Genomic DNA, 109683 nt, shown 5'->3' with positions numbered 1-109683 from the left:
GGGCTGCCCGACCTTCGGGCCGCTCGGCCCCTGGCTGGTGACCGCCGACGAGATCAAGGACATCCAGGACCTCGGCATGTGGCTCGAGGTCGATGGCGAGCGCGTCCAGAACGGCTCGACCAAGACGATGATCTTCGGCGCCGCCTATCTCGTCCACTATATCAGCCAGTTCATGCGCCTCGATCCAGGCGACGTGATCACCACCGGTACGCCCCCCGGCGTCGGCCTCGGCTTCAAGCCGCCGCGCTTCCTGAAGGGCGGCGAAGTGGTGACGCTCGGCATCGAAGGCCTCGGCGAGCAGAAGCAGAACTTCGTCGCCTACAAGGGCTGAGTTCTCGCGCGGGACGCGCCAGGCGCCCGCTCAGCGACAGCATGAGACGCCGGCCATCGCCGGCGTCTTTCTGTTTGATCGATGGAAACGCCGCAAGCCATCCGATGGATGCGCGGCGCAACCGGTGGCCAGCGCGCATAAAAAACGCCGCCAGAGCCGCTTGACCCGGCCTTGACGGCGCAAAGTTACGTTCGCTGACGGCCACGCCGTCTTTGCCTCGCCACTCTCACCCGCTTTCGACGGGCTTACATCCCCCAAATGGGGGGTCCCGCACTCAACGCGGCGGCGCGGCCGTCTTGAGCAGTCCGACGAGGTCCGCCTGCCGGCGTGAGCCCGTTTTTGCCAGAATGCGCTTCAGCGTCGTGCGGGCCGTCGCCTCGGTCACGCCGAGGCGCTGCGCCGCTTCGCGGGGCGTGTGCCCGCCCGCGATCGCAGCCGCCAGACGCGCTTCCGCCGGCGTCAGATCGAAGAGCCCGCCGATCAGCCCGGCCTCAGGCCCGGCCCCCGCCGTTACCGGCGTCGCGACCACGATGGCGCTGGCGAAGGAAAACACGTCACGGGCCTGCCCGCGTACCGGCGAGAGATGCAGCACCATCGGCGCCCCGCCACGGCGTGCCGGTATCGGCAGAGACCGCACCGGTTGGGGCAGATCAGGCCGCGACAGAGCCGCAATGGCGGCAGCCAGCAGATCGTCCGCGGGAGCATGCGCCACGGCAAGGCGTGCCGCGCGATCCTGGAAGACACCGGGCATCAGATCCTGAAACAGAGCGTTGGCATCGATCACCTGCCCCCGCAACCCAAGGACGGCGGCGGGAAGCCCCATCACTTCGAGGGCCTGCGAGGCGGCTCGCGCCCGCTCCATCGCCAGCCGACGCCCAAGCAAACCAGCGCGCGCGAAATGCGACCGCAGGCTGTCCAAGGCGGAGATGCCCCTGGCGTCGACATAGCCTTCGGTCAAGGACCGCTCGCAATGAACGATCGTCATGTCGCCTGACGGCGCCGCGATGGCGGTCGCGACAGCGGAACCATAGCCGGCCGGAATCAGGATGTCCTGATAGAGCGGCGCGCTCGCGATCTCGTCCGGGCTGAAAACGTCCTTGTCCGTGATGAAGCCATGCCGGCCATGGACGAGCAGACGTTGCGCCCGCTCGTTGATGCCGAACGGGATGCGCCGCAGCACTTCCTCGTAAGCCTCGCCAAACTCGGGAGAGGATGCGATCAGGCGTGCGTCGTCATCAAGTACCGTGCCGAGCAACGCTTCCTTGCAGCCGGCGAGTCTGGCCGTATCCCGCAGGACGCGAGACCAGCCCTCAGGCACGATCGCGGCTTCATAAATGCCGTCGATCAGCGTGTTTTCGAACTCACTGCCCGCCACGATTTCCCTCTGCCCAGGAGGGTAACCTTGCCGCAGCAAGCTGGCCTCCCCCAATTGGTGGAGGCCAGCTTAGCCTTTAGACGTAATCGGCGGTCGGGAGCCCTCTGCGCGCGCTCAGCCTTCCGGCAGGCCGAGCATCAGGCGGATGTTCTGGACAGCCGCGCCCGAGGCACCCTTGCCGAGATTGTCCAGGCGAGCGACGAGCACGGCCTGGCCGAGATCGTCCTGCCCGAAGACGCGCAGCTCGAGCTTGTTGGTGTCGTTCAGCGCTTCCGGCTCGATCTTGCCGCCCATGCCGTCCTGGGAGTGCACGCTGACATAGGTCGAGCCGGCATAGCGCTCGGCCAGCGTATGGTGGAGATCGCCGACGCTCGGCCGCCCCGGCAGCGTATCGAGATGCAGCGGAACCGAAACCAGCATGCCCTGCCGGAAATTGCCGACGGAGGGCACGAAGATCGGCCGCCGGGTCAGCCGCGAATAGGCCTGCAACTCGGGCAGGTGCTTGTGGCGCAGGCCGAGCCCGTAGAGCTCGAAGGCCGGCGCGACACCGGTCTCGAACTCCTCGATCATCGACTTGCCGCCGCCGGAATAGCCGGAGACGGCGTTGACCGTGACGGGATAGTCATGCGCCATCAGCCCGGCATCGACGAGGGGGCGCAGCAGCGCGATGGCGCCTGTCGGGTAGCAGCCCGGATTGGCGACGCGATCGGCCTTGGCGATCTTCTCGGCATGGCCCGGCTCGAGCTCGGCAAAGCCGTAGACCCAGCCTGGCGCAACGCGATGGGCGGTCGCGGCATCGACGATCTTGGGCGCGTCCGTGCCGAGCTGGTCGGCAAGCGCAACCGATTCCCTGGCAGCTTCGTCCGGCAGGCAGAGCACGACGAGATCGACGCTCGCCATCATGTCCTTGCGGGCAGCCGGGTCTTTGCGCTTGCCCGGGTCGATGCTCTTGACCGCAACCTCCGGCACGGCCGCCAGCCTCTCGCGGATACCGAGACCCGTGGTGCCGGCTTCGCCGTCAATGAAGATGGTTTTCAGGTTCTGGCTCATCAGGACCCCCGATCGCTGGACACGCGCGTCAATGGATGGGCTTCAGGCATAAAAAAACCGCGCTTCACGGCGCGGTCGCGGGCGTTCGGTCACAGGCCGAGCGTCATCGCGGGCGCGCCGGAGCGGCCGGAAACGAGCGACGTCGGGAAAGGTTGCTGACCATGGGCTCGATATGAGGGAGCCACAGCGCCCTGTCAATAACGACACGGCGCAGCCTGAAGCATAACCGCACCGCGCCATGTTCGCGGCGGTTCCGGTGGTCGACGGCGGCGCTCGTCTTTTCCGAGTCGCTGCAACGGCTTGCAGGCGCTGGCTCCGACTTCAAATCCGCGGCTTCGCAAACTGATTCAACCCGCGTTCTTCAGCGCCAGCGACTGGATATGGTGCTGTGCGATGGTCGCGGCGGCGATCGCGGTGATGTCGGCATGGTCGTAGGGCGGCGAGACCTCGACGACATCCATGCCGCGGATGTCGAGCTCGCGGAACGCCCAGAGCATGCGCAGGGCCTGATCCGCGCTGAGCCCGCCCGAGACCGGCGTGCCCGTGCCGGGCGCGAAGGCCGGGTCGAGCGCATCGATGTCGAAGGTGAGGTAGGCCGCCCCCTGCCCCACCCGCTCCCGGATGCGCTCCGCCGTCCCGGCGACGCCGAGCGCATGCGCATCATAGGCGTCAATCCTGGCGATGCCGCAGTCGCGCGGTGCGACCGTGCGGATGCCGATCTGGATCGAGCGCTCGACATCGATCAGCCCTTCCCGGACCGCTTCCAGCACGAAGCTGCCATGACCGATCCCGCCGGGACCGTCGTCCCAGGTATCCTGATGGGCATCGAACTGGATCAGTGCCAGCTTGCCATGGCGGGCGACATGGGCGCGCAGCAGCGGCAGGGTGATGAAATGGTCCCCGCCCAGCGTGACGAGATGGGCGCCAGTGGCGAGGATGCCAGCAGCCTCCGTTTCGATCGCCGCGGCACAGCCCGGCAGATCGCCGCGCGGCAAGGCGCAGTCGCCATAGTCGACGGCCGAAAGTCGTGCAAAGGGGTCGATGCCGGACGGGTATTGCGGATCGCCGTCGAAGATCGCGCTGGCGCGCCGGATCGCCTGAGGCCCGAAACGCGCGCCCGGCCGATTGGTGACGGCGAGGTCGAAGGGTACGCCCCAGATCACGAGATCGCAGCCCGCGACGTCCTTGCCGTAAGGCCGGCGCATGAAGGACAGCGCGCCGGCATAGGTCGGATCCGCAGCGCCGTCGCGCCTGCCGCCAGTGAAGGCGTGATCGATAGGCGGCTTGTCGCTGGCTTCGGTCATGATCGTCCTTCGAATCAGCGGCGCGCGGTGAACCAGACAAACAGGCACCAGGGCAGGATCAGCGCGAGCGCCGTCAGCACGAGCCGGAACATCGTCCAGGCGTTGGGATTGTTGAGCGCGCGGCCGTCCAGCTCCGGCACGCCATGGATGAAGCCGAGCGCCACCGCCGGAGCGAGGAAGATGGCCAGCGCCCGGCCGATGCGCCGCGCACGCGGCATATCCTCGCGCGCCAGCATCAGCAAAGCCGGCACCGCAATCATGCCGAAGGCGATGAGAGTGAGAATGACGCGCATGGGCTCTTGCTACATCAGGGGCGAACAGCGCGCGAGAGGCAGCTCTCTCCTTCACGCCCGAGCGCAATTCGTAAGCCTCCGCATAATAAGGAAGCACATGATTGTGATCGCCGCCTCCAAAATGCCACGGATCAAGCCGCAGGAGCGTCTCTTTCCGGGAAGCATCCTTCGGTGTTCCTGCAAGCCTGCGGGAACGAATAACCCTTGCCTATCAATGCAGTGGTTTCGGAGGCAGCTTATGAAGACAACACTGGCCGCAACGGCGTTCGCCCTGACCCTCGCCCTTGGAGGCATCGCCGTGCAATCGGCCGCCTCAGCCCATCCGGCAGCACCAAATCCGGCGCTGATGGGTACCGGGGGCCTGGTCACCACCGTAGCCGCCAAGGCGCATCAGCCGGCCGAGAACAAGCTCGCTCCGCAAACCCAGCAGGAGCCGCAGGAATATCCGAAGTACCACGACCAGGCGACGGACGCCTACTACTCGCCGCCCCTGAAGGCCAATCCCTGCCGATTCACGCAGGCTCCCATCGATGGCGTGATGAAGCAGGTCGAGGTCTGCGACTGACGATCTCGAGTTGCTCGGGGCCATCCTTGCCCCGCAACGAGTTGTTGAGTGTGGCGTTGCGTTGCGTCGCGAGCGGGTCATCCGACCCGCTCGCTCCGAGGCCCGATCACGAGGCCTGCGCGCTTTGAAGCCGCCGAGCTACAGCCTCCGGCGGAAGCCCGCGCGGCGACATCAGCGGCCGCCGGAGACCTTCAGGATCACGCCCGTCGTGTAGCTCGATGCTTCCGACAGAAGAAACAGCACCGCCTCGGCGATCTCGTCGGCAGTCGCTGCGCGCTTCAGCGGGATCAGCGGCGCGATGCGCGCGACACGGCCGGCCTCCCCCGTCGAAAGCGCGTGGATTTCCGTCTCGGTGATGCCGGGCGCCACCGCATTCACGCGGATGCCATGGCCCGCCAGTTCCTTGGCGAGGCCGATGGTGAGGGAATCGACGGCCCCCTTCGAGGCGGCGTACCAGACATATTCGCCGGGAGAGCCCAATTCCGCCGCGACGGAGGATATGTTGACGATCGCCCGTGCCGGCGCCGCTTCGTTGGCGAGAAGCGCCCGGGCCGCCTCGCGCGCGACCAGAATCGCACCGGTCACGTTGACGTCGATGCACTCCCGGATCACGGCGGTATCAGCCTCGGCCAACGAGCTCGACTTGCCGGTGATGCCGGCATTGTTGACGACATGGGTGAGCGGGCCGAGCGCTGCCTTGGCTTCCGCGAAGATGCGGATGATGTCGGTTGCGCTCGCCATGTCGCCCCGCAACGCGACAGCTTTCGCGCCGGCGGCCTGGCAGGCTTCGACGACCTCGGCCGCGGCCTTGTCGTTGCTCTGGTAGTTCACCGCGACATCGTAGCCGCGCCCCGACGCCATGATGCAGGTCGCCGCGCCGATGCCGCGGCTGCCACCGGTGACGAGAAGGACGGGGCGGGTCATGGCGGGCTCCTGCTGATCGGTCGAAGAGGCGCCAGAGAATACGAAAAGGGCGACTCTTGCGAAGCCGCCCTTCCGCATATCGGATGATCCGGAAACGATCAGCGCTTCGAAAAATAGAATCTTACATTTACGAATAGCGTCGCGCGCGAAGGTCAATCACGCGCTCGTCGCACGGCCTTCGACACGAACCGCCTGAGCGCTCCCACCGGTCGAGACGGTCAAGGACGTGATGTGACGCGTTCGAGCCAGATCTCGTGCCAGAAGATCAGTTCATTCTGGGGGCATAGCCCGAGATATTCTCCGGTCGCGGCCACACCTGCCAGGACAATGCAAGCACTGCCCATCGACAACATTTTTCCGCTGGCCTCGTCGACAATGGTTCGCACAACCGACGCGACGCGAAACTCCCCGCCGCAAAACCGATGCATTTCGCGATCGAACCACAACCCACGATTTTTCGACAGGTAATTCAACGTTTGTTCGATCTCCAATCGCGTCTTCACGCGCACGATTTCTCCCGGCTGGAGATCGAGCACTTCCTTTGGACTGGTCTTGCGGTCTGTCGGCTCGCGGTAGGGCGCCTCCGCACCGCGGAGTTTGCGCTGCACGGTGTTGAACAGCGCGAGTGCGACGGCCACGATGAACGGACCGAGCCGGACATTGCCCGAACGCAATTCACGCCAGTAGTGCCTCGGGTCACGCCAACTCAATCGTGCTGTCGCCGTCGGCAGCTCGGTCATTTGACAAGCGTACCGCTCCTCGCCATCGGCCGATCTGACCCTCGTGTATGTGTTCAGCCTCGACGCGTCGGCCGCTTCCAGCGCGGGCAAATCCACCTCGGCGCTGTCGCTCGGGGCGAGCCAAGCCTCTTTCCAGATGAGTTGACAACCGGCCTGGCAGCCACCGTGTCCTGCGCCATCACACCGCAATTCATCCAGCAGCACCGCGTCCTGCAAACGCCGCAGATGAGGTGCCGTAGGGCCGTAATAATAGTGGATCTTCTCGACACGCCGAAAGACGCGGAGACGTTTACCGCAGTGGCGCGACATCTCGGGCATGAACGGCAGGCCGTCCAACCGACCTTCGTCATCGAGTGTCGTCGCGATTTCCGCGAAGGGCCGGATCTTGACCCACTCGCCCGGCCGGAGCCGCAATCGAGCCGGCGATCCGGGAAGCAGGCTTAGCAGCTTCCGTCGTAGGTGAACGAAAGCACCGGCGGCGCATTCGCGCGGACGCTTGGAGTAGTAGGGTTGGCCGCGCAGTTCCATCGCGTCACGGGACAGACCAATGAGTCCGCCCAACACGACGAGACCAGCGAGGGCTGCGGCCGCCAAACAAAACACGAAGAACAGGATCGCGACGAGCCAGGGAACAGCAAAGACTGCACCTCCGGTCAGTATCGCTATTAAAAAGAAGGCCGATGCGGCCACAGACGTCCTTTGGTAACTGCTCCGATTGTTCGACATGCAGTTGGCGCCCCGTTAAAAATTCATAAAAATCTCTCTTTTTAAAACAACTACACGGCTTAACTTGATTTATACGTCGATATAATCGGCCTATAACCAATTATCGTAGTTTCAACCTATTACATTCCGTAACTGACTTCAAGTTTCCACTCTGTCGAACCCAGTTGCCGGTCTTCTCGGTCAATTTGCGAAAACTGGAGCGCCTGTGAAAGCCAATCAGAGCCGGTACCGGCGTTTCCAAAGATTCTGCCATCTTATATTTCCCGCAATCCCTCGGGCGCATTGACGTGCCCCGCCCGAATTCCAGTCATCGACAAGCTTGGTCCATCGCACCGGAGATGGACCGTGCGGCGCGATCGTTTCAATGTGGAGATGTCAAAAACCGAGGCTGGAATCCCGGCCCCGTCAGGGGCGTTTCCGAGCCCATGTCAATAAAAAAGAGGGTTGGCATTTCTGCCAACCCTCTGATTTTGAAACTCTTTTGAAGAGTGTAATCAGCGCTTCGAGAACTGGAAGCTGCGGCGGGCCTTGGCCTTACCGAACTTCTTACGCTCGACGACACGCGAGTCGCGGGTCAGGAAGCCTTCCTTCTTGAGCGGGCCGCGAAGCTCCGGCTCGTAGAAGGTCAGCGCCTTGGAGATGCCATGGCGCACCGCGCCGGCCTGGCCGGAGAGGCCGCCCCCCTTGACCGAGACGACGACGTCGTACTGGGTCACACGGTCGACGAGCTGCAGCGGCTGCTTGAGCACGAGGCGCAGCACCGGGCGAGCGAAGTAGATCTCCTGATCGCGGCCGTTTACGGTGACCTTGCCCGAGCCGGGCTTGATCCAGACGCGGGCGATCGCGTTCTTGCGCTTGCCGGTGGCGTAGGCGCGGCCCTGCGCATCGACCTTCTTGACGTGGACGGGAGCAGCGGGCTGCTCAGGCTTGGCGACTTCGCCGAGCTGGGCGAGAGACTGAAGAACTTCGGCCACGGTCAGACCCTCTTGTTCTTGCTGTTGAGCGCGGCGACGTCGAGCGCCTCCGGCGACTGGGCAGCGTGCGGATGCTCCCCGCCCTTGTAGACGCGCAGGTTGCCGAGGATCTGGCGGAAGAGCGGGCCGCGCGGCAGCATGCGCTCGACAGCCTTCTCGACGATACGCTCCGGGAAGCGACCTTCCAGGATGAACTTGGCCGAACGCTCCTTGATGCCGCCCGGGAAGCCAGTGTGGTGGTAGTACACCTTCTGGTCACGCTTGCGGCCGGTCAGGGAGACCTTCTCGGCGTTGATGACGATGACATTGTCGCCGCAGTCGACGTGGGGGGTGTAGGCGGCCTTGTGCTTGCCGCGCAGACGCATCGCCACAACGGAGGCGAGACGGCCGACGACGAGCCCGGAGGCGTCGATCACAACCCACTTCTTTTCGACATCGGCGGGCTTGAGCGAGACGGTCTTCATCGCGGTACCCCTTCGGTTGCGTAAAAAAGGACAAGCCGCCGGAGAGCCCGGCGGCGGTGTGGCGTCGGGATAGGGGCAAGGAAGCCGGCTGTCAAGCGTTACCGTCGACACTCAAAAGCAGAAAACGCCGATTTTTCAATTGCCTGAGAAAAACGGTATCATGATACCGCATTAATTTGCGCACCCCCGTCATTGCGAGCGCAGCGAAGCAATCCAGGAGAGCCGGGCCGAACGGTCCCAACCAGTCCTCCTGGATTGCTTCGTCGCTTCGCTTCTCGCAATGACGGGATAGGCTTGCAGAACGGACATCGACTCACCGCTCCGCCGGGATCGAATAGGTCCCCGTCGCATGGCAGACCATCTCGGTCTCACCCTGCGAATAGAGGCGGACTTCGCCGACGGCGAGCCGCTTTCCGAGTTTCAGGAGCTTCGCTTCGCCGATCAGGGCCGCCTGCCCGGGCTTGCGCAGGAAGTTGAAGCTGAGGCTCGTCGTTACCGCGAGGCCGACCGGGCCGATCTGGGCGAGGATCGCCGCATAGAGCGCTAGGTCGGCCAGCGCCATCATCGTCGGCCCCGAAATGGTCCCGCCCGGACGCAGATGCTTCTCGTGGTAGTCGCAGCGCATCCGGGCCGTCATGGGCCCGACCTCCTCGATGAAATAGGTGCGGCCGCCATGGTGGAGCTGCGGGAATACCTCGTCGAGATAGCTCTCGATCTCGGCGGCGCTCATGCGGATCGTCATGCGAAAAACCGAAGCCTAAGGCGGAAGTTCTCCCCTTGCAGCATGGTCGGCCGCCCCCGACAATAGGGCAAAATGCGAAGGCGGCTCGCGCAAATATGGCGGCGCGGGCGGTGCCGGGAAGGATCGTCATGAACGCGCATCACCAACCGGACACCGCCATCCTCCTGCGCGAGGATGCCGAGGGCATCGCGACGCTGACGCTGAACCGCCCGCAGGCTCGCAATCCTCTGAGCGAAGCAATGCTGGCCGCGCTGAGCGAGGCCTTCACCGCCATCGCCGCCGACCGCTCGGTGCGGGCCGTCATCCTTGCCGCCGCAGGCCCCGTCTTCAGCGCCGGGCATGATCTGAAGGAAATGACCGCCCATCGCGCCGATGCGGATCGGGGCCGCGCCTATTTCGAAGATATCCTCGGGCGCTGCTCGGCGATGATGCAGCAGATCACCGCCCTGCCCCAGCCGGTCATCGCGGCCGTCGAAGGCACCGCCACCGCCGCAGGGTGCCAGCTCGTCGCGAGCTGCGACCTCGCTGTCACTGGCAGCGACGCCCGTTTTTGCACGCCGGGCGTCCATATCGGCCTGTTCTGCTCGACGCCGATGGTCGCGCTCTCACGCAACCTCTCGGCCAAGCACGCCATGGAGATGCTGCTGCTCGGCGAGATGGTGCCAGCCGACGAGGCCTTGCGGATGGGGCTCGTCAACCGCGCCGTGCCGGCGGGCGGAGCCCTGGCGGAAGCCCGTCGTCTCGCCGCGACCATCGCCGCGAAGTCATCAGCGACGGTCAAGATCGGCAAGCGCGCCTTCTACGAGCAGCGCGAGATGGGGCTGAAGGCCGCATACGACCACGCTTCGGCGGTCATGGTCGAGAACATGCTCGCGCGCGACGCCGAGGAAGGGATCGGCGCGTTCATGGAAAAGCGCGCGCCGATCTGGGAATCATAGCAGGCCCGGCACATCGACTGCCGGGCTTGTCCTGCAGTGTATTCAGACGATTTCCCGATAGTGGTGTTCCACGACCGGTGCAGGCGTGGCGGCCTCGCCCTCACGAGCCGGCTCCGCCGGCAGTTGCAGGACTGTGGCGCGCTGGCCCTCCACCAAGCTCGTCACCATCACCAAGCGGCCGTCCGGCAGTTCGAGCGCATCGTGATGGACATAGGGCTTGTCGAGATCGACCTGGCGGAAACGCGCGACCCTGGCACGATATCTCCGGTTGGGCAGCAGCCCCATGCCGCGATCACACTCGATATCGGCCGCGAAGGCCAGCTCCGTCCCGGGCATGACGCAGACGGCCACGTCCGCCCGGCCGACAGCGCAGAAGCCGCGGGTGCTCGCTTGCGGAAAGCGGGTCGAAACCAGCTCGTCGCCGACCTTGGCTGGAGTGGACATCACATTGTGCAGGCTATAGTCGCACATGGCAGGCCCTCCTTTTCACTGACAGGTCGGGGGCCATCCCCGACGCATCAGCAAAGCACGAAAGCATGGCGGGCCTATGTTGAGCGTGCCTTGACATGCCGCAGGAGCGTTTTGATACCCTTCACTTTTCTGCGAGTGCCCGCAATTGAGCCACGATTCCTACGACGATGCTGCGATCCGTCGCATCCTGCGCGAAACGAAGCGGATCGCGCTGGTCGGCGCCTCCGCGAATGAGGCGCGCCCAAGCTGGATCGTGACGAAATACCTGCTCGACCGCGGCTACGATGTCGTTCCGGTCAATCCCGGCCTCGCCGGGCAGACCATCCTGGGCAGGACGGTCTACGCCTCGCTCAAGGACGTCCCCGGCCCGATCGACATGGTCGAGATCTTCCGCAACTCGCAAGCCGCCGGGCCGATCACCGACGAGGCATTGGCGCTCGATCCCCTGCCCAAGGTGATCTGGATGCAGCTCTCGGTGCGCAATGACGAGGCCGCGGCCCGCGCCGAGGCGAAGGGCGTCACCGTCATCATGAATCGCTGCCCGAAGATCGAGTATGGCCGGCTGTCGGGCGAGATCGGCTGGCAGGGCATCAACTCGCGCATTCTTTCCGCCAAGAAGCCGGTACTGGCCGGCAAGGGCTTCCAGAAGCTGACGATCAATCGGCCGGGGACATAAATCCGAGTTTCTCGGGTCAAGCCCGAGAATGACGCGCAAGGGAGAGGCAGGACAATGCGCGAGCTCGCGACGACCTGCTGCATCGTCGGCGGCGGACCGGCCGGGATGATGCTGGGCTTCCTGCTGGCACGGGCCGGCGTCGACGTGACGGTGCTGGAAAAGCACGCCGACTTCCTGCGGGATTTCCGCGGCGACACCATTCACCCCTCGACGATGCAGTTGATGCAGGAACTCGGCCTGCTCGACGACTTCCTGAAGCTGCCGCACACCGAGGAACGGCGCATCGTCGCGCGCTTCGGCAACGAGGACGTGCCGATAGCGGATTTCAGCCATCTGCCGGTCGCGGCGCCCTATATCGCCTTCATGCCGCAATGGGATTTCCTGGATTTCCTCGCCGATCGAGGCAGGGACCTGCCGCATTTCAACCTGCTGATGCGGGCGAAGGCGACCGGGCTCATCCGCGAGGGTGGGCGCGTGACCGGAATCACCGCGGAAACGGAGGACGGCGAGACGACGATCACGGCCGATCTCGTCGTTGCGGCGGACGGGCGCCATTCAGACCTGCGGCGGGCGGGCGGCTTCACCGTCAACGAGATCGGCGCGCCGATGGATGTGCTCTGGTTCCGCCTGTCGCGGCGCGAGAGCGATGCGGCGCAGACTTTCGGGCAGGTCGCGCGCGGGCGCTTCGCGGTGATGCTCAACCGCGGCGACTACTGGCAATGCGCCTATGTGATCCCAAAGGGCACGCTGGAAAAGCTTCAGGCTGCCGGCCTCGACGCCTTCAAGGCGAACCTCGCCGAACTGCTGCCGATCCTGGCCGATCGCGCCGGCGAGATCGCAAGCTGGGACGATCTCAAACTGCTCTCGGTCGCCGTCGACCGGCTGGAGCGCTGGTGGCAGCCGGGGGTGCTCTGCATCGGCGATGCGGCCCATGCGATGTCGCCGATAGGCGGCGTCGGCGTGAATCTGGCGATCCAGGATGCTGTGGCCGCCGCCAACCAGTTGGCGGCCCCGTTGCGGGAGAGACGAGTCTCAGACAGCGACCTTGCCGCCGTGCAGGAGCGCCGGACCTTCCCCACGAAGGCGACGCAAGGCCTTCAGGTCGCGATCCAGAACCGCGTCATCACGCCTATCCTCGCCGGTAGCGGACCGGTGCAGCCGCCGCTCCTGCTCAAGCTCCTGCAGTGGTGCCCACCGCTACGCCGCATCCCGGCGCGGCTCGTAGGCATGGGTTTCAGGCCCGAGCATATCGGGCCGGAGCTGGCGCTGCGCCCCTGAATTGACGCTGCCGGCAGCGTTCGTTAAATCGAACGAACGGTTTCATCAAAAGTGTCAGGGAGAACGCCATGTCCGATCGTGCACCCGGTTTCAGCACACTCGCCATCCATGCCGGAGCGGCTCCCGATGCGGCGACGGGCGCCCGCGCCACGCCGATCTACCAGACAACCTCCTTCGTCTTCGACGATGTCGACCATGCCGCCTCGCTGTTCGGCCTGCAGGCCTTCGGCAACATCTACACTCGTATCGGCAACCCGACGAATGCGGTGCTGGAGGAGCGCGTCGCGGCGCTGGAGGGCGGTACGGCGGCGCTCGCCGTGGCCTCGGGCCATGCGGCCGAGTTCCTGAGCTTCCACGCTTTGCTGCAGCCGGGCGACGAGTTCGTCGCGGCGCGCAAGCTCTATGGCGGCTCGATCAACCAGTTCAACCACTCCTACAAGAACTTCGGCTGGAACGTGATCTGGGCCGATTCCGACGATATCGAGAGCTTCGCCAAGGCGGTGACGCCGAAGACCAAGGCGATCTTCATCGAATCCATCGCCAATCCCGGCGGCGTCGTCGTCGACATCGCCGCGATCAGCGCAATCGCCAAGAAGCACAATATCCCGCTCATCGTCGACAACACGATGGCGACGCCCTATCTGCTGCGCCCCTTCGAGCACGGCGCCGACATCGTCGTGCATTCGGCCACCAAGTTCCTCGGCGGCCACGGCAACTCGATCGGCGGGCTGATCGTCGACGGCGGCTCGTTCAATTGGGTCGGCGACGACCGCTACCCGATGCTCTCCAAGCCCCGGCCTGAATATAACGGCATGGTGCTGGGCGAGACCTTCGGCAATTTCGCCTTCGCCATCGCGACCCGCGTGCTCGGCCTGCGCGATCTCGGCCCGGCGCTCTCGCCCTTCAACGCCTTCATGCTGCTGACCGGCATCGAGACCCTGCCCTTGCGCATGCAGCGCCATTGCGAGAGCGCGCAGAAGGTCGCCGAGCATCTTGCCAAGCACCCGGCGGTGGAATGGGTCAGCTATCCCGGCCTGCCCGGCGACAAGTACCATGACCTCGCCAAGCGCTATGTGCCGAAGGGCGCGGGCTCGGTGTTCACCTTCGGGCTCAAGGGCGGCTACGACGCCGGCGTGAAGCTGGTCTCGAACCTCAAGCTGTTCTCGCACCTCGCCAATATCGGCGATACGCGCTCGCTGGTGATCCACCCGGCCTCGACCACCCACCGCCAGCTCACCGACGAGCAGAAGGCGGCATCAGGCGCCGGCCCACAGGTCGTCCGCCTCTCGATCGGCCTCGAGGATGTCGAGGATCTGGTCGCGGATCTCGATCAGGCGCTGGCGTGACGTCCCGCGTCATTCTCGGGCGGCGCCATGCGCCGACCCGGGAATCTCCTGCCGGAAAGGGCGCCCTTCCGCGTTGGCAATCGGGAGCTCACCGTCAAGAGATGCTCGGGGCGAGCCCGAGCATGACGAGCCTCATGCTCCCGCCACCCGCCCCGTCCGGGTGACATGGACCACCGCCATCGCCAGCACTGCGAAGGCGAGCGCCTGATGCGCCAGCCCGGCCCAGAGCGGCACGACCAGCAGCAAGGTGACGATGCCGAGCGCAGCCTGCGCCGTCATCAGGCCGGCGATCGCCGTCGCGCGCTTCGCCGCGCTCGATTGAGGGCCGACCCGCCGCAGGCGAACCGCCTGCCAGAGGGCGAAGGCGAACAGCACATAGGCGCCGAGGCGGTGGTTGAACTGCACCAGCGCGACATTGTCGACGAAGTTCTCCCAGAACGGCGTCTGGGCGAAGAGCAACGAGCCGGACGGCACAAGCGCTCCGTCCATCAGCGGCCAGGTGTTGAAGGTGAAGCCCGCCTTCGAGCCGGCGACGAGCCCGCCGAGCGCGATCTGGACAAAGGTCAGCGCAAGGAGCAGCCAGGCCATGGCGCGGCTGCCGACGGTTTCGGGCCGGCGCAGCGGCGTCAGCCATGTCGCGAAGGCGACGACCGAGGCGAAGAATAACCCGGCGAAGGTGAGGTGCAGCGTCAGCTTCACCGGCGCGACGGCGACCATGCCGGGCTGCAGGCCGGAAGCCACCATGATCCAGCCGATCGTGCCCTGCAGGCCGAGCAGCAGCCCCATGCCGAACAGCGTCGCGATCTGGCGCGCCGGCAGCAGGCGGCGCAGCGCCACGACGAGGAAGCCGGCGAGATAGACGAGCCCGATGAAGCGGCCGAGCTGACGATGGCCCCATTCCCACCAGTAGATGAACTGGAATTCGCCGAGGCTCATGCCGTTGTTGAGGATCTGGTATTGCGGGCTCGCCTGGTACTTGGCGAACTCCTCGGCCCAGGCCTGTGCCGAGATCGGCGGCAAGGCCCCGGTGATCGGCTTCCATTCGGTGATGGAAAGGCCCGAACCGGTCAGCCGCGTCGCGCCGCCGACCACGACCATCACGAAGACGAGGCCCGCCACCGTCCAGAGCCAGCGGCGGATGCCGGCATGATCGGCCTTGGCGATATCGCCGGCAGTCTGGTTGAGCGCAATGGTCACGGGTGCGGGGCTTTCGGTCGCAGAAGCTGGCTGGCGCTTCACAAGCGCCTTCGCCGGTGACATAGACCCCTCGCGACGGCGCGACAACGCCCGCAATGCCGCAGCAGCCGCGTCCGCGCGGCGGAGAGTCTGATGAAACAACGCAACCGCAAGCTGCTCGGGACGGTGCTGATCCTTGTCTTCGTCTGCGTCTACGCGCTGGTCGCGATGGCGCTGGCGCAGGGGCGGATCACCGAGGCGCCGAAGCTCGTGCAGACGATCGCCTATATCGCGCTCGGCCTCGCCTGGGTGCTGCCGCTGCTGCCGCTGATCAAGTGGATGGAGCGCAAGGACCAGGCTTGAGGCCTCGCCTCAACCGACATCGAGGCTGCTCCCGCGGTTCCGCAGCCAGAACGGCAACCCCGCCAGCAGCGCCCGCAGCGCCGTCTCGTTCTGGTGCAGCCCGTTAAGCGAGACGCGCGGCAGCGCGTGAAAATGGCTTACATGGTCCGGGAAGAGATGCCCCGGCCGCGTCGTCACCGCACTGACGAACCCCGCGTCCTGCGCCAGCGCGAATTCGCGCGGCCCGGCGGAGCCGGGATCTCCGACCGGATAGGCGAAGTGCCGGATCGGTATCGCCAGCTCCGCCTCCAGTCGCGCCTTGCTTTCAGCGATCTCGCGGCGCGCGGTCTGGGCATCGTGCTTGGCCAGCATCGGATGCGTCAGGGTATGAGCGCCGATGGTAACGCCCGGCGCGCCGGAGAGCGCGCGCAGCGTCTCCCATGGCAGGCATTCGCGCTCGACGAGTGCAGCCGGGTCGATGCCAGCCCGGGCCGTCAGCTCGGAGATCGCCGACAGCAGGACGGCTTCCGGCCCCTTGCGCAGGCGCCAATAGAGCCTGTCGAAGGCACGGTTCTTTTCGGCGTCGGTCTCGGTGCGGGCGGCGAAGGGGCCGTCAGACAAGGCGATGTCGAGGCGCGGCAAAGCACGGATCGCCTCTTCCAGCTCCAGCCACCAGAGCCGCGCCGTACGATCGGCGAAGCCCGGCGTGACGAAAAGCGTCCAGGGCACGCCATGCTTCGCCAGCACCGGCCAGGCGTGCTCGACATTGTCTCGGTAGCCGTCGTCGAAGGTCAACGCCACGAAGAAGCGCCCGCGCTTCGGCTGCCGCAGTCGCAGGATGGCCTCGTCGAGCGAAACGATGTCGTAGCCCTCGGCCTTGATAAGGCTCAGAGCCTCGTCGAGGAATTCGGGCGTGATCTCCAGCAAGGCATTTGGCGCGAAGCCGCGCGCCATCTGCGGACGCACGTGGTGCAGGGTCAGGATCATCCCGGCGCCTTGCGTGAAGCCGCGGCTCCAACGATCGGCCCGCGTCGCCGCCATCAGCTTGAATGCGGCCGCGATGGCCTTGTGACGTCCGTTCATCGCCAATCCATGCAACTGCCCGCTAACGCTGTTGCGCAATAGCGCTGCCGGGCCGAACGATCATGACCGATCCGTTCACAATGGCGGGTTAAGGAGGACGGCCTCAATCCTCCAAGGGGCCGAGGGACCATGCCCGCCATTGCCGCCGAAACATCGCATCCCAGAACCGCGGCCATGGACAGTCGCGCAGGCGAGCGCGCCTGGGCGTCGATCGCCATCGAAAGCGATATCCGGTCGCTCGAAGACATCTGGCGGCCCTTCGAAGCAACGGCGCTGGCGACCCCCTATCAGGCCTATGGCTGGATCCGTCCTTTCGTGGAGACGATGGGCGCCGACCACGGGATGACGTTTCGGTATGCGCTCCTGCGTGATGCGCAGGGCGCCCTCTGTGCACTGCTGCCGCTGGTCATCACCCGGCGCAGCGGTATCCGCTTCGCCGAAATCATCGGCGGCAAGCATGCTAATTACCATATGGGGCTCTATGCTCCCGCCTTCGCCGCCAGGCTCGATGCAGCGCTCGCACAACAGATGCTGGCCGAGATCGGCGCGGCGATCGGCGGCCTCGATGCACTCGTCTTCGTCAACCAGCCGACGCACTGGCGCGGGTATCTCAATCCGCCCGCCCTCCTTGCAGCCGGCCCGAGCCCGAGCCGGGCCTACAAGCTCGCGCTGATCACGGGTGATGGCGATGCCACGCTGAAACGTTCGATGAGCAGTCATGCGCGCAAGAAGCTCAAGAACAAGCACAGCCGCTTCAGGGATTTCGGCCCGTCGGCGATGAACCGAGCGAGGACGCCCGATGAGATCGAGCGCGTTCTCTCGGCCTTCCTCGAACAGAAAGCCGCGCGCTTTCGTGCGATGGGCGTGCCCGATCCATTCGCAGAACCGGCGGTCCGCAGCTTCCTTTCACGGGCCGCGAGCTGCGAGGGCAACGCTGCGCCCGCCATCGAGCTCTACTCGCTCGATCTGGCGGGAAAAAGCACCGCCACCTATGTCGGCGCCACACTGGGCGAGCGGTTCTCGGGAATGGCGACCTCGTTCGACATGGAGAGCGAGACCGTCCGGACCAGCCCGGGCGAGTTGCTGCTGGCCGAGCTGATCCGGCAGAAATGCAATGATGGCTCGGCCGCTTTCGATCTCGGCGTGGGCGAAGCGCGCTACAAAACCACCTTCTGCGACGACCACGACGATCTGGTCGACACCTTCCTGCCGCTGACCTTCAAGGGCCGGCTCTTCGCCACGATGGCCCGGGCAAAACGCGAACTGAAGCGGCGGATCAAGGCCTCGCCGGTCGCGCTCAAGCTGGCGCAGCGAGCCTCGGGCTGGCTGCACCGCAAGGAGCGGGACGAAGACTGAGGCCCGCCGGGGTGATTACGCCTCGGCCGGCACCTCGGCGCGCGGCGAGGACGCCGTGGGAACGCCGCCTTCGGCGTCGAGGATGAGCGTGACCGGCGCTTCTGTGAGCTCGCTCAGGCGATAAGCGGCTTCGAGGGCGTGACCGTTGCCGAACTGGCCACTCATCACAAGGCCACCCTGGGCGCGACGGGCGACGGGGCTCAGCATCGCACCATCGTCGCTGGAGGCAGCGGCAACCAGCACCCAGTCGTAGGTCTCGCAGAGCGCATCGAGCGCAATATCCACGAGGTCGGGCGCCGCCAGCACGGCAGCGCGCCCCGCACGCCCGGGACCGATGCTGTGCAGACGCGAGCCCGGCGCGCGCATAATGATGTCGGAGAACAGGGCCTCGCCTGCAAGGAGTTCGGAGAAGCCCGGCTCGTCGTGCTCATCATCCACCGTCAGGTCGACGAGAATGCAGCGGCAGCGCTGCGCAAGCAGCTTGGCGAGGTCGCGCGCGTTGGCAGCCCCCTCCCCGCCGCCATCGAGCACGAGCATCATCGGGGCCATGCCGCGCGGCGCCTCCTGCGTCCGCTCGGCGATCTCCGCGAGGGTCCGCTCCGGCCGGTCGAGGTCGAGCCGCAACTGGCCCAGGCGCCCGGCATGGGTCAGCAAGCCGGCGACGCGCTCGTGGCGGGGCTCCTGCGGCGCAGGTCCAGCCTGCTCCGTCTCGTCCTCGTTCTTGCCGGCAGAGACCCAGCGCGGCCGGCGCGGAGTCTCCGGCAGCGGCCGGCCCTGGCCGTTGAGCAGCTCGCGCGTGACGATCGTTGCCAGCGCGACCAGGAAGGTCGCGAGCGTAGCGACCAGCATGACGGGAACCTTCTTCGGGAAGGACGGCTCGGTCGGCTGCACGGCACGCGAGATGATGCGGGCATCGGCCGGCGTGGCATTCATGGTGTCCCGCGCCACCGCCTCGCGATAGCGCTGCATGTACTGCTCGAGCTGGTCGCGCAGGGTGCGCGCCTCGCGCTCGAGCGCCCGCAGCTGCACCTCGCTGTCATTGGCGGACGAGACATTCTTCTTCTGTCCGTCGAGCGCAGCCTGGAAACTCTCGACGCGCTGGCCTGCGATCTTGGCTTCGTTCTCCAGCGTCCGCACGGTCCGCTCGGCGGCGGCGCGCAGCTGCCCTTCGAGGTCGAGAAGCTGGGCGTTGAGCTCCTTGATCCGCGGGTGCTCGGGCAGGAGGCTGCGCGACTCCGCCGCAATCTGCGCGCGCAGATTGACGCGCTGCTCGATCAGGCGGCGCACGAGATCATTATTGGCGACGTCGGGGATCTCGAAGGTCCGACCCTGCTTGATCGCATCGCGGATCAGCCCTGCCTTGGCCTGTGCCTCGGTCTGCTGGCTGCGCGCGGACGAAAGCTGGCTCGAGAGATCGGTGAGCTGCTGCGAGGTGATGGTCGTGTTGTTGGAACCGACCAAAAGGCCGTTCTTGGACCGGAAATCCTCGACTTTCGCCTCGGCCTCGGCCACACGCTTGCGCAGCGGCTCGATCGTGGTCGAAAGCCAGTTCGAGGCGCTGCGGGCGTTTTCCTGCTTCGCCGCCTCCTGGAACTCGAGATAGGTCTCGGCGATGGTGTTCGCCGCCTTCGCCGCAAGCGCCGGATCGACCGAGGTGAATTCGATCGACACGATCCGTGAACGGCCGACGGGGAAGACCAGCAACCGGTCGTAATATTTTTCGAGGACGCGGTCCTCCGGCGAGCGATCGGCAGGGTGCCCACCCAGCCCGATCATAACCGCCAGCTTGCGTACGCTGCTGAGCGCGCCGACGCCGGAATCGAACTCGGGGTTGCCGACGAGTCCGATGCGCTTGATCGCCTCGCGGGCCAGATCGCGCGACATGATGACCTGGACCTGGCTCTGCACCGCTTCAGCGTCGAACTGACCGGAGGAATCCGGCAGCGACTGGCCCGGCAGTGCGTAGAAGGTGCCGCGGCTTTCCAGCAGCAGCCGCGCCTCGCCCGTATAGCGCGGCGTGACGATATTGACCGCAAGGAACGACAGGCCGAGCGCCGCAAGCGTCGGCCCGATGATCCAGAGCTTGCGGCGCTTGATCGCGGCCCACAACGCGGAGAGGTCGAGCATGTCGCCCCGGCCATCGCCGGCGCTGCGCGCTTCAATCCCTGCCTGAGCGGTCATGACACACCTCTGGACGCAAAACTCATGCATCCCGGACAGGGACGCGGGCGTCATTGAAGCCTCAGTAAGGTTATTGCCCGGTTAAGACGGTTCCTGAGCGGTTACCGCTGGCCACCGGGAAGCCTTTGTTAACCATATGACGCCTAAAGCTCGGGGGTATTCTGCACGGATAGCCTTTGTGATGAGTCGACGCCTCGCCTCTCTCGCCTTGGCCGCCGCCATGCTGGCGGGCGCATGCGCCCCCCGATATGTGGCGTCGGACTATACGCTTGCCGAGCCGGCGGGTCCCTACAGGCTCGCCAGCGGCGACAGGCTGCGCATCATCGTGTTCGGGCAGGACAACCTGTCGAACATCTATGCGGTCGACGGCTCCGGCCGGATTGCCATGCCGCTGATCAACACCGTCGAAGCGCAGGGCCGCACCACCCAGCAGCTCGCACAGGCGATCGAAGCCAAGCTGCGTGGCGGCTATCTGCGCGAGCCCAAGGTTTCGGTCGAGGTCGACACCTATCGTCCGTTCTTCGTGCTGGGCGAAGTCACCAATTCCGGCCAGTTCCCCTTCGTGAACGGCATGACCGTGCAGACCGCGGTTGCGATCGCCGGCGGCTTCACTCCGCGCGGACAGCGTTCCTCGGCGGAAGTCACCCGGCAGATCGACGGCCAGACCGTGACTGCGACCGTGCCGATCACCTACCCGGTCCAGCCCGGAGACACGATCGTCATCAAGGAACGCTGGTTCTGAAGCCCCGCGGATTCCTGCCATGACGGACGCCGCCGGCACGCGCCCCTTGCGAATTCTGCACGTCTTTCGCGCCCCCCTCGGCGGGCTGTTCCGGCACGTCCTCGATGTAGCCCGCGGGCAGGTGGAACGCGGCCACGCCGTCGGCATCTTCTGTGACTCGAACACCGGCGGCCAGAGAGCCGACGAAGTCTTCCAGGAGCTGTCGGGCCAGCTGGCACTGGGCGTGACCCGCGTGCCGATGTCTCGCTATCCGAGCCTGACCGACGCCAAGGCGCAGCTCTCGGCCGTCGCATTGCGGCGCAAGTTGGCACCCGACATCGTGCACTGCCATGGCTCGAAAGGCGGGGTCTACGGCCGGTTCCCGGCACTGCTCTCGCCCGGACGGCGCTATGTCACCGCCTATACGCCGCATGGCGGCAGCTTCAACTACAAGCCCGGCAGCCGCGAACACAGAGTCTACATGGCGGTCGAGCGCCTGCTCGAGGGCGCGACGGACATGTTCCTGTTCGAAAGCCGCTTCATCGCCGGGCGCTTCGAAGCGCATATCGGGCACGCACCGCGGACCGGCCACCGCGTCGTCCTGAATGGCGTCTCGAATGCCGAGTTCGAGCCGATCGACCATGCGCAGGCGCAATTCGACCTGCTCTATCTCGGCGAACTGCGCTCGGCGAAGGGGGTCGACACGCTGATCGATGCGCTGCAGCTGCTGCGTCAGCGCGACGGGCTGAGGCCGCGTATCCTGATCGTCGGATCGGGGCCGGACGAGGCCGAGCTGAAGCAGATGACGCGGGACCGCGGCATAGCCGATCAATGCGTGTTCGAACCACCCGGGCCCATCCGCAAGGCGCTGGCGCAAGCGCATGTGATGGTGATCCCGTCGCGCGCCGAGTCTCTCCCTTACGTCATCCTCGAGGCCGCGGCCGCGGCGCAGCCGCTGATCTCGACGGATGTCGGCGGGATCGCCGAAATCTACGGAGCGCGGCACCGTGACCGGCTGATCAAGACCGACGATCCGCAGATCCTCGCCGGCGCGATCCGCACCATGCTCGAAACACCGGAATCGGAACGGCTGGCCCAGGCTGTCGACCTAGCCGCACATGTCCGGCAGAATTTCTGCATCGACGCAATGGTCGACGGCATCATCGCCGCCTATCGCGGCGCAATGGTCGCGCGCGGCATGGCGTGAAGCGGCGTCAGACCAGCTTCAGCGCGGCGACGCCGGCAACGACCAGCACGATACCGAGCCAGCCGACCGGCCGGATGCGCTGACCGAAGGCCAATGCGCCGACAACCGCGGTGATCACCAGCCCGGCACCGCCCCAGACGGCATAGGCGACAGCCAGGTCCATGCCCTTGATCGCCTGCGCCAGGGCGGCGAAGGCACCCATGACGAAGACGATTCCCCCGGCGCCGACCACGCGGTGGCTCATGCCGTCCGACAGCTTCAGCAGGTAGGTGCCGGCGATCTCGAAAGTGACCGCCAGCAGCAGCCAGAGGAAGGGAGCGGCCTGAATGAACGAGGCATTCACACAAGCCTCCCGCCAGCGAGCGGCTCATCCTGCTTGCGGCCATGGCCGACGCCATTCTCGATGAGAAGGATGCCGGCCAGGATCGCAGCGAAACCGAGCATTCGGCCAACTGTGAGGTGCTCCCCGAAGAGGAGATGGCCGATGACGGCGATGCCGACGATGCCCGCCCCTTCCCAGACGGCATAGGCCACCGCCATCGGGATGACGCGCAGCGCAATGCTGAGCAGGATGAAAGAAAAGCCGATCAGGACCAGCGGCAGCGTGCCGATGAGCCAGGGTGCGGAGACGACCGACTTCAGCGCGGCCGTCGCGACGATCTCGACGGCAATGGCCGCGAGCAGAACCAACCAATGAAAAGACATTTTGCACACGGGCGAAGCCGGCGCCGAACATCGCAAATGCGACGCAGGGACAGCCAAGCAATCGTTAGAGTTTTAAATCGACAGATCCGAAAAGAAGCAGTTGCAGAGGCTCGACCTCGACAATCGGCGTCATGGGAAAAACAACGATCCCGACGCCATGCCCCAAGCGGGCGATATATGCTTCTCAGACACTCATCGAAGAGGAATATGCCGCCACCCTCGGCTAATGTCAACTCTCGATAACTTGCAATAACAACGACTTACGGGAAACCGACTGATTTATACGTAGCTTTACCCCCGAGCAAGCCATTGGCCCTCCAAGACAAAATCAGCATTTCACGCCATGTTTTTTTAAGCCCCGCGCTCAGGCATTTTCGATGTCCGGAACGCCTCGGTTTTGCCCGATCCCTTACTGATCCTGCGAAACAAGACGCGGTCGGGTTAAGCGTTCCGAGAGCAATTTCGGGTAGACCGCGACCGGGACCGCCGCGCCCGGCGCTGCGATCCGGCTTGAGGATTGGACGCTATGGGGACTTTCGATGTCCGCGATATGATGAGGGCGGACGCGGCCGCCTCGGCAACGCCGGCGATGTTCGGCGGAGCGGAAGCGGGCCCGACGCGGCGCTTTCATCCCCTCGCCGAGCGCATCGCCGCCATCCCAGTCAAGCCGACGCTATCGCCCGTAATGATCGAAGGAGTCGCCCGGCTTGTCGATGCGCTCGCGGTGATCGGAACGGGCGCCCTGATCTACTGGCTCTACGTGGCGGGCAAGGACGAATACGCCCTGCCCTATCAAATCGCGATCCCGACGCTGGCGGTTACAGCCCTCGGCACCTTCCAGGCGCTGCAGCTCTATCCGATCGGCGCGCTGCGCAACCTCATCGCCAGTGCCGTCCGGCTCCTGACCGGCTGGACGATACTCTTCCTCATCACGATGGCGGTCTTCTTCATCCTCAAGATCAGCGATCAGGTCTCCCGCGGTTGGCTGATCGGCTTCTATTTCGCTGGCGCCGGCGCTCTCTTGAGCGGCCGCATCGTCGTGATGCTCGGCGTGCGTCATCTGACCCGCAACGGCCGGCTCGAGCGACGCACGGCGATCGTCGGCGGCGGCGAGGCGGGCGAGGCCCTGATCCGCGCCCTGGAAAGCCAGAAGGACACCGGCCTGCGCATCTGCGGCGTCTTCGACGACCGCAATGACGAACGCTCCCCCGATCTTGTCGCCGGCTACCCCAAGCTCGGCACGATCGACGACCTCGTCGAATTCGCGCGCCGAACCAAGCTCGATCTGGTGATCTTCACCCTGCCGATCTCGGCCGAGGCGCGGCTCCTGACCATGCTGCGCAAGCTCTGGGTACTGCCGATCGACATCCGTCTGTCGGCGCATCTGTCCAAGCTGAGGCTGCGGCCACGCTCCTACTCCTATTTCGGCACCGTGCCCGTGCTGGATGTCTTCGACCGGCCGATCGCCGACTGGGACATCGTCGTCAAATGGATATTCGACAAGGTCGTCGGCGTGCTGGCACTGATCGCGCTTTCGCCCGTGATGCTGGCGACAGCCATCGCCATCAAGCTCGACTCCAAGGGGCCGGTTTTCTTCCGCCAGAAACGCTATGGCTTCAACAACGAGACCGTCGAGGTCTTCAAGTTCCGCTCGCTCTACCACGACAAGAGCGACTTCAAGGCGGCCAAGCAGGTGACGCGAGACGATCCGCGCGTGACGCGCGTCGGCCGCTTCATCCGCAAGACATCGATCGACGAACTGCCGCAACTGCTGAACGTGGTCTTCAAGGGCGATCTGTCGCTGGTCGGGCCGCGCCCGCACGCCATCCACGCCTCGACGGCCAACCGCGCCTATGAGCAGGTCGTCGACGGCTATTTCGCCCGCCACAAGGTCAAGCCCGGCATCACCGGCTGGGCCCAGATCAGCGGCTGGCGCGGCGAGACGGACACAGATGAGAAGATCCAGCGGCGCGTCGAGCACGACCTCTACTACATCGAGAACTGGTCGGTGCTGCTCGATCTCTACATCCTGTTCAAGACGCCGCTCTCGCTGCTGACCAAGAACGAGAACGCGTATTGAGCACCGTCGCCGAGCACCCGTCGCATGAGGCGCCGGGCCCCCGGCTCGCGATCTCATATGCGGCGATCAAGCGCGGGACGCTCTGGCTCCTCGGCGCGTCAAGCGGCTTCGCGCTGATAGAGCCCTCGCCCTACGAACTCGTTTTCCTGCTGACGCTCTTCGTCTTCGCCGTCACCGGGATCCGCTTCTCGCAGAAGCTGCTGCCGCTGGCCGTGCTGCTGCTCCTCTATAATATCGGTGGCATCTTCTCGCTGATACCGTGGATGGACGAGGGCGATTCGGTCCGCTTCACGGCCGTTTCCGTCTATCTGATGATCACCGGCATCTTCTTCGCGGCGATCATGGCGGAGGATGCGACAGGCCGGTTGGAAACCCTGTGGCAGGGCTATCTCTTCGCCGCCTGGTACGCGGGCATCGCAGGCGTGCTCGGCTATTTCGACGTCGCCGGTCTGGGCAGCAGCTTCACGCTCTATGGGCGCGCGTCCGGCACCTTCAAGGATGCGAACGTGCTGGGCCCGTTCCTCGTCCTGCCCATTCTCTACGTCCTGCATCGCATCCTCACCGGGCAGGCCGGGCTGGTGCGCGGCTTAGCCTTGATCAGCATGCCGCTGTTCGCGCTGTTCCTGACCTTCTCCCGCGGCGCCTGGGGCAATCTGGTGGCTTCGGCCCTGCTCATGATCGGGCTGGCATTCCTGACCGCCCCGAATGCCACGCAGCGCGGCCGTATCGCGCTGCTGACGCTCGTCGCGTTCATGGCGGCGGCAGCCGCACTTGCCGTCGCGCTCTCCTTCGAGAACATCCGCGACGTCTTCGAGACCCGGGCGAGTCTCGACCAGAGCTACGATCAGGGCGTGACGGGGCGCTTCGGCAACCAGCTTCGTTCGATCTCGCTTCTGCTCGAAGCGCCCAACGGGTTCGGGCCTTTGCGCTTCCGCTGGCACTTCACGGAAGATCCGCACAACGTCTACATCAACGCCTTCGCTTCCTATGGGTGGCTGGGCGGCGTGGCGTGGCTCGGGTTGATGGCCGCGACCTGCTATGTCGGCTGGCGCCTCGTGTTTCAGCGCCGGCCGTGGCAGCAGCATGCCGTCGTGCTGTGGCCGGTGTTGTTCGTGACGATCCTGCAAGGCCTTCAGATCGACACCGACCATTGGCGCCATCTCTATCTGATGCTCGGCCTGATCTGGGGTCTGGCTGCCCTGCCGAAGCCCGCCTCGCGGACAGAACGCGCCTCTCGATCCGAACTCGGCCGCGATCAGGGATGACGCCGGTGGCCCCGCGGGCGCCGGCATGGACGCAGGCCGCCGGGCCAGCAGCTCAGACCCCGGCTGAACCGCATCCGATCGGGTCCGCCACGATGACGCGGCTCGTCTTGCGCGCCTGCTCCGCCCGCAGAGCCAGATCGATGTGACGGCGATACTCTGCCCAGGAGCCGACCCTGCGACCGCAATTGCCGCATGAAACGATGCTGGCATCGGTGAGAGCCTGGGGGATCGAAACCCCCGGCGAACCGCAATCCTCGCAATGGAACCAGTCCTGCCTCAACACGGCCTCGCCTGCATTCATTCTCGCACGGCGACGGAGCGTCGACCGCGACCGCATCAAAGGCGACGGCAGATGACTGATTACTGAACGGTCGCTTGGCCGGCAAGAGAACCGGAGGCAGGCCTATTCGAAGGACCGCGACGGCCCGTCGCCTCCGCAAGTCGCCTTGAGGTGTTGGACGTTGTCGTTGGAGAAGACCAGCCGAAGCTTGGGGCGCGCGGCCTCCAGAGCCCGAGAGGCGTCTTTCCTGCTAGCGGCTGCGCGGCGAATCTGTGCGCGCCGCACGATCAGCGACATCTGATGCCTGCGTTTCATGGATACCAATTCCCGCGCCGCGCAATGATGATTGCAGCGGGGAGCATGATCGACACCCCCCATTTGGGGGACGCCATTCATATTTGTCGCACCGCAAAACGAGGCGGGGGGCCTTTCCGCACAAGTCATTCCACGAGAGCGAGCAAGATTGCAGCGAAGCGCATTGCATCTGCTGCGGCCCGCCACTATAAGCCGAGCCGTCGGAGCGTAGCGCAGCCCGGTTAGCGCACTTGTCTGGGGGACAAGGGGTCGGAGGTTCGAATCCTCTCGCTCCGACCATAAAACCTCACAAAATCAATATGTTGCCAGCCGCCCGTTTTCTGATGCCGAAGAACAGATCGGCACCGAACGGGAGGGAATCGGCCATAGCGGGACAAAAAGTCCCGACAAAGTCCCGACAGATGTTCTGCTGACGTTCTCCGCATCCTTCCCCTCCCCCGCGAGGAGGGACGGCCGTGGGTGAGAACAGCAAGATCGAATGGACGCAGCACACGTTCAATCCGTGGATCGGATGCACCAAGGTCTCGCCGGCATGTGACCACTGCTATGCCGAGGCGATGATGGACGGGCGCTATGGCCGCGTCCGTTGGGGTGCTGGCGAAGATCGGTCGCGGACCTCGGCGGCGAACTGGCGTCTTCCAATCCGCTGGGATCGCGACGCGGCTGCCGCCGGCACGCGACCTTTCGGGTCGTTCGGCTGTTTCATTGGTCATTCGGGTTCGCGAACAGGCCGCGCTCCCTGTGAGAACAGCCCGCGCAGATACCCGCGCGAGACGGAACGATCGGCGTCGGCGAGCAGAACGTTGAAATCGTGCAGAACTGCCCGTAGCGCGGCCCGCTCGCTGCCGTGCTCAGCAACCAGATCGTTGATTTCGCACTCGATTTCATTCGCGAAGTCGGTTTCTGGTGCGGGTTCGGGCGACATGGCTTGCGTCCTCGGGTATGAGAACATTATGAGAACAAACCGCGCCTAGGAGTCAAGCCATGAACGTCGACACCTTCTTCCTTCAGCCCTTCAAGACGCATCGGAAGAAGCTCGTCCCGGCTCAGCGCGTCCCGGCGAAAACCAAGCATCACGCGCTGAACGAAGGGGAGCGGTTGGGCCGGACGGCAGAGGGCGTCGCCGTCGTCCATGTGGTCGCGGATGATGAGACCGGCGAAGTCGCGTCGATCGACGTTCTCGCCCGTCACGGGGTCATCCCGGAGGAGTTCGAAGAGCAGATCAGGGCGCTATGAGACACCAAGTCTCACGCTTCGCCGGACCTACATCGGCCATCCACGCCCTGAGGATGACGACAAGTTCTGGACCGTCGTTCACCAACGGGCCCCGGTCGGTGTCGTCGTTCAAGAGCGCGGTCGGTCAGACGAACCGCCGCATTGGGGTTGGGTTATCCACATTCACGCGGGCAAGCACGCCAACGGCATCAGAGCCCACATGGCAGTCGAGGGAGAAGCCGCAACCCGTCAGGCGTGCCTTCCGGCCTTTCGCAAAGCCTTTGAGCGCTACATGATCTTCATCGGCGAAGAAGGGTGGGCCGCCCATGTCGAGCACATGAGGCGGATCGGTACTACCGGAGAGACCAAGGCATACTGACCTTCGGCGGCTCGACCTTCTTCTGGGACTTGATAGTCTTGCCGGCGAGCTTCGCCTTCACCAGTTCGGCGACCGCAGCCTCGTAGCGGTCATCGAAGGTTGAGGGGTCGAACGTTCCCCGTTTGGTGTCGATGATGTGCTTGGCGAGATCCAGCATCTCCTTCTGAATCTTCAGCTTGGGGATGCCGTCGAAGGCGTCCGATGCCGAGCGCACCTTATAGTCGAAGTTGAGAGTATGGGCGACGAGGCCGAGCCCCTGGACCCGGATCAGCAGTGCGCGATAGCGGCGGAACAGCACAGCGTGCGCGAGTGCGCCGACCTTGCTGGCCCGAAGCGCTTCCCTGATCACGGCGAAGGCATCATCGGCAATCTTGCCGTCCGGCGCCAGGTAATAGGGCTTGTCGAAATAGATCGTGTCGATGTCGACACAGGGGATGAACGCGGCGACGGCAAGGGTTTTGTTGCTCTCTGGAACCGCCTTGGCGATTTCCTCGGGCTCAATCTCGACGTAGCGGTCTTTGTCGATCTCGAAGCCCTTGATCTGGTGTTCGCGGTCGACCGGCTCATCCGTGACCGGATCGACGAATTCGCGCCGCACCCGATGGCCGGTATCGCGATTGATCATGTGGAACGAAATGCGCTCCGACGTGCTGGCCCCGGTATAGAGCGCGACCGGGCAGCTGATCTCGCCAAACTTCAGATAGCCTTTCCAGTTCGCCCGCGCCGCGACCATGACACTCACCCATACGCAACAACACGATTCAATGCCGGGCCGCCGCGCATGTTCCCGCCTCGCGGAACGGATTCGTTCGCCCGGCATTGAGTCCGTAGCTTCGTTGCCGGAGTTGCGTTGTCATGGCCGAACGAACCTATTGGAAGGGCTATCTCAAACTGTCGCTGGTGACCTGCCCGGTCGCGATGTCGCCGGCGACATCCGAAAGCGAGAAAGTCCGGTTCCACACACTGAACCGCGAAACCGGCAACCGGATCGTCAGCCGCTACGTTGACTCCGAGAGCGGCAAACCCGTCGGGCCCGATCACCAGGCCAAGGGCTATGAAGCCKAAGCCGGCCGTTTCKTCGTCATCGAAGATGAGGAGCTTGAAGCGGTGCGGCTCGACACCGTCCGCACGATCGACATCGACAAGTTCGTGCCGCGCGACTCGATTCCGTGGCTCTATCTCGATAGTCCCCGCTACCTCGTTCAGGACTGCGATGTCGGCGAAGAAGCCTTCTCGGTGATCCGCGACGCTATGACCGCGTCCAAGATGGTCGGCATCTCACGCGTGGTTTTGTATCGCCGGGAGCGCGCGGTCATGCTCGAAGCCCGCGACCGCGGTATTGTGCTCTGGACGCTGCGCTACGGTGACGAGGTCCGCGATGAGAAGGCGTATTTCTCCAGTATTGAGCAGGAGAAGCCTGAGCCCGAACTGCTCGATCTGGCGCAGAAATTCATCAAGTCGAAGACCGCGGACTGGTCGCCGGAGATGGTCAAGGATCCGGTGCAGGAACACCTGCTTAAGCTGATCGCGTCGAAGAAGCGCCGGAAGGGCGCGCGGGTTTCTGCTACTCGCGAGGACGGACGGCCGGCCAATGTCGTCAACCTCTTCGACGCTCTGAAGAAGAGCCTCCAGGCTGACAAGTCGCTTCGGAGCTGAATTCGGACGGAACAGAATCGGCGCTCACCTCGTTCGAAGAGCATTCCGTGGGTCATTCCACGAATTTCGAGGTGTCCAGACATGAAGAAGATCTTGCTCGCGTCGCTGATCGCGGCGACGACCTCCTTTGGTGCGCTCGCTCAGACCGCTACCACTTCGCCAGTACCGTCACCGAAGGGTGATGCGGACAAGAATGCTCCGCTACCTGGCGCGAATAGCTTCACAGAAGGCCAGGCCAAGAGCCGTCTCGAGGCCAACGGCTATTCGCAGGTCGGCCCGCTCACCAAGGACGCCAATGGCGTCTGGAAAGGTAGCGCCACCCACGCCGGATCCAAGGTGAATGTGACCGTCGACTACCGCGGCAACATCACCCGCCAGTAATTTCGGAGAACCTACATGACCCAGACTCTCACGCGTTCCTACGACAGCTACGAGACCGCCCGTACGGTGGTGGAGGCCCTCGAAGCCGGCGGAGTGAGCTCAGCCGACATCAGCGTGGTCGGCCGGCACGCCAAGGCCGACGACAGCAATGCCGGTGAAGGCGCCGGGATCGGCGCGGCGCTCGGCGGGGCGGCTGGCCTGCTCGCGGGCATCGGATTGCTTGCCATTCCCGGGATCGGCCCGGTGGTGGCGGCGGGCTGGCTCGCCTCCACGGCCGCGGGTGCCGCGGCTGGTGGCGTGGCCGGCGGCATCGTCGGGGCCCTGACCAGCGCGGGACACAGCGAAGAAGATGCGCACTACTACGCCGAAACGGTTCGGCGCGGAGGCACAGTGGTTTCGGTACGGGTTGCTGACGAGCACGTTCCTGTGGTCGAGGCTATCCTCGACGGGGCCACGCCGATCGACCGGGATGCCCGCCTTGCCGAATACCGCGCGGCCGGCTGGAATCGGTTCGATGAAACGGCGGCTCCCCACCGTTCCACGGTGATCTGAACAAGGCTGGCCGACCCTCCTGGGAGGGACGGCCAGTCCGCATGAGCGACCAAGCGCTGGGGGATTTTCATACCAGATGGAGAGCGGCATGGGTTGGTTTTCCAAGGATATCGCCACGCTAGACGACCTCTTCGTTCATACCTTGCGGGACGTCTATTACGCCGAGAACCAGATCAAAAAGGCGCTGCCGGATATGGTCGAGAAGGCGACAAGCCCTGAGCTCAAGCGCGGCTTCGAAACGCATCTGCGCGAGACCGAGGGCCAAATCACGCGCCTGAAGGAAGTCTTCCGCCTGCACGGCGTCGAGGAGAAGGGCGTCACCTGTCCCGCGATCGACGGCATCCTCGAAGAGGCCAACGATATCGCGGGTGAGGTCGAGGACAAGCAGGTCCTTGATGCCGCGCTGATTGCAGCAGCCCAGGCGGTCGAACACTACGAGATTACGCGCTATGGCACACTTGTGGCCTGGGCGAAGCAGCTCGGTCGAAACGACTGCGCGTCGCTCCTGAAACAGAACCTCGACGAGGAAGACACCACCGATAAGAAGCTCTCGAAGCTCGCGAACGAGAATATCAACCGCAGGGCTGCTTGACTGTCCGCGCCCTCGCCTTTGTGGCGAGGGCGCCTCTCATCGCCGCAGGCCTGTCGCACATGCTTGGCAATCGTCAGGCGTCGCATTCAAAGCCTTCTTGAGGCATCAGTTCCTCGCGGCCATTACACCGAAAACCAGGCCGGCTAAGGCGGCCCACCCCAACGCTCGAAGGGGGCGTTGCCTTATTTCGTCCTCAAGCAATTGTTGGAGTTCGCTGCCGCGATCCCGCAAAGCTTCAACCATTTCATCGGTATGGATACCGACATTCTGAAGCTCCGATTGAGCTGCTGATGTCGCCAGGCCGGCGACCTCATCGGGTTGCGGCGGTGCTGCTGTCTGCTCCTTGGCCATTGATTTTTCTCCCGAGCTGCAGGCGCTTCTGCTCCGGGTGAGCGGTCCTCAAGCGCAAACGGGCATCGGAATGGATGGTGCACTCCCGCTCGGCGCGGCGTTGGCTGCTCAGGTAGCCAGCGCGAGTGGGTTTCGCATGGGCCTTACGCTCGCGACGATCTGGCTTAGCGGCGGCGCGGAACCGCTTCATCCATCGGCCGTTCATCTCCGGAAGGCCACTTTGGCCAGCACCGTGACGAACCCAAGGGGAGCAACCATGAACCGGCGAGGTTTCCTGAGTGCCCTGATAGGCGGAACCCTTACGAGCGCGGTGGCGGGGACTGCGTATGCGCAGTATTACGTGCCCTCCGAGCCTCCACCCCGTGAGTGGGACGACCGCAGGGACCGCTACGACCGCTACCGTAGGGATCGCTACGAACGTGAGCGGGAATGGGAGAGGGAGCGGAGGCGCCGCTATTATAATCGTCGCTGGCAGGACGACGAAGATGATGATGGCTGATCGGGGCGCCAATAGGTCACTTGCGAGAACCTGCGGAGTTTGCTGTGTTGTGCGGCGTGGAGCAATAAAGGCCCCGCCAGCCTGAGCTGACGGGGCCGATATCATGCGGCGGCAGATTGCCGGTATCGCTCGATGGCCCGCCGTGTCAGGTCATCTTCGTCTTCGGCGACATGCACCAAGGCCGCCACGATGTAAGCCAGCCGAATACGCTCTTGCTCCTCACACGCGTGGGGAATGATCGATCTGACTTCGTCCCAAGCGGAATCCAAGGCCCCCTGCGCCCGGGCGAGATCAACGGGGTCACTAAGCGATGAGAACGGCATAGATCCCACCTCCGTAAGGATATACCGGACGGGGAAAATTAGCGCGCTGGTACGACATGGCAATGTCAAATCTTAAGCCCAGCCCCCTTTCGGAGGCCAGGCCGGGAACGTCGGCTCCCGACCCGTTGCGGACGCTCGCTGTCTTGTTGATTTGACACGCATCCTGGCAGTGAATAGCCGTCGGACCTTGATCGTTCGACAGGCTTGGCGTTCATGACGAAATTACTCGCGGCAGCCTTTGCCATGTGTCTGTGGGCTGGTTGCCCCGTTATTGCCGATGTCGTCAATCTCGATGATTTTATTGGCGGAATCGAAAAGGCCGATAGCGAGACTGTGTGCAGAACATCCGCGCCCATGTCCGCCCTTTGGAAAGATGTACGCAATCGGTATGTTCCCGATCCGGGTGCGTCTCCCTCCGCGAGAGTGCAACTTCCCGCGCCCTTCGTGAGAGCATTCGGGAAGGCCGAAGTAGAAAATCGTGACGTTGCCGGCTATCGACGGATCCGTATCCCGCTACGAGGAATCTATCGCGGTCTTCGGACCGAACAACTGACCTTCGACATGGGTATCGAGAACGGGATAAGCGTCGTCTCAATTTTATTTGCTGCTTCAAGGCGAGAGGTTGAAAATGTCCTCGGAACAGATCTTGCTCGTGCAACCCCAACGTCGTTTGGAGAAGTAACGATTGTTAACCGCGGCGAGGCTGCTGAATTGGTTTGCGACCTCTCAACTTAGATCGATTTCGATCAGGAATCGCTCGCATAGGGGCCTTCCTTGGGACTTCTGCCGCACATTCAAGTAGCTCAGTCGGCTCGGTTCCCGATGTTACCTGTCGACCCGTTGCCGACGTTTCGAGCGTCCACTTATGGGGCCGACGCTGGCGATTCCAAATCCCCTCGACATCTCGAAAGCCGATCAACCAGTGGAGGAATATCTACGGAGCCCCTCGTCAGTTCGTCGGCCGCCGGCCAGTGCGCCTCCCGCCCCCGGGCCCGCTAACTCAGGTTGTTGCCCCAGATCATGACCGACAGGGAGAAGGTGATGAGGCCGATGACCGCCAGGATGAACGCGTGACGTCGGATTCCCGCGTCGCTGTGGTTCAAGCCGGTTAGCAGCGTTGCAACCGACCAGAGGCCCGTGAATGCCAGCAGCATCAGGGTGTAGACTGGGCCGGAGAGGTCATAACCGCCCCCTCCGATCGACGGATGTTCCGAAGAGCCGGGGCTGAGGCTCCAAACCAGCACGCCCACGACCACCGCGAAGCCGGCAATCCACGCATAGAATGCCCTGTCTTTCAATTGGTCCTCCTCAGCCATCCGACGGCCCGAAAGTAGATCGAGCCTTTTCGCTTGGCCCGATCTCAACCCAATTCGGAAGTTGGCGCGAACGCAAGCCGCCACCCCGAAGGATGACGGCGCCCACCGGGACCATGCCGGCGCCGACCTCGCGCCGCGCCGTCGCCAGACCATAGGCCAGCGTCTTGTCTCGACCGTCGCCGGTCCTCGTGAAGCCGTCGAGGATGCCCTCGATGCCCTTGACCTGACCGGAGGACAGCGACGTGCCGAACATCGGCGCCTTGCCCGATCGCAGGAAGGCGAAGAACTTTGAACGGTCGATGTCTACGGCCGGCATCGATTGCGGCTTGACCGCGATAGCCGCCATCAGCGCGGCCTCGGTCCTTGGCCCGACGATGCCGTCGACATGCAGGCCGTGCGAAATCTGGAAGGCCTTAACGACGGCCTTCGTCTTCGGGCCGGCGACGCCATCAACAACAAGCGAATAGCCGAGCGCGACCAGCGCCCGCTGCACTGCGGTCGTGTCCATGAAATGCTCCAGGCAAAGAAAAGCCGCCCGGAGGCGGCGTTGGTCGATTGGGTGGGAATGTGCTAAGCGGCCGGGATGCAGGGCCGCCTAGAGAATGTCCAAGCGCTGCGAGGCTTCGCAGCACTAGCCGTCGTCGTGGCCCATCTCGGCGGGCTCTATGCCGTCGACCCCTCTATCCCGAAGATTGAGGTGAGGGCCGGGGTTGCGGGCGTCGATATCTTCTTCGTGCTCAGCGGATTCATCATCGCCTGGATCACGCGCGACGAGGGTTGGTCGGCCAACCCGAGCTTTATCGCTAACCGCTTCTGGCGCGTGTTCCCGCTCTATTGGCTCCTGACGCTGCCCGAGCTGCCGTGGGCTTCCATCATCGCCTATGCGCGCGACGGCTATCTGTTCCCGAACTGGGACTACTATCTGAAATCGGCGCTGCTTATCCCTGCCTTCTCGCCCGGCAGCACGCTCCTTTATCCCGCTCTGAACCCGGGCTGGACGCTATTCTACGAGCTCGCGTTCTATCTGATCTGGTTTGGGCTCATGGTAGGCTCGCGCCGGCAATTGCTCGTTCGGCTGACCGCCGCCCTGCTGGCCCTCTATGCTTCCGGTTGGGTTGCGGCCGAGGAGTCTCCGTGGCGCGCTTTCGCAACGAATTCAGTCCTGTTTGAATTCGCCTTTGGCGTGGCAATCGCCGAGATCACCCTTCGACGAACCCGAGCCTTGATGTCGGCCCCCGTGGCCGTGGCGGCGATCGCTGTGTCGATCCTGGCGATTATCGCGCTCGATCATTTCCTCGATACGAATTACCGCCTTTTGACATTCGGCGTCCCCGCGGCCGCCATCCTCCTGGCTACGCTCGATCTGCAGCGGGCCGGAAAGATCGCCCCTCGCCTCCTATGCTTCATCGGCGATGCCAGCTATGCGATCTATCTCGCTCAGGCCGGCATGATCGCGGCCATCACTAAGCTTCTGGCGCCAACTTCACTGGTGTGGCCCTTGAAGCTGATGCTGATCGCCGGCTCGGCCGTCGCCGTCGGGGTCATCCTGCACTGGGCTTTCGAAAGACCGATCATGGATTGGCGGAAGCGCGTCAGGCGGGGAAGTAGAGTTCCTTCAGAGCCTGACGCGTCCCCGCAAAAGTCGCCCGCTTGATCGCCTTCAAGGACTTCCCGTATTGGGAAAGGCATTCTGTCGCGCTCAGAGCCGTGCTAGTGCCTCTCGGATGAGCGCACGGATTCCCGCGATTGATGGCCTGAGAGGCATCGCAATTCTACTGGTCATCTACCAGCACTTGTTCGCCAGTGCGGCTATGGATGGCGTGCGATCGCGCCTCGGCGACGAAGGCCGGCGGCGAGTGGGTCGACCTGACGCCGGTGCTTATCGACAAGTTTGGCCTGCTTGAGAACGAGAAGACCTATGACGGCATCCACCTGAACGCGGCGGGGTATCGCGCTTGGGTCGAGGTTATCAGGCCGCTTGTCGTGAAGAGCGGCCCCGCTGCTGGCCAGTGACTCTACCCGACGAGCGGCTTCAACGCGCTGACGATGTTCGGCACATGGTACTGCAAAAGCGCCGACAGTGTCGGGTGCACGCCATCCGGCATGTCAGTATAGTTGGCGGCAGGCCACCCCGAGCGGTTGTTGATCAGCCCAACACCCTCTAGGCTCGCCGCCGTCGCGTATTGAGCATAGTAAGAGGCGAGGTTCGGTCGGTCATCAAGCACGGGATTGGTGGTCACCAGAAAGACCGCCATCGGCGGGGCAGCCGTTTTGACCGCCTGCACGATCGCCCGAGTGTTGGCGAGGCTGGTTTCCAGAGACATCGCGTTTCCAGCGAAGCCGTCGTTGATCGCAAATTCGATCAGGGCCGCCTTGGCTCGGGTATTGATGACTCGCTGCACATTAGCCAAGCCCCAAGCCGAGTCGTGCTGGATTCGCCCAGGCTGTACATCCGAACCAACTTGCTGGCACCTGCCTGTAAGCGGTTCTGCACCTGAGGCTGCCACTCTCTAGAAACCTCGCTTGTGGTCAGGCTTGTCCCGAAGCATGCGACGTCGAAGACGCTAAGCGACATCAGTTATACTCGTCCCGGAGATCCTTCCAGCCGTGCGTGTACAAGTTGAGGAAAGCGTTCGTGCCACCATCGCCCGTGTAGATCTGCCGTGAGGCATTGGTGGTGACGTCGATCGTAAATCCGAATTGCGCTTGCCCCCCGACAGGGCGGTGGGACACGACAAAGGGGAACGTCAGGGTGGGGACGCCGCAGTCCGGGTCCCACGCGACGATCGCGCCAACTGAATCACCGGCGGTCATGAAAGCCAGACGGGCCTGGACCTTGATGCCTGCGGGAACGGACAAAGTCCGCAGGCCGATGGCCCCATGAGCTGCCGAGGCGATGTCATTCACAGGCGTCGTTAGTTGGAAGTGGTTGCCGAATTGCCGGAACCCCCTCGACTTGTCGTCGCGAGTAAAATGCGCCGCCTCCGGACATTGGCGCCTGCCCGCATGCAGTCGCAATCGGGCAGGCGATGGGGCCGAAACGTTCGACGAGAACGGCCTGAAGCGACGAGAGACCTATTGACCGCCAGGCCCCGCCCCCGCCCCGAGGGCACGCGCCGTGGCTGAGATGCTCGCCGACGCCCGGAGCCGATCTGGCGGAAAAGGCCAAATGACATGGCCTCGCCGCTTTATCCACGGCGTCGCACCATCCGACCTCCACGGATGGAGCATCGACCACCAATCCCGGTGCGACGGGCGGTCCTCGCGGGGCCGCCCGCTTTCGCCGGATTGACGCAGCGCGACGTCACGCTCCATGAATACGCGCACCGGGTGGCGCTGGAGGGTGAAGTGAGGCTTCTTCTCGCATTGGCGGTCGTGCTTGCGGCATGCGGTCCGGCTGCGGCTGAGAAAGTCCAGGCCGGCAAGCGCGGCGGGTTCTGGTGCGCCGATATTAATGACTTCGAGAAGACGCTGAAGGGCGAATACAAGAATGCCCTCGCGGCGGTCGGCCCTTCTTGCAAGATCATCGATGCGAACGCGACAGTCGAGGCGGATTCGACGGACAAGGGTGGTCGTCTCTTGTACGGCCTTGGCCGGTTTGATGGGAAAACCGCCGTGCCATTCGTGCTCTACCAGGACGATGTCGCTGCCCCGGCGCCGGCACCAGCAACGCCGGCCCGGGCACCTGCCTCGCCTCCCGAAGGGGCCGAGAAACGCACCTATAAGCGTGTCAGCCCGAGAGACGTGCGCAATGCGCCGGACAAATGGCAGGGGCGCGATATCGAATTTGCGAATGTTCAGGTCTATTGGACTGACGATGATGACGTTCGGATCACCGCCAACACCAATGTCATGCTGCTCGCGCGGAGCGTCAGCTCAACCGATGCCCGTTTCCTGCGCAGCGAGTGCAAGACCGAGTTGGAGGCCAGCATGCGCAAATGCCGGGTCACGGCGCGCTTCCGGTTAGATCGCTACAGCGAGGACAAACCAGTCGGGATTTTGAAGCGGACCGTCCTGGTCGCGCGTGACGTCGAGCTGATCCGGGCCGGGAAAAAGCGCTAACCCTCGGAGCGAGTGCTGGCTTGTCGCCATGCTGAAACATGCGACACTTCCAACGAATGTCGGCTTTGTCCTCATTCCAAACTCCAAAGCTGTGTTTCGTTACTCGCTCTGGACACAGAGTCTGCAAGAACTCCGAAATCACGCGCAAGTGAGCTGGTTCGACAATGAACCTCTTCCTCCGCCCGATATGCGCGAAAACCCCTTTCTCGGGCATCTGAACGAGCAGATCGACCACACCGTTCGAGAGGGGTACGATCTGCGTCAGATCGCTCTGTCTGAAATCGCAGAGCGAAAAAGCTGGCAGGCGGAGCTAGCTGTCGATTAGACTGCTCGGAATACTCCTGCGCCGGCCGAATGTCCTTCTGATCACCGCGTCTTCGGGAATAGCCCGAGCTCGGCCGTGCTCCAGGTAAGTGCTACTCGAAATAGTCGATACCAGCCCGCCCGGTACTCTGGCTCCGGCCGTCGACGACCGCCAGCAAGCGGCAACAAGCCCGCCTTTGACTCCGAGGACGCCAGCAGTGGATTGTCACACCTTCGGAACGGGAGAAAACCCATGGCTGAAAGCAATGAGCTTCCCGCAGTTCGGGTAGCCGGATTCCAAGTCTTCCGAGGGCCGGACGCCATCGCAGTTCGCTTCGAATTGATGACAGCGCCGGGCACCAAGGAGTCGGTCACCATCGCACTGACACCGACTGGGGCGCAGGAGTTGGCCAAGCAGCTCGCGCAGGAATCTACTGCCGGAACCACGGGAACAACGCCCGACACCTCGCGCCAGTAGCCACAGCTCCAGTCGAAGTCGTCGATCCCCTTGCGGCCGGCGCCCTGGCGCGGCTTGCTGAGAAGGGCCACCGCTCAAAGGAAGGCCGGCCTTATCGTCTGGCAACCATCCGGGCGCAGGGGAGTAAGGCTCCCGTAAGGACGAGCCCCCATAAACTCCCTCAGCAAGTCCGTTAAACGCAATGCTTTGCGAGGGAGCCTGATCATGAGCGATGACGGCGACAAATCTGTTCCGCTGAACGATGCCGAACTCGACGCCGTTGCGGGAGCCGGCAGCAGGGCCCGGACCACCATCAGCACCTTTAGCATGGTGGGCGGAGCTTTTGTGAAGTTGGCAGGATCGGTGCTTGGAAACGAAGGCATGACCCAACATGGTCGGGAAATGATTGCAGAGGCATCAGCCCGCTTGACCGCGCCCGCCAAAAAAACCTGACGTAGTGAGACTCGTCGGCGTCTGCCGGCTAGCACGGTTTCGCTAGAGGGGACGGCCGCTAGATCGGGCCGCGGCAGCCTCAAAAGCCTCTCTCGCATCAGAGACCGGCAGCTGATCTTTCATCGCAGCCATGCAGGTGGCGACAGCGAGGCGCCAGGCTGTTCGCCGCCTTGCTCGTTCCAACTGAGCAGGAATTCTGCGGCACGCTCGACGTTGGCGACGGCATACCTCACCCCCGCATTCTCGGCCGCGATGTAAACCGGAGGCGTGAACCAGTCGAGCGGCATGCCGCGACTACGCGCTTCGCGGCGAGGATTCCGACAGATCAAGGAGGCCTGCGCCGGCCGCTCAACCTCCGGGTCTCCGCCGTCCATTTTCACACCGCTGGCGACGATGTTCAGCGAGCCATCCGGCAAAGGTCGCTGCGGCGCCCACGCCTGTTCCCACGGCGCCGTCATCCAGGTTTCGCACTCCTCCGGCGTCGTGAGGATGACCGACATCGCCTTGGGATGGATGGCCTTCACCTCGGCATTCGGATCGGTGGTGAGGAAGGCATAGAGATCGGCCGTTACATCGCCCTCCTTCACCTTCCGCACGCTCCTCCACTGCGCGTGCCGGCGAAAACCAAGCACCACGTGCTCAATGAGGGCGAGCGGCTTGGACGGACGACCGAAGGCTTGGCGGTCGTGCATGTGGTCGCGGATGATGAGACAGGCGAAGTCGCGTCGATCGATGTCCTCGCCCGACACGGCGACATTCCGGAGGAGTTCGAAGAGCAGATCAGAGCACGATGAGACCGAACCTCACGCTGCGCCGAACCTACAATGGCCACCCCAGTCCAGCCGACGACGACAGGTTCTGGGGGGTGGATTGCGACGGCAATTACGTCGGCTCCCTCGTCCAGCACTGAGGCCGCTCAGACGAGCCTTCAGAGTGGCAATGGGCCATCCACATGCATGCCGGCCGCTTCGGCAATGGCGCTCGGCGGGTCACTGCGGTTAGCGGACGAGCCCAAAGCCGAGAAGCGGCCCTGCCAGACATCCGCCAAGCCATGGAACGCTATCTTGAGTCCGCGGACTGCTGCTCCCCTCGGCGCAAGCGAGCCTTCTGATGTTCCATGTAGTCGCGCGTTAATGGCACAGCGTCCTGCCGCCTGGCGATCTGCAGTTGGAAAACCACAACATCCTGATGCTCGAAAGCGGCCTGGCTCATCGCCAGGTAGAATTCCCACATGCGGCAGAAGCGCTCGTCATACAGAGCCGCAGCCTCCGCCCTGCGACTCATGAAGCGCTCGCGCCAAGCCTGCAGTGTCTTGGCATAGTGAAGTCGCAGCACCTCAACATCGGTGACGATCAATCCGGCTTTCTCCACCACGGGCACGATTTCCGACAGGGCGGGCAGATACCCGCCTGGGAAGATGTAGCGATTGAGCCAGGGATTGGGATGGTTCGGCCCGTCCGAACAGCCGATGGTGTGAAGCAGCATCACGCCGTCTTCCCGTAGCAGCCGGTGGCAGTTTTCGAAAAACGTTGCGAAGAAGCGCGGGCCGATATGCTCGAACATGCCGACGGAGACAATGCGGTCGAATTCGCCATTCACGTCGCGGTAGTCTTGCAAGGCGAAGCGTGCCCGCTCGCCAGCTCCAGCCTCTTGCGCCCTGCGATTTGCGACTTCGAGCTGCTCGCGCGAAAGCGTTACCCCGAGAGCTTCGCGGGCTTGCGCGACCTCGGTGAGGTAGAGGCAAAGCCCACCCCAGCCGCAGCCGATATCGAGCACGCGATGCTGCGGTTCGATCAGGAGCTTGGCGGCAACATGGCGCTTTTTGGCTAGCTGCGCGGCGTCCAGATCCTGTTCCGGCGTCTCGAAATAGGCACAGGAATACTGCCAGTCCTGATCGAGGAAGAGCGCATAGAGCCTGTCGTCGAGATCGTAGTGATGGGCGACATTCTCGCGCGACCGGCTTCGGGTGTTGCGTGTCGTCAGATGCCGCAGCAGGAAGCGGCCCCGATCGAGCGCGCCTTCCCACCACCCCGGCGGCTGCTCGCGCGCGCCGGCCAATATCAAGGCGAGGAAGCCGTGAACCGAACCTTCTTCCACGCAAAGGCGCCCATCCATGAACAGCTCTCCAAGCTTCATTTCTGGGTCGGCCAGGAAAGCCACGATCGCGCGGGCATCCATGAAACGGATCGCAACCGGATCGCCGCTGCCGTCCCCGCATCTGAAGCTCCTGCCGTCTGGTCCGGTCACCTTCAATGTGCCGCGCGAGACCAGTTGGGAGAGGACGGAGCGAAGTATAGAATACATTATTGGATCCTGAGCGTCCGCATCAGCGCAAGGAGCATGCACGGCGCCGAACGATGCTATGGCAACTCCCTAACCTGCGCGATAGCGTCGCGGACGGCCAGACCATTTCGGACAGCACGCGAGTCTGCACGGCCGGCGCACGCCCTTCCCGCCTGTTCTCCATCCTCTCCGGCCGCGAGGTGTCCACGTGGCCCGAGCAATGGAAGCACGAGTGTGAAATCCGCTACTTCGCTGGCATGAAGTTCGGCGACTGCAACGAAGCTCTGCACGGCGTGAAGGATGGCCTGCGCGGCATCACGAGCACCGCTCGGCTCGTTGTCGATGACCAGCTACAATATCGGCCCGGAACTCAACCTGCCGTTCAGCGCGGAGGGCGTCGCCGACCTTCCTCAGGATGTGCCAGCGGACCAAACGAACGACTGATCGGTTGAGGAACGCAATATGGGCAAGGAAGCAGGCTCCAATGCCAGGATCAGCTCGAAAATTGAGTCGAGTCCCCGGATTTCATCAACTTGTCCCAGGTCGTTAGGGAGAAGTTCGAGGCCCTGCCGACGGAGGTGAACTTCTTCCGGATGCTGGGGGTCAAAGCGCAGGCACTCTCATGCCTGTCATCGATCTGACCAACGCGATCTTCAAGAATCTGAGGCTGTCCGACTACCACAAGGAGATGTTCGTCCTGCTCGTGGCCGGCGAGATCGAGCCGGAAACGGCACGCGGATTGTTCGAGTCACGGGCTGAAAAGCACGATCTTCTCGCGCCCGATGTCGCTGCGTTCATCGGCTGCCGAAGGGAAGGTTCACGCGGCCGTGCCTGATAAGGTGCCCGGCGCCGCCTAGCGGCCCGGGCCATTCGTCAAGCCCGGAAACGACTTCGCACCGGGCGGCTGTGGACTGGGCGTTTGCCGTTGGACTTGTGCTTGGCTTCTGGGCAGCCAGATAGCGTTGTCCGCCTCGAAGCGCCTGCTGATACCGATCTGAAGCGGCTGAGCATTGATATAATTTTCTCCGAATAAAATCCTCGACAAGGATAGTTTAAACCGTTACCCTCGAAAGAAAAATTCGATCATTTGATAATTATCTTGCATTGATCGGCGATCTGGGGTAGGAATTTTTCTATCGAGATTGCTTGGACGGCCGTTGTTATTTTCGCGCTTTGGCGCGGCTCTGATAAACTCCCCCCTTTCGAAATCGTTCTGAACTCGTCGAACATTCTGTCGGCGAGCGACAGGTCTTGCCAAAAGGAGGGTTTCTCATGACCACCGGCACAGTGAAATGGTTTAATTCCACCAAGGGGTTCGGCTTCATTCAGCCTGATGACGGCGGCCAGGATGTGTTCGTGCACATCTCCGCTGTCGAACGCGCTGGAATGCGGGACCTGCAGGAAGGCCAGAAACTTGGATTTGAGGTCGCACGCGACAACAAGTCAGGCAAGATGGCCGCGGAACAGCTCCAGACTGCGTGATTTGGCAATGGTCGCCGCTGACCACGGATGTACTGGCACCAGCGACTACAGCCACTCTAAAGGCCGGGCATTCGCTCGGCCTTTTTGCATTCCATCTGGATCCGAACGGAAACCATGTGATCGAACTCTCGAAGCAGCGCTTGGCCGCTGACAACCAATTCTTGAAGATCCAAACCCGATCGATTTCTCACGCCAGAATCGTCTCCGAAACGGAGAGGCTGATCCAGCAGCGGGCAGACAACATGCTCAGGCAGCGTGGCCTGCGATTGGCCAAGGAGGCTTCCGACAGGCAGGCAGCACTCGCGGCGCAGGTCAGCATGAAAGCGCGGCGGAGGCCCGGCTTCAAGTAGCACCCGACTACGCTCGCCGATCTGAAAATTAAGAGCCCGCCGACGGCCTGAATCGCGATGGCAAAGTGTTTCGCGATCGTCCGTCTTGGCTGTGGGTGGCGAACCACTTCGCTTCAGTCACTGGCCGGCGAAGCTCATATGGCGCCCTCTTGTCGTCCTCGGAAGCATAGTCGAGCACGACGTATTGGGGCCCCGGTGCGCCATCCCGCTGAGCTATGCTCTCGCGGTTCACGAAGTGATCAGCCCGTACGACCTCTCCGGCATCGGTTTGTCGCATATATTCCGGAAAAGAACGCCCGGCAGCACTTCGACATAATTGCCTCGCAAGCCGGCGCGGCGCTGCCCCGCCCACGACCGCTTTGCGGCTGCCATTTTGCCTCAAGCTTTGACGCGGACTGACATCGTCGGATTGGAATCATTTTCTCCGGCTCACCACCAGCGTGCTACTGAACACTTCACACCCTGACGTCGTATAAGGTTCGAATCCTCTCTCCGGCCATAAAACCCCTGATTTTCAGCAGCTTGCAGGACACCCCCATTCTGTGCGGCGACCGCAGCTGCGCGTTGACGGAGCCGGCTTTGTTCGCTTCTCGCCGAATCCCGCGCTCCGCCGGACCCGAATGGGCCCCTCCTCGGAATCCAGCGTTCCGGCCATAACGAAAAACCCCGCGACCAAGGCCGCGGGGTTTTTCGTGTTTGGAAGCGAAGACCGAACTCAGCTGCCGAGCGGGTTGAACTTGGTAACGCCGCGGAAGAGGTTCCGCAGGAAGCTCTGCTCCTCGCCGCCGGTCGCGGTCGTGCGGCTGATGAAGTCGAAGATCACGCCGTCCTGCAGGCCATAGCGAGCGATGCGCTCCACCTTGAAGCCCTTGTTGAAGTAGATCACCAGCACCTGCTGGTCGATGACCTGCGGATCCTGGAACTGGAAGCGACGCCGCATCGTTTGGCTGATGTAGTAGAAGGTGCGGTTGCCGACGGTCGAGGTCGTCGAAGGCGTGCCGAGGATTTGCAGCACCGACTGGACGTCCATGCCCGGCTTGATCTGCGCGACCAGCCCGTCATCCATCACGAAGCCGCGGGTGAAGGTATCGTTCATGCCGGTCGAGGTGGGCAGCACGAAGCCGCCCGCATCGGGCCCGCAGCCGGCAAGCAAAAGGGAAGAGGTCGCGAGGGCTCCGAGCAGAGCCGTGCGGCGGGTGATGTGGGTCATGCGGGCACGATCCAAGGCAGCACGGCTCGGGAAAACCCCAAGCCGCTTGTCAAAAGGGTGAGGGTTGGCGTAACGCCCGAGGATGGCTTTGGCAAGGCGAGGACGCCCGCATGAATGGCGGGCGGAGGCAAACAGGTGATTTTCGGGTTGTTTGGCAAGCGCGCCCAGCGGCGTGCACCTGTGGATGCGTTGTTCGGGCGCGTCGCCGAAGCGTCGCGCCAGCCTGGCCTGTATCTGGCAGGCGGCATTCCCGACAGCTTCGAGGGCCGTTTCGAATCGCTCGCCCTGCATGTCCTGCTGGTGCTGCGGCGCCTGCGCGAGCTGCCGCCCCCGGCCTCCGAGCTGGCGCAGGAGCTGGTCGACGCCTGCTTCTCCTATCTCGAACTGGGCTTCCGCAATGGCGGCGTCAGCGACATCGCGGTGCCGAAGCGGATGAAAAAGATCGGGCAGATGTTCTATGGCCGCGTCCAGGCCTATGAGGCGGCCCTGGCTGCTCCTGGGGTCGATGCCCTCGCCGAAGTCTTGCGGCGCAATGCCTGCTCGCCGGAGGGCGCCCCGTACCTCGCCGCCTATGTCCGCGAGGCGCAGGCAGCCCTCGCGCGCTTCGATCTAACCGCGATTCTCGAGCGCGATACCTTGTTCCCGGCCTTTCCCCATGAGGAGGCTCGCCATGACGCCTGAGCACGCGCCAGCTTCGCCACTGCGCCATCCCATCCGCGTCGAGACGATCCGCCAGCGCGGTACCGAGGTCATGGTCCGAGCCGAGCCGGAGCAGGTCGCCCCGATCGCGCGGCTGCTCGGTCTTGCCTCGCTCGAATCCCTGGAAGCACGCTACCTGCTCTCGCGCAACGGCGACCGGGTGAAGCTCGAAGGCCGGATTGCAGCACGGCTGCATCAGGCCTGCGTCGTCACTCTCGATCCCTTCCCGGTCCAGCTCGACGTCCCGGTGAAGCTCGACTTCGTGCCCGAGGCAGAGGCTGCTGAGCACCGCGCAGAACGGGACGATGCCGAAATCGACATCGAGGTGCTGCTCAACGAGGACGATCCGCCCGAGCCGTTCGTCGACGGCATCATCGACCTGGGCAGCGTCACGCTCGAATTCCTGGCACTGGCGCTCGATTCCTATCCGCGCAAGCCGGGCGTGAGCTTCGAGGCGCCCGCCGGCGAGGCCGGTGCGGAATCGCCTTTTGCTGCCCTCGCGAAACTGAAACGCGGTGACTGAAACGCTCACTGGCCCTTGCGCTTCTTGCGGCATCCGTCCAAGTCGCTATTGTCCGGCCGGCTGTGAGCCGCCCCGGATCGAAGGTCGGCCATTTCCGGGATACGCCAGAACTCCATGACAAGACCGGTTACAATCGCGCTCGATGCGATGGGCGGGGACCACGGCCCCTCCGTCGTCATTCCCGGCGCTGCACTGATGCTGGAGCGCCGCCCGGACGCCCGCTTCGTGATCTTCGGCGATGAGAAGCAGGTGCTGCCGCTGATCGAGCAGCATCCGAAGCTCAAGGCGGTGACGACGTTCCATCACACCGAGGTCTCGGTGAAGATGGATGACAAGCCGAGCCAGGCGCTGCGCTACGGCCGCTACAAATCCTCGATGTGGCGGGCGATCGATGCGACCAAGACCGGCGAGGCCGATGTCACTGTCTCGGCCGGCAATACCGGCGCGCTGATGGCGATGTCGAAGTTCTGCCTGAAGTCGATGCCACAGGTCGATCGGCCGGCGATCGCGGCACTGTGGCCGACCCTGCGCGGGGAGAGCATCGTGCTCGATGTCGGGGCCACCATCGGCGCCGATGCACGCCATCTCGTCGATCTCGCGGTGATGGGTGCGGCGATGGCCCGCGTCGTCTTCGATCTCGACCGGCCAACCGTCGGCCTGCTCAATGTCGGCGTCGAGGAGATCAAGGGCGTCGAGGCGGTGAAGGAGGCCGGCCGCATTCTGCGCGAGAGCAACCTGCCGCACCTCTCCTATCACGGCTTCGTCGAGGGCGACGATCTCGGCAAGGGCACGGTCGACGTCGTGGTCACGGAAGGCTTCACCGGCAATATCGCGCTGAAGACCGCCGAGGGCACCGCCCGGCAGATCGCCTCATACCTGCGCGCGGCGATGAACCGCTCGCTCATGGCCAAGATCGGGTATATCTTTGCGCGCGGCGCCTTTGCAGCCTTGCGCGAAAAGCTCGATCCGCGCAAATCGAACGGCGGCGTCTTTCTGGGGCTCGAAGGCATCGTCATCAAGAGCCATGGCGGCACTGACGCCATCGGCTTCGCCAGCGCCGCCGAACTCGGCTATGAGATGGCGCGAGAAGATCTGATGGCGAAGGTCCGCGAGATGGTCGCCGCAAGCACGCGCCCCGAGCTGCCCGCCGCGCAGCCGGCCGACGCCGAATAGGGAACGGTTTCCTTGTCCATTCTGCGCTCACAAGTCGTCGGCTGCGGCTCCTATTTGCCCGCCCGCGTCGTCACCAATGCCGAGCTCGCCGAACAAGTCGACACCAGCGACGAGTGGATCGTCCAGCGTACCGGCATCCGCCAGCGCCACATCGCCGCCGATGACGAGCCGACATCGGTCATCGGTCTCAAGGCCGCGCAGGCAGCGATCACTGACGCCGGCATCGACCCGTCCGAGATCGACCTGATCATCGTGGCGACGGCCACGCCGGACCACACCTTTCCGGCGACCGCCACCCAGATCCAGGCGGCGCTCGGTATCCATGGCGGCGCGGCTTTCGACGTGCAGGCCGTCTGCTCGGGCTTCGTCTTCGCGCTGGCGACGGCCGACAAGTTCCTGACGACGGGCGGAGCCAGGGCCGCGCTCGTGATCGGCGCCGAGACCTTCTCGCGCATTCTCGACTGGGAAGACCGCGCCACCTGCGTGCTGTTCGGCGACGGTGCCGGCGCCGTGGTGCTCAAGGCGGTGCCCGGCGAAGGCACCCTCGCCGACCGCGGCATCCTGACGACCCATATCCGCTCGGACGGGCGCTACAAGGACAAGCTCTATGTCGATGGCGGCGCGGGCTCGACCAAGACGGTCGGATTCCTGCGCATGGAAGGCAAGGAAGTCTTCCGACACGCGGTGACCAATCTCGCCGAGACCGTGCGCCATACCTTCGCGCAGACGGGCCTTTCCGGCGCCGACATCGACTGGTTCGTGCCGCATCAGGCCAACCGGCGCATCATCGACGCCACGGCCGACAAGCTCGGCATCAGCCACGACCATGTCGTCGTCACCGTCGACCGCCACGGCAATACCTCCGCGGCCTCGATCCCGCTGGCGCTGGCGGAGGCGCATGCCGACGGCCGGATCAAGCCGGGCCAGCTCGTCCTCATCGAGGCGATGGGCGGCGGCTTCACCTGGGGCTCGGCCTTGATCCGCTGGTGACGCTGCGGCAGCAAATTCGCGGAAATTGTCAGATTTCATCGCCAATTTGGGTTGATTCAGGCCAAATCCGGCCCGGCAAGGCTGCTGGAGGATTGACCCGCGCGGCGCGGACGCCTAGCGTCCGCCATCCGTAATGGCGACAGGCCGGCGGTTGCCGCCGATGCCTGCAATACGCCTTGGAGGATATGAATGGCGGGGCAAACGGTCACTCGCGCGGATTTGTGCGAGGCTGTCTACCAAAAGATCGGCCTGTCGCGGACGGAGTCGTCGAAACTCGTCGAAGCCGTGCTCGACGAGATCTGCGATGCCGTCGCGCGCGGCGAAAATGTGAAATTGTCCTCGTTCGGCTCCTTCGTCGTGCGAGACAAAGGCGAGCGAATCGGGCGTAATCCGAAAACGGGCGTTGAAGTGCCGATCGAGCCGCGTCGGGTCATGGTTTTCAAGCCCTCGAACGTGATGAAGGCCCGCATCAACGGGCAGAGTGGCGAGGGTGAGACTGAGTGAATCTGGAGTTCCACGCCGGCGAAACCGAGGCCGAATTGGACACCAAGAGCCCAGATGCCTTCCGAACCATCAGCGAGGTCGCCGAAGACCTCGACATTCCCCAACATGTGCTCCGTTTCTGGGAAACCCGCTTCAGCCAGATCAAGCCGCTGAAGCGCGGCGGCGGACGCCGCTACTACCGGCCTGACGACGTCGCCCTGCTCAAGGGCATCCGGCGCCTGCTCTACGGCGAAGGCTATACGATCAAGGGCCTCCAGCGCATCCTGAAGGAACAGGGGCCGCGCCATGTCCAGGCGATCGGCCGCGGCGCGCCCATCGGCGCCGCCAGCGGAGCGCTTGCTGCGGCCGCGACCGAGCCCCCGTCCGCCATGCCGCCTGACGAGGCGGCCGGCTGGGTGCCGCCGCGTGCGCAGGTCGTGCCGGAAGGGCTCGACGACATCACCGTGCTCACCGCGGTCATGAAGGAGCTCGGCGAGTGCCGACGCATCCTCGAGCGCGCCCTGGAGCCGGCCGCCGACGCTTCCTGAGCAGCACTTGCGATCCAGCCTGAGGCGTTTGCATTCGCGCAGGTGGAGCCGTCCTTGATCACAGCGCCACGAGCCATAGCTTCAAGGCCCGAGGACGACCTCGGACAACTCCCCTATCGGGCACGGACGACCGCGCCCCATCGTCAAGGAGCGCCGGAATGGCTTGGCTCTATCTCTTTGTCGCGGGCCTGTTCGAGGTCGGCTGGGCGATCGGCCTGAAATATACGCAAGGCTTCACCCGGCTGGTGCCGACACTGTTCACGGCGATCAGCATGATCGTCAGCCTCGGGCTTCTCGGCCTGGCATTGAAATCCCTGCCGGTCGGCACTGCCTATGCGGTCTGGACCGGCATCGGAACGATCGGAACGGCGATTCTCGGCATCGTCCTGCTCGGCGAGCCCGCGGCCGTCCTGCGGCTCCTCTGCATCGGCTTGATCGTGGCTGGAATCGTCGGGCTCAAGCTGGTTTCGCCGTGAGGGTCCAACTCAGCGTCGCCAGGCCTCCGGCCAGTAGCCGCCGCGGTCCAGCGCGACGATCAGGATGACGACCGCGAGCGCCACCACGATCGTCATCAGCTTCGCATTCCACGGCACGCCCCGGCCAATCAACCAGATCAGGCTCAAGCCGATGATGAGAGGGATCAGGATCTCCATGTCGGGATCGTAGCCCGCCCAGCGGTCGCGCGGCAATCGCCCACCGCTTTGAAGTGCCCTGCCCCTCCGATCAGGCGCCTGCCTCTGCAATCGGCTCCTTCGGCGGCGGATTGCGCCCGATCGGGAGTTCGCCCTCAATCAGCGGCCGCAGCTTCGCGACCTCGACCGCAAGAAAATCGAGGAACAGCCGGACCCTCGGCGTGTGTCGGAGATCCGGATGGGTGAGCAGCCACAGATCGGCCGAGAGGTCAGGATCGGGCGGCGCCAGCCGCGTCAAGCCCGGGCGGGTGTCGCCGATGAAACAGGGCAGGAAGCTGACACCGATGCCCGCCTCGACCGCTTCCGCGAGCCCCAGCACCGTGTTGAGCTTGTAGACCACGCGCTCGGGCGCAACGTGGCGGGCGAGATAGCGGACTGCGCTGAGCATGGTGAACTGCTCGCCGAGCGAGATCCAGCTGCGCTCCCACAGGCTCTCCACGCCCGGCAGCGCGGCATCGGAAAAATCCGCGGCACGGCCATAGAGCGCCCAGGCGATCCGGGCAGGCTTGCGGCCGATCAGTGTTTCCGGCGGGTTGTCGGTCGCGCGGATCGCGACATCGGCGTCGCGCTTGGACAGATTGGCCGCCTGATTGCCGATCAGCACGTCGAGGCGGATATCCGGGCATTGCCGGAGAAACTGCGCGAAGAGCGGCGTCAGCAGGTCGACCAACAGGGAATCGTTGGTGGCAACGCGCAACTCGCCGGCGGGCTTGATCTCCTGCCCGGCGAGCTTGCGGGCAAAGGCAGTGATGTCGTCGTCGACGCGCCCCGCAAGCTGGACCATCTCCTCGCCGGTCGGCGTCGCGACATAGCCGCTGCGGTGGCGCTCGAACAGCCTGACGCCAAGAGCCTCCTCGATCTGGCCGAGGCGGCGGAAGACGGTGGAGTGATTGACGCCGAGCGCTGCGGCGGCCGCCGGCAGCGCTCGTTTCTCGGCGATAGCCTTGATCAGGCGAAAATCATCCCAGGCCAAGGGTGTCGCGGATTGATTCATCCGCGCACTCTTGGCCAAGCTTTCGGTCCCAGCAAGTGCCGCTTGCTCAGGCAATGGCGGGCTTGGCCTGCCAATCGCTGCGGCCGGACTTCAGCGCCAGCGCGCCATCACCGATCAGGGCATGAGCGAAGGCGGTGAGCGCCAGGAAAGCAGGGTATTCCCAACCACCATTCGGGGCATTGAAGACCCAGCCGTTCGGGGCGTGGACCGAGAGTGCGCCGAGCAGGATCGGGATCAGCGCCAGCGAGACATAACGGCCGTAGAAGCCGACGAGGATCGCGATGCCACCGAGAAGCTCCGCCAGCATGATCGGCCAGGCGAGGAAGGCGGGCAGGCCGACCTGGCCGAGGAAGCCGGTGAAGCCGGCGGGGGTGAAGATCACGAGCTTGAGATAGGCATGGGCGATGAACATCAGGCCGAGCGCGACGCGCAGGCCAAGAGCGCCATAGGGAGCAAGACGAGAGTCGATCATTGGTGCCTCCTGAAAACGGGACCGGTTGGTCTCGAGGCAGGATTTTGGACAAGCGTGTACGCAAATCAAATTGTAATTTGACGCATCGTACATTGCATCATTGCAATGACATCCCTCTGGCGCTTTTCCGCTTCCGGGCCAATCTTTGGGCCAACAGGGCAACGGCCCACAGTTCACGGAGGATCCAAGCCATGCAGATCAACGGCATTCACCACGTCACCGCCATCGCCGGTCCGGCCCGCCGCAATCTCGATTTCTACAATCGCGTGCTCGGCCTGCGCCTCGTCAAGAAGACGGTGAACTTCGACGATCCCGGCACCTATCATCTCTATTTCGGCGATGCCGATGCGGCGCCGGGCTCGATCCTGACCTTCTTCCCGTGGGAGCATGCCGCTCCCGGCCGGCTCGGCGTAGGCGAGACCCAGGAAACGGTCTTCCGGGTTCCCGAAGGCTCGATCGGCTTCTGGACGCACCGCTTCGTCGAGCTTGGCGTGCCGCATGAGGCTCCGGCCAAGCGCTTCGGCGAAAGCGTACTGAGCTTCCGCGATCCGGACGGGATGAGGCTCGCCCTCGTCGGTCTGCCCGGCGTCGAGAAGGAGCCCGCCTGGTCCGAAGGCGGCATCGCGCCGGAGAACGCCATCCGCGGCTTCCACAGCGTCAGCCTGCTGCTGGCCGATGCGGCCCCGACGGGAGCGATCCTGAGCGATGTCTTCGGCTTCACCGAAGCGGCCCGCGAAGGCACGCTGATCCGCTACAAGGCCAAGGGCACCGCGATCGGCGGCGTGGTCGACCTGCGCGTTGCGGGCGGCTTCCTGCCGGCCCGCCAGGGCGCCGGCTCGGTCCACCACATCGCCTTCCGTGCCGGCGACGATGCCGCGCAGGAGGAGATGGTGCGCCGTCTCGCCGAGAACCACGGCATCCAGACCACGGAGCAGCGCGACCGGAACTACTTCCGCTCCGTCTACTTCCGTGAGCCCGGCCATGTGTTGTTCGAGATCGCGACGGATGTCCCCGGCTTCGCGGTCGACGAGCCGCCCGCCGAGCTCGGCCGGGCACTGAAGCTGCCGGCGGGTCTCGAGGCCCATCGCAAGCAGATCGAGGCGGTGCTGCCGGAGCTTGCCTGACCACACTCTGTCGCCCGGCCATCACCGGCGGGCGGCAGCGGACCACGCGGGCCGGATGGACCGGCCGCACGCCGACCGTTCTGCCCGCCGCTTCGGGGGCAGAACGGCTCCGCTTTACGAAGGGAGAAATGACCATGAGCGACATGAAGATCGATGCGGACTTCATCCACGTCTTCGAGCAAGGCAGCGACCCGGCCCGCAAGCCGCTGCTGCTCTTGCACGGCACCGGCGGCGATGAGCGCGATCTGCTCTCGCTCGGCCGCACGGTTGCGCCGGGGGCAAGCCTGCTCTCGCCACGCGGCAAGGTGCTGGAGGGCGCTGCGCCGCGCTTCTTCCGCCGGCTGGCCGAAGGCGTCTTCGACGAGGCCGACCTGCGCCGCCGCACGGACGAGCTCGCCGATTTCGTCCTTGAGGCGCGGGAGCGCTACGGGCTCCCCGCCCCGATCGCGATCGGCTTCTCGAACGGCGCCAACATCGCGGCGGCGATGCTGCTGCAACGCCCGGAGGTGCTCGCCGGCGCCGCGCTGCTGCGGGCCATGATGCCGTTCACGGACGCGCCGCGCAGCGCCCTCGACGGCAAGCCTGTACTGGTGCTGTCGGGCGCGCTCGATCCGATCGTGCCGGCAGCCAATGCCGAGGGGCTCGCTTGCCAGCTCGAGGACAGCGGCGCGCAGGTCGAGCATCGCGTCCTGCCGGCCGGGCATGGCCTTGGCCAGGCCGATCTCGGCCTGCTGCATGACTGGCTGGCGCGAGTCTGACAAAGGCGGCGGGTTCTCCCGCCGCCGCTTCGACGGATATCGTCAGCCCGTGAGCGGAACGATGATTGCCAAGGCCACGGCAACGACGACGAGGGCGCGCAGCAGCATGGCGCGGTGGCTCGAAAGCGGAATATCCGATGTACGCGACAGAGCGTGCATGACCGACTCCCATCAACGCGACAATGGCTGATGGTGACCTAGCGTTAGGTCGGTTGGCAAGCAGTACCGCCCGGGCAAAGGTGGATAACCGTGTTTTCAGGCTGTTGGCGTCGCCAGAATGGCCGCCTGCGGCTGCGTCAGCCTCTGTCCTTGCGGACCACGGCATAGGCGTAGGTCGTGACGAAATTCCAGCCGGTCCGGGCCGCAAGCGCGTTGAAGGCGTGATCGAGCTGCTTCAGGCCGGGCATCCGATCGAAATAGCCATGCCCCCAGAAGCGCTGAATGTGGACGTCGGTGAACCCGGCCCGGTTGAGCATCGGGGTCAACAGCGCCGGATTGCCGCGGCACCAATCATAGAGCGCCGGAAATTTCGGGTCGCCTCCGCCGTCGCGCCGTGTCGGAAAGAGCGCGTGAACAATGGCCCGTGACGCCGTCTCAGGCAGGATATGGTTCAGCGCGAAGACCGGCGCCCATAGCGTCGGGAAGAACGCAAGCGCGACACCGCCGGGCGCCAGCAGCGCGTGGATGTTGCGCCAGGCCTGCTCGACGCCGTCGATGTGCTCGAAGACCATGCGTGAGACCATCATGTCATAGCTTCCGCGCGCGACATCCGGCTCCGAAAGATCGCCAGCGATATCGAAGCATGCCGTCTCCAGACCCGGGGGCGTCAAGGCAAGCTCGCCGGCATCGATATCGTTGACGATGAACTCGATGCCGGCGGCCACCGCCTGTTCCTTGGTGAACAGTGGATCCCGCCCGCCGCCGATCTCGCAGACGCGGCGCAGGCCGAGCTGGCGCGCCAAAGCGAGGATCGTCGACTCGTAATTGTCCCATGCCCATTGCGAGTGCCAGTCCGGCACGACGCGGTCAAAGTACTCGGCCATGGAGCCCGTTGCGGGCCCGAAAACCTGCGAGGCCGGCTGCAAGCGAGCCGGCGCCATGCTTGCCAGGGACATGCTTGCTTTCGCCTCCGAGTGCCCACGCTTCGGCATGTAAAATGGCCCCGACCTCAGACTCCCGCAATCGTAGCCTTAATCCAGGGTTAACCGAAGGGGCGCCGGTCACCTGCGGGAAGGCCTCTCCGCATAAGGTGTCCCACCCAACGAACGGCACAAGCCGGGTTCAGCGCGGCGTGTCCGCGCGCCGTTCGGGCAATGTCATCGCCACCACTCCGAGCACGACGAGGCCCAGGCCGATCCAGGCCGTGGAACTCAGCCTCTCGCCGAGGAAGACGATGCCGATGGCCACGCCGATCGGCACGCGCAGATAGGACACGGCCGTCGTTCCGACCGAACCGAGCGTGCGGATCAGGCGGAAATAGATCGCGAAGGCGAGAGCAGTCGAGAAGACCGAGAGCGCAAGCAGCGCCAGGATCGAATCCTGCGATGGCGCAAGCGTCCAGGGCCGATCGACGACCAGCGCCGCCGGGATCAGCAGGGCTGTGCCGGCCAGCATCGAGCCTGCGGCCGGAAGCAGCGGGTCCATGCCGGCGAAATTGCGCCCGAACAGGGCGGCGCAGGCATAGGCGATGGTCGCCGCGACGATGGCGAGTTGCGGCAAGACCGCATGGCCGAGACCGGAGAAGGCATCGACGCCGACGATCAGACTGACGCCTGCGATGCCGGCCACGACTCCGAGTCCCTTGCGCCAATCCGGGCGCTGGCCCGGCTTCAGAACCAGCGAGATCAGGAAGACGAAGACCGGCGTGGTGCCGTTGAGGATCGAGGCGAGGCCAGCATCGACGCTGCGCTCGGCCCAGGCGATCAGGGTAAAGGGTACGACGCTGTTGAGCAGGGCCTGCGTCAGAAAGCGCCGCCAGGCGGTCGCGTCACGCGGCATGCGCAAGCCACGAAAGCGAATGACGGCGAGCAGGATCAGACCTGCGATCAAGGTGCGCGCAGCGATCAGGCTCAGCGGTGGAATCGTCTCCACGCCGATCTTGATGAAGGTGTAGGAACCGCCCCAGAGCGTGGCGAGCAGGAGCAGCAGGGCGAGTTCGGTGCTGCGTTTCGGCATGGCGGCCGGGCTGTCGAGCGCTTGCGTGGACATGGTCTCTCCTCGGGTTGGCGAGACCATGCCAGCAACGCCGCGCGACAGCATGCGGCAACACTACGGTTTCGGCCGTAGGTTCAGAGCGTGATTCAAGCGCCTGTGGAATTGATTCAATCCCACCTGATAAACCCTTGTTACAAAAGAGGAACCCGCGGCTTTCGCCGCGGGTTCCGTCATTTCACGACGACGCTTCCGATCAGGAATGCGCCAGGATCGCCAGCAGCAGCAGGGCGATGATGTTCGTGATCTTGATCGCCGGGTTCACGGCGGGGCCCGCCGTGTCCTTGTAGGGGTCGCCGACGGTGTCGCCGGTCACCGAGGCCTTATGCGCCTCCGAGCCCTTCATATGGCGCACGCCGTCCTTGTCGACGAAGCCGTCCTCGAAGCTCTTCTTGGCGTTGTCCCAGGCGCCGCCGCCCGACGTCATCGAGATCGCGACGAAGATGCCGGTAACGATGACACCCAGCAGCATGGCACCGACGGCAGCGAAGGCCTGGTTCTTGCCGGCGATGGCGTTGATGACGAAGAAGGTCACGATCGGCGCCAGAACCGGCAGCAGCGAGGGGATGATCATCTCCCTGATCGCTGCCCGCGTCAGCATGTCGACGGCGCGGCCGTAATCCGGCCGGTCCTTGCCCTCCATGATGCCGGGCTTCTCGCGGAACTGCCTGCGCACCTCTTCCACCACCGAACCGGCGGCACGTCCGACGGCGGTCATGCCCATGCCGCCGAAAAGGAAGGGGATGAGGCCGCCGAGCAGCAGGCCGACGACGACGAAGGGGTTCGACAGCGAGAAATCGACGGTGACGCCCTTGAAGTACTGGAAGGTGGTCGCCCCCGCCTTGTTGGCCTCGGCCACGAAGAAATTCAGGTCCGAGGTATAGGCGGCGAACAGCACCAGGGCGCCGAGGCCGGCGGAGCCGATCGCGTAGCCCTTGGTGACGGCCTTGGTGGTGTTGCCGACCGCGTCGAGCGCGTCGGTGGAGTGGCGGACTTCCTTGGGTAGGCCGGCCATCTCGGCGATGCCGCCGGCATTGTCGGTGACCGGGCCGAAGGCATCCAGCGCCACGACCACGCCGGCCAGCGCCAGCATGGCGGTGGTGGCGATGGCGATGCCGAACAGGCCGGCCAGGCCGTAGGCGACGATGATGCCGGCGACGATGACGATAACCGGCGCCGCAGTCGATTCCAGCGAAACCGCGAGGCCCTGGATGACGTTGGTGCCATGGCCGGTGACCGAGGCCTGGGCGATCGAGACGACCGGGCGCTTGCCGGTGCCGGTATAGTATTCGGTGATGACGACGATGCAGAGCGTCACGACAAGGCCGACCAGCGCGCAGCCGAAGAGCTTGCCCGAGGTGAAGCTGACGCCCTGCACGGTGGTGAAGGAGGTCGAGAAGCCGCCGAACATCAGCCAGTTCACGGCCGCAATCGCCCCGATCGAAAGCACGCCGGCGGCGATGAAGCCCTTGTAGAGCGCGCCCATGATCGACTGGTTGGCGCCGAGCTTCACAAAGAAGGTGCCGATGATCGAGGTGACGATGCAGGCCGCGCCGATCGCCATCGGATAGAGCATCATCGTGCCCAGCACCGGCTGGCCGGCGAAGAAGATCGCCGCGAGCACCATGGTCGCGACCAGCGTCACCGCATAGGTCTCGAACAGGTCGGCCGCCATGCCGGCGCAGTCGCCGACATTGTCGCCGACATTGTCCGCGATCGTCGCGGGGTTGCGCGGGTCGTCCTCCGGGATGCCGGCCTCGACCTTGCCGACGAGGTCGGCGCCGACGTCAGCGCCCTTGGTGAAGATGCCGCCGCCGAGACGGGCGAAGATCGAGATCAGCGAGGCGCCGAAGCCCAGCGCCACCAGCGAGTCGATCACCGTGCGGCTGGAAGCCTCGAAGCCGAGATAGGAGGTCAGAACACCGTAGTAGCCGGCGACGCCGAGGAGCGCGAGGCCAGCGACCAGCATGCCCGTGACTGCGCCGGCCTTGAAGGCGACGTCGAGCCCCTCGCCCAGCGACTTCATCGCCGCCTGGGCCGTGCGGACGTTCGCACGCACCGAGACGTTCATGCCGATGAAGCCGGCCGAGCCCGAAAGCACCGCGCCGATCAGGAAGCCGATCGCCACCCATTTGCCCAGAAGCCAGGCAAGTGCGACAAAAAGCACGACGCCGACCATGGAAATCGTGAGATATTGGCGCTTGAGATAGGCTTTTGCGCCTTCGGCCACCGCGCCGGAAATTTCCTGCATGCGCTGGTTGCCGGCATCGCGCTTCATCACATCGCCATAGGCCCAAATGCCGTAAGCGATGGATAGTGCACTCAATATGATGATGATAAGCAGAGCTGACATTCGATTTCCTGACCTTGAGCTTCCGAGCCGTCGGGAGCGCTTTCGCTCCTCTTTGCAGCGTTGGACGTCAGGCAGCGAAAAAACGGGCCCTGAAGACTAAAAGGCCCGCTCCGCGTCGCCAGTGTCAGGCGAATTTGTGGCAAGTTTCGTCGAAGAGCGCAAACGGCGCGCCTAACAAATTTTGTCGGATGTTAGGCGAGCCCTGTCGCAGCTCAGAGCGCGATGTCGCGGTTGACGTTCTTGTAGAGCAGATAGCAGGCGTCGTCGTGGCCGGTCGGATAGAATTGCTGGGGGCAATAACCGCCCATCCAGATGAAATCCTGCGCCCAGATCTCGTGCCATTCTTCGCCGAGCAAGTAGAGCCCCTGCCCTTCCAGCATGTAGAGGCCATGCTCCATCACATGCGTCTCGACGGCCGGGAAGCAGACTCCCGGCTTGAACCACATCAGGTTCATCTCGAAGTCGAACCGCATGTCGCCATAGGGCAGCAGGAACTGGAAGCCGCGCCCTTCCTTGCCGGTGTGATTCGTCATCGGCACGGCATCCTGGTGCGACAGGATCGGCTCGGGCACGGCGAGGCCTAAGGCCGGCTCGTAGCGCTTGCGGAGCGCAAGGACGCGGGCGGGCTCGCCGCTCTCGTTGCGCAGGGTGAACCGTGTGGCCGGCGGCAGGTAGGCGAAGCCGCCCGCGGCCATTCGCTTCGGCGCCGCTTCCGCGATTGCGAGAGCGACGTCGCCCGACAGGACATAGAAGAAATGCTGGACGCCGTCCTCGCCGAACGCGGCCGGCGTGCCGCCGCCCGGCGCGATCTCGAGAACATATTGGGCAAAGGCGGCACCGAGGACAGGTGCGGCGAGAACGCGGACGATGGTGTCTTTGTATTGCGGCAGGCGGCTGATCAGCACGCCCTCCGGCGGCATGAACGCGTAGTTCTGCCGCACGACGCCGCGGTTATGGCCAATCGCTCCCGGCGGTACGCGGCCGGTCGCAGGTGGAAATGCACGATTGGTCATCGAAAACTCCCGGAAGAAAGCGCCTGGCCCCTCAGGCGACGGCCGGACGCTGGAAACGCGCCCAGGCTACCATCGCCAGCGCGATAGCAACCGGCGGGAAGACGAGCCAGTTCACGCTGTCCCAACCGCCATGGCTGAGCAGACCGCCCGCCGAGAACGAGGCGATGGCGACCGAGCCGAAGACGAGGAAGTCGTTCGCCGCCTGCACCTTCACCCGCTCCTCCGGCCGGTAGCAGTCCGTCACCAGTGCGGTCGCACCGATGAAGCCCAAATTCCAGCCGAGACCGAGCAAGATCAGGGCCAGCCAGAAATGTCCGACGCTGAGGCCGGTGAGGCCGACGACGGCGGCAAGCGCCGTCAGCACGAGCCCGACCGAGGTGATCGTGCCCTTGCCGAAGCGGGCGATCAGCCGGCCGGTGAAGAAGCTCGGCCCGAACATCGAGAGCACATGCCACTGGATGCCGAGCGCGGCATCGCCGACCGAATGGCCGCAGGCAACCATGGCCATCGGCGCAGCCGTCATGACGAAGCTCATCAGCCCGTAGGCGACCAGCGAAGCCGTGACCGAGGCGATGAACTTCGGCTGGCGCATGATCTCGCCGAGCGGGCGGCCCCCGCCGGAACGGACGGCCCCAACCCGCGGGGCACGCAGGCGGGAGACGATCAGGATGGCGATCAGCGCCAGAACACCCTGCGCGAGGAAGCTCGCGGCGAAGGGCGCGGAGGGTGTGAGATCGCGCGTCCAGTAGACCGATTGCGGCCCGATAATGCCCGCTGCAAGACCGCCGAACATCACCCAGGAAATGGCGCGGGGCCGAAATTCCTCGCTTGCCGTATCGGCGGCGGCAAAGCGATAGCTCTGGACGAAGGAGCCGTAGAGCCCGCACACGAATGTGCCGAGGCAGAACAGCCAGAACAGGCGCAGCGTCGCACCGCCGGCGGCGAGGCTCGCTCCCGTTGCGCCGACGAGCGCGCCGATCAGATAGCCGCTGCGCCGCCCGATACTGCGCATCACCATCGCTGCCGGGATCACACCGACGGCGATGCCGAGCTGAAGCAGGCTGACCGGCACCGTGGCGAAGGCCTTGTCGGCCACCAGCTGCGCACCGACGATGCCGCCGAGCGAAACGACGATCGCGGGGTTGGCGCCACCCAGCGCCTGCGCCCCGGCTAGGACCAGCGCATTACGTTTTGCGAGCCTGTCGCCATCGAGGACCGGAACATGCTGGTTCATCACAACGCGCCTCGCGGTCGCCGTGACGCGCCGCTGTCAGAAGTGAGAGAAGGAGCCTTGCGCGAAACTGCGCAACCCACCCTTCTCGCGATAGGTCACCACGCCGGCCTCTGCGGTGATCCGCCCGATCGGCGTCAGCGGAAGCATTACCTCCTTCGCCGCCGCAATCAGAGCAGGATATTCCCCTTCCGAGGCCGTACAGAGAATTTCGTAGTCGTCTCCGCCGGTCCAGGCCAGTTCCGCCAGTGCGGGATCGGCCATGACCGCGGCGCGGACCGCCGACGAGAGCGGGACGGCATCGAGAGCGATCTCGGCACCGACACCCGAGGCCTTCAGCAGCTTGGCGAGATCGCCGACAAGACCGTCCGAGACGTCCATCGCGGCCGAAGCGTGGCGCTGCAACGCTTCCGCAAGCGCATGGCGGGACTGCGGATGCAGATAGCGATCGATGAGGAAGGCGCGGTCCTCGGCGCCGAGCGCAGCGACCCAGCCCGGTTGGTCCGGGCCGTGTACCTTCAGGCCAAGCGCGCCGTCTCCAACAGTGCCGGAGACGAGCACCACATGCCCCGGCTTCGCGCCGGAGCGCCTGACCATCCGCCCTGCCGGAACGGTGCCGAAGGCGGTGATCGACAGGGTGAGCGGCCCGGTCGTCGAGACGGTATCGCCGCCAATCAGCGGGCAGCCGGCGGCTTCGGCGATGCGGGCCAGCCCTGCCACGAAGCCGGCAAGCCAGGCTTCAGTCCAGCCGCGCGGCAAGGCGAGCGTCAGGACGAAGCCCTCGGGCTTCGCGCCCTTGGCGGCGAGATCGGAGAGATTGACGGCCAGCGCCTTCCAGCCGATCGTCTCGGGCGGATCGTCGGGGAAGAAGTGCACGCCAGCGACGAGTGCATCGGCCGTCACGACGACCTCATAGCCGCGGCCGGGACGCAACAGCCCGGCATCGTCGAGGAGGCTCAGGCCACCCGGCCCGGCGATCGGCGCGAAATAGCGGGCGATCAGCTCGAACTCGCCAGGGCGCTGATTCTCGGCCATCGTTCAGCCAATCTCCGCATCTGCTCCATGGTCATCCCGGAGCGGCGCAGCAGCGCCGATCCGGGATCCATGCTGAACCTTATCCGGAAGCGCTCCGGCATGGATTCCGGGTCTCGCTTCGGTCGCCCGGGATGACGGTTGGGGTTCGCGTCTACGCCGCCGGAGCGTCGAACTCGTCGGCGCGGAAGTCTCGGGCCATGCGGTCGAGCACGGCATTGACCATGCCGATTTCCTCTCCCGAGTAGAAGGCGCGCGCGACCGCGACGTATTCGGAGATCACGGCCCGAGCCGGCACGTCCTTGCGGAAGGCGAGTTCATAGGCGCCTGCGCGCAGGATGGCACGCACCACGGCCTCGACCCGCTTCAGCGGCCAGTCCTTGGCGAGAAGGTCGTCGACGGTCCGGTCGACCAGGCGCTGCTCGCGGACGACGCCGCCGAGAATGTCGCGGAAGAAGGCGATTTCCGCCTCCGGCAACTCGATCTCCTCGACCTCCTTGCCGATCCAGAAGGCCTCGAACTCGGCCATGGCTTCGACGACGCCGCGGCCGCCGATTTCCATCTCGTAGAGCGCCTGCACGACCGAGAGCCGCGCTCCGCGCCGCTTCTCGGCGCGGCTCATTGCGACGGCTCCGCCAGGGAGCGCTTGTAGCGCAGCACGGCGAGCGCCGCTTCCGCAGCGCCGCCACCCTTGTTCATGTCCGAACGGTTGGCGCGGGCCCGAGCCTGCGCCTCGTTCTCGACGGTCAGGATGCCGTTGCCGAGCGGCAGGGCGAAGGCGACCGAGAGATCCATCAGCGCACGCGAGCTTTCGCCGGCGACGATATCGTAATGGCCGGTCTCGCCGCGGATGACGGTGCCGAGCGCGACGACGGCCTCGTAGGGATCGACAGCTTCGTCGGCGGCGCGCAGGCCGATGACGATGGCGGAGGGGATCTCCAGCGCGCCGGGGACGGTGACGACATCGACGCGGCAGCCAGCCTCTTCCAGCACCGCCACGGCGCCGGCCAGCAGCTCATCGGCGAGCTTGTCGTAGAAGCGCGCCTCGACGACGAGGACGCGGGCGCCGTCGATCTCGACGGCCGGAGTTGCGGCCTTGTCGGCCGAGGTCTGCCGGGGTCCGGCCATTTCTTCTATCCTTCTTGCACACGGTCCGGTCGACGCGACCGGGCCGCACAGCCCTCATCACGAGGAGCCATTTCGACAGAAATGGCGTCTCGAAGGATGGTCCAGAGCGGGCTGGATCATCCTTCGAGACGCCGCTTCGCGGTTCCTCAGGATGAGGGCTCGAATTCTTGAGTTGGTGCAGGCTCTTACCCCTGCGGGCGCGCCTCCGCAAGCCGTGCGGCATACCGCGCCATCAGATCGACCTCGACATGAACGGCGTCGCCCTCCTTGCGCTGCCCCCAGGTCGTGACAGCGAAGGAGTGCGGAATCAGCAACACGGTGAAGACGTCATCCTCGACAGTGTTGATGGTGAGCGAGGTGCCGTCGAGGCAGATCGAGCCTTTCGTCGCGATGAAGCGCTCCAGCCCTTGCGGGGCGCGGATGTGAAAGCGGGCGGTCGCTCCCCAGGGCTCGTCGGGGTCGGGCTCGATCGCGTCGATCTTCAGGATGCGGCCGGGGCCGTCGACATGGCCGACGACGAGGTGGCCACCGAGTTCGTCGCCCACCTTGAGCGAGCGCTCGAGATTGACCAGCGTGCCGGGCTCCCACTCGCCGACCAGCGTTTTCGCCAGCGTCTCGGCCGCGGCCTCCACCTGGAAAATGCAGCCGGGCTCGCCATCCGCGCGGGGGCGAAGCGCGGTGACGGTGAGGCAGACGCCGGCGCAGGCGATCGAGGCGCCGATGGCGATGCCTTCCGCCTCATAGGGGCAGGATATGGCGAGACGCTTGAGACTCGGCCCCTTGCGCTCGGCCTCCACGACCTCGCCGATGGCGGTGACGATGCCGGTGAACATCAGCCTCTCCTCACGAAATGCTCGAAACGGTCCTGACCGATCAGCCCGGTCTCGGCAAGGGCGTATAGATCGGGGTCGGCCAGCAGGCCGGCAAGCCCCGGCCGCACGGCAACGATGCCGGGCTGGCCCAGCGTTTTTGGCGAGGTCGAAACGATCACCTCGTCGGCGAGGCCGGCCAAGGCCAGCTTCTCGCCGATACGCGGGCCGCCCTCCGAGAAGACGCGGGTGATGCCGCGCGTGCCGAGCAGCGTCAGCGCCTCGCGCAGATCGAGATGGCCGTCGGCTCCGGCCGAGACCCGCATGACCTCCACGCCGGCCGCGACCAGCGCCTCTTCGGGCTTAACCGGTGCGGTTTCGGCAGCGATCACCCAGACCGCCACCTCGCGCGCCGTGCGGACCAGCTTCGAGGCCAGCGGCAGGCGCAGATGCGTGTCGAGGATGACACGGATCGGCGAGCGCCCGGCCAAACCGGGCAGGCGAACGGTCAGCTGCGGATCATCCGAGAGCACCGAGCTGACGCCGAGCATGATCGCATCGTGATGGGCGCGCTGCAGATGCACCCAGCCGCCCGCGACCGGGCTGGATACGGCGATGGGGGTGCCCCCCTCCCCGCCAGCATAGCCGTCCGCGGTGCGGGCGATCTTGAAGGTCACCATCGGCCGCCCCTGCGTGATGCGCAGGACATGACCGCGATGCGCCCGCTGGGCTTCAGCTTCAAGAACGCCCGTCGTTACCTCGATGCCGGCAGTCCGCAGCAGCGCATGCCCCAAACCCGCGATGAAAGGGTTGGGATCGGACATGGCCGAAACCACGCGCTTCACACCCGACAGGATGGTGTGCTCCACGCAAGGGATGCCGCCCCGCACCGAACGATGCGAGCAGGGTTCGAGCGTCACATAGAGCGTTCCGCCCATCGACGCTGCCCCGGCCCGGGAGAAAGCGTGCGCCTCGCCATGCGGCCGCCCGCCAGGCTGGGTCAGCCCACGCGCGACGACGACAGGCCCATCGGGGGTGTCGCGGGTAACGATGGCGCCGACAGAGGGATTCGGCCAGGTCGCCCCGAGATTGCGGGCGCCATAGGCGAGCGCCTGGCGCATGAAGGCGCGGTCGACCGCGCTGCGGTCAGTCATCGCTGCGTGACTGCGGGGCGGAGACACCCTCCTCCTCGACGGTACCGAGCTGGCCGAGCAGGTCCTCGAAATCCTTGGCCTCGCGGAAGTTCTTGTAGACCGAGGCGAAGCGGACATAGGCGACGTCGTCGAGGCCTTTCAGCCCCTCCATCACCAGTTCGCCGATGGTCGAGCTCGGAATCTCCGCCTCTCCCGAGCTTTCGAGCTGGCGGACGATGCCGTTGACCATGCGCTCGATGCGCTCCGGCGCCACGGGGCGCTTGCGCAGCGCGTGCGCGATCGAGGTTTCGAGCTTGTCGCGGTCGAACGGTGCACGCCGGCCCGAGCGCTTCACCACCGTCAATTCGCGCAGTTGCACCCGCTCGAAGGTGGTGAAGCGGCCGCCGCAATCGGGACAGACCCGGCGGCGGCGGATCGAAGCGTGATCGTCGGTGGGACGTGAGTCCTTCACCTGCGTGTCGAGGGAGCCGCAATAGGGACAGCGCATTCCGGTTCGCCAGCCTTTCTCAGAGCCCCTTCGAAACCATCCTCAGTAGATCGGGAAGCGCGCGGTCAGCGCCTTGACCTTGGCCGACACCGCCTGCTCGACGGCGGCGTTGCCTTCCTCGCCATGGGCGGCAAGGCCGTCCAGCACCTCGGCGATCAGCTCGCCGACCTGCTTGAACTCGGCGATGCCGAAGCCGCGCGACGTCGCAGCAGGGGTGCCAAGGCGGATGCCGGAGGTGGTCATCGGCTTCTCGGGGTCGAAGGGGATGCCGTTCTTGTTGCAGGTGATGTGGGCGCGGCCGAGCGCGGCTTCCGCCGCCTTGCCGGTCAGCTTCTTCGAGCGCAGGTCGACCAGCATCAGGTGGTTGTCGGTGCCGCCGGTGACGAGGTCGAAGCCCTTCGACTTCAGCGTCTCGGCCAGCGCCTTGGCGTTGGCGACGACGGCGTGCGCGTAGGTCTTGAATTCCGGCTGCAGCGCCTCCTGGAACGAAACTGCCTTGGCCGCGATGACATGCATCAGCGGGCCGCCCTGAATGCCGGGGAAGATCGCCGAGTTGATCTTCTTCGCCAGCGCCTCGTCATTGGTCAGGATCATGCCACCACGCGGGCCGCGCAGGGTCTTGTGCGTCGTGGTGGTGACGACATGGGCGTGCGGGAATGGCGAGGGATGCGCGCCGCCGGCGACGAGCCCGGCGAAATGGGCGATGTCGACCATGAAATAGGCGCCGACCTTGTCGCAGATCTCGCGGAAGCGGGCGAAGTCCCAATGGCGGGCATAGGCCGAGCCACCGGCGACGATGACCTTCGGCTTGTGCTCGATGGCGAGGCGCTCCATCGCATCGTAATCGATCATCTGGTCGACGACGCAGACGCCGTAGGAAACCACGTTGAACCACTTGCCGGACTGGTTGACCGGCGCGCCATGGGTCAGGTGCCCGCCGGCGGCGAGGTCGAGGCCCATGAAGGTGTCGCCCGGCTGCATCAGCGCCATKAACACGCCCTGATTGGCCTGCGAGCCGGAATTCGGCTGGACATTGGCGAACTTGCAGTCGAACAGCCGGCAGGCGCGCTCGATAGCGAGCTTCTCGGCGATATCGACGAACTGGCAGCCGCCATAGTAGCGCCGGCCCGGATAGCCCTCGGCGTACTTGTTGGTCATGACAGAGCCCTGCGCCTCGAGCACGGCGCGGGAGACGATGTTCTCCGAGGCGATCAGCTCGATCTCGTCGCGCTGACGACCGAGCTCCAGCTCGATGGCGCGGGCGATCTCCGGATCGGCGTCGGCCAGCGAGGCGCCGAAGAAGGAGTTCGAGAGGTGCTTGTCGGCGGCGGCGTCATGGCTCATGGCGGGGCTCCATCGGCGCTGTATCGTCGCCCACCAACGGCGTGCGACCCTGCGCGGCATGCGGTGCGAAGGCTTTGCGGAATCCGCGCGCGCGATCCCGCTGTCGGGGGTCCCGTAGCACTCGGGGCGCGCCTTTCCAAGCGTGAAGCGGGTGACATGAGCGCGGGCAGCTCAAAAAATCCAAGGCGCCTCCCCCGCCGACCAAGGAGCACGGTCCGGGTCGCGGGGAAGGCCGGCCCGGAACCATATCGGTGAAGACGAACGCCCTGCGACTTTATAGCGTTGCCCTGCTTGGCCGCTGCGGTTCCATCATGAGTCTGCTCGTCGGCGCGCCGGCTTTCGCCGACAAGCCCGAATCGGACAAGACCACCGGGCCGCCCGCTACCAGGTCGCGCGCAATCCCGCCGTTACGGCATGGGCGGTGTCGTCCGCGTTGAGACGGACGTCGTAATCGGCGATGAGCGTCACATTGCGACCGGCCCGCGTCGACAGGCCGATGCCCAGGATCGCGCTATCGCGCGCCACCCGCGCGCCCTGCACGGCGAAGCTTGCCGCCGACGCCCCGATGAAGGCGGTGTCGAGGACGACCGCATCGTCGAGGAATTCGTGCTGCCAGCGGCCGCGCGCCTCGATGGCAATGCGGTTCGCACCAAGGTCGAACTGCCGCGTGAGACGCGCGCCGAGGCTGCCGAGCAGGCTCGATGCCGTTTGCCAGCCGCTGGTCAGGCCGATGCTGCCGGCGCCGGTCTCGGCAAAGCCATCCTGCCGTAGGTAGGTGTAGCGCAGCCCGGCCAGCGGCTCGATCGTCGACCAGCCGAGTTCGACGGCATAGGCCGCCTCGAGCGCGCCGGTGAAGCGGTCGGCGCCGTAATCGGCGTCGGCTCGACGCGAGATGCTGCCGAAGCTGATGCTACGCTGGCTCTCGAGGTCGAGGCGGCCATAGCCGAGGATGCCATCGAGGCGCAGCGGCCCGCTCGCATAGCTGCCGTAGAACGCGCCCTCATAGGCCTTGATACTGCCCTTGCCGGCGAACTGCCGGAAATCGACATCGGTGGTGGACAGACCGAGGCTGAAGCCGAGCAGCAGCGAGGGCATGACCTGCCGATCGAAGCCGCCGGCCACTCCGCCGCCGCTGTAATCGGCTCCGCCGGCGTTGGCATCGCCGCCGAACCTGCCGACGACGCCATAACCACGCAGCCAGGCATTTTGGGAGACCCCAGCCTCGCCCCAGGGTGCAGCCTGGCCGGAGGGCAGCCGCGCCAGCAGCGCCGCAGCCGGGCTGCTAGCCCCGCCCGGCGCATAGGCCATCGCGGTATGCCCCGCCGTCGGCTCGACCTGGCCGGAGCGCAGATCGGTCAGGCGTTGCGCGATCATGCCGCCGAAGGGCGCGAAGCCGCCGAGTGCGATCGTACTGAGGCTGGCATGCGCCGCGCCCGAGAGGCCGGACAGCGCCGCGCGAGCGCCATCGCGCGTGCCGGCGGCCTGGAGCAGAGTGGCCACCCCGCGCAGATCGGCATCGGCGCCGGCAAGGCCGCGCTCCAGAGCGGAGCCGGCAGCGCATTGATTGGCCGAGGCGCAGACGCCGGGTGCGTCGAAGGGCAGCGTGCGGATGTCGAGATGCGCCGTGTTCGGCTCGTAGCGCAGGCTGGCCTGGACAAAGGGTGCCGAGCCGTCGCCGACGGGCCCCTCGACGCCTTCGAAGCGACCGATGAGGCCCTGCCCCGCGGTGATCACCGGCATGGTCAGGAAACGTGGCAATAGTTGCGGGCCGCCGGCCAGCGCCACCTGACCGGCGAGGCTTGCCGTTCCCGTCACGGCGAGACGATTCTGCCCGCCTGTCGTGTCGAACTGCTGGATCAGGAATCCGCCGGCCTGCTGCACATAGCTGCCGTTGACGGTCAGCGTACCGACGCCGCGGTGGTTGCCGGCCCAGACCGCGCCGGCATTGCCGACATCGCCGTTGATGACGCCGGTGCCGGCGAGCGTGCCCGCCGGCGCGACGCTGGTGGCCGAGGCGATGCTGCCCATGACGGTGAGAAAACCGCCCTCGACCCGCGTCGCGCCGGCATAGGCGCTGTGGCCGGTCAGGACGAGCTCGCCGTCGCCGCGTTTGACGAGGCCGCCGGCGCCGACGATGTCGTTCTCGAAGAAGGCGACGCCGCCGGGCTGCTCGACAACGAAATCGCCCCAGTCGAAGCGGCCGGGGCCGAGTACCGCCTTGCCGACATCGAGCAGGCCGTAGCCGAAGATCTCGTCGACGCCCGGCGGCCCGATATCCTTGGCTGTGCCGAGCAGGGTCTGGCGCACCTGGTCGGCGCTGAAGAACGGAAACATCTGCCAGACCAGCGCCGCTGCGCCCGAGACATGTGGCGCGGCGAAGGAAGTGCCGTTGACCTTGGAATAGCCGCCGCTCTTGTTGGCCACGACAATGGGATCGTCGGGATAAGGGTCAGGATACCACCAGTCGCCGCCGCCGGGTGCCGCGAGGCACCAGTTCTTCGCCACACCGCAGCGGTTGGTATAGAACGTCTCATAATCGGGTCCGAGGGCCATAACCGCCAGCCAACCGCGCTCCAACTCCGGGAAGAGATTGGGCAGTCCGGCCTCGGCGCTCGGTTGATTCCGGCCCTCATTCGCTGTGCCCCAGATGCTGAGAATTCCTGCGGCAACTGCGCGCCGATAGGCGGGGATGCCTGACGGATGCTCCGCCTCGTAGCTGCCGCTCGTGAATGCCGTGATCGGGCGTTCATCGCCGTAGCTGTTATTGATGATACGGACGCCGCGCGCCTGCAGATCGGCATAGGCTCTCATCGCGAAAACCGTTTCCGTATATCCCAACTCGACTTCCGCTCCGGCGACGACGAGCGAGGCGCCGGGGGCGACCCCGTGCACGCCCTTGCCGTCACGGTTGGCGGCGATGACCGATGAAACGCTCGTGCCGTGCCCGCCGCGATCGATCGGCTGCGCCGTTTCGGTGGGATAGTCGTAGCCTCCGGCATATCGGCCGATGAATTCAGGATGTGCGGCAAAGATCCCGGAATCGATGACTCCGATCAGCACGCCGGCGCCATCGACGCCGCGCGCATAGGCCTTCGCAGCGTTGATATAGTCGAGGCCCCACTGGGCGAGGTATTCCGGGGTGCGCCAGCTCTCGGGATCGGTGAGCGGGCCGCGCGACTGGGCCGCGGCGAGATTCGTCAGAGCCGTCGACAGCAGAAAGGCTGCAACGGTAGGCTTAGCCAGGAAATTCACGCAGCCCCCGAGACATCGGCGCGAGGCTCCACCCTGACGCGCCGGCTAAGAACCTGCCCATAGGCGGCCGGAGGGTCAACGCGAACCAGAAGCCGGCGGCTAGGCCGACAACGCATGGCTTCGGTTAGGGCTGCGGGAACGCCTGGTGCTTTCCGTCATCAGGGTCGCGGTATCCCGCATTGGCTCCGGCCAGCAAAAAGCCCGCCGTTTCCGGCGGGCTTCATCGTTCTCGAGAGCCTTGCTCGGCCGTTCAGATGTCCTGATCGCCCTGCAGGGCCGCGACCGGCGCCGGGCCGAGTCCGTCCTTGTTGTAGATGTCGTCGCGGAACTGCACGCCGCCATCGGCCGTCGCCCAGGCCGTGACGTAGACCCAATAGCAGGACACGGGGTCGGAAATGCGGGCGTTGACGCGCTGGCCGGACTGGATCACCTCGTCGATCTTGGCGCGATCCCAGCCGGGGGTATTCTTCAGCAGCCAGGCGACATAGTCGCGCACGTTCTGGACGCGCATGCAGCCCGAGGAGACGAAGCGGTAATCGTCGCCGAAGATGCCCTTCGACGGCGTGTCATGCATGTAGACGCCGTGCGGGCTCGGGATGTTGATGCGTACGAAGCCGAGCGAGTTGAAGTCACCGCCCGGATCCTGCCGGAAAGTGTAGCGCGTCGCCTCGTCCGAGTTCCAGTTCACGCTGGCGGGCGAAATCTCGCCGCCGCTCGGCGAGATGATGCGGATCTTGTTCTCGGCGAGGTAATTCGGCTCCTTGCGCATCTTCGGGATCAGGTCCTTGCGGATGATCGAAGCGGGAACCGTCCAGGTCGGGTTGAAATTGACTTCCGGGATCTTGGTCTGCAGCAGCGGCGACTGGCGGTCGATCTTGCCGACGCCGGCAGCGTGGCGCGTCGCGACATGGCCGTTCTCGACAGTTTCGACCATCGCAGCCGGGATATTGGCGACGACATAGCGGCCGCCGAGATTGCCGGACCAGCTGCGCAGCCGGACGACGTTGGTCTCGAGCTGGCGGATGCGGCGGTCGATCGGCACGTTGAGGGCGGCGACGGTGGCGCGATTGATCGAACCCGTGGTCGACAGGCCGACGCGCGACTGGAAGCGGCGCACACCCGCCTCGACATAGGAGTCATAGACAGCGCTGTCGCCCGCGGCAGCATCGAGATCGCCGGTGACGATCAGGCGCTGGCGCAGGGCCACCACGCCCGGCCCCTTGGCACCGACGCCCATGCGCTCAGGCAGCTGCACCTGCGGCCAGCCACCCCGGCCGGCGAGGTCGCGGTACGCGGCGATCGCCGCTTCGGTGGCCTGCAGCGATTCCGGCGAGAGCATCGGCGTGGACGAGCGGAGGACGGCATTGCGCGGACCCGCATCGTAGCTCTGGCGCCACTCTGCCTGCTGGGCGAGCGCCGGGGCTGCTGCAGCCGTGGCGGCGCCCGACAGCAGGGCCAACACGGTTTCGCGGCGGGTCAGGCTCAGTTGCGACATCTCTTCCCTCTTCAAGACTTCACGCATGCAGACTGGCCGCACAAAAACGTCGCCAAAAAGGCGACGTTCGCGCCGGACTGCCGCAATAACCTCATGGCCGATGACGGTGTCCTAGCACGGTTAACGAGGCGTGATGACAGAGGCGAATTTAGGGCATGGCATGGTTTTGCCCGATGCATGGCAACAAAGTCACAGTCGATACTGAAGCCCGCGGCGAGTCGCGCCGGCGCGGCCGGGACGGCCCCAGCCGCGCAACAGGCAGGCAGATCGGCGAAACGGCCGGTAAGCGACGGATTTCTCAGAGCTTGTAGCGGATCTGGTCGGTCCAGAAGCGCTCCAGGCGCAGCAGCGCATTGTTCATGCGCTCGAAATCATCAGCCGCGATGCCGCCGATCTGCTCGACCGTGCGGACATGCTTGTCGTAGACGCCCTTCACGATATCGTGCACCTCGGTGCCCTTGTCGGTCAGGCTGATCCGGACCGAGCGGCGGTCGATGCGCGAACGGGCATGGTGGAGATAGCCGAGCTCGACCAGCTTCTTCACATTGTAGGAGACGTTCGAGCCGAGATAGTAGCCGCGGGTGCGCAGCTCGCTGGCGGACAGCTCGGCATCGCCGATGTTGTAGAGCAGCAGGGCCTGCACGCTGTTGACGTCATCCCGGCCGCGGCGCTCGAACTCATCCTTGATGACATCGAGAAGCCGGCGATGCAGCCGCTCCACCAGGGTGAGCGACTCAAGATAAAGAGGCTTCACGTTGAGTTCGGCCTCTTTAGTCTTGGCAACATCCAAAGTCTTGACGCTCGCTTTCATGGTATATCTCGCCTGTTGTGTGTCGGCCAGGATTTGTCTCCTGGTCCGCTTCTGAAAAACACCATAAGCGGGAGCGGATGAAAACGAGTTTAAATATCAGGATGAATCAGGGATTTACCCCTTTGGGTGAATCGTAAGTGAAGCCAGAAACGCTTAAGCTAAAGCGATTCTTACCATGACTCGACGCAATCGAAGCGCCGCGCGTCGCGCATGGCACACTCTGAGAGCATGGTCCGGGGCGAGACCGCAGCGGCGATCGATCGCTACTCCGCCTCGTTCTCCGCCGCCCAGGTCGCGAGGAAATAGACCGCCATCAGCCCGATATAGAGCGCGACCAGCCATGCCGTCATCGGCACGAAGCGCGGGAAGAAGAAGCTCAGCAGCATCTGGCTGATCGCCGCCAGAAGCCAGAGCACGCCTCCCCAGGTCGAGGTGAGCCAAAGACCGACCGCGGCGACGAGGTCGATCACGGCGAAATAGACGATGATGGCCTGATAGCTCAGCAACCGATTTTCGAAGGGCGGCTGAGGATTGCCGGGCAGGCCGAAGATGACCGCCCAGGCGGTCAGCCCCTTGGCGAGCCAGAAGGCCGAGAGCAGCCGCAGGAACCAGACGAGCAGGAGACGCCAGCGCCCCTGCCGCTTTTCTCCGTCCTCGCCGGTCCTCGCACCACGCAGAGCCTCGCCATCGCCACCCAGCCCCAAGCTCAACCCTCCAGCTCGAGTTCGTCAGCGCCGAGCGGCGCGAAATAGGCGTCGATATCGGCCTGTCTGATGGCGTCGAGCGTTGCTGGCTGCCAGCGCGGCGCCTGGTCCTTGTCGATCACGACGGCGCGCACGCCCTCATAGAAGTCATGGCCGCGCGCGATGCGCGAGACGATGCGGTATTCCGTGCGCATCGCCTCGGCGAAATCGAGACCGGCGCCGCGCCGCATCTGCTCGAAGGCGATGGCGACGCTGGTCGGCGATTTGGTGGCGATGGTCTGCAGCAGCTTGCCGGCGAAGGCGCCGCCGCCGGCAGCGGCCTTGTTCAGGCGCGCGATCACCTCCGGCAGGGTCTCCCCGCCGAAGGCATCCGCTATCGCCGCGCGTTCGGCCTGGAGGGGCCCCGGCCCCCGCTGGAGACTGAAGGCGGCGAGGATCTCGTCGAGCGCGCTACGGCCCGTCAGCGCATCGGCCAGTTCCGCGAACCGCTCGCTCGGCACGCCGTGGGTCGCAAGCCCGACCGTAAGCGCGTCGGCCGCGCCGATCCGCTCGCCCGTCAACGCCAGGAAGCGGCCGAAGCCGTCGCTGAGACGCGGCAGCGCATAAGTCGCGCCGACATCGGGGAAGAAGCCGATGCCGACCTCCGGCATTGCGAAGAGATAGCGATCACCGGCGATGCGGTGGCTGCCATGCAGCGAGATGCCGACGCCGCCGCCCATCACGATGCCGTCAATCAGCGCGACATAGGGCTTGGGATAGGTCTTGATCCGGTGGTTGAGAATGTACTCCTCGCCCCAGAAGGCGAGCATGTCCTCATATCGCCCGGCCTTGCCGCAATCATGCAGCCAGCGGATATCGCCGCCGGCCGAGAACGCCTTCTCGCTGGTGCTGATGACGACGATGCGGGTGACCTGCGGATCGTTCTCCCAGGCGTCGAGCGCGCGGGCGAGCTCGCGGACCATGCCGAGGCTCAGAGCGTTCAGCGCCTTCGGCCGATTGAGGACCACGACGCCAGCGGCGCCGCGGATCTCGCAGATGATCTCCTGATCCTGCGTCATGGTTCGATCCTGCTTCCGTGGGCAGCGGTTCTGGAAGGCGGGGACAGGCTTGTCAACGCGACGGAACGGCAGGTGCGGCTTGGCCCCGCTGCACTGCCATATCCCGGCTCGACCTGCATGACGCTGGCAGCAGCCTTGCGACCAAGCGCCCTGTTTTGGAATGGTTCCGATGTGATATGTAAACGGCCTGCCGACATCGCCCGTTCGACGAATGCCGGGCCATTTTTGTTCACCGCTTGAGGCACAGTTCATGGAATCCCGGGTCGTGCGGCCTTTCCCCGCTCCTCAGTCGCATCCGGACGAGGCGCACGGCGCTTCGTGRCTCGGGCTCACCCGCCGGATGCGCCGCAACCGCAAGGCCGAATGGTCCCGCCGGCTGATGCGCGAGTCGGCGCTGACGACCGACGACCTGATCTGGCCGATCTTCCTGATGGACTCGCCCGAGGCCCGCTCGCCGGTCGAATGGATGCCCGGCGTCGACCGGCTGAACATCGAGGAGGCCGTGCGGCAGGCTGCCGAGGCGGCGGCGCTCGGCATTCCGGCGATCGCGCCCTTCCCCTATGTCGAAAAGGCGCTGCGCGACCCGACCGGCTCGGAAGCGCTCAACACGAACAACCTGATGTGCCGCGCCGTGCGCGCCATCAAGGCGGAGGTGCCGCAGATCGGCATCATCTGCGACGCCGCACTCGACCCCTACACCTCCCACGGCCATGACGGCGTCATGGACGGCGAGCGCATCCTCAACGACGCCAGCGTCGCAATCCTCGTCCAGCAGGCCCAGGCGCTCGCCGATGCCGGCGCCGACGTCATCGCCCCCTCCGACATGATGGACGGACGCGTCGCAGCGATCCGCGCCGCCCTCGACGGCGATGGCCGTGAGGATGTGCAGATCATGGCCTATGCGGCGAAATACGCGTCCGCATTCTACGGCCCCTTCCGCGACGCCATCGGCACCAACGCCACGCTGGTCGGCGACAAGCGCACCTACCAGATGGATCCGGCCAATACCGACGAGGCGATCGCCGAGGTGATGCTCGACCTCGAAGAAGGCGCCGACATGGTGATGATCAAGCCCGGCCTGCCCTATCTCGACGTGGTGGCGCGGGTGAAGGACCATTTCCGCGTGCCGACCTTCGCCTATCAGGTCTCCGGCGAGTACGCGATGATCATGGCGGCGGCGAACAATGGCTGGCTCGACGGCGAAAAGGCGATGCTGGAGAGCCTGCTCGCCTTCAAGCGTGCGGGCGCCGACGGCGTCCTGACCTATTTCGCGCCGCGCGCCGCGAAGAAACTCAAGGCTGCTGGCTGAGGCCGGACGCTTCGGGAGAATGCTCTGGCTCTACCGGAGCATTCTCAAAACAACGACGGTGCGGTTTCCTTGCCCCGGCAGCGGCGCTACCGTCGCACGGCATGCGCCCGCTCATCCTGCCGATTCTGGCCGTTGTCCTGCTCGCCCTCGCGGGGTGCGGCGCGGATTTCGACACCGAACAGATGCGGCTCTGCCGGCAGGCGATCCCGCCGCTCAATCCGCCGAATGCCCGGATCGAGATCGAGCGCGCGACGAAGGGGCCGGTGCCGCGCGCGCTGAGGCTGTTGTACCGCGTGCAGCTCGGCGACGATATCTCGCGCCATCGCAGCATCGACTGCCTCTTCGCCGGGGAAGGCGGCGGACCCGGCCGCGGCGCCCTGATCGGCATCGCCTCCGACGGGCGCCCGATGGCCGATGCCAGCTTCTACCTGCTGCGACGCTTCTATCTCGAGGACCGGGCCGAGCCGCCGCCTGACCCGGCCGCCCCCACCGCCGAGAACCTGCCGGCGATCCCGCGTTCGGTTGCCTACGGTTTCCAGCAGGGGCTGAGCGCCCTGCCCTCGGCGGCGATCTACAGCCTGCTCGCCGCAGCCTATGCCCTCGTCTACGGGCTGACCGGGCGGATCATCTTGAGCTTCGGCGAGTTCGCGGCGCTCGGCGCGCTCGCCTCCGTCGTCGGCGTGGCGCTGCTGCTCTCGCTCGCGATCTCGACGCCGCTTTCAGGGCTCGTGGTCGCCTTCATCGTGGCGATCCTCGTTTGCGCCCTGCACGGCTTCGCCATGGGCCGCTTCGTGCTGCGTCACCTCGAGCGCGCCAGCGGCCAGCAGACACTCATCGCCACGATCGGGCTCGCGATCGCGATGTCCGAATATCTCAGGCTGGTGCAAGGCCCGGAATTGCGCTGGCTGCCACCGGTGTTCAACAGCCCGATTCCCCTGGCCCATTCCGGGACCTTCATCGTGACCTTGAACCCGCTGGCGCTGGCGCTCGCCATCCTCGGGCTCGGCGTCACGCTCGGCCTCGTCGCGCTGATCCGGCGCACGGCCTATGGCCGGGCCTGGCGGGCCGTCTCGGACGATGCGCGAACCGCGGCGCTGTTCGGTGTCGATGCACGCGCCGTCCATGACGTCGCCGTCGTCATCGCCTGCGCCGTCTGCGGCATGGCCGGGGTCATCGTGACCGCGATCTATGGCGGCATGGGCTTCGCCGGCGGCTTCTCCCTGGGCCTCAAGGCGCTCGTTGCCGCCATTCTCGGCGGTATCGGCTCGGTCAGCGGCGCGGCGCTGGGCGGTCTCTGCATCGCCATATTCGAAGCCGCGTGGTCGGCGACATTGCCGATCGAACAGCGTGATCTCGCCGTCTACTCCCTGCTGGCCGTTGTACTGATCTTGCGCCCCGGCGGCTTCTTCGGCGATGCCGACCTGACACCGCGGCAGGTTTGACGACATGACACCGGGATGGAGCGCATCATGAGCGAAGCCTTCGCCATCACCCCCGAGGATATCGACGCGGCGGCAAGCCGCATCGAGGGACATGTGCTGCGCACGCCGCTGGTGCCGGCGCCGCGCCTGTCCGAGCTGACCGGCGCGACCGTGCTGGTGAAGTACGAGAACATGCAGGCGACCGCGTCTTTCAAGGAGCGTGGCGCGGTCAACAAGCTGCTGACGCTCAGCGAGAGCGAGCGGGCACGCGGCGTCATCGCCATGTCGGCCGGCAACCACGCCCAGGCGGTGGCGTACCATGCCAAGCGCTTCGGCATTCCGGCGACGATCGTGATGCCCGAGACGACACCGCTGGTGAAGGTCGAGAACACCCGCGCCCATGGCGCCCGTGTCGTGCTCCACGGCGAGACGCTCTTCGAATCCAGCCAGAAGGCGCACGAGCTTGCAGGCGCCGAGCAACTCGTCTTCGTCCACCCCTATGACGATGCTGCGGTCATGGCGGGCCAGGGCACGGTGGCGCGCGAGATGCTGGCCGACGAACCCGATCTCGACGTGCTGGTCATTCCGATCGGCGGCGGCGGCCTCATGGCCGGCAACGCCGTTGCCGCCAAGGCGATCAAGCCCGGGATCGAACTCATCGGCGTGGAGGCCGATCTCTATCCCTCCTTCTTCAACGCCGTGTACGCCCAGGACCGGCCGATCGGCGGACCGACGCTAGCCGAGGGCATCGCAGTCAAGACGGTCGGCCAGCTCACCCTGCCGGTAATCTCCAGCCTGGTCAGCGACATCGTGCTCGTCGGCGAAGACCTGATCGAGCGTGCAGTCAACGCCTATGCCAGCCTGCAGCACAGCCTCGCGGAAGGCGCCGGCGCCGCCGGCCTCGCCGCCATGCTGAAGGACCCGCAGCGCTATGCCGGGCGCAAGGTCGGGCTCGTGCTCTGCGGCGGTAATATCGACACCCGCCTGCTGGCCGCGATCATGGTGCGCGAACTCGAACGCGAGGACCGCATCGTCGCCTTCCGACTCACCAGCAACGACAGGCCCGGCCTGCTCGGCAAGATTGCGAGCCTGCTCGGCAACGAAGGCGCCAATATCCTCGAAGTCAGCCATGGACGCTTGTTTCTCGACGTGCCGGCCAAAGGGGTTTCGCTCGACGTCACCGTGGAGACGCGGGGCGAAGCGCATTCGCGCGCGATCGAGGACATGCTTGCGAAAAACGGCTTCGCGCCACGGCGAATCCTGCCACGCGGCCTTGCGGAACCGACGCGCTGATCAAACATATCCGCCCGGGCGACGCATCCCGCGCGCCGATAGAGGATTGAAGTCTCGATGAGCGATACCCGCTACAGCCAGCCGCCGATCACGGCTCTGGAGCAGCGCCCGTACCAGAACGTCAGCGGCGTTCTCGGGTCTCGCCTGTTCGCCTGGCTCGTCGATATCTTCGTGCTGTTCTTCCTCGGCTGGCTGGTCGTCTTCCTGCTGGCCGTGCTCGGCATCGTGACCTTCGGCGCGACATGGCTGCTCATCCCGATCGCGACGGTTGCAACCGCACTCGGCTATGCGGCGCTGACGATCGGCGGCCGGCGCCGGTCTACCTGGGGCATGCGCATCGCGGGCTTGAGGGTCGAGACCATCGGTGGCGGCCGGCCGGATGGCCTGACAGCGGCCGTGCACGCGCTGCTTTTCTACGTTGCCGCCGGCACCTTCCTGCTCTGGCTCGTCGACGTCGCCTGCGGCTTCGCCCGTGCCGACCGGCGCATGGGCCATGACCTCCTGACCGGGCTGGTCGTCGTCCGGGCCTGATCAGAAGCGAAAGCGCAGCAGGCGTGCCATCTGCGACAGCGCGGGAATCCATCCGAACATCTGGATGGTCGCCCGCGCCGTGAGCGACATCCGCGCGACCTGTCGTAGATCATACCCGTTCGCGCCGTAGCCCGTGAGCTCCTGAACGAGTTCGAGCCGGGGCAGTCGCCGCATCAACTCGCGGGGATCATCAAGTGACCAGTGCAGTGTCGCGCCGGTCGAGCGGATGGCAGGCTGCCAGGCGATCAGCGTGAGGCCCAGGCGACTATAGGCATCGAAGACAAATTCGCCGCCGGGGACGTGCCCCATCACCCGCGCCAGCAGAAGCACCACCTCTTCCTCAGGCAGGTAGGGCAACAGGCCCTCGGCAATGATGAGAGCCGGACGATCCCGCGGCACTGCCTCAATCCAGCCCGGCTCGATCACCGACGATCCCAGCAGCGTGCAATTCTCGCGGGCCGGGTAGAGGCGCTTCCGCAACGCGATCACATCGGGATAGTCGACGTCGAACCAGCGAATACTGGCGGGAGGCTCGAGCCGGAAGACGCGCGCATCGAGCCCGCAGCCGAGATGCAGCACCGTCGCCTTGGGGTGCCGGGCGATGAAATCCCGTGCCCAGCCATCGATGACATGCGCCCGCAAGGCGACGCCGACCATCAAATCGCGATCGATCCCGAGCCGCGCGAAGTCGTAGTCGATCCGCTCCATCGCCTCCGCGGCGAAGCGATCCTTCAGGAGCGAGTCGGGCAAACGGCTCTCGCCTGCCTTCGCGCAGAGCGTGATCAGGAGCGTTTCCTTCACTCCTCTGAGCGCCACCTTCTCACCGGGCATCTCACGCTCCCGAGGCCGATCCGTCCTCTGTGCAGTCGACGCCGGGAAGTTGTCGGCAGCAAGATCGCGCCACATGCCGCCTCGCGCTTGTTGCCGCCGCCACCGATGCTACATTGAAGGGCGCAGCTTTTCCGGAGCCCGCCCACGTGACGCGCCCATTGCGGGACGCCCCGCAATTCTATCTCACTTCCCCGACCGCGTGTCCCTATCTGCCGGGACGCGAGGAGCGGAAGGTATTTACGCACCTGGTCGGGTCCCGGGCGCGGGAGCTCAACGATGTGCTGTCGCAGGGCGGCTTCCGCCGTTCGCAGAGCATCGCCTACCGCCCTGCCTGCGAGACCTGCCGGGCTTGCATCTCCGTCCGGATCTGCGTCGACGACTTCCGCTATTCGCGCGGCTTCCGCCGGGTTCTGGCGCGCAACAGCGACCTGATCGGCGAAGTGCGGCCGCCGCAGCCGCGCTCCGAGCACTATTCGCTCTTCCGCGCCTATCTCGACGAACGCCATCCGGATGGCGGCATGGCGACGATGTCGGCACTCGACTTCGCGATGATGGTCGAGGATACCCATGTCGAGACGCATCTCGTCGAATACCGCCGGCGCGGCCCCGATTCGGGCTTCACCGGCCGCGGCGACGGCGACCTCTTCGCCATGGCGCTGACCGACAAGCTGAGCGACGGGCTCTCCATGGTCTACTCGGTCTATGATCCGAGCCTGGAACTGCGCTCGCTCGGCACCTTCATGGTGCTGGACCATATCGCTCGCGCCCGGCGCCTCGGCCTGCCCTTTGTCTATCTCGGCTATTGGGTCGAAGGCTCGCCGAAGATGGCCTACAAGGCCCGCTTCCTGCCGCAGGAGCGCCTGATGCCGCAGGGCTGGGAGCGCGTCGACCGGACCGATTCAACCGATTGAAACGCATCAGCGACGCGCGGAAAACGCGCTTGCCGCGCCTTGCTCCGCCCGACACTCTAGCGACAACGGCCATGGCAGAAGAGCCACGCGGCAGGGGCCGATCCGGAGGAATGATGAGCCAGGAACTGACCGACAGGCTGGAGCGCTGCTATACCGGCATCATCCACGACACGATGCGGGCGATGGGCCTGAAGGACTTCGTGCTGCCCCCGGAACTGCGCCCGCTCCTGCCCGGCCAGAAGCTTGCGGGACCCGCCTTCACCGTCGAGGGCAAGACCGGCGAGTTCGACGCGCATGAGACGCTGCTCGGCTGGACCGGCCTGCTCTCCGCTGCCAAGCCCGGCCATGTCTGGGTCTGCCAGCCGAACACCGACGAGATCGCGCTGATGGGCGAGCTCTCGGCCGAGACGCTGAAAAACAAGGGCGTGCGCGGCTGCGTCATCGACGGGCTTTCGCGCGACACCGAGTTCATGGTCGAGATGGGCTTCCAGGCCTATTTCAAGGCCTATACGCCGCGCGACATCGTCGGCGTCTGGCTGCCCAAGGCGGTCGACGAACCCATCAAGATCGGCGACGTCTGGATCCGCCCGGGCGACTACATCCTTGCCGACCGCGACGGCGTCGTCCGCATCCCCGTCGAGATCATCGAGGAGGTTCTGGAACAGTCGGAAACGGCGATCTCGGCCGAGAACAAGGTCCGCAACGCGATCCTCGCCGGAACCGACCCGCAGCAGGCCTATCTGCAGTACGGTAAGTTCTGAGACGCTCCACCCGCGCCGTCATCCCGGGCGGAGCGAAGCGGAGACCCGGTTTCCGGAGCGCTTGCGAATGACGTTCAGGCATGGATCCCGGATCGGCGGCGCCAAGGCGGCTTGTCCGGGATGACAGCCGGAGGGAAGGAAACAGGGCCATGACCCACGATCCGCGCCTCATCCTGCTCGATCCGCGCGACAACGTCCTGGTCGCGCGGGTGCGGCTGAAAGCCGGCGACAGCGTCGAAACCGGCTCCGGTCCCGCAGCGCTCGACCGCGACATCGCGCTCGCCCACAAGATCGCCCGCCGCGCCATCGCCGCCGGCGAGAAGATCCTGAAGTACGGCGCGCCGATCGGTGTCGCGACCGAGGCGATCGCCGCCGGCGCGCATGTCCATGTCCACAACATGCGCAGCGACTACACGCCGACCTATCACCTCGAAGACGAGCGCAATGCGGGGGCCTCGGCATGAGCGAAATGCGCGGCTATCTCCGCTCCGACGGGCGCAAGGGCATCCGCAACACCGTCGCGGTCGCCTATCTCGTCGAATGCGCCCACCATGTCGCTGTTGAGATCGCGCTGCCCTGGCGCGAGCAAGGCGTCCACGCCATCGGCTTTCCCGGATGCTATCCGAACCCCTATGCCGAGCGGATGATGGAGCAGCTCTGCACCCACCCCAATGTCGGGGCCGTGCTGCTGGTCTCGCTGGGCTGCGAGAGCTTCAACAAATACGCGCTGGAGCGGGCGATCCGCGCCACCGGCCGGCCGGTGAAAACCATCATCATCCAGAGCACGGGCGGCACCCGCTCTTCGATCCGCGAGGGCCGCGCCTGGGTCGAGGAGCAGCGCATCGCGCTCGACGCGCAGGAAACCGTGCCGATGGCGGTTTCCGAGCTCGTGATCGGGACGGTCTGCGGCGGCTCGGACGGCACCTCCGGCATCACGGGCAATCCGGCCGCTGGACGCGCCTTCGACCAGCTCATCTCGGAGGGCGCCGCCTGCATCTTCGAGGAAACCGGCGAGTTGATCGGCTGCGAGCACATCATGGCGGCGCGCGCAGTGACGCCGGAGCTCGGCGCCGAGCTTGAGAAATCGGTAGCCAAAGCGGCGCGCTACTATGCGACGCTGGGCTATGGCTCCTTCGCCGCCGGCAATGCCGAGGGCGGCCTCTCGACCATCGAGGAGAAGTCGATGGGCGCCTATGCCAAATCGGGCGCCTCGCCGATCTCCGGCCTGATCAAGCCCGGCGACGTGCCGCCGCATGGCGGGCTCTACCTGCTCGATGTCGTGCCGGACGGCGAGGTGCGTTTCGGCTTCCCCAACATCAACGACAACGCCGAGATCGCCGAACTGATCGCCTGCGGCGCGCATTGCGTGCTGTTCGTGACGGGCAGAGGCTCGGTCGTCGGCTCGGCGATATCGCCCGTCGTGAAGATCTGCGCCAATCCCGAGACCTATCGCCGGATGTCCGAGGATATGGACGTCGATGCCGGACGCATCCTCGAGGGCCACGCCAGCCTCGACGAAGTTGGCCAGGAGATCCGCAACCTCGTCGTCTCGCTCGGCCAGGGCGGCAAGACGAAGTCCGAGGAACTCGGCCATCAGGAATTCATCCTGACCTACAAGAGCTTCGAACCACTGGGCCCGGCCTGCCTGCCGGCAGCCTGAAACTCAGGCGCGTCACGGTGCACGCTTCCGCCGCCGAGGCGTATCGGCTAAGCCCCTTCGCATGAAGGGGATGGCGGGACGAGTGAACTGGCACAGGAGCGCGCTCGCGCTGCTGGCGGTCTATGTCCTCGTCCTGCAGACGACGCTCGCGGCGCTAGCCGCCGGGCTTTCGGCCCAGCCTTCGCCCACGCTTCTCCACCCGCTTTGCGCGCCCGGGCGGACGGCTCCCGCCGAGCCCGGATCGGATGGCGGCGGCGCCAAGCTACCCGATTGCTGCGCGAGCCTGTGCCTCTCGGCTGCGATCGCCCTGCCGCCGCCCACGGCGCTCTTCGCGATTGCCCAGCGCGAGCCGGCGTCGCACATCGCCGCCGCGCGGCCGGCAGCTCCCGCCACGCTTCCCGCGGCGCATGGCTACCCGCTCGGCGCCCGCGCTCCCCCTTCTCCGGTCTGAAGCCCTTTCCCTTCAGCTCAGACCAGGATTTTCCATGACAACCGTCTCCACGGCTGCCGCCGCGCCCGAGCGCGCGGACCGGCGCGCCGCCTCGCTCTACCGCGCCGTCTGGCGCTGGCACTTCTATGCCGGCCTGATCACCCTGCCCTTCCTCATCCTGCTGGCCGTGACGGGGGGCCTCTACCTTTTCCGGGCCGAGATCGACGGCCTGATCCATCGCGACGTCAAACAGGTCGAGGCCCGCACGACGGGCGAGCGGCCGCCCAACGAGATCGTCGCGCAGGCCGTGAGAGCCTTTGCCGGCCAGCCCGTGAAATATGTGCCGCCGGAGACCGCGATCGCTTCGGCAGAAGTCACCATCCGCGGTGCGGGCGGGGCGCGGATGGTCGTCTATGTCGACCCCTATGAGGGGCGCGTGCTGGGCCAGATCCCGGATCGCGGCACGGTGATGTGGGTGATCCGCCAGCTGCACAGCCTTGCCTATTTCGGGCCGGTCGCGAACGGCGTCATCGAGATCGTCGGCGGCTGGGCGATCCTGCTCGTGCTGACCGGCCTCTATCTGTGGTGGCCGCGCAAGCAGAACGGCGGTGTCGTCACCGTGCGCGGCAAGCCGCGACAGCGCGTGTTCTGGCGGGACCTGCACGCGGTCACCGGGCTCATTGCCGGCGGCTTTATCCTGTTCCTCGCCATCACCGGCATGCCCTGGTCGGTGCTTTGGGGAGCCAAGGTCAATCAATGGGCCAATGGGCACAATTTCGGCTATCCGGCCGGCGTCCGTGTCGCCGTACCGATGTCGGACGAGCACCTCGCCCATGCCGGCACGACCTCGTGGTCGCTGGAACAGGCCAGGGTCCCGGAATCGGCGGCAGCCGACGGCAAGCCGATCGACCTCGACGCGGCGGTCGCAGCCTTCGACCGCCTCGGCCTGAAGCGGGGCTATGCCATCAACTTCCCGAGCGGGCCGAGCGGCGTCTATACCGGCTCGGTCTATCCGAAGGACATGGCCTTCCAGCGGGTGGTCCATCTCGACCAATATAGCGGCAAGCCGCTGATCGACATGAGCTATGCCGATTACGGCCCGCTCGGCAAAGCGCTGGAATGGGGCATCAACGTTCATATGGGCCAGGAATTCGGTCTGGCGAACCAGTTGTTGATGCTCGCGGTCTGCCTTGCGATCATCCTGCTTGCGGTCTCGGCTCTGGTGATGTGGTGGAAGCGGCGGCCACGGGGCTCGCTCGGCGTCCCGCCATTGCCGGCGGAGAAGGCGACGCTGCGGATCGTCCTCGGCCTGCTCGCGATCGGGGGACTCATCTTCCCGCTGGTGGGGTTGTCTCTGATCGCGATGGCCCTGGCCGATCATCTCCTGACCAGGAATTCGCAATTGATACGCGCATAATCCGACAAACTCGCCGATCGATAAGGGCGCATGTCACCTGCAAGATGGCGGGGCGCTCCGCCCCGCTGTCCAGAAAAAGAACCTGTTGCCTTAAGAGTAAATCAAGCTGGTTCGGGCATGGTCTGGCCGCTACTTTGCCGTGGGGGCCTTCATGTTGCGTAACCTGACCCGGATGCCGGCCGACATGTCGTCGGATTCGCGCCGGCAGTTGCTTCATGCGGTCACGGATCTGTTCCTCCTCGATCAGGAACCGAGCGAGACCGTCAAGGAACACTACGGGGAGATCGCGACGACATCGCTCAGCCACCTCGGCGACGATGAGCGCAAGGGCTATGCCGACCGCGTGGCGAGCATGCCGACCCTGCCGAACAATGTCGCTGTTACCCTCGGCAGCGACAGCAACGCCGAGGTCGCCCGGCTCGTGCTGGTCCTCTCGCCGGTCTTGACCGACACCGATCTTGCGGCCATCGCCGTCACCCAGTCGCAGCAGCACCTTGTCGCCATCGCGGAGCGTGCGCGGCTTTCCGAAGGCGTCACCGACATCCTGGTCGAGCGTGGCGACCAGAAGGTGCTGCACACGGTCAGCGCCAACGAAGGCGCGGCCTTCTCCGACCGTGGCTTCGATCGGCTGCTCGAGCGCGGCCAGGGCGACGCCGATATCACCGGCGCACTGGCCCGCCGCTCGGACCTTGCGCCGAACCGTGCCCAGCGCGTCCTGCGGATCGTCGAGCAGTTCGCGGAAGGGGCGGCACCCGGTGCGAGCGCAACGCAGGAGGCCGCCTCCCTCGCCCGCCAGGCGCGCCAGCAACGCCTCGAGGTCAAGCTCCTGATCTCGGACCTCGCCGCAAAGGTCCGCGAGGTCGACGACGTGCTGACCATGCTGGCCGACGAAGATCGTGCCTATCATCTCGCCCAGGTCCTGGCGCAGATCGCCGATATCACGATCGAGCAGGCGCTGCGCGTGCTGATGCAGCGCGATGCCAGCGGCATCGCCGTCACCTGCCGCTCGCTCGGGATCGGCACCACGGCTTTCCGCGCCATCCTGCAATTGCGCGCGCGGCGGCTCTACTTCTCCTCCCGTGACATCGACGACGATGTCGACGCCTATGCCAAGCTGGACCTTGCGACCGCCGAGCGGACGCTGCGCTTCCTCAAGCTTCGGACGAAGATCGCCTGAGCGACCCGTGGCCACGCCACAAAACCGCGACATTCACCCCGCCTCATGCTAGCTTCCCGCAGGGCGCTTCTGCGCGAGGATGGCTTCGACGTGAGATTTCCGCTTCTTTCGGCTGCGGCGCTTTCGGTTCTTTTCGCGGGTGCGGCGCAGGCACAGACCTTTCTGCCCCTCACTGGTTTCGCCGCCCTGCCGTCCTTCGCCTGGGACGAGCCGATGATCTCGCCGCGATGGGAGGGCTCCTACGCCCGCATCTCCTCGGGCTTCCAGGTCACGAGCTCGAAGCATATGCGCACCAGCGCCGGGCCGACATTCGGTCTTGAGGCCGGGACGATGCGGCGCGAGGGCAACTTCGTCTACGGCATCGTCGGCGCGATCGACTATGCCCCGGCAATCGGCGGTTACGGCTATCCGGGCTTCGGCAATACGGCCTACACGCGCGACTTCGCGGGCGCCTTCCAGGTCAAGACCGGCGTGCTGGTGACGCCCGACGTGCTGCTCTACACCAAGGTCGGCATGTCGGCCGCCAACGAAAGCTGGCGCTACGGGGCGACGCCATTCTCGGCGCCCTTCAGCCAGAGCGAGATCGCCGTGCGGCCCGAGGCCCGCGCCGGCGTGGAATGGGCCGTGACCGACAAGATCACGCTCAGCCTCGAAGCCGGCATTCTCGGTCGTCCCATCCGCTGAGAGCTTGATTCAAGCCGCTGCGCATTTGATTCCGCATCCGGGCATAAGCCATTGAGTCTTGCGTCATCCTCGGGCGTAGCGGAGCGCCGACCCGAGAATTTCCTACAGGATGGGCGCCAGAGCGCCCGACGCCCGAGATGCTCGGGACAAGCCCGAGCATGACGCCTCGTCCTATCCCGAGGCTACCCCCCGAAAGTATTGCTCTTCGGGAAGCCCTTGGGCGGAAGGCGCCCGGCCTCGGCGCGGTGGCCCAGCCACTCCATGAGATCGGCCTGCGGCACGGTCCAGGTGCGGCCGGAGGTATCGAGCCAGGTCAGGCCGTCGGCGAGGTTGAAGGTCTTCGCGTCGGATAGGCCGCCATCCTTGTAGCGCTGCAGGCGCACGCCCTTGCCGCGGCCCATCTCCGCCACTTCCGAGATCGGGAAGCAGAGCAGCTTGCGGTTCTGGCCGATGATCGCGACATGATCGCCATCGGCCGGCACCGCCAGCATGGCCACCGTCGCGCCGTCGACATTCAGAACCTGCCGCCCCTTGCGGGTATTGGCGACGACATCGTCGGCGGGGGCGACGAAGCCACGGCCCTCGTTCGTCACCATCAGCAGCTTCGAGGCCGGCTTGTAGGCGAAAGCGGAGACGATTTCGGCTGTCTCCTCCAATTCGATCATCAGCCGGATCGGATCGCCGAAACCACGCCCGCCCGGCAGTTTCGAGGCGTCGAGCGTGAAGACCTTGCCGTTCGAGGCGAGCACCAGAACCTTCGCAGTTGTCTCGGTGAAGAACGCCATCTGGAGCGCATCGTCGCCCTTGAAGGAGAAGCTGGAGCGATCCTGCACATGGCCCTTCAGAGCGCGGATCCAGCCCTTCTTCGAGATCACGACCGTGATCGGCTCACGCTCGACCATGGCCTGGGTCAGGTCGATATCGGCGGTATCCGGCATGTCCGCGAACTCGGTGCGGCGCTTGCCGATCGCCGTCTCCGGGCCGAAAGCCTTCTTCACCTGTCGGATGTCCCAGGCGATCGTCTTCCACTGGGTCGCCTCCGAAGCGAGCAACTCCTCGATCTGCCCCTTTTCCTTGGTGAGTTCGTCGAGCTCGGTCTTGAGCTGCATTTCCTCGAGCTTGCGCAGGGCGCGCAGGCGCGTGTCGAGGATGGCGTTGGCCTGGACCTCGGTGAGGTCGAAGACCTTCATCAGCTCGATCTTCGGCTCGTCCTCCTCGCGGATGATTTTGATCACCCGGTCGAGGTCGAGATAGACGATCAGCAGGCCGCGCAGGATTTCGAGGCGCTTCTCGATCTGGCCGAGTCGGAAGCGCGAACGCCGCTGCAAAACTTCGCGGCGATGGTCGAGCCAGGCGCGCAGCGCCTCGGCGAGGCCGAGCACGCGCGGCACGAGACCGCCGGTCAGCACGTTCATGTTCATCGGAATGCGCGATTCCAGCTCGGAGAGCTTGAACAGCGATTCCATCATCAGGTTGGCGTCGACGTTGCGGGCGCGCGGCTCGATGACGACGCGGATGTCTTCCGCGGATTCGTCGCGCAGATCCGCGACCAAAGGCAGCTTCTTGTCGTTGAGCAGCTCGGCGATCTTCTCGATCAGCCGGCCCTTCGAGACCATGTAGGGGATCTCGGTGACCACCGCGAGCCAGGTGCCGCGGCCCTGATCCTCGACATGCCAGCGTGCGCGGGTGCGGAAGGCGCCGCGGCCGGTGCGGTAGGTCTCCGCCATCGAGGCGCGGGTCTCGACGATGATGCCGCCGGTCGGGAAATCCGGGCCGGGCACGAAGGTCATCAACTGCTCGGAGGAGGTCTCCGGGTGCTGGATCAAATAGAGCGCGGCGTCGCAGAGCTCGGCGGCATTGTGCGGCGGGATCGAGGTCGCCATGCCCACGGCGATGCCCTGCGAGCCGTTGGCGAGCAGGTTCGGGAAGGCCGCCGGGAGCACGACCGGCTCCTCGTCCTCGCCATTATAGGTCTCGCGGAAATCGACCGCGTCCTCGTCGATGCCGTCGAGGAGGAGGCGCGCGACCTCGGTCATGCGCGCTTCGGTGTAACGATAGGCGGCGGCGTTATCGCCGTCGATATTGCCGAAATTGCCCTGCCCGTCGACCAGCGGATAGCGCTGCGCGAAATCCTGCGCGAGGCGCACCAGCGCGTCATAGACCGACTGGTCGCCATGCGGGTGGAACTTACCGATGACGTCGCCGACGATACGGGCGCATTTCTTGTGGACCTGGCCCGGATCGAGCCGGAGCAGCCGCATGGCATGCAGGATGCGGCGGTGGACGGGCTTCAGCCCGTCGCGCGCATCCGGCAGGGCGCGATGCATGATGGTGGAGAGCGCATAGGCGAGGTAGCGCTCCTCGAGCGCCGATTTCAGATCGATGCGCTCGGCTTCATCCTCCGGCGGCGGATCGACCGGTTTGCCCATACGTCTTCAGCCCTCGTCTTGTCGCAAACTCGCGTAGTCCCGATCCCGTCGCATTCGGGCGGTACGACCGATGCGAAAAACGTGATCGATTCTCAAAGCTCGGAGCATCGCTCCACGCGAAAAACCGGTACCCACTTTTTCGCGCAATGCTCTATGGCACAGTGCGAATCGCCCCGCCAGAACAATGCAGGTACGCAGCCATGCGTGCAAACGCCCGGGCCGGTATTTTGCGCTCAATCGGTGGATGAATCCGGGGTGGGTGAATTCGCCGCAATGCGCGTGGCCAGCTCCACCAGCCGCGCCCGCTCCGGCGGCTCGCGCAGGCCGCGCGGCTCGTAGAGGTGACGGCGCAGGAAATACCCCGTCAAGGCGAAACCGGCCAGAAGCTCGGCCGAGGATGGCTCGCGCCCGCCCTGCCCCTCGACGAGGAAGGCCGGCAATGCCAGCAACCGGTCGAGATAGGGCTGCGCTGCCCGCCGGCTGACGGCCTTGCCCGATTTCGGCGAAACATGGCTGAGATCGTCGGGGGAGCCGGTCACGACGCAGCGCGCCAGATCAAGTCCGAAGCCCAGTTCCGACAGCATGGCGAGTTCAAAGCGCACGACCAGCGGCGGCGTAAGGCGCAGTTCGTCGAGATGGGCGATGAGGACGGCGAGGCCTTCGTAGAGGCCGGGATGCGGGTCCCGCTCCGGCAGAAGCCGCAGCAGCCCGGCGATCGTGCCCAGCCCGTAGAGCGCGACCGGTGCCGCCATCAGCCGCGCCGCATGCGAGGTCAAAAGCTCGACCTTGTACTCGCCAAGATGCTCGTCGAGCCGGGCGCGCCAGGTCAGAGAGATGTGATTGCCGGGTTGCAGCTGCGGCTGGGCCTTCTGCGAACGCCCGCCCCTGACGAGGCCGAGATGGCGGCCATGGTCACGCGTCATCACCTCGAGGATCACGGCGCTTTCGCCGTGGGCCTTGAGGCCGATGATCGTGCCCTCGTCCGTCCATTCCATGGAGACAGGATTTAGGCCAGCCCGGCGCGGGAAGAAACCACGTCATGGTCGGGCTTGACCCGACCATCTCGGAAGCCAGCGAGCGGGTCACGAGATTCTCGGGTCGCCGGAGTGCGGCGCCCGAGAATGACGGCAGGCCTCACGCCACGTACTGGGCGATCCCGCCGCCAAAGGACCAGTCCTCGCGCTTGACCTCGACGAGGTTGATGAAGATGTCGTCGGGCTTCAGACCGGGTTCGCGGGCCAGGTTCGCCGCGATGGCGGCATAGAGCTTCTTCTTCTGCGTGACACCACGGGTGTTGGCGACGGTGATCTGGATGATGACCAGACCCACGCTGCGATTGAAGCCGAAATAGTTGGCATCGAAGACGAACTCGTCGGCGTCATGTTGATGCACGACGGCGAAGAGGTCCTTCTCCGGCACCTCGAAGGTTTCGCGCAACGCCCTGTAGACGCCGTCGACGATCGCGGCGGGTTCGGAGGCTGGACGGCCGCGCCGCATCGAAATCCGGATCAGAGGCATGGTTCTCTCCATCAGCGGCGGCGTTCAGCCGCGGGTCGATGACAGGAATCTAGCGTTGATCCACAAAACAATAAACCGTATCATTATTGATATCATAAATATGGATTTTCAATCTATGAGCCACCCTGCCCTCGATGTGGAAGCGGTTGCGGCCTTCCTCCAGGCGGCCGAGCTATCAAGCTTCACCCGTGCGGCACAGGCGCTCGGCTCGACGCAATCTCTGGTCAGCACGCGGATCAAGCGGCTGGAGACAACACTCGGGAAACTCCTGCTGCAGCGGCATCCGCGGCTGGTAAGGCTCACTTCCGAGGGTGAGCGTTTCCTGCCGGCCGCCCGCGCATTTCTTGTTGCCCACAACCGAGCGCTCGCGACGTTCAGCGAGGCAATGGAACGCATCGCCATTGGCATCAGTGAGCAGGCCGCAGGCGCCGATGTTCCAGCGCTACTCGCGCGACTGGCTGCGCACGACCCCGGTCTTGTCGTCAATCTGCGCATCGAGCCGTCGAGCCAACTGGAAACGGCCTATGAGGCGGGCGATCTCGATGCGGTCCTCACCCGCAGGATCGGCGCCGGCAAGACCGGCGAGGTTCTGCGCGAGGATAGCCTTGGCTGGTTCGCCTCCCCCGCTTTGACGCGTCAGCACGACGCGCCGTTGCCGCTCATCAATCTCGTCGCCGAATGCCGCTTGCGGCAGCACGCAATCAACGCGCTCGACCGGCACGCTATCGACTGGCGCGAAGCCTTCATCGGAGGCGGGATGGCTGCCGTACAGGCTGCGCTTGCGGGCGGCCTCGGGGTCGCGGCCCTGGCATCCCGGATCGCCCCGCCGGGCGCCGTCGATATCGGTACGGATTGGGGGCTACCTTCGCTCGGGCGCTCGCCGATCGTGCTGCGCAGCAATGCCGCGACCGTACGCGGCCGCGCCTTCGTGCGGGAGCTGGCGGCCGCATTCCGCGGCTAGAGCCCGCTGATCTCGCACGGAAACACGCCGCCATTCCGGGCCAGGGCCCGGAGTGACGGTGGATCTCCGCTAAAGACCGCGCGCCCCTAGCCGACCACGCGCTCGACGCGGCTGATCACGCGCTTCTCACGCAGCTCGCTGATGATCGCCGAGAGGTGCTTCAGGTCCCAAACGGTGAGGTCGATCGTGACATCGGTGAAGTCCGGGTTAGGACGATTCATCGAGACCGAGTCGATATTGCCGTCATGCTCGGCAATCGTCGTGGTGATCTGGGCGAGCGAGCCGGGCTCGTTCAGCGACTTCAGCGCAATGCGGGCGGGGAAACGCTGCGGCACCTTGTCGTCGAGATCCCAGCGCACATCGAGCCAGCGCTCGGGCTCGTTGTCGAAGGCGGCGAGCGCCGGCGACTGGATCGGGTAGATCGTCACGCCCTCGCCCGGCGTCAGGATGCCGACGATGCGATCGCCCGGCACCGCACCGCCCTGCGGAGCGAAGCGCACCGGCAGGTCGCGGCCGAGGCCACGGATCGGGATGGCGCTGTCGGAAGGCCCCTCGCCCGGAAGCTTGAACTTGAGATTCTCGCCCTGGCGCAGTTCGAACCAACCCTTGCCGCTGGCCGTAGCGCCAGGCTTGGTCTCGGTCGAAGCGCGCTTCTCCGGCTCGAGATCGGGATAGACCGCCTTCACGACATCGCCGGAATACATCTCGCCGCGACCGACGGCGGCGAGCACGTCATCGACCGTGTTGCGGGCGAGGCGCCTGAGCGCAGCCTTGAGCTTGTCGTCGGAGAAAGCGCGCTCGGCGCGGGAGAAGGCGCGCTCGAGGATCTGGCGACCCAGACCGGCATATTGCCGGCGCACGGCGGCGCGCGTGGCGCGCCGGATGGCGGCGCGCGCCTTGCCGGTGACGACGAGCGATTCCCAGGCGGCCGGCGGCGCCTGCCCCTCGGCGCGGGTGATCTCGACCTCGTCGCCGTTCTGCAACTCGGTCAGGAGGGGCGCGATGCGGCCGTTGATCTTGGCGCCGACGGCGCTGTTGCCGACATCGGTATGGACGGCATAGGCGAAGTCGATCGGCGTCGCGCCGCGCGGCAGGGCGATGAGCCGGCCCTTCGGCGTGAAGCAGAAGACCTGATCGTGGAAGAGCTCGAGCTTGGTGTGCTCGAGAAACTCCTCGGGGCTGTCGCCCTCGTTCAGCAGATCGACGGTGCGGCGCAGCCACTGATAAGCGCGGCTCTCGTCGCCGAGCTGGGTCGGCTCGCCGGGCCGGCCATCCTTGTAGTGCGCATGCGCGGCGATGCCGTATTCGGCGATACGGTCCATGGTGTCGGTGCGGATCTGCAATTCGACGCGGCTATGACCGGGGCCGACCACGGTGGTGTGGATCGAGCGGTAGTCGTTCTGCTTCGGCGTCGAGATGTAGTCCTTGTAGCGGCCCGGCACCATCGGCCAGGTCATGTGGACGATGCCGAGCACGCGGTAACAGTCCTCCGGCTTCTCGACGATGACGCGGAAGCCGAAGATATCCGAGAGCTGCTCGAAGGAGACCGACTTCCGCTCCATCTTCTTCCAGATCGAATAGGGGCGCTTGCGCCGACCCGAGACCTGGGCCTGGATGCCGCTGGCGGCGAGCTTCTCCTTCAGATCGCGCTCGATCTCGCCGATCACCTTGCCCTCACGCTCGGTGACCTCCTCCAGCCGCTTGGTCACGGTGGCGTGAGCTTCCGGCTTGATGTGGCGGAAGGAGAGCTCCTCCAGCTCCTCGCGCAGCTCCTGCATGCCCATGCGGCCGGCGAGCGGCGCGTAGATCTCGATCGTCTCCTCGGCGATGCGCAGCCGCTTCTCCGGGGGGACGAAATGCAGCGTGCGCATGTTGTGCAGCCGGTCGGCGAGCTTGACCAGCAGCACGCGGACATCGTCGGCGATGGCGAGCAGGAGCTTGCGGAAATTCTCGCCCTGCGCCGCCTTCTTGGAGACAAGGTCGAGCTTCTTGATCTTGGTGAGGCCGTCGACGAGCCGGCGGATATCCGGCCCGAACATGCTCTCGATCTCTTCCAGCGTCGCGGCCGTGTCCTCGACCGTATCGTGCAGCACCGCAGCGACGATGGTGGCATCGTCGAGCTTGAGATCCGTCAGGATCGCCGCGACTTCGAGCGGGTGAGCGAAGAAAGGGTCGCCGGAGGCGCGCTTCTGCGTACCGTGCGCGCGCATGGCATAGACATAGGCCCGGTTGAGCAGGTCCTCGTCGGTATTCGGATTGTAGCTCCTGACCCGGTCAACGAGCTCGTACTGCCGCATTATGCCCATGCGGGCCTCTGCCTCGACATTCTCTTGTTGCAACTCATGATTATTTGCACAGGCTTGGGCGGCAGCAAGGCGTTTTCCGGATGGCGGGCATGAAAAAGCCCGGCACTGCCGGGCTTTAACTTCAAACTATGAACAATCGATTCACGCCGCGACGATCAGTCCTCGTCGTCGGCGCTCTCGGTCGGCGGAACGAGGCCGTCGAGGCCGCGCAGCAGGTCCTCTTCGCTCATCCGGTCGAACTGGATCTCGCTGTCGGGGGTCGCCGCGGTGGCGGGGTTGGCGAGCAGCGGGACGGTCTCCTGCTCCGGCTCATCAACCTCGACATGCTTCTGCAGCGAGTGGATCAGGTCTTCCTTGAGATCCTCGGGCTTCAGCTTCTCCTCGGCAATCTCGCGGAGCGCAACGACAGGGTTCTTGTCGTTGTCGCGCGCAACGAGGATCGACGAGCCCGACTGGATCATCCGCGCGCGGTGGCTGGCGAGCAGCACCAGCTCGAAGCGGTTCTCGACCTTGTCGATGCAGTCTTCAACGGTAACGCGAGCCATGGGCGGCTTCTTCCGATCTCAGCGATGCAGGGAATAGGTTGAGCAGGGCCTTACAGCCAAAGCCTCCGGGATGCAAGAAATTCGCGCTCAGGCCCGCATGCGCCGGACCATGTCGTCGAGGGTTGGTTCCAGCCGGCCGCCGCCCTCCCCCGTGCGTCCACCCATCGCCGGCAGTTCATGCGGCTTCAGCTCGGCGAAGCGCATCCGCATCGTGGTCGCAACGCCTTCACCGAAGGCGATCGCCTCGCGGTTGCCGATCGAGGAGAGGAAATTGATCGTGCTGGCAGAGGCGTCGGAGATCGCCGAGCGGATGATCTGCTGGTCGCGCTCGTTGGCCAGCCGCATCGCAAAAACGGTCGAACATTGTGACAGGATCGTCGGGTCGAGCTCGCCCGGGCGCTGAGTGACCACGCCGAGATAGGCACCGTATTTGCGCCCTTCCTTGGCGATGCGCGCGATCGCCTGGCGGGTGGGTGCGAAGCCGAGCGCCTGGTCCGATGGCACATAGCGATGCGCCTCTTCGCAGAGCACGAGGACCTCGCAGGCGCCCTGGCTGGCCATGGCGAGATCGAAGGCGAGCCGCGACAGCACCGAGGCGACGGCATTGACCACCTCGCCCGGCAGGCCGCCGAGCTGGAAGGCGGTGATCGGCCGGCCATGCATGGGAATGCGGAAGATCTGCCCCAGGATCGGCGCCACCGTCTCGTACATATTGGCGCGGCCGAACATGAAGCGGTAGCGCGGATCGGCATGGAGAGATTCCAGCCGCACCTTCAGCGAGCGCAGCGCCGGCCTCGGCCAACGCTGCTCGTGCAGGCCGATCATTTCGTCGATAACGGCGAAGGCGTCCTTCAGGCGGTACGGCGTCGATGCATCGACGCCCCCCGTGGGCGGCGCCGGCTCCGGGCCGCTGCGCCCGACGCCGAGATCGAGCGGGCGCTTGAGCAGGCTCGATCCGAGGTCACGCGCCAATTCCTGGCCACTCGGAACACGGTAGCGGCCTCGGGCCGCCGCAATGACCTCCCGCAGGATATCAGGCTCGTCGTCCAACGCAGGCCGGCCGCGGAAGACGATGTCGGCGAACTCTTCCTGCTTGAACATCCAGAACGGCAGGTCGAGCGCGTCACCGTCGATGGTGAGGGCGAGATCCGGAAAGGCGACGGAGTATTCATTGTGCGGATCCAGAATCAGCACGCGCAGGCGCGGGCGCGCGGCAACGGCACGGCGCAGCAACAGCGAAACGGCGCTCGACTTGCCGACACCTGTCGTGCCGACGAGAGCGAAATGGCGCGAGAGCATGTCCTGGATGCTGACGGTCGCCGGGATACTGGCATCCTGCGTGACGTGGCCGATCTCGGCACCTTTCCGGTCGCCAAGGTCGTGGACGAGTGCGAGATCGCCGGCCCTGATGCGGTGAGCGACGGCGCCGATCGGCGGATAGCCGGTAATGCCGCTCTGGAAGCGCATCGAGCCGTCCGATTTCTCAAGAACCTCGCCCAGAAACTCGACCTCGACCTGGATCGGGTTCTCGCCATCGGTCCAGGCCGGTTCGACCGCGTGCAGCTTGTAGACCAGGGCCACGATGCGGCTCTGACCGAGATTGATCGAGACCATGCGGCCGATCGCCCAAGCGTCGCTCGCCTGCCAGTTCCCGGTCGAGACTGCGCTCAGGATGGTGGCGCGCGAGCCGTCACAGGCGATGACTCGCCCGAGCGCACGCTCCGGCGGCTGACCGGCATTGCGACGGTCCGGCGTGATGTCCGTATGGAAGGCCGCGTCGTTCAAGGGGAGTTGCATAAATCCCGCTCGCTCAATCTAAGGTTTAGTAAATTTAAGTCTTGATGTTACAGCGCGCCGGTTACGATTACCTTCACGGAGAACAAACAACCATTTGCGGTTATCAAATAGCAAACCGCCCTCGCCCCCGCGGACGGCCTTACAGATCACAAATCGTGAGGCCGGCATCACAATCCCTGCATTGAGCCGATGCCGTGCTTTCGTCTAAGCACGGGTAGCTACAAAGAGGGCTTGCACCATGGCCGAAGGGCTGCGTCTCGGCATCAACATCGACCATGTCGCCACGGTGAGAAATGCACGCGGGGGCACCCTGCCCGATCCGGTCCGCGCCGCCCATCTCGCCATCGCCGCCGGAGCCGACGGGATCACCGCCCATCTCCGCGAGGATCGCCGCCATATCCGCGACGCCGACATGGAACGGCTCGCCGCCGAGCTGACCAAGCCGCTGAATTTCGAGATGGCCGCCACCGATGAGATGATCGCGCTGGCTGAGCGGCTGAAGCCGCACGCAGCCTGCCTCGTCCCGGAGAAGCGTGAGGAACGCACGACCGAGGGCGGGCTCGACGTCGTTGGCCAGGAAGCGCAGCTTGCGCCGCGCATCACCCGGCTGAAGGCGGCCGGATGCCGCGTCTCGCTCTTCATCGAGCCGGACGAGGCACCGATCGCGATGGCTGCCAAGCTCGGCGCCCCCGTCGTCGAACTTCACACCGGCAGCTGGTGCCATGCGGTTGCGGATGGCGAGACGGCCAGGGCGGAAGCCGAGTTCCAGCGGCTGGCCAACGGTGCCGCCTATGCGGCCAAGCTCGGGCTTGAAGTCCATGCCGGACACGGGCTCGACTACGACACGGCCCGCAAACTTGCCGGTGTTCAGGCCTTCGTCGAATTCAACATCGGTCACTTCCTGATCGGCGAAGCGATCTTCGTCGGGCTGGAGACCGCGATCCGCCGGATTCGGCAAGCGATGGACGAAGGGCGCGGCGCCGGGCGCTGACCGCGCAGGAAACCGGTTTCCACTTTCTCGGCCGATGCTCTAAACGCGGAGCATGATCCTCGGCATCGGCTCCGACCTCTGCGACATCCGCCGCATCGAGCGCTCCCTCGAACGCTTCGGCGAACGCTTCACCCAGCGCGTCTTCACCGACGGCGAGCGGACGAAATCCGACCGCCGCGCCACCCGCGCGGCCTCCTATGCCCGCCGCTTCGCCGCCAAGGAAGCCTGCTCGAAAGCGCTGGGCACCGGCATGCGGGCCGGCGTTTTCTGGCGCGACATGGAGGTGGTCAACCTGCCGGGCGGGCGCCCGACGATGCGGTTGACGGGCGGCGCGCTGGAGCGCGTGAAGGCCATGACGCCTGCAGGCTTCGAGGCGATCGTCCATGTCTCGCTGACGGACGATCCGCCGCTGGCGCAGGCCTTCGTCGTGATCGAGGCCCGGCCGGTCGCCTGAGACGGAACCGGCAGTCGTCGGGATCGGAACCGCCATCGTCCATTCCGAGCTCACGCCTTTCGGCGCGCGCCCGGAGAAGGACAGTGGCGGTCCCGGCTTTCGACCGGACCTATTCGGCCGGCTGGGTGCCGCTGACGACGCCCTGCGGCTCATCGCTCAGCCAACGATAGATGACGCCGCCAAGCACGCCGCCGATCAGCGGAGCGACCCAGAAGAGCCAGAGCTGGCCGAGCGCCCAGCCGCCGACGAACAGTGCCGGGCCGGTGCTGCGGGCCGGGTTCACGGAGGTGTTCGTCACGGGGATGCTGACGAGATGGATCAGGCACAGGCCGAGGCCGATGGCGAGCGGCGCGAAGCCTGCCGGAGCCTTGCCGTGGGTCGACCCCATGATGATGAACAGGAACATCATCGTCATCACGACTTCCATGAGGAAGGCCGAGACGAGATTGTACTTTCCGGGTGAGTGTTCGCCGTAACCGTTCGAGGCGAAACCGTTGGCGAGGTCGAAACCAGGCGCGCCGCGGGCGATCAGGTAGAGAACGGCCGCGGCCACGATCGCGCCGACCACCTGCGCGACGATGTAAGGAACGACCTGCCCCGCCGGGAAGCGACCGCCCGCCGCGAGCCCGACCGTCACGGCCGGGTTGAGGTGGCAACCGGAAACATGGCCGATGGCGTAGGCCATCGTCACGACGGTGAGGCCGAAAGCGAGCGAAACGCCGAGCAACCCGATGCCGACATTTGGAAAACCTGCAGCGATGACCGCGCTGCCGCAACCCGCAAAAGTCAACCAGAACGTGCCAATGGCTTCGGCGACATATTTCTTCGTGCTCATGGTGATTCCCCCAAAGGTCGGAAACAAGCGAATGCTGTTCGTGAAACACGATATCGTCAACGCATCGAAGTGGGTATTCGCCCTGCGAATTCGGCCCAGCTCCCGCCGTTTTCTCGCATTGTAATTGTTGTGATCATGTATTCGCCATCCGCCAGCGTCATCCCTCCGGACTGCTCTTGCGCGTTGTCGCAGACGCGATAGTCGGCTAGACCGCGCTGGATCGCAGTCCCAGGAGCCCCCCGCGTGGCCAACGAAGTCGAAAGCAAGAACAAGACGGCCAAGGACGAGGGCGGCGTCTTCGAGACGATCAAGGTCGTCGTCCAGGCGCTCCTCATCGCGTTGGTCATCCGCACCCTGCTGTTCCAGCCCTTCAACATCCCTTCGGGCTCGCTGATCCCGACGCTGCTGATCGGCGACTATCTCTTCGTGTCCAAGTACACCTACGGCTATTCCAAGCACTCGATCCCGTTCAGCCCGCCGCTGTTCTCGGGGCGCATCTGGGCCGCCGAGCCCAAGCGCGGCGACATCGCCGTCTTCAAGCTGCCGACCGACAACTCGACCGATTACATCAAGCGCGTCATCGGCCTGCCCGGCGACCGCATCCAGATGATCGACGGCATCCTGCACATCAACAACCAGCCGGTGAAGCGCGAGCGCATCGCCGACTATGTAACCAGCGACAATTGGGGCCGCAGCGTTCCGGTGATCCGCTATATCGAAACGCTGCCGAACGGCGTCCGCCACGAGATCATCGAGCGCGAAGGCGACACCGGCACCTTCGACAACACGCAGGTCTTCGTCGTTCCGCCCGGTCATTTCTTCATGATGGGCGACAACCGCGACAACTCGCTCGACTCGCGCGACCGCAGCGTCGGCTATGTGCCGTTCGAGAACTTTGTCGGCCGGGCCGAGATCATCTTCTTCTCGATAGAGGACGGCGCCTCGGCCTGGAAGATCTGGGAATGGCCCTATACGGTTCGCTGGAACCGTCTGTTCAGCACCATCAAGTGAGCAAAAGCAGCGAAACCGCGCGTAAGGCGCCGGACACAGCGCGGCTCGAAGCCGCGCTGGAGCACGATTTCAGCGACAAGTCCCTGCTGACGACGGCGCTCACCCATATGAGCGCCGAGGAATCGCGGCTGGCGAGCTATCAGCGCCTCGAATTCCTCGGCGACCGCGTGCTCGGCCTGTCGATCGCCGACATGCTGTTCCGGCGCTACCCACAATCCGAGGAAGGCAATCTTTCGCGCCGCCTCGCCGATCTCGTGCGCAAGGAGACCTGCGCCGAGGTGGCGCAAGGCTGGAATCTCGGGCAGTTCATGCGGCTAGGCGATGGCGAGATCCAGGGCGGCGCCCGCAAGAACAAGGCGATCCTGGCCGATGCCTGCGAGGCGGTCATCGGCGCGGTCTTCATCGACGGCGGCTACGAGGCCGCCCGCGCCCTGGTCGAGCGCGCCTTCGGCGAACGGCTGATAAAGCCGGTACGCCCTTTGCGCGACGCCAAGACCGCACTGCAGGAATGGGCTCAAGGCAAGGGCTATCCGACGCCCACCTACAGCGAGCGCGGACGTTCGGGGCCGGACCACGCACCGGTCTTCGTCGTGGCGGCAAAGATCACCGGGCTCGCGGACTCCGAGGCGCGCGGCCCCTCCAAGCGGCTGGCCGAGCAGTCGGCGGCCGAAGCTTTCCTGCGGCGTGAAGGCCTGTGGAACGACAACCCGGAAGGCGACAATGTCTGAAACCGATCAACCCACGCGCTGCGGCTTCGTCGCGCTGATCGGCGCGCCGAATGCCGGCAAGTCGACGCTGCTCAACCAACTCGTCGGCGCCAAGGTCTCGATCGTCTCTCGCAAGGTGCAGACGACGCGCACACAGGTGCGCGGCATCGCCCTGTCCGGCCCGGCGCAGGTCATCTTCGTCGACACGCCCGGCATCTTCGCACCCAAGCGCCGGCTCGACCGCGCCATGGTGACGAGCGCCTGGGGCGGCGCGACCGACGCCGACCTGATCGGCGTGCTGATCGACGTCGCCCGTTTCGATCATGAAGAGAATACCGCTCTGCTGGAGAAGCTCGCCGAGCTGAAGCAGCCGAAGTTCCTGATCCTCAACAAGATCGACACGGTGGCGAAGGAGAAGCTGCTCGAGATCACCACCAAGGTGAACGAGCGGGGGCAGTTCGAAGCCACCTTCATGGTCGCGGCGCTGACCGGCTACGGCGTCAAGGACATCCTGACCTGGCTGGAGAAGCGGCTGCCGCCCGGCCCCTGGCTCTATCCTGAAGACCAGATCTCGGATGCTCCCTTGCGCTTCCTCGCGGCCGAGATCACCCGCGAGAAGATCTTCGAGCGGCTGCACGACGAATTGCCCTACCGCTCTACGGTCGAGACCGAGAGCTGGCAGCAGAAGCCGGATGGCTCGGTCAGGATCGAGCAGACGATCTATGTCGAGCGCGAGGGGCAGCGGAAGATTGTGCTCGGTGAAGGCGGCCAGACGATCAAGGCGATCGGCCAGAGGGCTCGCGCCGAAATCGCCGAGGCAGCCGAGGCCAAGGTCCACCTCTTCCTGTTCGTGAAGGTCCGCGAGAACTGGAGCGACGACCCGGAGCGCTACCGCGAGATGGGGCTGGAGTTCCCCAAGGGCAAAGGCTGAGCACGCGGAAGACGGCGATGCGCAGCGAGAAGGAGAAGATGCTGGCGGGCGAGCTCTACCGCGCCGACAGCCCGGAGCTCATCGCCGACAACCGCCGCATCAGCGCCTGGATGGAGCGCTTCAACGCCACCACGGCCGCGCCTGAGCAAAGGCTCGCGTTGATGCAGGAGGCGTTCCGCCATGTCGGGCGGGACGTCACCATCCGCCCGCCCTTCCATTGCGACTATGGCTACAACATCAGCCTCGGCGACAATGTCTTCCTGAACTTCAACTGCGTCATCCTGGATGTCGTCGCCGTGACGATCGGTGACGGCACGCAGATCGGCCCCGGCGTCCAGATCCTCACCGCCGATCACCCGCGCGACCCGGCCCGGCGCCGTCAGATGCTGGAACTCGGACGCCCGGTCAGCATCGGGCACAATGTCTGGATCGGCGGCGGCGCGATCATCCTGCCGGGAGTCACGATCGGGGACGATGCGATCATCGGCGCGGGCAGCGTGGTCACGCGCGACGTGCCCGCTGGTCGCACGGCAGTGGGCAATCCGGCGCGGCTGCGGCCTTGACGCCGCGACATAACCCATCCGGCGGCCGAGACCATTCGTCAGCACGATCGTAGGACGGTGGGTAGCCTCACCGCGACGCTACTGAGCTGCGTCAAGACGCCACGCCCTTGTTTGAAGCCTGTCAAATTTCATTCATGAAAGACATTGTTCAAACGCCTTTTGCTTCCATCTCTAATAATTGAAGTCATTTGAGCAGGAGTGATTGCCATGAACGGCGCACCGCGCATCGCGCTTTTCATCGACGGCGCCAATCTCTACGCGACCTCGAAGCAGCTCGGCTTCGACATGGATTACCGCCGCCTGCTGCGGGAGTTCCAGAGTCGCGGCAATCTGATCCGCGCCTTCTATTTCACCACCCTCGTCGAAAGCGAGGAGTACTCCTCGATCCGTCCGCTGGTCGACTGGCTAGACTACAACGGCTACCGCGTCATCACCAAGGCAGCCAAGGAGTTCACCGACGCCACGGGCCGGCGGCGCGTGAAGGGGAATATGGACATCGAGCTCGCGATCGAGATGCTCGAGCTCGCGCCACATCTCGACCAGATCTATCTGTTCTCCGGTGACGGCGACTTCCGCCCGCTGGTCGAGGCAGTGCAGCGCAAGGGCGTCAAGGTCTCCGTCGTCTCGACGATCTCGACCAATCCGCCGATGGTTTCGGACGAGCTGCGCCGGCAATGCGACGAGTTCCTCGACCTCGCCCAGCTCATGCAGAAGGTCGGGCGCGATCCGTCCGAGCGCAGCCCCCGCAGCACCGCGCCCGGCGGCGGCCCAGCCGCACCGGGCAACCCCGCTCTGGAACGGCGCTACGGTATCCGGCAGGGCGATGAGCCGGTGGAAGGGTGAGTTCCATGGCAAGGTGTGGCGCGGGCGCCTATTGAATAGGCCTCACCCACCGGTCTTCAAGAGCCGCTGCTTGTCGCGGTTCCAGTCGCGGGTCTTCTCGGTTTCGCGCTTGTCGTGGAGCTTCTTGCCCTTGCCGAGGCCGAGCTCGACCTTCGCCCTGCCTTTGTCGTTGAAATAGACCTTGAGCGGGATCAGAGCCATGCCCTCGCGCTGGACCGCGCCCATCAGCTTGTTGATCTCGCGCCGGTGGAGCAGGAGCTTGCGCGGCCGGCGAACCTCATGGTTGAAGCGGTTCGCCTCCAAATATTCCGGGATATAGGCGTTGAACAGGAAGAGCTCCTCGCCCATCGGGCCAGCATAGCTCTCGCCGATCGTCGCCTTGCCGCCACGGAGCGACTTGATCTCGGTGCCCTGCAGAGCGATGCCCGCCTCCAGTGTCTCCTTGATCTCGTAATTGAAGCGCGCCTTGCGGTTGTCGGCGGCGAGCCGGTAGCGGGCGGGATCAGGCTTCTTCATGCAGTTCCACTGAATCCATGTTTTTTCACCAGCGAGGCCATCGCCTGTGCGTCCGTTTCAGGATCGGCGCTCAGGCCGTTGAGGACGCCGAGCTTGTCGTCCTCCCGCCGGTTCTGGCTGAGTTTGAACTTGCCGATGATCGAGGCGATCTCGATCTCGACGCCGACGATACCGCGCGCCTGTGCCGCGATGAAAGGCTCCGGCGCGTCCGAGACCGCCCATGGCTCGGCGCGAGGCGCCTCCTGCTGCTGCGTCAGCGACTCGAGCTGGGCGCGCAGCCAGGCAGGATCCTCGATCACGCGGGCGGGGCCGCGGACCTGCACCGTGACGTAGTTCCAGGTCGGCACGACCTTCCCGGTCTCCCGCTTGGTCGCATACCAGGCCGGCGTGACGTAGCGCTCGACGCCGGTGAAGATGACCAGCGTCTCCGCCCCGGCCGCGATCGCCTTCCACTGCGCATTGGGACGCGCGAGATGGGCGCGCAGCACGCCGTTCTCGCCCTCATCGGCATGAAGGATGAAGGGAACGGGGTTGGCGATCAGCCCGCCCTCGCCCACTGTCACCAGCGACGCGAGCGGATGCTGCCGGATGACAGCGTGGAGCTGCGCGCGGTCCTCGACCTTGAAGTGACTGGGCTCGTACATCCCGGAATTCCCTGACGTCGGCCGGGAAGACCGGTCGAACGCAATCCTTACTTAGGCATTCAACAGCCCGGCGAAAACCATGGCCTCGCGGATGACCTTGCCCGTGGCCGGCGTCACCGGCAGCAGCGGCAGGCGGACTTCCTCCTCGATACGGCCGAGCAGCGTGAGCCCATGCTTGGCACCGGCCAGCCCCGGCTCCTTGAAGATGGCGTCATGGAGCGGCACGAGACGATCCTGCACCTTCAGCGCCTTGGCGAAATCGCCCTTCAGCGTGGCGTCCATCAGATCGGCGCAGAGGCGCGGCGCGACATTGGCGACGACCGAGATGCAGCCGTGGCCGCCGGCAGCCATGTAGGCCAGCGCCGTCATGTCCTCGCCCGAGAGCTGGATGAAGTCCGGCCCCATGGCGTGGCGCTGCTGCGAGACGCGAGCGAGATTGGCAGTCGCATCCTTCACGCCCGCGATGTTCTTGAGCTCATAGAGCCGCGTCATCGTCTCGACCGACATGTCCACCACCGAGCGCGGCGGGATGTTGTAGATGATGATCGGGATGCCGACCGCATCGTTCACCGCCTTGAAGTGCTGGTACATGCCCTCCTGGGTGGGCTTGTTGTAGTAGGGCGTCACCACAAGGACGGCGTCGGCGCCGGCCTTTTCCGCGTGAACGGCCAGGTCGATCGCCTCGATCGTGTTGTTGGAGCCGGCGCCGGCGATCACCGGAACGCGGCCCTTGGCCTGATCGACGACGATCTCGACCACTCGCTTGTGCTCGTCATGGGAGAGCGTCGGGCTCTCGCCGGTGGTGCCGACGGGGACGAGGCCGGTCGAACCGCTCGCGATCTGCCATTCGACCAGCGCGCGCAGCGCCTCCTCATCGACCTTGCCGGCTTTGAAGGGGGTGACCAGAGCGGGCATCGAGCCGGTAAAGGCAATGTGCTTGGTCATGGGGCAGATCCTGAAGCGAAACACGGGTTGTCGGGCCGCCACACATAAACCGTCGTTTGGTCAAGGCAAAGCCGGCAATGCATGAAAATCCGTGGCCTCATAGTTAAGCCTTCATAAACCCCCTTCCGCGACCATCATTCCCCGATGCCTGCCCCAGGATGGAGACCCGCCATGGCCTCGCCTGCTGCCGCGAGGAGACTAGTCGGCCTGCTGTTGCCTGCGTTGCTCTCCGCCTCGACGACACAGGCGGGCGATGACGGCATGCTGGCGAGTCAGCGCAAGCTCGCCATGATCGGCGACGTCGAGACCACGGGCGCACTGCTGCCCTATCCACCCTCCGCCCTGCGCGCCGAGGATGCAATCAATCTGGACGCCGTGAAGGGTGCCATCGCCGCCTATCGCCGCGGCGCGCTCGGTGACGGCGATGAGCTTGCAGCGCGGATCGAGGACCGCGCCGTCCGCACGCTGCTCGAATGGGTGGCGATCCACTCCAATGCAGGCACCGTATCGTTCACGCGCATCGACGGCTTCCTGCGCGAGCATCCGAACTATCCCGCAACGACCCGTTTTCGACGCCGCGCCGAAGAGGCGCTGATCGCCGAGAAGAAGAGCCCGCTCGTCGTCCGTGCGTTCTTTCACGGCCAGCAGCCGGTGTCGCCAGCCGGGCGGATCGCGCTTGCGCTCGCACTCAAGGACGAGGGACGAACCGAAGAGGCCGTGGCTCTCGTGCGCCAGAGCTGGCGCAAGGACCCGTTCGGGCAAGCGCTGGAGAAGATCGTCCTCAAGGAATTCGAGACGGCGCTGACGAAGGACGACCATCGCCTGCGTACCGAGCGCTTTCTGTTCAAGGACAACGACGCGGCGGCTTTGCGCAATGCTGCCCGCGTCTCAGCCGATTATGTCGTGTTGGCGAGGGCGCGGCTTGCCAGCGCCGGAGCGCGCCGGCCGATCTCCGAGAAGCAGATCGCGGCCGTGCCGACCTCCGTCCGCAGCGACGTCTCCTTCGCCTTCCTGCAGGCACAGCAAGCGCGCCGTGGCGACAAGCTCGACGATGCCGCGAAGGCTCTCGCCAACGTCCCGCGCGATCCAGCGCTGCTCGGGGATGGCGACGGCTGGTGGGAGGAGCGGCGCATCATTTCCCGCAAGCTCCTCGATGCCGGCCAGCCGGCGAAAGCCTATGAAGTCGCGGCCGGCCATGGTGCCGAGGACCCGGCCCAGCGCATCGAAGCCGAGTGGCACGCCGGCTTCATCGCACTCCGCTTCCTGAAGAAGCCGGATGTGGCGCTGAAGCATTTCGATGCGGCAGGCGCCATCGGCGAAACGCCGATCTCGGTGGCACGCGCCGCCTATTGGCGGGGTCGCGCCTATGAGGAGTTGGGCCAAGCCGAGGAAGCGAAAGCGGCCTTCGGCAAGGCGGCCGAGCAGCCTGTCGCCTATTACGGCCAGCTCGCACGGGCGAAACTGGGGCTGGACCGCTTGCCGCTCCGGAGCACCTCCGCTGTGGCCCTTGAGGGGTTGCCCGGCCATCATGGCGTGCGGCTGCTCTACCGCATCGGCGAGCGCGACCTCGCCACGCTGATGCTGAACGATCTGGCACAGCGCCTGCACACCACCGAAGCGCTGGAAGCGATTGCGGCCATCGCCCAGCGCGAGACGGATGCCCGCGCGCTCGTCGGCATCGGCAAGGCGGCGCTGCAGCGCGGTTTCCCGCTCGACATGGCTGCCTATCCGGTCAACGGCATCCCGGAGTTCGACGTGCTCGGCGACCCGATGGAGCGCGCCATCGTCCATGCCATCGCCCGGCAGGAAAGCGCCTTCGACCCCGCCGCCATGTCCCATGCCGGGGCACGTGGGCTGATGCAGATGATGCCTGCGACCGCGCGCGAGACGGCGCGCCGCGCCGGCCTGCCCTTCGACTGGCAGAAGCTCGGGCAGGACCCGCTCTATGCGGCGCAGATGGGCGCGGCCCATCTCAACGACCTGCTGAAGGAGTGGCGCGGCTCCTACATCCTCACCTTCGCTGCCTACAACGCCGGCTCTCCGAACGTGAAGAAATGGATCGCTGCCTATGGTGATCCACGCGACCCTGATGTGGATGCCGTCGACTGGGTCGAGCGCATTCCCTTCTCCGAGACGCGCAACTACGTCCAGCGCGTGATGGAGAATTTGCAGGTCTATCGCGAGCGCCTGAACCAGCGCACCGCCTACCTCATCGACTACGACCTGAAGCGCGGCGGCAAGCGCGACTGAGTCTTGCAGCGCCGGAACTGTGTCATCCCGGACAAGCGGCGACGCCGCGCCGATCCGGGATCCACGGCTGAGCCTTTCCGGCAAACGCGCCGGCATGGATCCCGGGTCTCCGCTTCGCTGCGCCCGGGATGACGACGCGGTTCCGTGCCGTATGTCTCGTTCGCGCCCGAGATTTGCCGGCACGGCAATGATGTTATCTGAACATTGCAATATTTGAAACTTTCAAATACCCATTGCCTTCAGCGGAGGAACTTCGATGCTGCAGGACATCGCCGATTTCGCGCCGACGCTTCAGGCTTGGCGCCGCGACCTTCACGCCCATCCCGAGATCGCCTTCCAGGAGTTCCGGACATCGGACTTCGTCGCACAGACGCTCTCCTCCTTCGGCGTCGAGGTTCATCGCCGACTGGGCGGCACCGGCCTCGTCGGCGTCATCAAGGGCGCGGCGGAGGGGCCGACCATCGGACTGCGCGCCGACATGGACGCGCTGCCGATGGGTGAGGAGACGGGGCTCGACTATCGCTCGAGCACGGAGGGTCAATTCCATGGCTGCGGCCATGACGGACATACGGTGATGCTGCTGGCGGCCGCGCGTCAGATTGCGGCCAATCCTCCCAAGCGCGGCAAGGTGCATCTGATCTTCCAGCCGGCCGAAGAGATCGGCCAGGGCGCCGAGCGCATGATCGCCGACGGGCTGTTCGAGCGTTTCCCCTGCTCGGAAGTCTACGCGCTGCACACCATCCCGCTCTATGAGGAAGGCACGGCCGCAGTCCGCCCCGGCCCGACGCTGAGCGGAACGACGGTCTTCGAGATCCGGATCGACGGCGTCGGCGGTCATGGCGCGGCGCCCCATACCACGGTCGATCCGCTCCAGGTCGCGGCGCGGCTCGCGAACGAGATCTCCTCGATCGTCGGGCGCCATGTCGACCCAATGGAGCCCGCCGTCATCAGCCTGGGCCGTCTCTGCGCTGGCACCGCGGCCAACATCATCCCGGCCTCAGCTGAACTCAGCGGCACGATCCGCACCTATGACCCGGCGACGGAGGCCGCTATCGTCGAGAAGCTCGACGCGATCTGCCGCGGTTTCGCGGAGATGTCGGGCTGCACGATCACCTGCACGAAGAAGGCGAGCTGCCCGCCCTGCCTCAACGACCCACGCGCGGCAGCCACCGCGGCTGCAGCCGCCGGAGTTGTTCTCGGCGAGGCGAAGGTTAGGACCGACCTGAAGCCCCTGCCCTTCTCCGACGACTTCGCGCTGATGCTGCGTCAGTGGCCCGGCGCCTACATCTTTCTCGGCCAGCCCGGCGCGATGTGCCACCACCCGACCTTCGATTTCGACGACCGCCTGCTCCCGATAGGCGCCAGCATTCTGTGCCGGATCGTCGAGCGTCAGACGCAAGGAACCAGCGCATGACCGCCGCGGCTATCCAAGCCGGACAAGCGCGCTCCCCCGCAATGGTCCGCCGCGCCGTGATCTCCTCGGTGATCGGCAACGGCCTCGAATGGTATGACTTCCTCGTCTACGGCTTCTTCGCCACCATCATCTCGCAGGTCTTCTTCCCGAGCTCGGACCCGCTTGTCTCGGCGCTGTTGACGGCAGCGACCTTCGCGATCTCCTTCCTGGTGCGGCCGATCGGCGGCGTGCTGCTCTCGACCTATGCCGATCGCTTCGGCCGCAAGCCGATTCTGACGGTGATGATCCTGATCATGGGGTTCTCGACCGTGCTGATCGGCCTGACGCCGAGCTATGCGACGATCGGCATCCTCGCGCCGATCTTCGTCATCATCGCCCGCATCCTGCAGGGGATCTCGGTTGGCGCCGAATTCGCCTCGGCCACGGCGATGCTGGTCGAATACGCTCCGCCCGGCCGCAAGATGACCTATGGCAGCTTCCAGATGTGCTCGCAGGCGCTAGCGCTCGCGCTCGCGGCCTTCTCCGGCTACGCGCTGGCGACCCTGCTCACGCCGGAGGCGCTGCAAGGCTGGGGCTGGCGCATTCCCTTCCTGCTGGGATCGCTGATCACGCCGCTCGGCTTCTATATCCGCCGCTTCGTCGACGAATCCCCCGAATACGAGAAGCAGGGCGGCAGCAACGCCGGCCGCACGCCGTTCCGCGCCGTGCTGGCCGAGCATCGCAACGCCCTGCTGCGCTGCTTCGGCCTCATGATCCCCGGCACCGCTTCGAATTATGTCTGGTTCATCTTCCTGCCCGGCTATGTCGTGCGGCAGCTGAAGCTGCCCTTCACCAGCGCGATGCTGAGCTCGCTCATCGGCGGCATCCTGCTGTTCATCTTCGTGCCGATCATGGGCTATCTCGCCGACCGCTGGAGCCCGCGCCGCATCTGGCTTCTGGGCATGCTGAGTTTCTCGCTGCTCTCCTATCCTCTGCTGGCCTATGTCGTGGCGGAGCCGAGCTTCGAGCGGCTGCTGCTGGTCCAGGCGATCTGCGCGCTGCCGATCGCGGCGATCTGGGCGCCCACCCCGGGCCTGCTCGCCGGCATGTTCCCGACGGATGTCCGCTCGACCGGGATGTCGGTCGCCTACAACGTGGTCGTTCTGCTGTTTGGCGGGCTGGCGCCCTTCACGCTGACCTGGCTGGTGGCAAAGACCGGCTCCGACCTGGTGCCGGCCTACTATCTGCTGGCCTGCGCAGCGCTCTCGCTGATTGCGCTCACGCTGGCGGGCCGGCAGAACAAGAAGCGCTGACGAGCAGACAATGCCACCGCGCGACACCTTCCTGACCTTCCGGCTGGATCAGCTGAGCCAGACCGCGATGGCGAAGGCGTCGCAGGTCTACAAGGGGCAGCTCGGCCTCAACATCCGCGAGCTGCGTGTGATCCGCGCCATCGGGGACGCGCCGGGGCTGTCGTCCCGCGCACTCTCGGAAGCGACCTTCATCGAGCAGACGCTGATCTCCAAGCATCTTCGCAAGCTGGTGGACGAAGGCCATGTCCACCGCCAGCTCGAAAGCGCCGATGCCCGGAAGGTCTCCCTCCATCTCACGCCGAAGGGCGAAGCCATCAGGAGGGAGGCGGACAGGCTCGGCGAAGAGATGGAGCACGATTTCCTGTCCGTACTGACGCCGGAAGAACTCGATGTCTTCAACCGATGCCTCGCCAAACTGCGGCGTTGGGGAGCGGCCTGACGGCCAGCCGTGAAACCCGGCTTCCACCCCTGCCATCGGCGTGGTTAGGTGCCTCCAGCCCTCCGCCTCGAGTCCCTTATGACCTCGGATACCGCCTTCACCTCCCGCTTCGTCAGCGCCCGCGACGGGTTGAAGCTGCATTTGCGCGACTATGGCCCGCTCGAAGCGACCGCGCTGCCTGTCGTCTGCCTGCCGGGCTTCGCGCGCACGGCGGCCGATTTCCACGAGCTGGCATTGGCTCTCGCGCAGGACGAAACCAAGCCGCGGCGCGTACTCGCCCTCGACTATCGCGGCCGCGGGCTCTCGGACTACGACCGCAACTGGAAGAACTACGACATCCGCATCGAACTCGACGACCTCATGCAGGTCCTGGTCGCGATGGGCATCGATGAGGCGGTCTTCATCGGCACCTCGCGCGGTGGGCTTCTGACGATGGCGCTGGCGGCGGCACGTCCCGCCGTTATTCGCGGCGCGGTCCTCAACGATGTCGGCCCGGTGATCGACGCGCGCGGCCTGCTGCGCATCCGCGGCTATGTCGGCAAGCTGCCGGTGCCGCG

General features: G+C 65.3%; 119 protein-coding genes, 1 tRNA gene and 2 pseudogenes (2 of these 122 running past the window's edge). 64 read left to right on the top strand and 58 right to left on the bottom strand.

Going from position 1 to position 109683, the window contains the following annotated elements; genetic code table 11:
- On the top strand, window positions 1-331 hold the final stretch of the coding sequence (locus tag AC1DNE_RS11935) for a fumarylacetoacetate hydrolase family protein (RefSeq protein WP_476766785.1). 518 nt of this gene lie to the left of the window's left edge; the window shows 331 of its 849 coding nt (coding positions 519-849); its start codon lies off the left edge, out of view; the stop codon is at window positions 329-331.
- Between the two features lie 274 nt (window positions 332-605).
- On the opposite strand, the gene AC1DNE_RS11930 is transcribed toward AC1DNE_RS11935, so the two are convergent.
- The 4 genes from AC1DNE_RS11930 to AC1DNE_RS11915 form a co-directional block, all read right to left on the bottom strand.
- Entirely contained in the window at window positions 606-1706 is a 1101-nt protein-coding gene (locus tag AC1DNE_RS11930; protein WP_441471999.1) for a helix-turn-helix transcriptional regulator, read from the bottom strand.
- 114 nt (window positions 1707-1820) lie between these two features.
- A complete protein-coding gene (gene argC, locus AC1DNE_RS11925) occupies window positions 1821-2756 on the bottom strand; it encodes an N-acetyl-gamma-glutamyl-phosphate reductase (protein ID WP_441471998.1) in 936 nt (311 codons plus the stop codon).
- 347 nt (window positions 2757-3103) lie between these two features.
- Window positions 3104-4060: an agmatinase gene (gene speB / locus AC1DNE_RS11920; RefSeq protein WP_441471997.1), complete on the bottom strand. Its 957-nt coding sequence runs from the start codon at window positions 4058-4060 to the stop codon at window positions 3104-3106.
- 14 nt (window positions 4061-4074) lie between these two features.
- Window positions 4075-4353 (bottom strand): hypothetical protein, encoded by a 279-nt coding sequence (locus AC1DNE_RS11915; protein ID WP_441471996.1) that lies wholly within the window; start codon window positions 4351-4353, stop codon window positions 4075-4077.
- 238 nt (window positions 4354-4591) lie between these two features.
- Here AC1DNE_RS11915 and AC1DNE_RS11910 point away from each other — a divergent pair, with 238 nt between their 5' ends.
- Window positions 4592-4918, top strand: a complete 327-nt coding sequence (locus AC1DNE_RS11910; RefSeq protein WP_441471995.1) for a hypothetical protein — start codon at window positions 4592-4594, stop codon at window positions 4916-4918.
- 171 nt (window positions 4919-5089) lie between these two features.
- Here AC1DNE_RS11910 and AC1DNE_RS11905 read toward each other — a convergent pair whose 3' ends face one another.
- The 5 genes from AC1DNE_RS11905 to AC1DNE_RS11885 all read right to left on the bottom strand — a co-directional run bounded on the left by AC1DNE_RS11905 (window position 5090) and on the right by AC1DNE_RS11885 (window position 9488).
- Entirely contained in the window at window positions 5090-5842 is a 753-nt protein-coding gene (locus AC1DNE_RS11905; RefSeq protein ID WP_441471994.1) for an SDR family oxidoreductase, read from the bottom strand.
- A 218-nt stretch (window positions 5843-6060) separates the two neighbouring features.
- Window positions 6061-7272 carry a hypothetical protein gene (locus AC1DNE_RS11900; RefSeq protein WP_476766784.1) on the bottom strand — a complete coding sequence of 404 codons (1212 nt, stop codon included), beginning with the start codon at window positions 7270-7272 and terminating at the stop codon, window positions 6061-6063.
- A 530-nt stretch (window positions 7273-7802) separates the two neighbouring features.
- On the bottom strand, window positions 7803-8282 hold the full coding sequence (rpsI, locus tag AC1DNE_RS11895; RefSeq protein ID WP_441471992.1) for a 30S ribosomal protein S9: 480 nt from the start codon (window positions 8280-8282) through the stop codon (window positions 7803-7805).
- 2 nt (window positions 8283-8284) lie between these two features.
- Window positions 8285-8746 (bottom strand): 50S ribosomal protein L13, encoded by a 462-nt coding sequence (gene rplM / locus AC1DNE_RS11890; protein ID WP_199090932.1) that lies wholly within the window; start codon window positions 8744-8746, stop codon window positions 8285-8287.
- A 313-nt stretch (window positions 8747-9059) separates the two neighbouring features.
- The gene (locus AC1DNE_RS11885) at window positions 9060-9488 is read right to left on the bottom strand and encodes a PaaI family thioesterase (RefSeq protein ID WP_441471991.1); all 429 of its coding nucleotides are present in this window, start codon (window positions 9486-9488) and stop codon (window positions 9060-9062) included.
- Between the two features lie 128 nt (window positions 9489-9616).
- On the opposite strand from AC1DNE_RS11885, the gene AC1DNE_RS11880 reads away from it, so the two are divergent.
- On the top strand, window positions 9617-10426 hold the full coding sequence (locus tag AC1DNE_RS11880) for an enoyl-CoA hydratase (protein WP_441471990.1): 810 nt from the start codon (window positions 9617-9619) through the stop codon (window positions 10424-10426).
- Between the two features lie 42 nt (window positions 10427-10468).
- Here the strand turns inward: AC1DNE_RS11880 and AC1DNE_RS11875 are convergent, their stop codons facing one another.
- On the bottom strand, window positions 10469-10897 hold the full coding sequence (locus tag AC1DNE_RS11875) for a hypothetical protein (protein ID WP_441471989.1): 429 nt from the start codon (window positions 10895-10897) through the stop codon (window positions 10469-10471).
- 145 nt (window positions 10898-11042) lie between these two features.
- Between AC1DNE_RS11875 and AC1DNE_RS11870 the strand changes: the two genes are divergently transcribed.
- The 3 genes from AC1DNE_RS11870 (at window position 11043) to AC1DNE_RS11860 (ending at window position 14197) form a co-directional block, all read left to right on the top strand.
- Window positions 11043-11573 (top strand): CoA-binding protein, encoded by a 531-nt coding sequence (locus AC1DNE_RS11870; RefSeq protein ID WP_441471988.1) that lies wholly within the window; start codon window positions 11043-11045, stop codon window positions 11571-11573.
- Between the two features lie 54 nt (window positions 11574-11627).
- Window positions 11628-12851: an FAD-dependent oxidoreductase gene (locus AC1DNE_RS11865; RefSeq protein ID WP_441471987.1), complete on the top strand. Its 1224-nt coding sequence runs from the start codon at window positions 11628-11630 to the stop codon at window positions 12849-12851.
- A gap of 68 nt (window positions 12852-12919) precedes the next feature.
- Window positions 12920-14197 carry an O-acetylhomoserine aminocarboxypropyltransferase gene (locus tag AC1DNE_RS11860; protein ID WP_441471986.1) on the top strand — a complete coding sequence of 426 codons (1278 nt, stop codon included), beginning with the start codon at window positions 12920-12922 and terminating at the stop codon, window positions 14195-14197.
- A 132-nt stretch (window positions 14198-14329) separates the two neighbouring features.
- On the opposite strand, the gene AC1DNE_RS11855 is transcribed toward AC1DNE_RS11860, so the two are convergent.
- The gene (locus AC1DNE_RS11855; protein ID WP_476766781.1) at window positions 14330-15457 is read right to left on the bottom strand and encodes a COX15/CtaA family protein; all 1128 of its coding nucleotides are present in this window, start codon (window positions 15455-15457) and stop codon (window positions 14330-14332) included.
- A gap of 69 nt (window positions 15458-15526) precedes the next feature.
- On the opposite strand from AC1DNE_RS11855, the gene AC1DNE_RS11850 reads away from it, so the two are divergent.
- A complete protein-coding gene (locus AC1DNE_RS11850) occupies window positions 15527-15736 on the top strand; it encodes a DUF2842 domain-containing protein (RefSeq protein ID WP_441471984.1) in 210 nt (69 codons plus the stop codon).
- A 9-nt stretch (window positions 15737-15745) separates the two neighbouring features.
- On the opposite strand, the gene AC1DNE_RS11845 is transcribed toward AC1DNE_RS11850, so the two are convergent.
- A complete protein-coding gene (locus tag AC1DNE_RS11845; RefSeq protein ID WP_476841059.1) occupies window positions 15746-16798 on the bottom strand; it encodes a polysaccharide deacetylase family protein in 1053 nt (350 codons plus the stop codon).
- A 174-nt stretch (window positions 16799-16972) separates the two neighbouring features.
- On the opposite strand from AC1DNE_RS11845, the gene AC1DNE_RS11840 reads away from it, so the two are divergent.
- The gene (locus AC1DNE_RS11840; protein ID WP_476766779.1) at window positions 16973-18154 is read left to right on the top strand and encodes a GNAT family N-acetyltransferase; all 1182 of its coding nucleotides are present in this window, start codon (window positions 16973-16975) and stop codon (window positions 18152-18154) included.
- 15 nt (window positions 18155-18169) lie between these two features.
- Here the strand turns inward: AC1DNE_RS11840 and AC1DNE_RS11835 are convergent, their stop codons facing one another.
- Window positions 18170-20335: a GumC family protein gene (locus AC1DNE_RS11835; protein WP_441471981.1), complete on the bottom strand. Its 2166-nt coding sequence runs from the start codon at window positions 20333-20335 to the stop codon at window positions 18170-18172.
- A gap of 181 nt (window positions 20336-20516) precedes the next feature.
- Here AC1DNE_RS11835 and AC1DNE_RS11830 point away from each other — a divergent pair, with 181 nt between their 5' ends.
- Entirely contained in the window at window positions 20517-21077 is a 561-nt protein-coding gene (locus AC1DNE_RS11830) for a polysaccharide biosynthesis/export family protein (RefSeq protein ID WP_441471980.1), read from the top strand.
- Window positions 21078-21096: 19 nt separating this feature from the next.
- On the top strand, window positions 21097-22263 hold the full coding sequence (locus tag AC1DNE_RS11825) for a glycosyltransferase (protein WP_441471979.1): 1167 nt from the start codon (window positions 21097-21099) through the stop codon (window positions 22261-22263).
- Window positions 22264-22270: 7 nt separating this feature from the next.
- Here AC1DNE_RS11825 and AC1DNE_RS11820 read toward each other — a convergent pair whose 3' ends face one another.
- Window positions 22271-22606 (bottom strand): SMR family transporter, encoded by a 336-nt coding sequence (locus tag AC1DNE_RS11820; RefSeq protein WP_441471978.1) that lies wholly within the window; start codon window positions 22604-22606, stop codon window positions 22271-22273.
- Complete coding sequence (locus tag AC1DNE_RS11815; RefSeq protein WP_476766778.1) at window positions 22603-22968, bottom strand: DMT family transporter; 366 nt, start codon at window positions 22966-22968, stop codon at window positions 22603-22605. Before AC1DNE_RS11815 ends, AC1DNE_RS11820 begins: the two co-directional genes overlap by 4 nt.
- Before the next feature lie 526 nt (window positions 22969-23494).
- Between AC1DNE_RS11815 and AC1DNE_RS11810 the strand changes: the two genes are divergently transcribed.
- The 4 genes and pseudogenes from AC1DNE_RS11810 to AC1DNE_RS11795 form a co-directional block, all read left to right on the top strand.
- Window positions 23495-25048, top strand: coding sequence for an undecaprenyl-phosphate glucose phosphotransferase (locus AC1DNE_RS11810; RefSeq protein WP_476766777.1), 1554 nt, complete (start codon window positions 23495-23497; stop codon window positions 25046-25048).
- Window positions 25045-26313, top strand: coding sequence for an O-antigen ligase family protein (locus AC1DNE_RS11805; RefSeq protein ID WP_476766776.1), 1269 nt, complete (start codon window positions 25045-25047; stop codon window positions 26311-26313). The genes AC1DNE_RS11810 and AC1DNE_RS11805 overlap by 4 nt, the downstream gene beginning before the upstream one ends.
- Window positions 26314-27109: 796 nt before the next feature.
- Window positions 27110-27187 (top strand) — tRNA-Pro (locus AC1DNE_RS11800).
- A 176-nt stretch (window positions 27188-27363) separates the two neighbouring features.
- Window positions 27364-27594 (top strand): annotated as a pseudogene (locus tag AC1DNE_RS11795) (DUF5131 family protein); the annotation flags it as partial.
- A 23-nt stretch (window positions 27595-27617) separates the two neighbouring features.
- On the opposite strand, the gene AC1DNE_RS11790 reads toward AC1DNE_RS11795, so the two are convergent.
- Window positions 27618-27833, bottom strand: coding sequence for a hypothetical protein (locus AC1DNE_RS11790; protein ID WP_441468311.1), 216 nt, complete (start codon window positions 27831-27833; stop codon window positions 27618-27620).
- Between the two features lie 59 nt (window positions 27834-27892).
- Here AC1DNE_RS11790 and AC1DNE_RS11785 point away from each other — a divergent pair, with 59 nt between their 5' ends.
- Window positions 27893-28144, top strand: coding sequence for a hypothetical protein (locus AC1DNE_RS11785; RefSeq protein ID WP_441468312.1), 252 nt, complete (start codon window positions 27893-27895; stop codon window positions 28142-28144).
- Between the two features lie 124 nt (window positions 28145-28268).
- On the opposite strand, the gene AC1DNE_RS11780 is transcribed toward AC1DNE_RS11785, so the two are convergent.
- Window positions 28269-28460, bottom strand: a complete 192-nt coding sequence (locus AC1DNE_RS11780) for a hypothetical protein (protein WP_441468313.1) — start codon at window positions 28458-28460, stop codon at window positions 28269-28271.
- A 16-nt stretch (window positions 28461-28476) separates the two neighbouring features.
- Window positions 28477-29235: a non-homologous end joining protein Ku gene (ku, locus tag AC1DNE_RS11775; protein WP_476766092.1), complete on the bottom strand. Its 759-nt coding sequence runs from the start codon at window positions 29233-29235 to the stop codon at window positions 28477-28479.
- A gap of 122 nt (window positions 29236-29357) precedes the next feature.
- Between ku (AC1DNE_RS11775) and ku (AC1DNE_RS11770) the strand changes: the two genes are divergently transcribed.
- The 4 genes from ku (AC1DNE_RS11770) (at window position 29358) to AC1DNE_RS11755 (ending at window position 31683) form a co-directional block, all read left to right on the top strand.
- Window positions 29358-30158 carry a non-homologous end joining protein Ku gene (gene ku / locus AC1DNE_RS11770; RefSeq protein WP_476841058.1) on the top strand — a complete coding sequence of 267 codons (801 nt, stop codon included), beginning with the start codon at window positions 29358-29360 and terminating at the stop codon, window positions 30156-30158.
- Window positions 30159-30239: 81 nt separating this feature from the next.
- Window positions 30240-30539 (top strand): hypothetical protein, encoded by a 300-nt coding sequence (locus AC1DNE_RS11765; RefSeq protein ID WP_441468315.1) that lies wholly within the window; start codon window positions 30240-30242, stop codon window positions 30537-30539.
- A 15-nt stretch (window positions 30540-30554) separates the two neighbouring features.
- Window positions 30555-31091, top strand: a complete 537-nt coding sequence (locus tag AC1DNE_RS11760) for a hypothetical protein (protein ID WP_441468316.1) — start codon at window positions 30555-30557, stop codon at window positions 31089-31091.
- Between the two features lie 88 nt (window positions 31092-31179).
- On the top strand, window positions 31180-31683 hold the full coding sequence (locus AC1DNE_RS11755; protein ID WP_441468317.1) for a YciE/YciF ferroxidase family protein: 504 nt from the start codon (window positions 31180-31182) through the stop codon (window positions 31681-31683).
- 105 nt (window positions 31684-31788) lie between these two features.
- Here the strand turns inward: AC1DNE_RS11755 and AC1DNE_RS11750 are convergent, their stop codons facing one another.
- On the bottom strand, window positions 31789-32034 hold the full coding sequence (locus AC1DNE_RS11750; RefSeq protein ID WP_441468318.1) for a hypothetical protein: 246 nt from the start codon (window positions 32032-32034) through the stop codon (window positions 31789-31791).
- A gap of 600 nt (window positions 32035-32634) precedes the next feature.
- Window positions 32635-32856: a hypothetical protein gene (locus AC1DNE_RS11745; RefSeq protein WP_476766050.1), complete on the bottom strand. Its 222-nt coding sequence runs from the start codon at window positions 32854-32856 to the stop codon at window positions 32635-32637.
- Between the two features lie 213 nt (window positions 32857-33069).
- On the opposite strand from AC1DNE_RS11745, the gene AC1DNE_RS11740 reads away from it, so the two are divergent.
- Window positions 33070-33591 carry a hypothetical protein gene (locus AC1DNE_RS11740; protein WP_441468319.1) on the top strand — a complete coding sequence of 174 codons (522 nt, stop codon included), beginning with the start codon at window positions 33070-33072 and terminating at the stop codon, window positions 33589-33591.
- 260 nt (window positions 33592-33851) lie between these two features.
- Here the strand turns inward: AC1DNE_RS11740 and AC1DNE_RS11735 are convergent, their stop codons facing one another.
- Together AC1DNE_RS11735 and AC1DNE_RS11730 are read right to left on the bottom strand one after the other, a co-directional pair.
- The gene (locus AC1DNE_RS11735; protein ID WP_441468320.1) at window positions 33852-34172 is read right to left on the bottom strand and encodes a hypothetical protein; all 321 of its coding nucleotides are present in this window, start codon (window positions 34170-34172) and stop codon (window positions 33852-33854) included.
- Window positions 34165-34680 carry a peptidoglycan-binding domain-containing protein gene (locus tag AC1DNE_RS11730; protein ID WP_441468321.1) on the bottom strand — a complete coding sequence of 172 codons (516 nt, stop codon included), beginning with the start codon at window positions 34678-34680 and terminating at the stop codon, window positions 34165-34167. The genes AC1DNE_RS11735 and AC1DNE_RS11730 overlap by 8 nt, the downstream gene beginning before the upstream one ends.
- A 75-nt stretch (window positions 34681-34755) precedes the next feature.
- On the opposite strand from AC1DNE_RS11730, the gene AC1DNE_RS11725 reads away from it, so the two are divergent.
- Together AC1DNE_RS11725 and AC1DNE_RS11720 are read left to right on the top strand one after the other, a co-directional pair.
- Window positions 34756-35826 (top strand): acyltransferase family protein, encoded by a 1071-nt coding sequence (locus tag AC1DNE_RS11725; protein WP_441468322.1) that lies wholly within the window; start codon window positions 34756-34758, stop codon window positions 35824-35826.
- Window positions 35827-35987: 161 nt separating this feature from the next.
- Complete coding sequence (locus AC1DNE_RS11720) at window positions 35988-36185, top strand: SGNH/GDSL hydrolase family protein (RefSeq protein ID WP_441468323.1); 198 nt, start codon at window positions 35988-35990, stop codon at window positions 36183-36185.
- Between the two features lie 2 nt (window positions 36186-36187).
- Here the strand turns inward: AC1DNE_RS11720 and AC1DNE_RS11715 are convergent, their stop codons facing one another.
- Both AC1DNE_RS11715 and AC1DNE_RS11710 read right to left on the bottom strand, forming a co-directional pair.
- Window positions 36188-36583: an SGNH/GDSL hydrolase family protein gene (locus AC1DNE_RS11715; RefSeq protein ID WP_441468324.1), complete on the bottom strand. Its 396-nt coding sequence runs from the start codon at window positions 36581-36583 to the stop codon at window positions 36188-36190.
- A 163-nt stretch (window positions 36584-36746) separates the two neighbouring features.
- A complete protein-coding gene (locus AC1DNE_RS11710) occupies window positions 36747-37079 on the bottom strand; it encodes a hypothetical protein (protein WP_441468325.1) in 333 nt (110 codons plus the stop codon).
- Window positions 37080-37460: 381 nt separating this feature from the next.
- On the opposite strand from AC1DNE_RS11710, the gene AC1DNE_RS11705 reads away from it, so the two are divergent.
- The 4 genes from AC1DNE_RS11705 (at window position 37461) to AC1DNE_RS11690 (ending at window position 39447) form a co-directional block, all read left to right on the top strand.
- The gene (locus AC1DNE_RS11705) at window positions 37461-38234 is read left to right on the top strand and encodes a hypothetical protein (RefSeq protein WP_441468326.1); all 774 of its coding nucleotides are present in this window, start codon (window positions 37461-37463) and stop codon (window positions 38232-38234) included.
- A gap of 28 nt (window positions 38235-38262) precedes the next feature.
- Window positions 38263-38559, top strand: coding sequence for a hypothetical protein (locus tag AC1DNE_RS11700; protein WP_441468327.1), 297 nt, complete (start codon window positions 38263-38265; stop codon window positions 38557-38559).
- A 231-nt stretch (window positions 38560-38790) separates the two neighbouring features.
- Window positions 38791-39015 (top strand): hypothetical protein, encoded by a 225-nt coding sequence (locus AC1DNE_RS11695; protein WP_441468328.1) that lies wholly within the window; start codon window positions 38791-38793, stop codon window positions 39013-39015.
- A 204-nt stretch (window positions 39016-39219) separates the two neighbouring features.
- Entirely contained in the window at window positions 39220-39447 is a 228-nt protein-coding gene (locus AC1DNE_RS11690; protein ID WP_441468329.1) for a hypothetical protein, read from the top strand.
- 368 nt (window positions 39448-39815) lie between these two features.
- On the opposite strand, the pseudogene AC1DNE_RS11685 reads toward AC1DNE_RS11690, so the two are convergent.
- Window positions 39816-40052 (bottom strand): annotated as a pseudogene (locus AC1DNE_RS11685) (SOS response-associated peptidase); the annotation flags it as partial.
- Between the two features lie 454 nt (window positions 40053-40506).
- On the bottom strand, window positions 40507-41751 hold the full coding sequence (locus AC1DNE_RS11680) for a class I SAM-dependent methyltransferase (protein ID WP_476803812.1): 1245 nt from the start codon (window positions 41749-41751) through the stop codon (window positions 40507-40509).
- Window positions 41752-41804: 53 nt separating this feature from the next.
- Between AC1DNE_RS11680 and AC1DNE_RS11675 the strand changes: the two genes are divergently transcribed.
- From AC1DNE_RS11675 to AC1DNE_RS11660, 4 genes are all read left to right on the top strand, one after another.
- Entirely contained in the window at window positions 41805-42182 is a 378-nt protein-coding gene (locus AC1DNE_RS11675; protein ID WP_441468330.1) for a DUF7696 family protein, read from the top strand.
- Between the two features lie 170 nt (window positions 42183-42352).
- Window positions 42353-42565: a hypothetical protein gene (locus AC1DNE_RS11670; protein ID WP_441468331.1), complete on the top strand. Its 213-nt coding sequence runs from the start codon at window positions 42353-42355 to the stop codon at window positions 42563-42565.
- Window positions 42566-43002: 437 nt separating this feature from the next.
- Window positions 43003-43212 carry a cold-shock protein gene (locus tag AC1DNE_RS11665; RefSeq protein WP_441468332.1) on the top strand — a complete coding sequence of 70 codons (210 nt, stop codon included), beginning with the start codon at window positions 43003-43005 and terminating at the stop codon, window positions 43210-43212.
- Window positions 43213-43328: 116 nt separating this feature from the next.
- Window positions 43329-43562 (top strand): hypothetical protein, encoded by a 234-nt coding sequence (locus tag AC1DNE_RS11660; protein ID WP_441468333.1) that lies wholly within the window; start codon window positions 43329-43331, stop codon window positions 43560-43562.
- 715 nt (window positions 43563-44277) lie between these two features.
- On the opposite strand, the gene AC1DNE_RS11655 is transcribed toward AC1DNE_RS11660, so the two are convergent.
- Window positions 44278-44772 carry an outer membrane protein assembly factor BamE gene (locus tag AC1DNE_RS11655; RefSeq protein ID WP_476803784.1) on the bottom strand — a complete coding sequence of 165 codons (495 nt, stop codon included), beginning with the start codon at window positions 44770-44772 and terminating at the stop codon, window positions 44278-44280.
- 135 nt (window positions 44773-44907) lie between these two features.
- Between AC1DNE_RS11655 and AC1DNE_RS11650 the strand changes: the two genes are divergently transcribed.
- From AC1DNE_RS11650 to sugE, 7 genes are all read left to right on the top strand, one after another.
- The gene (locus AC1DNE_RS11650; protein WP_476766052.1) at window positions 44908-45453 is read left to right on the top strand and encodes a ubiquinol-cytochrome C chaperone family protein; all 546 of its coding nucleotides are present in this window, start codon (window positions 44908-44910) and stop codon (window positions 45451-45453) included.
- Window positions 45443-45994: a YceD family protein gene (locus AC1DNE_RS11645; protein WP_441468336.1), complete on the top strand. Its 552-nt coding sequence runs from the start codon at window positions 45443-45445 to the stop codon at window positions 45992-45994. Before AC1DNE_RS11650 ends, AC1DNE_RS11645 begins: the two co-directional genes overlap by 11 nt.
- A 114-nt stretch (window positions 45995-46108) precedes the next feature.
- The gene (plsX, locus tag AC1DNE_RS11640; RefSeq protein WP_441468337.1) at window positions 46109-47167 is read left to right on the top strand and encodes a phosphate acyltransferase PlsX; all 1059 of its coding nucleotides are present in this window, start codon (window positions 46109-46111) and stop codon (window positions 47165-47167) included.
- A 12-nt stretch (window positions 47168-47179) separates the two neighbouring features.
- Window positions 47180-48157 carry a beta-ketoacyl-ACP synthase III gene (locus tag AC1DNE_RS11635; protein ID WP_441468338.1) on the top strand — a complete coding sequence of 326 codons (978 nt, stop codon included), beginning with the start codon at window positions 47180-47182 and terminating at the stop codon, window positions 48155-48157.
- Between the two features lie 189 nt (window positions 48158-48346).
- Window positions 48347-48661: an integration host factor subunit alpha gene (locus tag AC1DNE_RS11630; RefSeq protein ID WP_055726295.1), complete on the top strand. Its 315-nt coding sequence runs from the start codon at window positions 48347-48349 to the stop codon at window positions 48659-48661.
- A complete protein-coding gene (locus AC1DNE_RS11625; protein ID WP_441468339.1) occupies window positions 48658-49188 on the top strand; it encodes a MerR family transcriptional regulator in 531 nt (176 codons plus the stop codon). The genes AC1DNE_RS11630 and AC1DNE_RS11625 overlap by 4 nt, the downstream gene beginning before the upstream one ends.
- 158 nt (window positions 49189-49346) lie before the next feature.
- On the top strand, window positions 49347-49664 hold the full coding sequence (gene sugE, locus AC1DNE_RS11620) for a quaternary ammonium compound efflux SMR transporter SugE (protein WP_441468340.1): 318 nt from the start codon (window positions 49347-49349) through the stop codon (window positions 49662-49664).
- A gap of 9 nt (window positions 49665-49673) precedes the next feature.
- Here the strand turns inward: sugE and AC1DNE_RS11615 are convergent, their stop codons facing one another.
- The 3 genes from AC1DNE_RS11615 to AC1DNE_RS11605 all read right to left on the bottom strand — a co-directional run bounded on the left by AC1DNE_RS11615 (window position 49674) and on the right by AC1DNE_RS11605 (window position 51346).
- Entirely contained in the window at window positions 49674-49841 is a 168-nt protein-coding gene (locus tag AC1DNE_RS11615) for a hypothetical protein (protein WP_441468341.1), read from the bottom strand.
- 70 nt (window positions 49842-49911) lie between these two features.
- Window positions 49912-50874: a LysR family transcriptional regulator gene (locus AC1DNE_RS11610; RefSeq protein ID WP_441468342.1), complete on the bottom strand. Its 963-nt coding sequence runs from the start codon at window positions 50872-50874 to the stop codon at window positions 49912-49914.
- Window positions 50875-50920: 46 nt separating this feature from the next.
- A complete protein-coding gene (locus AC1DNE_RS11605; protein WP_441468343.1) occupies window positions 50921-51346 on the bottom strand; it encodes a DoxX family protein in 426 nt (141 codons plus the stop codon).
- Window positions 51347-51537: 191 nt separating this feature from the next.
- Here AC1DNE_RS11605 and AC1DNE_RS11600 point away from each other — a divergent pair, with 191 nt between their 5' ends.
- A complete protein-coding gene (locus AC1DNE_RS11600; protein ID WP_441468344.1) occupies window positions 51538-52470 on the top strand; it encodes a ring-cleaving dioxygenase in 933 nt (310 codons plus the stop codon).
- A gap of 134 nt (window positions 52471-52604) precedes the next feature.
- Window positions 52605-53228: an alpha/beta hydrolase gene (locus tag AC1DNE_RS11595; RefSeq protein ID WP_476766053.1), complete on the top strand. Its 624-nt coding sequence runs from the start codon at window positions 52605-52607 to the stop codon at window positions 53226-53228.
- A 296-nt stretch (window positions 53229-53524) separates the two neighbouring features.
- On the opposite strand, the gene AC1DNE_RS11590 is transcribed toward AC1DNE_RS11595, so the two are convergent.
- The 17 genes from AC1DNE_RS11590 to AC1DNE_RS11510 form a co-directional block, all read right to left on the bottom strand.
- A complete protein-coding gene (locus AC1DNE_RS11590) occupies window positions 53525-54343 on the bottom strand; it encodes a class I SAM-dependent methyltransferase (RefSeq protein ID WP_476766054.1) in 819 nt (272 codons plus the stop codon).
- 166 nt (window positions 54344-54509) lie between these two features.
- On the bottom strand, window positions 54510-55436 hold the full coding sequence (locus AC1DNE_RS11585) for a DMT family transporter (RefSeq protein ID WP_476766055.1): 927 nt from the start codon (window positions 55434-55436) through the stop codon (window positions 54510-54512).
- A 199-nt stretch (window positions 55437-55635) separates the two neighbouring features.
- Complete coding sequence (locus tag AC1DNE_RS11580; RefSeq protein ID WP_441468348.1) at window positions 55636-57792, bottom strand: sodium-translocating pyrophosphatase; 2157 nt, start codon at window positions 57790-57792, stop codon at window positions 55636-55638.
- A 212-nt stretch (window positions 57793-58004) separates the two neighbouring features.
- Window positions 58005-58805, bottom strand: coding sequence for a (S)-ureidoglycine aminohydrolase (allE, locus tag AC1DNE_RS11575; RefSeq protein ID WP_476766057.1), 801 nt, complete (start codon window positions 58803-58805; stop codon window positions 58005-58007).
- Window positions 58806-58836: 31 nt separating this feature from the next.
- Window positions 58837-60039 carry an MFS transporter gene (locus AC1DNE_RS11570; RefSeq protein ID WP_441468350.1) on the bottom strand — a complete coding sequence of 401 codons (1203 nt, stop codon included), beginning with the start codon at window positions 60037-60039 and terminating at the stop codon, window positions 58837-58839.
- Window positions 60040-60075: 36 nt separating this feature from the next.
- Window positions 60076-61071 carry a thiamine-phosphate kinase gene (gene thiL / locus AC1DNE_RS11565; RefSeq protein ID WP_441468351.1) on the bottom strand — a complete coding sequence of 332 codons (996 nt, stop codon included), beginning with the start codon at window positions 61069-61071 and terminating at the stop codon, window positions 60076-60078.
- A gap of 151 nt (window positions 61072-61222) precedes the next feature.
- Window positions 61223-61690: a transcription antitermination factor NusB gene (nusB, locus tag AC1DNE_RS11560; protein ID WP_441468352.1), complete on the bottom strand. Its 468-nt coding sequence runs from the start codon at window positions 61688-61690 to the stop codon at window positions 61223-61225.
- Window positions 61687-62196, bottom strand: coding sequence for a 6,7-dimethyl-8-ribityllumazine synthase (gene ribH / locus AC1DNE_RS11555; RefSeq protein WP_441468353.1), 510 nt, complete (start codon window positions 62194-62196; stop codon window positions 61687-61689). The genes nusB and ribH overlap by 4 nt, the downstream gene beginning before the upstream one ends.
- Before the next feature lie 185 nt (window positions 62197-62381).
- The gene (locus AC1DNE_RS11550) at window positions 62382-63029 is read right to left on the bottom strand and encodes a riboflavin synthase (RefSeq protein WP_441468354.1); all 648 of its coding nucleotides are present in this window, start codon (window positions 63027-63029) and stop codon (window positions 62382-62384) included.
- Window positions 63029-64159, bottom strand: a complete 1131-nt coding sequence (ribD, locus tag AC1DNE_RS11545; RefSeq protein WP_476841057.1) for a bifunctional diaminohydroxyphosphoribosylaminopyrimidine deaminase/5-amino-6-(5-phosphoribosylamino)uracil reductase RibD — start codon at window positions 64157-64159, stop codon at window positions 63029-63031. The genes AC1DNE_RS11550 and ribD overlap by 1 nt, the downstream gene beginning before the upstream one ends.
- Window positions 64152-64646 carry a transcriptional regulator NrdR gene (gene nrdR / locus AC1DNE_RS11540; protein ID WP_441468356.1) on the bottom strand — a complete coding sequence of 165 codons (495 nt, stop codon included), beginning with the start codon at window positions 64644-64646 and terminating at the stop codon, window positions 64152-64154. Before nrdR ends, ribD begins: the two co-directional genes overlap by 8 nt.
- A 42-nt stretch (window positions 64647-64688) precedes the next feature.
- A complete protein-coding gene (gene glyA / locus AC1DNE_RS11535) occupies window positions 64689-65990 on the bottom strand; it encodes a serine hydroxymethyltransferase (RefSeq protein ID WP_476841056.1) in 1302 nt (433 codons plus the stop codon).
- Between the two features lie 381 nt (window positions 65991-66371).
- Complete coding sequence (locus tag AC1DNE_RS11530) at window positions 66372-69242, bottom strand: autotransporter domain-containing protein (protein ID WP_476841055.1); 2871 nt, start codon at window positions 69240-69242, stop codon at window positions 66372-66374.
- Between the two features lie 250 nt (window positions 69243-69492).
- Window positions 69493-70737 (bottom strand): L,D-transpeptidase family protein, encoded by a 1245-nt coding sequence (locus AC1DNE_RS11525; protein WP_441468359.1) that lies wholly within the window; start codon window positions 70735-70737, stop codon window positions 69493-69495.
- Between the two features lie 298 nt (window positions 70738-71035).
- Entirely contained in the window at window positions 71036-71548 is a 513-nt protein-coding gene (ldtR, locus tag AC1DNE_RS11520; RefSeq protein WP_441468360.1) for a transcriptional regulator LdtR, read from the bottom strand.
- A gap of 263 nt (window positions 71549-71811) precedes the next feature.
- A complete protein-coding gene (locus tag AC1DNE_RS11515; protein ID WP_441468361.1) occupies window positions 71812-72258 on the bottom strand; it encodes a DUF6163 family protein in 447 nt (148 codons plus the stop codon).
- Window positions 72255-73310 (bottom strand): enoyl-CoA hydratase/isomerase family protein, encoded by a 1056-nt coding sequence (locus AC1DNE_RS11510; protein ID WP_476841054.1) that lies wholly within the window; start codon window positions 73308-73310, stop codon window positions 72255-72257. Before AC1DNE_RS11510 ends, AC1DNE_RS11515 begins: the two co-directional genes overlap by 4 nt.
- A 250-nt stretch (window positions 73311-73560) precedes the next feature.
- On the opposite strand from AC1DNE_RS11510, the gene hemB reads away from it, so the two are divergent.
- The 4 genes from hemB to AC1DNE_RS11490 all read left to right on the top strand — a co-directional run bounded on the left by hemB (window position 73561) and on the right by AC1DNE_RS11490 (window position 77864).
- The gene (gene hemB / locus AC1DNE_RS11505; protein WP_476841053.1) at window positions 73561-74619 is read left to right on the top strand and encodes a porphobilinogen synthase; all 1059 of its coding nucleotides are present in this window, start codon (window positions 73561-73563) and stop codon (window positions 74617-74619) included.
- Window positions 74620-74720: 101 nt separating this feature from the next.
- Window positions 74721-76061 carry a branched-chain amino acid ABC transporter permease gene (locus AC1DNE_RS11500; protein ID WP_441468364.1) on the top strand — a complete coding sequence of 447 codons (1341 nt, stop codon included), beginning with the start codon at window positions 74721-74723 and terminating at the stop codon, window positions 76059-76061.
- A gap of 27 nt (window positions 76062-76088) precedes the next feature.
- Window positions 76089-77333: a threonine ammonia-lyase gene (locus AC1DNE_RS11495; protein ID WP_476766063.1), complete on the top strand. Its 1245-nt coding sequence runs from the start codon at window positions 76089-76091 to the stop codon at window positions 77331-77333.
- Window positions 77334-77390: 57 nt separating this feature from the next.
- Window positions 77391-77864: an RDD family protein gene (locus tag AC1DNE_RS11490; protein WP_476766064.1), complete on the top strand. Its 474-nt coding sequence runs from the start codon at window positions 77391-77393 to the stop codon at window positions 77862-77864.
- Here the strand turns inward: AC1DNE_RS11490 and AC1DNE_RS11485 are convergent, their stop codons facing one another.
- A complete protein-coding gene (locus tag AC1DNE_RS11485) occupies window positions 77865-78695 on the bottom strand; it encodes a class I SAM-dependent methyltransferase (protein ID WP_476766065.1) in 831 nt (276 codons plus the stop codon).
- Between the two features lie 146 nt (window positions 78696-78841).
- Between AC1DNE_RS11485 and AC1DNE_RS11480 the strand changes: the two genes are divergently transcribed.
- The 8 genes from AC1DNE_RS11480 (at window position 78842) to AC1DNE_RS11445 (ending at window position 85735) form a co-directional block, all read left to right on the top strand.
- Window positions 78842-79606, top strand: a complete 765-nt coding sequence (locus tag AC1DNE_RS11480) for an arginyltransferase (protein ID WP_476766066.1) — start codon at window positions 78842-78844, stop codon at window positions 79604-79606.
- 113 nt (window positions 79607-79719) lie between these two features.
- Entirely contained in the window at window positions 79720-80367 is a 648-nt protein-coding gene (locus tag AC1DNE_RS11475; protein ID WP_476766067.1) for an RraA family protein, read from the top strand.
- 149 nt (window positions 80368-80516) lie between these two features.
- Window positions 80517-80831, top strand: coding sequence for a UxaA family hydrolase (locus AC1DNE_RS11470; RefSeq protein WP_441468370.1), 315 nt, complete (start codon window positions 80517-80519; stop codon window positions 80829-80831).
- Window positions 80828-82027 carry a UxaA family hydrolase gene (locus AC1DNE_RS11465; RefSeq protein ID WP_476766068.1) on the top strand — a complete coding sequence of 400 codons (1200 nt, stop codon included), beginning with the start codon at window positions 80828-80830 and terminating at the stop codon, window positions 82025-82027. Before AC1DNE_RS11470 ends, AC1DNE_RS11465 begins: the two co-directional genes overlap by 4 nt.
- 82 nt (window positions 82028-82109) lie before the next feature.
- Window positions 82110-82478, top strand: a complete 369-nt coding sequence (locus AC1DNE_RS11460; RefSeq protein WP_441468372.1) for a hypothetical protein — start codon at window positions 82110-82112, stop codon at window positions 82476-82478.
- Window positions 82479-82512: 34 nt separating this feature from the next.
- Window positions 82513-83874, top strand: a complete 1362-nt coding sequence (locus AC1DNE_RS11455; protein WP_476766069.1) for a PepSY-associated TM helix domain-containing protein — start codon at window positions 82513-82515, stop codon at window positions 83872-83874.
- A gap of 151 nt (window positions 83875-84025) precedes the next feature.
- The gene (locus AC1DNE_RS11450) at window positions 84026-85051 is read left to right on the top strand and encodes a DUF2336 domain-containing protein (RefSeq protein WP_441468374.1); all 1026 of its coding nucleotides are present in this window, start codon (window positions 84026-84028) and stop codon (window positions 85049-85051) included.
- 90 nt (window positions 85052-85141) lie between these two features.
- The gene (locus AC1DNE_RS11445) at window positions 85142-85735 is read left to right on the top strand and encodes an outer membrane protein (protein WP_441468375.1); all 594 of its coding nucleotides are present in this window, start codon (window positions 85142-85144) and stop codon (window positions 85733-85735) included.
- A gap of 182 nt (window positions 85736-85917) precedes the next feature.
- On the opposite strand, the gene parC is transcribed toward AC1DNE_RS11445, so the two are convergent.
- From parC to AC1DNE_RS11430, 3 genes are all read right to left on the bottom strand, one after another.
- Complete coding sequence (parC, locus tag AC1DNE_RS11440) at window positions 85918-88164, bottom strand: DNA topoisomerase IV subunit A (protein ID WP_441468376.1); 2247 nt, start codon at window positions 88162-88164, stop codon at window positions 85918-85920.
- A 233-nt stretch (window positions 88165-88397) separates the two neighbouring features.
- Window positions 88398-89159 (bottom strand): DNA repair protein RecO, encoded by a 762-nt coding sequence (recO, locus tag AC1DNE_RS11435; RefSeq protein ID WP_441468377.1) that lies wholly within the window; start codon window positions 89157-89159, stop codon window positions 88398-88400.
- Window positions 89160-89298: 139 nt separating this feature from the next.
- The gene (locus tag AC1DNE_RS11430) at window positions 89299-89682 is read right to left on the bottom strand and encodes a tautomerase family protein (RefSeq protein WP_441468378.1); all 384 of its coding nucleotides are present in this window, start codon (window positions 89680-89682) and stop codon (window positions 89299-89301) included.
- Between AC1DNE_RS11430 and AC1DNE_RS11425 the strand changes: the two genes are divergently transcribed.
- Complete coding sequence (locus AC1DNE_RS11425; RefSeq protein WP_441468379.1) at window positions 89681-90643, top strand: LysR substrate-binding domain-containing protein; 963 nt, start codon at window positions 89681-89683, stop codon at window positions 90641-90643. The genes AC1DNE_RS11430 and AC1DNE_RS11425 overlap by 2 nt on opposite strands.
- An 86-nt stretch (window positions 90644-90729) precedes the next feature.
- Here AC1DNE_RS11425 and AC1DNE_RS11420 read toward each other — a convergent pair whose 3' ends face one another.
- From AC1DNE_RS11420 to AC1DNE_RS11410, 3 genes are all read right to left on the bottom strand, one after another.
- On the bottom strand, window positions 90730-92943 hold the full coding sequence (locus AC1DNE_RS11420; RefSeq protein ID WP_441468951.1) for a RelA/SpoT family protein: 2214 nt from the start codon (window positions 92941-92943) through the stop codon (window positions 90730-90732).
- Window positions 92944-93104: 161 nt separating this feature from the next.
- On the bottom strand, window positions 93105-93494 hold the full coding sequence (gene rpoZ / locus AC1DNE_RS11415; protein WP_441468380.1) for a DNA-directed RNA polymerase subunit omega: 390 nt from the start codon (window positions 93492-93494) through the stop codon (window positions 93105-93107).
- Between the two features lie 87 nt (window positions 93495-93581).
- Window positions 93582-95291, bottom strand: a complete 1710-nt coding sequence (locus tag AC1DNE_RS11410) for an ATP-binding protein (RefSeq protein ID WP_476766071.1) — start codon at window positions 95289-95291, stop codon at window positions 93582-93584.
- Window positions 95292-95529: 238 nt separating this feature from the next.
- Here AC1DNE_RS11410 and AC1DNE_RS11405 point away from each other — a divergent pair, with 238 nt between their 5' ends.
- Together AC1DNE_RS11405 and acpS are read left to right on the top strand one after the other, a co-directional pair.
- The gene (locus AC1DNE_RS11405; RefSeq protein ID WP_476766072.1) at window positions 95530-96282 is read left to right on the top strand and encodes a pyridoxine 5'-phosphate synthase; all 753 of its coding nucleotides are present in this window, start codon (window positions 95530-95532) and stop codon (window positions 96280-96282) included.
- A 52-nt stretch (window positions 96283-96334) separates the two neighbouring features.
- Window positions 96335-96736: a holo-ACP synthase gene (gene acpS / locus AC1DNE_RS11400; protein WP_441468383.1), complete on the top strand. Its 402-nt coding sequence runs from the start codon at window positions 96335-96337 to the stop codon at window positions 96734-96736.
- A 109-nt stretch (window positions 96737-96845) separates the two neighbouring features.
- Here acpS and aqpZ read toward each other — a convergent pair whose 3' ends face one another.
- Window positions 96846-97571: an aquaporin Z gene (gene aqpZ / locus AC1DNE_RS11395; RefSeq protein WP_441468384.1), complete on the bottom strand. Its 726-nt coding sequence runs from the start codon at window positions 97569-97571 to the stop codon at window positions 96846-96848.
- Between the two features lie 243 nt (window positions 97572-97814).
- Here aqpZ and lepB point away from each other — a divergent pair, with 243 nt between their 5' ends.
- The 5 genes from lepB (at window position 97815) to AC1DNE_RS11370 (ending at window position 101626) form a co-directional block, all read left to right on the top strand.
- Window positions 97815-98582: a signal peptidase I gene (gene lepB, locus AC1DNE_RS11390; protein WP_441468385.1), complete on the top strand. Its 768-nt coding sequence runs from the start codon at window positions 97815-97817 to the stop codon at window positions 98580-98582.
- Window positions 98579-99310 carry a ribonuclease III gene (gene rnc / locus AC1DNE_RS11385; RefSeq protein ID WP_441468386.1) on the top strand — a complete coding sequence of 244 codons (732 nt, stop codon included), beginning with the start codon at window positions 98579-98581 and terminating at the stop codon, window positions 99308-99310. The genes lepB and rnc overlap by 4 nt, the downstream gene beginning before the upstream one ends.
- A complete protein-coding gene (era, locus tag AC1DNE_RS11380) occupies window positions 99303-100220 on the top strand; it encodes a GTPase Era (RefSeq protein WP_441468387.1) in 918 nt (305 codons plus the stop codon). Before rnc ends, era begins: the two co-directional genes overlap by 8 nt.
- A 17-nt stretch (window positions 100221-100237) precedes the next feature.
- Complete coding sequence (locus AC1DNE_RS11375) at window positions 100238-100783, top strand: sugar O-acetyltransferase (protein WP_441468388.1); 546 nt, start codon at window positions 100238-100240, stop codon at window positions 100781-100783.
- A gap of 207 nt (window positions 100784-100990) precedes the next feature.
- Window positions 100991-101626: a LabA-like NYN domain-containing protein gene (locus tag AC1DNE_RS11370; protein WP_441468389.1), complete on the top strand. Its 636-nt coding sequence runs from the start codon at window positions 100991-100993 to the stop codon at window positions 101624-101626.
- 42 nt (window positions 101627-101668) lie between these two features.
- Here AC1DNE_RS11370 and smpB read toward each other — a convergent pair whose 3' ends face one another.
- Genes smpB through dapA form a run of 3 tightly spaced genes read right to left on the bottom strand, consistent with a single transcriptional unit; the run spans window position 101669 to window position 103731 of the window.
- Window positions 101669-102142, bottom strand: coding sequence for an SsrA-binding protein SmpB (gene smpB / locus AC1DNE_RS11365; protein WP_441468390.1), 474 nt, complete (start codon window positions 102140-102142; stop codon window positions 101669-101671).
- Window positions 102139-102786, bottom strand: coding sequence for an FMN-binding negative transcriptional regulator (locus AC1DNE_RS11360; protein ID WP_441468391.1), 648 nt, complete (start codon window positions 102784-102786; stop codon window positions 102139-102141). Before AC1DNE_RS11360 ends, smpB begins: the two co-directional genes overlap by 4 nt.
- Window positions 102787-102837: 51 nt before the next feature.
- Entirely contained in the window at window positions 102838-103731 is an 894-nt protein-coding gene (dapA, locus tag AC1DNE_RS11355; RefSeq protein WP_441468392.1) for a 4-hydroxy-tetrahydrodipicolinate synthase, read from the bottom strand.
- 171 nt (window positions 103732-103902) lie between these two features.
- Between dapA and AC1DNE_RS11350 the strand changes: the two genes are divergently transcribed.
- The 5 genes from AC1DNE_RS11350 to AC1DNE_RS11330 form a co-directional block, all read left to right on the top strand.
- Window positions 103903-105981 (top strand): lytic transglycosylase domain-containing protein, encoded by a 2079-nt coding sequence (locus tag AC1DNE_RS11350; RefSeq protein WP_476841052.1) that lies wholly within the window; start codon window positions 103903-103905, stop codon window positions 105979-105981.
- A gap of 256 nt (window positions 105982-106237) precedes the next feature.
- The gene (locus tag AC1DNE_RS11345; protein ID WP_476766074.1) at window positions 106238-107395 is read left to right on the top strand and encodes an amidohydrolase; all 1158 of its coding nucleotides are present in this window, start codon (window positions 106238-106240) and stop codon (window positions 107393-107395) included.
- Window positions 107392-108687, top strand: a complete 1296-nt coding sequence (locus tag AC1DNE_RS11340; RefSeq protein WP_476766075.1) for an MFS transporter — start codon at window positions 107392-107394, stop codon at window positions 108685-108687. The genes AC1DNE_RS11345 and AC1DNE_RS11340 overlap by 4 nt, the downstream gene beginning before the upstream one ends.
- A gap of 10 nt (window positions 108688-108697) precedes the next feature.
- Complete coding sequence (locus AC1DNE_RS11335) at window positions 108698-109126, top strand: MarR family winged helix-turn-helix transcriptional regulator (RefSeq protein ID WP_441468396.1); 429 nt, start codon at window positions 108698-108700, stop codon at window positions 109124-109126.
- Window positions 109127-109204: 78 nt separating this feature from the next.
- Window positions 109205-109683: the 5' portion of an alpha/beta fold hydrolase gene (locus AC1DNE_RS11330; RefSeq protein ID WP_476766076.1), read on the top strand. Its footprint extends 415 nt past the window's final position; 479 of the gene's 894 nt are visible here — the first part of the coding sequence; the start codon lies at window positions 109205-109207; its stop codon lies beyond the right edge, outside the window.

This window comes from Allobosea sp. 05L423, from assembly GCF_056397745.1.
The sequence above is the reverse complement of the archived record's forward strand: the minus strand, read 5'-3'. Positions and strand labels throughout refer to the sequence as shown.

What these genes read in the sequence shown, in the direction of transcription:
- AC1DNE_RS11875 (WP_441471989.1), bottom strand. Translation starts at nt 10,897, where the DNA reads ATGTGCGACTATAGCCTGCACAATGTGATGTCCACTCCAGCCAAGGTC.
- AC1DNE_RS11615 (WP_441468341.1), bottom strand. Translation starts at nt 49,841, where the DNA reads ATGGAGATCCTGATCCCTCTCATCATCGGCTTGAGCCTGATCTGGTTG.
- AC1DNE_RS11550 (WP_441468354.1), bottom strand. Translation starts at nt 63,029, where the DNA reads ATGTTCACCGGCATCGTCACCGCCATCGGCGAGGTCGTGGAGGCCGAG.
- AC1DNE_RS11665 (WP_441468332.1), top strand. Translation starts at nt 43,003, where the DNA reads ATGACCACCGGCACAGTGAAATGGTTTAATTCCACCAAGGGGTTCGGC.
- AC1DNE_RS11670 (WP_441468331.1), top strand. Translation starts at nt 42,353, where the DNA reads ATGCCTGTCATCGATCTGACCAACGCGATCTTCAAGAATCTGAGGCTG.
- nrdR (WP_441468356.1), bottom strand. Translation starts at nt 64,646, where the DNA reads ATGCGCTGTCCCTATTGCGGCTCCCTCGACACGCAGGTGAAGGACTCA.
- AC1DNE_RS11500 (WP_441468364.1), top strand. Translation starts at nt 74,721, where the DNA reads ATGCGCCCGCTCATCCTGCCGATTCTGGCCGTTGTCCTGCTCGCCCTC.
- AC1DNE_RS11370 (WP_441468389.1), top strand. Translation starts at nt 100,991, where the DNA reads ATGAACGGCGCACCGCGCATCGCGCTTTTCATCGACGGCGCCAATCTC.
- sugE (WP_441468340.1), top strand. Translation starts at nt 49,347, where the DNA reads ATGGCTTGGCTCTATCTCTTTGTCGCGGGCCTGTTCGAGGTCGGCTGG.
- thiL (WP_441468351.1), bottom strand. Translation starts at nt 61,071, where the DNA reads ATGGCCGAGAATCAGCGCCCTGGCGAGTTCGAGCTGATCGCCCGCTAT.
- AC1DNE_RS11410 (WP_476766071.1), bottom strand. Translation starts at nt 95,291, where the DNA reads ATGCAACTCCCCTTGAACGACGCGGCCTTCCATACGGACATCACGCCG.
- AC1DNE_RS11755 (WP_441468317.1), top strand. Translation starts at nt 31,180, where the DNA reads ATGGGTTGGTTTTCCAAGGATATCGCCACGCTAGACGACCTCTTCGTT.
- AC1DNE_RS11340 (WP_476766075.1), top strand. Translation starts at nt 107,392, where the DNA reads ATGACCGCCGCGGCTATCCAAGCCGGACAAGCGCGCTCCCCCGCAATG.
- AC1DNE_RS11570 (WP_441468350.1), bottom strand. Translation starts at nt 60,039, where the DNA reads ATGAACCAGCATGTTCCGGTCCTCGATGGCGACAGGCTCGCAAAACGT.
- AC1DNE_RS11680 (WP_476803812.1), bottom strand. Translation starts at nt 41,751, where the DNA reads ATGTATTCTATACTTCGCTCCGTCCTCTCCCAACTGGTCTCGCGCGGC.
- AC1DNE_RS11525 (WP_441468359.1), bottom strand. Translation starts at nt 70,737, where the DNA reads ATGTCGCAACTGAGCCTGACCCGCCGCGAAACCGTGTTGGCCCTGCTG.
- AC1DNE_RS11720 (WP_441468323.1), top strand. Translation starts at nt 35,988, where the DNA reads ATGGCGTGCGATCGCGCCTCGGCGACGAAGGCCGGCGGCGAGTGGGTC.
- AC1DNE_RS11360 (WP_441468391.1), bottom strand. Translation starts at nt 102,786, where the DNA reads ATGTACGAGCCCAGTCACTTCAAGGTCGAGGACCGCGCGCAGCTCCAC.
- parC (WP_441468376.1), bottom strand. Translation starts at nt 88,164, where the DNA reads ATGGGCAAACCGGTCGATCCGCCGCCGGAGGATGAAGCCGAGCGCATC.
- AC1DNE_RS11645 (WP_441468336.1), top strand. Translation starts at nt 45,443, where the DNA reads ATGACGCCTGAGCACGCGCCAGCTTCGCCACTGCGCCATCCCATCCGC.
- AC1DNE_RS11590 (WP_476766054.1), bottom strand. Translation starts at nt 54,343, where the DNA reads ATGTCCCTGGCAAGCATGGCGCCGGCTCGCTTGCAGCCGGCCTCGCAG.
- AC1DNE_RS11825 (WP_441471979.1), top strand. Translation starts at nt 21,097, where the DNA reads ATGACGGACGCCGCCGGCACGCGCCCCTTGCGAATTCTGCACGTCTTT.
- AC1DNE_RS11580 (WP_441468348.1), bottom strand. Translation starts at nt 57,792, where the DNA reads ATGTCAGCTCTGCTTATCATCATCATATTGAGTGCACTATCCATCGCT.
- AC1DNE_RS11485 (WP_476766065.1), bottom strand. Translation starts at nt 78,695, where the DNA reads ATGCCCGGTGAGAAGGTGGCGCTCAGAGGAGTGAAGGAAACGCTCCTG.
- recO (WP_441468377.1), bottom strand. Translation starts at nt 89,159, where the DNA reads ATGGAATGGACGGACGAGGGCACGATCATCGGCCTCAAGGCCCACGGC.
- AC1DNE_RS11850 (WP_441471984.1), top strand. Translation starts at nt 15,527, where the DNA reads ATGAAACAACGCAACCGCAAGCTGCTCGGGACGGTGCTGATCCTTGTC.
- AC1DNE_RS11345 (WP_476766074.1), top strand. Translation starts at nt 106,238, where the DNA reads ATGCTGCAGGACATCGCCGATTTCGCGCCGACGCTTCAGGCTTGGCGC.
- AC1DNE_RS11495 (WP_476766063.1), top strand. Translation starts at nt 76,089, where the DNA reads ATGAGCGAAGCCTTCGCCATCACCCCCGAGGATATCGACGCGGCGGCA.
- AC1DNE_RS11750 (WP_441468318.1), bottom strand. Translation starts at nt 32,034, where the DNA reads ATGGCCAAGGAGCAGACAGCAGCACCGCCGCAACCCGATGAGGTCGCC.
- aqpZ (WP_441468384.1), bottom strand. Translation starts at nt 97,571, where the DNA reads ATGAGCACGAAGAAATATGTCGCCGAAGCCATTGGCACGTTCTGGTTG.
- era (WP_441468387.1), top strand. Translation starts at nt 99,303, where the DNA reads ATGTCTGAAACCGATCAACCCACGCGCTGCGGCTTCGTCGCGCTGATC.
- argC (WP_441471998.1), bottom strand. Translation starts at nt 2,756, where the DNA reads ATGAGCCAGAACCTGAAAACCATCTTCATTGACGGCGAAGCCGGCACC.
- AC1DNE_RS11880 (WP_441471990.1), top strand. Translation starts at nt 9,617, where the DNA reads ATGAACGCGCATCACCAACCGGACACCGCCATCCTCCTGCGCGAGGAT.
- AC1DNE_RS11745 (WP_476766050.1), bottom strand. Translation starts at nt 32,856, where the DNA reads ATGCCGTTCTCATCGCTTAGTGACCCCGTTGATCTCGCCCGGGCGCAG.
- AC1DNE_RS11845 (WP_476841059.1), bottom strand. Translation starts at nt 16,798, where the DNA reads ATGAACGGACGTCACAAGGCCATCGCGGCCGCATTCAAGCTGATGGCG.
- nusB (WP_441468352.1), bottom strand. Translation starts at nt 61,690, where the DNA reads ATGAGCCGCGCCGAGAAGCGGCGCGGAGCGCGGCTCTCGGTCGTGCAG.
- AC1DNE_RS11835 (WP_441471981.1), bottom strand. Translation starts at nt 20,335, where the DNA reads ATGACCGCTCAGGCAGGGATTGAAGCGCGCAGCGCCGGCGATGGCCGG.
- ku (WP_476766092.1), bottom strand. Translation starts at nt 29,235, where the DNA reads ATGGTCGCGGCGCGGGCGAACTGGAAAGGCTATCTGAAGTTTGGCGAG.
- AC1DNE_RS11730 (WP_441468321.1), bottom strand. Translation starts at nt 34,680, where the DNA reads ATGGACACGACCGCAGTGCAGCGGGCGCTGGTCGCGCTCGGCTATTCG.
- acpS (WP_441468383.1), top strand. Translation starts at nt 96,335, where the DNA reads ATGATCCTCGGCATCGGCTCCGACCTCTGCGACATCCGCCGCATCGAG.
- AC1DNE_RS11855 (WP_476766781.1), bottom strand. Translation starts at nt 15,457, where the DNA reads ATGTCACCGGCGAAGGCGCTTGTGAAGCGCCAGCCAGCTTCTGCGACC.
- AC1DNE_RS11450 (WP_441468374.1), top strand. Translation starts at nt 84,026, where the DNA reads ATGTTGCGTAACCTGACCCGGATGCCGGCCGACATGTCGTCGGATTCG.
- AC1DNE_RS11690 (WP_441468329.1), top strand. Translation starts at nt 39,220, where the DNA reads ATGAGCGATGACGGCGACAAATCTGTTCCGCTGAACGATGCCGAACTC.
- AC1DNE_RS11810 (WP_476766777.1), top strand. Translation starts at nt 23,495, where the DNA reads ATGGGGACTTTCGATGTCCGCGATATGATGAGGGCGGACGCGGCCGCC.
- AC1DNE_RS11350 (WP_476841052.1), top strand. Translation starts at nt 103,903, where the DNA reads ATGGCCTCGCCTGCTGCCGCGAGGAGACTAGTCGGCCTGCTGTTGCCT.
- AC1DNE_RS11885 (WP_441471991.1), bottom strand. Translation starts at nt 9,488, where the DNA reads ATGACGATCCGCATGAGCGCCGCCGAGATCGAGAGCTATCTCGACGAG.
- smpB (WP_441468390.1), bottom strand. Translation starts at nt 102,142, where the DNA reads ATGAAGAAGCCTGATCCCGCCCGCTACCGGCTCGCCGCCGACAACCGC.
- AC1DNE_RS11465 (WP_476766068.1), top strand. Translation starts at nt 80,828, where the DNA reads ATGAGCGAAATGCGCGGCTATCTCCGCTCCGACGGGCGCAAGGGCATC.
- AC1DNE_RS11815 (WP_476766778.1), bottom strand. Translation starts at nt 22,968, where the DNA reads ATGTCTTTTCATTGGTTGGTTCTGCTCGCGGCCATTGCCGTCGAGATC.
- AC1DNE_RS11840 (WP_476766779.1), top strand. Translation starts at nt 16,973, where the DNA reads ATGGACAGTCGCGCAGGCGAGCGCGCCTGGGCGTCGATCGCCATCGAA.
- AC1DNE_RS11790 (WP_441468311.1), bottom strand. Translation starts at nt 27,833, where the DNA reads ATGTCGCCCGAACCCGCACCAGAAACCGACTTCGCGAATGAAATCGAG.
- AC1DNE_RS11695 (WP_441468328.1), top strand. Translation starts at nt 38,791, where the DNA reads ATGGCTGAAAGCAATGAGCTTCCCGCAGTTCGGGTAGCCGGATTCCAA.
- AC1DNE_RS11765 (WP_441468315.1), top strand. Translation starts at nt 30,240, where the DNA reads ATGAAGAAGATCTTGCTCGCGTCGCTGATCGCGGCGACGACCTCCTTT.
- AC1DNE_RS11905 (WP_441471994.1), bottom strand. Translation starts at nt 5,842, where the DNA reads ATGACCCGCCCCGTCCTTCTCGTCACCGGTGGCAGCCGCGGCATCGGC.
- ldtR (WP_441468360.1), bottom strand. Translation starts at nt 71,548, where the DNA reads ATGAAAGCGAGCGTCAAGACTTTGGATGTTGCCAAGACTAAAGAGGCC.
- AC1DNE_RS11595 (WP_476766053.1), top strand. Translation starts at nt 52,605, where the DNA reads ATGAGCGACATGAAGATCGATGCGGACTTCATCCACGTCTTCGAGCAA.
- AC1DNE_RS11585 (WP_476766055.1), bottom strand. Translation starts at nt 55,436, where the DNA reads ATGTCCACGCAAGCGCTCGACAGCCCGGCCGCCATGCCGAAACGCAGC.
- AC1DNE_RS11655 (WP_476803784.1), bottom strand. Translation starts at nt 44,772, where the DNA reads ATGACCCACATCACCCGCCGCACGGCTCTGCTCGGAGCCCTCGCGACC.
- allE (WP_476766057.1), bottom strand. Translation starts at nt 58,805, where the DNA reads ATGACCAATCGTGCATTTCCACCTGCGACCGGCCGCGTACCGCCGGGA.
- ribD (WP_476841057.1), bottom strand. Translation starts at nt 64,159, where the DNA reads ATGACTGACCGCAGCGCGGTCGACCGCGCCTTCATGCGCCAGGCGCTC.
- AC1DNE_RS11610 (WP_441468342.1), bottom strand. Translation starts at nt 50,874, where the DNA reads ATGAATCAATCCGCGACACCCTTGGCCTGGGATGATTTTCGCCTGATC.
- AC1DNE_RS11860 (WP_441471986.1), top strand. Translation starts at nt 12,920, where the DNA reads ATGTCCGATCGTGCACCCGGTTTCAGCACACTCGCCATCCATGCCGGA.
- AC1DNE_RS11425 (WP_441468379.1), top strand. Translation starts at nt 89,681, where the DNA reads ATGGTTCTCTCCATCAGCGGCGGCGTTCAGCCGCGGGTCGATGACAGG.
- rplM (WP_199090932.1), bottom strand. Translation starts at nt 8,746, where the DNA reads ATGAAGACCGTCTCGCTCAAGCCCGCCGATGTCGAAAAGAAGTGGGTT.
- AC1DNE_RS11510 (WP_476841054.1), bottom strand. Translation starts at nt 73,310, where the DNA reads ATGACGCAGGATCAGGAGATCATCTGCGAGATCCGCGGCGCCGCTGGC.
- AC1DNE_RS11910 (WP_441471995.1), top strand. Translation starts at nt 4,592, where the DNA reads ATGAAGACAACACTGGCCGCAACGGCGTTCGCCCTGACCCTCGCCCTT.
- AC1DNE_RS11700 (WP_441468327.1), top strand. Translation starts at nt 38,263, where the DNA reads ATGCTGAAACATGCGACACTTCCAACGAATGTCGGCTTTGTCCTCATT.
- plsX (WP_441468337.1), top strand. Translation starts at nt 46,109, where the DNA reads ATGACAAGACCGGTTACAATCGCGCTCGATGCGATGGGCGGGGACCAC.
- AC1DNE_RS11470 (WP_441468370.1), top strand. Translation starts at nt 80,517, where the DNA reads ATGACCCACGATCCGCGCCTCATCCTGCTCGATCCGCGCGACAACGTC.
- AC1DNE_RS11475 (WP_476766067.1), top strand. Translation starts at nt 79,720, where the DNA reads ATGAGCCAGGAACTGACCGACAGGCTGGAGCGCTGCTATACCGGCATC.
- AC1DNE_RS11915 (WP_441471996.1), bottom strand. Translation starts at nt 4,353, where the DNA reads ATGCGCGTCATTCTCACTCTCATCGCCTTCGGCATGATTGCGGTGCCG.
- AC1DNE_RS11375 (WP_441468388.1), top strand. Translation starts at nt 100,238, where the DNA reads ATGCGCAGCGAGAAGGAGAAGATGCTGGCGGGCGAGCTCTACCGCGCC.
- AC1DNE_RS11785 (WP_441468312.1), top strand. Translation starts at nt 27,893, where the DNA reads ATGAACGTCGACACCTTCTTCCTTCAGCCCTTCAAGACGCATCGGAAG.
- AC1DNE_RS11760 (WP_441468316.1), top strand. Translation starts at nt 30,555, where the DNA reads ATGACCCAGACTCTCACGCGTTCCTACGACAGCTACGAGACCGCCCGT.
- AC1DNE_RS11455 (WP_476766069.1), top strand. Translation starts at nt 82,513, where the DNA reads ATGACAACCGTCTCCACGGCTGCCGCCGCGCCCGAGCGCGCGGACCGG.
- AC1DNE_RS11490 (WP_476766064.1), top strand. Translation starts at nt 77,391, where the DNA reads ATGAGCGATACCCGCTACAGCCAGCCGCCGATCACGGCTCTGGAGCAG.
- dapA (WP_441468392.1), bottom strand. Translation starts at nt 103,731, where the DNA reads ATGACCAAGCACATTGCCTTTACCGGCTCGATGCCCGCTCTGGTCACC.
- AC1DNE_RS11600 (WP_441468344.1), top strand. Translation starts at nt 51,538, where the DNA reads ATGCAGATCAACGGCATTCACCACGTCACCGCCATCGCCGGTCCGGCC.
- AC1DNE_RS11735 (WP_441468320.1), bottom strand. Translation starts at nt 34,172, where the DNA reads ATGGCTGAGGAGGACCAATTGAAAGACAGGGCATTCTATGCGTGGATT.
- AC1DNE_RS11630 (WP_055726295.1), top strand. Translation starts at nt 48,347, where the DNA reads ATGGCGGGGCAAACGGTCACTCGCGCGGATTTGTGCGAGGCTGTCTAC.
- rpoZ (WP_441468380.1), bottom strand. Translation starts at nt 93,494, where the DNA reads ATGGCTCGCGTTACCGTTGAAGACTGCATCGACAAGGTCGAGAACCGC.
- AC1DNE_RS11675 (WP_441468330.1), top strand. Translation starts at nt 41,805, where the DNA reads ATGCTATGGCAACTCCCTAACCTGCGCGATAGCGTCGCGGACGGCCAG.
- AC1DNE_RS11605 (WP_441468343.1), bottom strand. Translation starts at nt 51,346, where the DNA reads ATGATCGACTCTCGTCTTGCTCCCTATGGCGCTCTTGGCCTGCGCGTC.
- AC1DNE_RS11405 (WP_476766072.1), top strand. Translation starts at nt 95,530, where the DNA reads ATGGCCGAAGGGCTGCGTCTCGGCATCAACATCGACCATGTCGCCACG.
- AC1DNE_RS11830 (WP_441471980.1), top strand. Translation starts at nt 20,517, where the DNA reads ATGAGTCGACGCCTCGCCTCTCTCGCCTTGGCCGCCGCCATGCTGGCG.
- AC1DNE_RS11430 (WP_441468378.1), bottom strand. Translation starts at nt 89,682, where the DNA reads ATGCCTCTGATCCGGATTTCGATGCGGCGCGGCCGTCCAGCCTCCGAA.
- AC1DNE_RS11335 (WP_441468396.1), top strand. Translation starts at nt 108,698, where the DNA reads ATGCCACCGCGCGACACCTTCCTGACCTTCCGGCTGGATCAGCTGAGC.
- speB (WP_441471997.1), bottom strand. Translation starts at nt 4,060, where the DNA reads ATGACCGAAGCCAGCGACAAGCCGCCTATCGATCACGCCTTCACTGGC.
- ribH (WP_441468353.1), bottom strand. Translation starts at nt 62,196, where the DNA reads ATGGCCGGACCCCGGCAGACCTCGGCCGACAAGGCCGCAACTCCGGCC.
- AC1DNE_RS11740 (WP_441468319.1), top strand. Translation starts at nt 33,070, where the DNA reads ATGACGAAATTACTCGCGGCAGCCTTTGCCATGTGTCTGTGGGCTGGT.
- AC1DNE_RS11725 (WP_441468322.1), top strand. Translation starts at nt 34,756, where the DNA reads ATGCAGGGCCGCCTAGAGAATGTCCAAGCGCTGCGAGGCTTCGCAGCA.
- AC1DNE_RS11865 (WP_441471987.1), top strand. Translation starts at nt 11,628, where the DNA reads ATGCGCGAGCTCGCGACGACCTGCTGCATCGTCGGCGGCGGACCGGCC.